This is a genomic window from Exiguobacterium sp. s146 (genome assembly GCF_018618415.1).
GTDB lineage: Bacteria > Bacillota > Bacilli > Exiguobacteriales > Exiguobacteriaceae > Exiguobacterium.
The window spans coordinates 223,185-336,267 of record NZ_JACSMA010000001.1 but is presented as its reverse complement, the minus strand read 5'-3'; the positions used below and the strand labels follow the sequence as shown (position 1 = coordinate 336,267).

At 53.2% G+C, this 113,083-nt stretch carries 121 protein-coding genes (2 of these 121 only partly in view); 30 read left to right on the top strand and 91 right to left on the bottom strand.

Annotated features, from left to right (window positions below; all coding sequences use genetic code 11):
* The 22 genes from KNP83_RS01875 to KNP83_RS01770 all read right to left on the bottom strand — a co-directional run.
* Positions 1-332: the 5' portion of a FecCD family ABC transporter permease gene (locus tag KNP83_RS01875; RefSeq protein WP_214759856.1), read on the bottom strand. 697 nt of this gene lie to the left of the window's left edge; the window shows 332 of its 1,029 coding nt (coding positions 1-332); the start codon lies at positions 330-332; its stop codon lies beyond the left edge, outside the window.
* Entirely contained in the window at positions 329-1,348 is a 1,020-nt protein-coding gene (locus KNP83_RS01870; protein ID WP_214759854.1) for a FecCD family ABC transporter permease, read from the bottom strand. Before KNP83_RS01870 ends, KNP83_RS01875 begins: the two co-directional genes overlap by 4 nt.
* Before the next feature lie 4 nt (positions 1,349-1,352).
* On the bottom strand, positions 1,353-2,390 hold the full coding sequence (locus KNP83_RS01865) for an iron-siderophore ABC transporter substrate-binding protein (protein ID WP_214759852.1): 1,038 nt from the start codon (positions 2,388-2,390) through the stop codon (positions 1,353-1,355).
* 167 nt (positions 2,391-2,557) lie between these two features.
* Entirely contained in the window at positions 2,558-3,049 is a 492-nt protein-coding gene (locus tag KNP83_RS01860; protein WP_214759850.1) for a hypothetical protein, read from the bottom strand.
* Between the two features lie 161 nt (positions 3,050-3,210).
* Positions 3,211-4,695 carry a glycoside hydrolase family 32 protein gene (locus tag KNP83_RS01855; protein WP_214759848.1) on the bottom strand — a complete coding sequence of 495 codons (1,485 nt, stop codon included), beginning with the start codon at positions 4,693-4,695 and terminating at the stop codon, positions 3,211-3,213.
* Positions 4,696-4,716: 21 nt separating this feature from the next.
* Complete coding sequence (locus tag KNP83_RS01850; protein ID WP_214759846.1) at positions 4,717-5,958, bottom strand: MFS transporter; 1,242 nt, start codon at positions 5,956-5,958, stop codon at positions 4,717-4,719.
* A 158-nt stretch (positions 5,959-6,116) separates the two neighbouring features.
* Positions 6,117-7,097, bottom strand: a complete 981-nt coding sequence (locus KNP83_RS01845; RefSeq protein ID WP_214759844.1) for a LacI family DNA-binding transcriptional regulator — start codon at positions 7,095-7,097, stop codon at positions 6,117-6,119.
* A gap of 183 nt (positions 7,098-7,280) precedes the next feature.
* Positions 7,281-8,225, bottom strand: a complete 945-nt coding sequence (locus KNP83_RS01840; protein ID WP_214759842.1) for a glycoside hydrolase family 43 protein — start codon at positions 8,223-8,225, stop codon at positions 7,281-7,283.
* Complete coding sequence (locus KNP83_RS01835; RefSeq protein WP_214759840.1) at positions 8,222-9,169, bottom strand: glycoside hydrolase family 43 protein; 948 nt, start codon at positions 9,167-9,169, stop codon at positions 8,222-8,224. The genes KNP83_RS01840 and KNP83_RS01835 overlap by 4 nt, the downstream gene beginning before the upstream one ends.
* A complete protein-coding gene (locus KNP83_RS01830; protein ID WP_214759838.1) occupies positions 9,166-10,335 on the bottom strand; it encodes a sn-glycerol-1-phosphate dehydrogenase in 1,170 nt (389 codons plus the stop codon). The genes KNP83_RS01835 and KNP83_RS01830 overlap by 4 nt, the downstream gene beginning before the upstream one ends.
* Entirely contained in the window at positions 10,332-11,336 is a 1,005-nt protein-coding gene (locus KNP83_RS01825) for an aldose epimerase family protein (protein WP_214759836.1), read from the bottom strand. Before KNP83_RS01825 ends, KNP83_RS01830 begins: the two co-directional genes overlap by 4 nt.
* Before the next feature lie 15 nt (positions 11,337-11,351).
* Positions 11,352-11,591 carry a DUF6171 family protein gene (locus tag KNP83_RS01820; protein ID WP_214759834.1) on the bottom strand — a complete coding sequence of 80 codons (240 nt, stop codon included), beginning with the start codon at positions 11,589-11,591 and terminating at the stop codon, positions 11,352-11,354.
* Position 11,592: 1 nt separating this feature from the next.
* The gene (locus KNP83_RS01815; RefSeq protein WP_214759832.1) at positions 11,593-13,116 is read right to left on the bottom strand and encodes an alpha-N-arabinofuranosidase; all 1,524 of its coding nucleotides are present in this window, start codon (positions 13,114-13,116) and stop codon (positions 11,593-11,595) included.
* A gap of 44 nt (positions 13,117-13,160) precedes the next feature.
* Complete coding sequence (gene araA, locus KNP83_RS01810; protein ID WP_214759830.1) at positions 13,161-14,648, bottom strand: L-arabinose isomerase; 1,488 nt, start codon at positions 14,646-14,648, stop codon at positions 13,161-13,163.
* Positions 14,649-14,683: 35 nt separating this feature from the next.
* Positions 14,684-15,382, bottom strand: coding sequence for an L-ribulose-5-phosphate 4-epimerase (gene araD / locus KNP83_RS01805; protein WP_214759828.1), 699 nt, complete (start codon positions 15,380-15,382; stop codon positions 14,684-14,686).
* Complete coding sequence (araB, locus tag KNP83_RS01800) at positions 15,376-17,073, bottom strand: ribulokinase (RefSeq protein WP_214759811.1); 1,698 nt, start codon at positions 17,071-17,073, stop codon at positions 15,376-15,378. Before araB ends, araD begins: the two co-directional genes overlap by 7 nt.
* 281 nt (positions 17,074-17,354) lie before the next feature.
* Complete coding sequence (locus tag KNP83_RS01795; protein ID WP_214759810.1) at positions 17,355-18,665, bottom strand: arabinan endo-1,5-alpha-L-arabinosidase; 1,311 nt, start codon at positions 18,663-18,665, stop codon at positions 17,355-17,357.
* Positions 18,666-18,681: 16 nt separating this feature from the next.
* The gene (locus KNP83_RS01790; protein WP_251139215.1) at positions 18,682-18,948 is read right to left on the bottom strand and encodes a lipocalin-like domain-containing protein; all 267 of its coding nucleotides are present in this window, start codon (positions 18,946-18,948) and stop codon (positions 18,682-18,684) included.
* The gene (locus KNP83_RS01785) at positions 18,879-19,970 is read right to left on the bottom strand and encodes an arabinan endo-1,5-alpha-L-arabinosidase (RefSeq protein ID WP_214759807.1); all 1,092 of its coding nucleotides are present in this window, start codon (positions 19,968-19,970) and stop codon (positions 18,879-18,881) included. Before KNP83_RS01785 ends, KNP83_RS01790 begins: the two co-directional genes overlap by 70 nt.
* A gap of 68 nt (positions 19,971-20,038) precedes the next feature.
* Positions 20,039-20,881: a carbohydrate ABC transporter permease gene (locus KNP83_RS01780; RefSeq protein ID WP_031200025.1), complete on the bottom strand. Its 843-nt coding sequence runs from the start codon at positions 20,879-20,881 to the stop codon at positions 20,039-20,041.
* 72 nt (positions 20,882-20,953) lie between these two features.
* Positions 20,954-21,850 carry a carbohydrate ABC transporter permease gene (locus KNP83_RS01775; RefSeq protein ID WP_214759804.1) on the bottom strand — a complete coding sequence of 299 codons (897 nt, stop codon included), beginning with the start codon at positions 21,848-21,850 and terminating at the stop codon, positions 20,954-20,956.
* A 69-nt stretch (positions 21,851-21,919) separates the two neighbouring features.
* Entirely contained in the window at positions 21,920-23,269 is a 1,350-nt protein-coding gene (locus tag KNP83_RS01770) for an ABC transporter substrate-binding protein (RefSeq protein WP_214759796.1), read from the bottom strand.
* 367 nt (positions 23,270-23,636) lie between these two features.
* Between KNP83_RS01770 and KNP83_RS01765 the strand changes: the two genes are divergently transcribed.
* Positions 23,637-24,761: a GntR family transcriptional regulator gene (locus KNP83_RS01765; RefSeq protein WP_214759794.1), complete on the top strand. Its 1,125-nt coding sequence runs from the start codon at positions 23,637-23,639 to the stop codon at positions 24,759-24,761.
* A 27-nt stretch (positions 24,762-24,788) separates the two neighbouring features.
* The gene (locus KNP83_RS01760) at positions 24,789-25,409 is read left to right on the top strand and encodes a YesL family protein (protein ID WP_214759791.1); all 621 of its coding nucleotides are present in this window, start codon (positions 24,789-24,791) and stop codon (positions 25,407-25,409) included.
* Positions 25,410-25,458: 49 nt separating this feature from the next.
* Here the strand turns inward: KNP83_RS01760 and KNP83_RS01755 are convergent, their stop codons facing one another.
* Positions 25,459-26,055, bottom strand: a complete 597-nt coding sequence (locus KNP83_RS01755) for an FMN-binding negative transcriptional regulator (protein ID WP_214759783.1) — start codon at positions 26,053-26,055, stop codon at positions 25,459-25,461.
* A gap of 107 nt (positions 26,056-26,162) precedes the next feature.
* On the opposite strand from KNP83_RS01755, the gene KNP83_RS01750 reads away from it, so the two are divergent.
* On the top strand, positions 26,163-26,849 hold the full coding sequence (locus KNP83_RS01750) for a haloacid dehalogenase type II (RefSeq protein ID WP_214759781.1): 687 nt from the start codon (positions 26,163-26,165) through the stop codon (positions 26,847-26,849).
* On the opposite strand, the gene paiA is transcribed toward KNP83_RS01750, so the two are convergent.
* Positions 26,824-27,345, bottom strand: a complete 522-nt coding sequence (paiA, locus tag KNP83_RS01745) for a spermidine/spermine N(1)-acetyltransferase (protein WP_214761610.1) — start codon at positions 27,343-27,345, stop codon at positions 26,824-26,826. The genes KNP83_RS01750 and paiA overlap by 26 nt on opposite strands.
* Before the next feature lie 8 nt (positions 27,346-27,353).
* On the bottom strand, positions 27,354-27,806 hold the full coding sequence (locus KNP83_RS01740; protein WP_214759771.1) for a MarR family winged helix-turn-helix transcriptional regulator: 453 nt from the start codon (positions 27,804-27,806) through the stop codon (positions 27,354-27,356).
* A 142-nt stretch (positions 27,807-27,948) separates the two neighbouring features.
* Between KNP83_RS01740 and KNP83_RS01735 the strand changes: the two genes are divergently transcribed.
* Together KNP83_RS01735 and KNP83_RS01730 are read left to right on the top strand one after the other, a co-directional pair.
* The gene (locus KNP83_RS01735) at positions 27,949-28,305 is read left to right on the top strand and encodes a DUF2200 domain-containing protein (protein WP_214759756.1); all 357 of its coding nucleotides are present in this window, start codon (positions 27,949-27,951) and stop codon (positions 28,303-28,305) included.
* Positions 28,305-28,727 (top strand): DUF1801 domain-containing protein, encoded by a 423-nt coding sequence (locus KNP83_RS01730; RefSeq protein ID WP_214759755.1) that lies wholly within the window; start codon positions 28,305-28,307, stop codon positions 28,725-28,727. The genes KNP83_RS01735 and KNP83_RS01730 overlap by 1 nt, the downstream gene beginning before the upstream one ends.
* A gap of 242 nt (positions 28,728-28,969) precedes the next feature.
* Here KNP83_RS01730 and KNP83_RS01725 read toward each other — a convergent pair whose 3' ends face one another.
* From KNP83_RS01725 to KNP83_RS01710, 4 genes are all read right to left on the bottom strand, one after another.
* Entirely contained in the window at positions 28,970-29,632 is a 663-nt protein-coding gene (locus KNP83_RS01725) for an ABC transporter ATP-binding protein (RefSeq protein ID WP_214759752.1), read from the bottom strand.
* The gene (locus KNP83_RS01720) at positions 29,629-30,849 is read right to left on the bottom strand and encodes an ABC transporter permease (RefSeq protein ID WP_029594743.1); all 1,221 of its coding nucleotides are present in this window, start codon (positions 30,847-30,849) and stop codon (positions 29,629-29,631) included. The genes KNP83_RS01725 and KNP83_RS01720 overlap by 4 nt, the downstream gene beginning before the upstream one ends.
* Before the next feature lie 660 nt (positions 30,850-31,509).
* Positions 31,510-31,839, bottom strand: coding sequence for a hypothetical protein (locus tag KNP83_RS01715; RefSeq protein WP_214759744.1), 330 nt, complete (start codon positions 31,837-31,839; stop codon positions 31,510-31,512).
* Between the two features lie 297 nt (positions 31,840-32,136).
* On the bottom strand, positions 32,137-33,846 hold the full coding sequence (locus KNP83_RS01710) for a methyl-accepting chemotaxis protein (protein ID WP_214759742.1): 1,710 nt from the start codon (positions 33,844-33,846) through the stop codon (positions 32,137-32,139).
* A 205-nt stretch (positions 33,847-34,051) separates the two neighbouring features.
* Here KNP83_RS01710 and KNP83_RS01705 point away from each other — a divergent pair, with 205 nt between their 5' ends.
* Positions 34,052-34,699 carry a TVP38/TMEM64 family protein gene (locus KNP83_RS01705; protein WP_214759734.1) on the top strand — a complete coding sequence of 216 codons (648 nt, stop codon included), beginning with the start codon at positions 34,052-34,054 and terminating at the stop codon, positions 34,697-34,699.
* A gap of 218 nt (positions 34,700-34,917) precedes the next feature.
* Here the strand turns inward: KNP83_RS01705 and KNP83_RS01700 are convergent, their stop codons facing one another.
* Positions 34,918-35,778 carry an SDR family oxidoreductase gene (locus tag KNP83_RS01700; RefSeq protein ID WP_214759732.1) on the bottom strand — a complete coding sequence of 287 codons (861 nt, stop codon included), beginning with the start codon at positions 35,776-35,778 and terminating at the stop codon, positions 34,918-34,920.
* A gap of 147 nt (positions 35,779-35,925) precedes the next feature.
* Between KNP83_RS01700 and KNP83_RS01695 the strand changes: the two genes are divergently transcribed.
* Positions 35,926-36,360, top strand: a complete 435-nt coding sequence (locus KNP83_RS01695; RefSeq protein WP_034779138.1) for an Rrf2 family transcriptional regulator — start codon at positions 35,926-35,928, stop codon at positions 36,358-36,360.
* A gap of 22 nt (positions 36,361-36,382) precedes the next feature.
* Here KNP83_RS01695 and KNP83_RS01690 read toward each other — a convergent pair whose 3' ends face one another.
* Positions 36,383-37,219 (bottom strand): Cof-type HAD-IIB family hydrolase, encoded by an 837-nt coding sequence (locus tag KNP83_RS01690; protein WP_214759729.1) that lies wholly within the window; start codon positions 37,217-37,219, stop codon positions 36,383-36,385.
* Positions 37,220-37,445: 226 nt separating this feature from the next.
* Here KNP83_RS01690 and KNP83_RS01685 point away from each other — a divergent pair, with 226 nt between their 5' ends.
* From KNP83_RS01685 to KNP83_RS01675, 3 genes are all read left to right on the top strand, one after another.
* Positions 37,446-38,069, top strand: coding sequence for a DedA family protein (locus KNP83_RS01685; RefSeq protein ID WP_214759722.1), 624 nt, complete (start codon positions 37,446-37,448; stop codon positions 38,067-38,069).
* A 129-nt stretch (positions 38,070-38,198) separates the two neighbouring features.
* Complete coding sequence (locus KNP83_RS01680; protein ID WP_214759720.1) at positions 38,199-39,116, top strand: TerC family protein; 918 nt, start codon at positions 38,199-38,201, stop codon at positions 39,114-39,116.
* A 325-nt stretch (positions 39,117-39,441) separates the two neighbouring features.
* The gene (locus tag KNP83_RS01675) at positions 39,442-39,645 is read left to right on the top strand and encodes a hypothetical protein (RefSeq protein ID WP_214759718.1); all 204 of its coding nucleotides are present in this window, start codon (positions 39,442-39,444) and stop codon (positions 39,643-39,645) included.
* 15 nt (positions 39,646-39,660) lie between these two features.
* Here KNP83_RS01675 and KNP83_RS01670 read toward each other — a convergent pair whose 3' ends face one another.
* Positions 39,661-40,158 (bottom strand): DUF305 domain-containing protein, encoded by a 498-nt coding sequence (locus KNP83_RS01670; protein ID WP_214759714.1) that lies wholly within the window; start codon positions 40,156-40,158, stop codon positions 39,661-39,663.
* 163 nt (positions 40,159-40,321) lie between these two features.
* Here KNP83_RS01670 and KNP83_RS01665 point away from each other — a divergent pair, with 163 nt between their 5' ends.
* The 3 genes from KNP83_RS01665 (at position 40,322) to KNP83_RS01655 (ending at position 43,921) form a co-directional block, all read left to right on the top strand.
* A complete protein-coding gene (locus KNP83_RS01665; RefSeq protein ID WP_214759712.1) occupies positions 40,322-41,776 on the top strand; it encodes a UDP-N-acetylmuramoyl-L-alanyl-D-glutamate--2,6-diaminopimelate ligase in 1,455 nt (484 codons plus the stop codon).
* A 76-nt stretch (positions 41,777-41,852) separates the two neighbouring features.
* On the top strand, positions 41,853-42,530 hold the full coding sequence (locus KNP83_RS01660) for a response regulator transcription factor (protein ID WP_214759710.1): 678 nt from the start codon (positions 41,853-41,855) through the stop codon (positions 42,528-42,530).
* Complete coding sequence (locus tag KNP83_RS01655; RefSeq protein ID WP_214759707.1) at positions 42,527-43,921, top strand: sensor histidine kinase; 1,395 nt, start codon at positions 42,527-42,529, stop codon at positions 43,919-43,921. Before KNP83_RS01660 ends, KNP83_RS01655 begins: the two co-directional genes overlap by 4 nt.
* 36 nt (positions 43,922-43,957) lie before the next feature.
* On the opposite strand, the gene KNP83_RS01650 is transcribed toward KNP83_RS01655, so the two are convergent.
* Positions 43,958-44,914, bottom strand: a complete 957-nt coding sequence (locus KNP83_RS01650; protein WP_214759704.1) for a F510_1955 family glycosylhydrolase — start codon at positions 44,912-44,914, stop codon at positions 43,958-43,960.
* Between the two features lie 59 nt (positions 44,915-44,973).
* Positions 44,974-46,935 (bottom strand): heavy metal translocating P-type ATPase, encoded by a 1,962-nt coding sequence (locus KNP83_RS01645; protein ID WP_214761607.1) that lies wholly within the window; start codon positions 46,933-46,935, stop codon positions 44,974-44,976.
* A 176-nt stretch (positions 46,936-47,111) separates the two neighbouring features.
* Here KNP83_RS01645 and KNP83_RS01640 point away from each other — a divergent pair, with 176 nt between their 5' ends.
* The 6 genes from KNP83_RS01640 to KNP83_RS01615 all read left to right on the top strand — a co-directional run bounded on the left by KNP83_RS01640 (position 47,112) and on the right by KNP83_RS01615 (position 52,049).
* Entirely contained in the window at positions 47,112-48,479 is a 1,368-nt protein-coding gene (locus KNP83_RS01640) for a multicopper oxidase family protein (protein WP_214759701.1), read from the top strand.
* Positions 48,480-48,505: 26 nt separating this feature from the next.
* Positions 48,506-49,087 (top strand): YdhK family protein, encoded by a 582-nt coding sequence (locus KNP83_RS01635; protein ID WP_214759698.1) that lies wholly within the window; start codon positions 48,506-48,508, stop codon positions 49,085-49,087.
* Positions 49,088-49,501: 414 nt separating this feature from the next.
* Positions 49,502-50,218: a peptidoglycan DD-metalloendopeptidase family protein gene (locus tag KNP83_RS01630; protein WP_214759695.1), complete on the top strand. Its 717-nt coding sequence runs from the start codon at positions 49,502-49,504 to the stop codon at positions 50,216-50,218.
* A gap of 203 nt (positions 50,219-50,421) precedes the next feature.
* Positions 50,422-51,588, top strand: coding sequence for a sensor histidine kinase (locus KNP83_RS01625; protein WP_251139152.1), 1,167 nt, complete (start codon positions 50,422-50,424; stop codon positions 51,586-51,588).
* A gap of 94 nt (positions 51,589-51,682) precedes the next feature.
* Positions 51,683-51,829, top strand: a complete 147-nt coding sequence (locus KNP83_RS01620) for a hypothetical protein (protein ID WP_021066172.1) — start codon at positions 51,683-51,685, stop codon at positions 51,827-51,829.
* A gap of 49 nt (positions 51,830-51,878) precedes the next feature.
* Positions 51,879-52,049 (top strand): hypothetical protein, encoded by a 171-nt coding sequence (locus KNP83_RS01615; RefSeq protein ID WP_214759693.1) that lies wholly within the window; start codon positions 51,879-51,881, stop codon positions 52,047-52,049.
* A gap of 23 nt (positions 52,050-52,072) precedes the next feature.
* Here the strand turns inward: KNP83_RS01615 and KNP83_RS01610 are convergent, their stop codons facing one another.
* From KNP83_RS01610 to KNP83_RS01580, 7 genes are all read right to left on the bottom strand, one after another.
* Positions 52,073-52,756: a glycerophosphodiester phosphodiesterase gene (locus tag KNP83_RS01610; protein WP_214759691.1), complete on the bottom strand. Its 684-nt coding sequence runs from the start codon at positions 52,754-52,756 to the stop codon at positions 52,073-52,075.
* Between the two features lies 1 nt (position 52,757).
* Positions 52,758-54,068: an ABC transporter substrate-binding protein gene (locus KNP83_RS01605; RefSeq protein ID WP_214759684.1), complete on the bottom strand. Its 1,311-nt coding sequence runs from the start codon at positions 54,066-54,068 to the stop codon at positions 52,758-52,760.
* A 15-nt stretch (positions 54,069-54,083) separates the two neighbouring features.
* A complete protein-coding gene (locus KNP83_RS01600; protein WP_214759682.1) occupies positions 54,084-54,893 on the bottom strand; it encodes a carbohydrate ABC transporter permease in 810 nt (269 codons plus the stop codon).
* On the bottom strand, positions 54,890-55,795 hold the full coding sequence (locus KNP83_RS01595; RefSeq protein ID WP_214759679.1) for a carbohydrate ABC transporter permease: 906 nt from the start codon (positions 55,793-55,795) through the stop codon (positions 54,890-54,892). The genes KNP83_RS01600 and KNP83_RS01595 overlap by 4 nt, the downstream gene beginning before the upstream one ends.
* On the bottom strand, positions 55,792-56,883 hold the full coding sequence (locus KNP83_RS01590) for an ABC transporter ATP-binding protein (RefSeq protein WP_214759678.1): 1,092 nt from the start codon (positions 56,881-56,883) through the stop codon (positions 55,792-55,794). Before KNP83_RS01590 ends, KNP83_RS01595 begins: the two co-directional genes overlap by 4 nt.
* Positions 56,880-57,467 carry a glycerol-3-phosphate responsive antiterminator gene (locus KNP83_RS01585; RefSeq protein WP_483297892.1) on the bottom strand — a complete coding sequence of 196 codons (588 nt, stop codon included), beginning with the start codon at positions 57,465-57,467 and terminating at the stop codon, positions 56,880-56,882. Before KNP83_RS01585 ends, KNP83_RS01590 begins: the two co-directional genes overlap by 4 nt.
* 199 nt (positions 57,468-57,666) lie before the next feature.
* Positions 57,667-59,154 (bottom strand): cryptochrome/photolyase family protein, encoded by a 1,488-nt coding sequence (locus tag KNP83_RS01580; protein WP_214759673.1) that lies wholly within the window; start codon positions 59,152-59,154, stop codon positions 57,667-57,669.
* Positions 59,155-59,228: 74 nt separating this feature from the next.
* On the opposite strand from KNP83_RS01580, the gene KNP83_RS01575 reads away from it, so the two are divergent.
* Positions 59,229-59,855 (top strand): class I SAM-dependent methyltransferase, encoded by a 627-nt coding sequence (locus tag KNP83_RS01575; protein ID WP_214759671.1) that lies wholly within the window; start codon positions 59,229-59,231, stop codon positions 59,853-59,855.
* A 2-nt stretch (positions 59,856-59,857) separates the two neighbouring features.
* On the opposite strand, the gene KNP83_RS01570 is transcribed toward KNP83_RS01575, so the two are convergent.
* Positions 59,858-60,136, bottom strand: coding sequence for a hypothetical protein (locus KNP83_RS01570; RefSeq protein ID WP_214759662.1), 279 nt, complete (start codon positions 60,134-60,136; stop codon positions 59,858-59,860).
* A 76-nt stretch (positions 60,137-60,212) separates the two neighbouring features.
* Here KNP83_RS01570 and KNP83_RS01565 point away from each other — a divergent pair, with 76 nt between their 5' ends.
* Complete coding sequence (locus KNP83_RS01565) at positions 60,213-60,683, top strand: GNAT family N-acetyltransferase (protein WP_214759660.1); 471 nt, start codon at positions 60,213-60,215, stop codon at positions 60,681-60,683.
* Between the two features lie 17 nt (positions 60,684-60,700).
* Here the strand turns inward: KNP83_RS01565 and KNP83_RS01560 are convergent, their stop codons facing one another.
* The 5 genes from KNP83_RS01560 to KNP83_RS01540 form a co-directional block, all read right to left on the bottom strand.
* Positions 60,701-61,750, bottom strand: a complete 1,050-nt coding sequence (locus tag KNP83_RS01560; protein ID WP_214759658.1) for a C45 family autoproteolytic acyltransferase/hydrolase — start codon at positions 61,748-61,750, stop codon at positions 60,701-60,703.
* Positions 61,751-61,813: 63 nt separating this feature from the next.
* The gene (locus tag KNP83_RS01555) at positions 61,814-63,553 is read right to left on the bottom strand and encodes a methyl-accepting chemotaxis protein (protein ID WP_251139151.1); all 1,740 of its coding nucleotides are present in this window, start codon (positions 63,551-63,553) and stop codon (positions 61,814-61,816) included.
* Positions 63,554-63,650: 97 nt separating this feature from the next.
* Entirely contained in the window at positions 63,651-64,100 is a 450-nt protein-coding gene (locus KNP83_RS01550; RefSeq protein WP_214759651.1) for a hypothetical protein, read from the bottom strand.
* Positions 64,101-64,112: 12 nt separating this feature from the next.
* The gene (gene fabZ / locus KNP83_RS01545) at positions 64,113-64,535 is read right to left on the bottom strand and encodes a 3-hydroxyacyl-ACP dehydratase FabZ (RefSeq protein WP_214759647.1); all 423 of its coding nucleotides are present in this window, start codon (positions 64,533-64,535) and stop codon (positions 64,113-64,115) included.
* Between the two features lie 13 nt (positions 64,536-64,548).
* Complete coding sequence (locus tag KNP83_RS01540) at positions 64,549-64,800, bottom strand: DNA-directed RNA polymerase subunit beta (protein WP_029594701.1); 252 nt, start codon at positions 64,798-64,800, stop codon at positions 64,549-64,551.
* 205 nt (positions 64,801-65,005) lie between these two features.
* Here KNP83_RS01540 and mscL point away from each other — a divergent pair, with 205 nt between their 5' ends.
* Positions 65,006-65,383 (top strand): large-conductance mechanosensitive channel protein MscL, encoded by a 378-nt coding sequence (mscL, locus tag KNP83_RS01535; RefSeq protein ID WP_214759640.1) that lies wholly within the window; start codon positions 65,006-65,008, stop codon positions 65,381-65,383.
* A gap of 28 nt (positions 65,384-65,411) precedes the next feature.
* Here the strand turns inward: mscL and KNP83_RS01530 are convergent, their stop codons facing one another.
* The 4 genes from KNP83_RS01530 to KNP83_RS01515 all read right to left on the bottom strand — a co-directional run bounded on the left by KNP83_RS01530 (position 65,412) and on the right by KNP83_RS01515 (position 70,188).
* Positions 65,412-66,509: a glycerate kinase family protein gene (locus tag KNP83_RS01530; RefSeq protein ID WP_251139150.1), complete on the bottom strand. Its 1,098-nt coding sequence runs from the start codon at positions 66,507-66,509 to the stop codon at positions 65,412-65,414.
* Between the two features lie 64 nt (positions 66,510-66,573).
* A complete protein-coding gene (locus tag KNP83_RS01525; protein ID WP_214759638.1) occupies positions 66,574-67,353 on the bottom strand; it encodes a flagellar hook-basal body protein in 780 nt (259 codons plus the stop codon).
* Between the two features lie 11 nt (positions 67,354-67,364).
* Complete coding sequence (locus KNP83_RS01520) at positions 67,365-68,138, bottom strand: flagellar hook-basal body protein (protein WP_214759630.1); 774 nt, start codon at positions 68,136-68,138, stop codon at positions 67,365-67,367.
* Positions 68,139-68,256: 118 nt separating this feature from the next.
* Entirely contained in the window at positions 68,257-70,188 is a 1,932-nt protein-coding gene (locus KNP83_RS01515; RefSeq protein ID WP_214759627.1) for a sensor histidine kinase, read from the bottom strand.
* A 181-nt stretch (positions 70,189-70,369) separates the two neighbouring features.
* Here KNP83_RS01515 and KNP83_RS01510 point away from each other — a divergent pair, with 181 nt between their 5' ends.
* Genes KNP83_RS01510 through KNP83_RS15025 form a run of 3 tightly spaced genes read left to right on the top strand, consistent with a single transcriptional unit; the run spans position 70,370 to position 72,941 of the window.
* On the top strand, positions 70,370-72,181 hold the full coding sequence (locus tag KNP83_RS01510; protein ID WP_214759624.1) for a sensor histidine kinase: 1,812 nt from the start codon (positions 70,370-70,372) through the stop codon (positions 72,179-72,181).
* On the top strand, positions 72,162-72,605 hold the full coding sequence (locus tag KNP83_RS15030; RefSeq protein ID WP_251139149.1) for a LytR/AlgR family response regulator transcription factor: 444 nt from the start codon (positions 72,162-72,164) through the stop codon (positions 72,603-72,605). The genes KNP83_RS01510 and KNP83_RS15030 overlap by 20 nt, the downstream gene beginning before the upstream one ends.
* A gap of 33 nt (positions 72,606-72,638) precedes the next feature.
* Positions 72,639-72,941: a helix-turn-helix domain-containing protein gene (locus KNP83_RS15025; protein WP_251139148.1), complete on the top strand. Its 303-nt coding sequence runs from the start codon at positions 72,639-72,641 to the stop codon at positions 72,939-72,941.
* A gap of 298 nt (positions 72,942-73,239) precedes the next feature.
* Here KNP83_RS15025 and KNP83_RS01500 read toward each other — a convergent pair whose 3' ends face one another.
* From KNP83_RS01500 to KNP83_RS01425, 16 genes are all read right to left on the bottom strand, one after another.
* Entirely contained in the window at positions 73,240-74,001 is a 762-nt protein-coding gene (locus KNP83_RS01500; RefSeq protein WP_214759622.1) for an SDR family oxidoreductase, read from the bottom strand.
* Positions 74,002-74,427 (bottom strand): DUF4275 family protein, encoded by a 426-nt coding sequence (locus KNP83_RS01495; protein ID WP_214759620.1) that lies wholly within the window; start codon positions 74,425-74,427, stop codon positions 74,002-74,004.
* A 102-nt stretch (positions 74,428-74,529) separates the two neighbouring features.
* Complete coding sequence (mreB, locus tag KNP83_RS01490) at positions 74,530-75,516, bottom strand: rod shape-determining protein (protein WP_021066145.1); 987 nt, start codon at positions 75,514-75,516, stop codon at positions 74,530-74,532.
* 77 nt (positions 75,517-75,593) lie between these two features.
* Positions 75,594-76,895, bottom strand: coding sequence for a UDP-N-acetylglucosamine 1-carboxyvinyltransferase (murA, locus tag KNP83_RS01485; RefSeq protein WP_021066144.1), 1,302 nt, complete (start codon positions 76,893-76,895; stop codon positions 75,594-75,596).
* Between the two features lie 246 nt (positions 76,896-77,141).
* Complete coding sequence (locus KNP83_RS01480) at positions 77,142-77,360, bottom strand: DUF1146 family protein (protein WP_021066143.1); 219 nt, start codon at positions 77,358-77,360, stop codon at positions 77,142-77,144.
* Between the two features lie 199 nt (positions 77,361-77,559).
* The gene (locus KNP83_RS01475) at positions 77,560-78,756 is read right to left on the bottom strand and encodes an EAL and HDOD domain-containing protein (RefSeq protein WP_251139147.1); all 1,197 of its coding nucleotides are present in this window, start codon (positions 78,754-78,756) and stop codon (positions 77,560-77,562) included.
* 177 nt (positions 78,757-78,933) lie between these two features.
* Entirely contained in the window at positions 78,934-79,344 is a 411-nt protein-coding gene (locus KNP83_RS01470) for a F0F1 ATP synthase subunit epsilon (RefSeq protein WP_214759618.1), read from the bottom strand.
* A gap of 28 nt (positions 79,345-79,372) precedes the next feature.
* A complete protein-coding gene (gene atpD / locus KNP83_RS01465) occupies positions 79,373-80,791 on the bottom strand; it encodes a F0F1 ATP synthase subunit beta (protein ID WP_285801522.1) in 1,419 nt (472 codons plus the stop codon).
* A gap of 34 nt (positions 80,792-80,825) precedes the next feature.
* On the bottom strand, positions 80,826-81,683 hold the full coding sequence (atpG, locus tag KNP83_RS01460) for an ATP synthase F1 subunit gamma (protein WP_214719348.1): 858 nt from the start codon (positions 81,681-81,683) through the stop codon (positions 80,826-80,828).
* Positions 81,684-81,719: 36 nt separating this feature from the next.
* The gene (atpA, locus tag KNP83_RS01455; protein WP_114165153.1) at positions 81,720-83,228 is read right to left on the bottom strand and encodes a F0F1 ATP synthase subunit alpha; all 1,509 of its coding nucleotides are present in this window, start codon (positions 83,226-83,228) and stop codon (positions 81,720-81,722) included.
* 18 nt (positions 83,229-83,246) lie between these two features.
* A complete protein-coding gene (locus KNP83_RS01450; protein ID WP_114165154.1) occupies positions 83,247-83,780 on the bottom strand; it encodes a F0F1 ATP synthase subunit delta in 534 nt (177 codons plus the stop codon).
* On the bottom strand, positions 83,780-84,307 hold the full coding sequence (gene atpF, locus KNP83_RS01445) for a F0F1 ATP synthase subunit B (protein WP_131436383.1): 528 nt from the start codon (positions 84,305-84,307) through the stop codon (positions 83,780-83,782). Before atpF ends, KNP83_RS01450 begins: the two co-directional genes overlap by 1 nt.
* A gap of 71 nt (positions 84,308-84,378) precedes the next feature.
* The gene (gene atpE / locus KNP83_RS01440; protein WP_012727360.1) at positions 84,379-84,600 is read right to left on the bottom strand and encodes a F0F1 ATP synthase subunit C; all 222 of its coding nucleotides are present in this window, start codon (positions 84,598-84,600) and stop codon (positions 84,379-84,381) included.
* A gap of 68 nt (positions 84,601-84,668) precedes the next feature.
* Entirely contained in the window at positions 84,669-85,406 is a 738-nt protein-coding gene (atpB, locus tag KNP83_RS01435) for a F0F1 ATP synthase subunit A (protein WP_114165155.1), read from the bottom strand.
* Entirely contained in the window at positions 85,406-85,834 is a 429-nt protein-coding gene (locus KNP83_RS01430) for an ATP synthase subunit I (protein ID WP_214759616.1), read from the bottom strand. Before KNP83_RS01430 ends, atpB begins: the two co-directional genes overlap by 1 nt.
* Positions 85,831-86,058: a hypothetical protein gene (locus KNP83_RS01425; protein ID WP_214759606.1), complete on the bottom strand. Its 228-nt coding sequence runs from the start codon at positions 86,056-86,058 to the stop codon at positions 85,831-85,833. The genes KNP83_RS01430 and KNP83_RS01425 overlap by 4 nt, the downstream gene beginning before the upstream one ends.
* A gap of 645 nt (positions 86,059-86,703) precedes the next feature.
* On the opposite strand from KNP83_RS01425, the gene KNP83_RS01420 reads away from it, so the two are divergent.
* Together KNP83_RS01420 and KNP83_RS01415 are read left to right on the top strand one after the other, a co-directional pair.
* Positions 86,704-88,104 carry an FAD-binding oxidoreductase gene (locus KNP83_RS01420; RefSeq protein WP_251139213.1) on the top strand — a complete coding sequence of 467 codons (1,401 nt, stop codon included), beginning with the start codon at positions 86,704-86,706 and terminating at the stop codon, positions 88,102-88,104.
* Positions 88,101-89,432 (top strand): (Fe-S)-binding protein, encoded by a 1,332-nt coding sequence (locus KNP83_RS01415; RefSeq protein ID WP_251139146.1) that lies wholly within the window; start codon positions 88,101-88,103, stop codon positions 89,430-89,432. The genes KNP83_RS01420 and KNP83_RS01415 overlap by 4 nt, the downstream gene beginning before the upstream one ends.
* 327 nt (positions 89,433-89,759) lie before the next feature.
* Here KNP83_RS01415 and upp read toward each other — a convergent pair whose 3' ends face one another.
* The 9 genes from upp to glyA all read right to left on the bottom strand — a co-directional run bounded on the left by upp (position 89,760) and on the right by glyA (position 98,914).
* Positions 89,760-90,389, bottom strand: coding sequence for a uracil phosphoribosyltransferase (upp, locus tag KNP83_RS01410; protein ID WP_021066126.1), 630 nt, complete (start codon positions 90,387-90,389; stop codon positions 89,760-89,762).
* 143 nt (positions 90,390-90,532) lie between these two features.
* Positions 90,533-91,801 (bottom strand): glycoside hydrolase family 191 protein, encoded by a 1,269-nt coding sequence (locus KNP83_RS01405; protein ID WP_214759597.1) that lies wholly within the window; start codon positions 91,799-91,801, stop codon positions 90,533-90,535.
* Positions 91,802-92,162: 361 nt separating this feature from the next.
* A complete protein-coding gene (locus tag KNP83_RS01400) occupies positions 92,163-93,392 on the bottom strand; it encodes a hypothetical protein (RefSeq protein ID WP_214759595.1) in 1,230 nt (409 codons plus the stop codon).
* A gap of 127 nt (positions 93,393-93,519) precedes the next feature.
* Positions 93,520-94,248, bottom strand: a complete 729-nt coding sequence (locus tag KNP83_RS01395; protein WP_251139145.1) for a hypothetical protein — start codon at positions 94,246-94,248, stop codon at positions 93,520-93,522.
* Positions 94,249-94,364: 116 nt separating this feature from the next.
* Complete coding sequence (locus tag KNP83_RS01390) at positions 94,365-95,603, bottom strand: sensor histidine kinase (protein ID WP_214759591.1); 1,239 nt, start codon at positions 95,601-95,603, stop codon at positions 94,365-94,367.
* 1 nt (position 95,604) lies between these two features.
* Positions 95,605-96,282 carry a response regulator transcription factor gene (locus KNP83_RS01385; RefSeq protein ID WP_214759589.1) on the bottom strand — a complete coding sequence of 226 codons (678 nt, stop codon included), beginning with the start codon at positions 96,280-96,282 and terminating at the stop codon, positions 95,605-95,607.
* Between the two features lie 70 nt (positions 96,283-96,352).
* Positions 96,353-96,622: a hypothetical protein gene (locus tag KNP83_RS01380; RefSeq protein WP_214759586.1), complete on the bottom strand. Its 270-nt coding sequence runs from the start codon at positions 96,620-96,622 to the stop codon at positions 96,353-96,355.
* Positions 96,623-96,730: 108 nt separating this feature from the next.
* Positions 96,731-97,657: a hypothetical protein gene (locus KNP83_RS01375; RefSeq protein WP_214759584.1), complete on the bottom strand. Its 927-nt coding sequence runs from the start codon at positions 97,655-97,657 to the stop codon at positions 96,731-96,733.
* A 3-nt stretch (positions 97,658-97,660) separates the two neighbouring features.
* Positions 97,661-98,914, bottom strand: coding sequence for a serine hydroxymethyltransferase (gene glyA / locus KNP83_RS01370; RefSeq protein ID WP_214759583.1), 1,254 nt, complete (start codon positions 98,912-98,914; stop codon positions 97,661-97,663).
* Between the two features lie 129 nt (positions 98,915-99,043).
* Here glyA and KNP83_RS01365 point away from each other — a divergent pair, with 129 nt between their 5' ends.
* On the top strand, positions 99,044-99,829 hold the full coding sequence (locus KNP83_RS01365) for an alpha/beta hydrolase (RefSeq protein ID WP_214759581.1): 786 nt from the start codon (positions 99,044-99,046) through the stop codon (positions 99,827-99,829).
* A 32-nt stretch (positions 99,830-99,861) separates the two neighbouring features.
* Here KNP83_RS01365 and KNP83_RS01360 read toward each other — a convergent pair whose 3' ends face one another.
* The 9 genes from KNP83_RS01360 to rho form a co-directional block, all read right to left on the bottom strand.
* Positions 99,862-100,404 carry a TIGR01440 family protein gene (locus KNP83_RS01360; protein WP_214761596.1) on the bottom strand — a complete coding sequence of 181 codons (543 nt, stop codon included), beginning with the start codon at positions 100,402-100,404 and terminating at the stop codon, positions 99,862-99,864.
* Positions 100,401-100,841, bottom strand: coding sequence for a ribose 5-phosphate isomerase B (gene rpiB / locus KNP83_RS01355; RefSeq protein WP_021066115.1), 441 nt, complete (start codon positions 100,839-100,841; stop codon positions 100,401-100,403). Before rpiB ends, KNP83_RS01360 begins: the two co-directional genes overlap by 4 nt.
* A 4-nt stretch (positions 100,842-100,845) precedes the next feature.
* Positions 100,846-101,346, bottom strand: a complete 501-nt coding sequence (locus KNP83_RS01350; protein ID WP_214759580.1) for a low molecular weight protein arginine phosphatase — start codon at positions 101,344-101,346, stop codon at positions 100,846-100,848.
* A gap of 35 nt (positions 101,347-101,381) precedes the next feature.
* A complete protein-coding gene (locus tag KNP83_RS01345; protein WP_214759578.1) occupies positions 101,382-102,380 on the bottom strand; it encodes an L-threonylcarbamoyladenylate synthase in 999 nt (332 codons plus the stop codon).
* Positions 102,346-103,218 carry a peptide chain release factor N(5)-glutamine methyltransferase gene (prmC, locus tag KNP83_RS01340; protein ID WP_214761594.1) on the bottom strand — a complete coding sequence of 291 codons (873 nt, stop codon included), beginning with the start codon at positions 103,216-103,218 and terminating at the stop codon, positions 102,346-102,348. The genes KNP83_RS01345 and prmC overlap by 35 nt, the downstream gene beginning before the upstream one ends.
* Positions 103,218-104,288 carry a peptide chain release factor 1 gene (gene prfA, locus KNP83_RS01335; RefSeq protein ID WP_214759575.1) on the bottom strand — a complete coding sequence of 357 codons (1,071 nt, stop codon included), beginning with the start codon at positions 104,286-104,288 and terminating at the stop codon, positions 103,218-103,220. Before prfA ends, prmC begins: the two co-directional genes overlap by 1 nt.
* A 79-nt stretch (positions 104,289-104,367) precedes the next feature.
* A complete protein-coding gene (locus tag KNP83_RS01330; RefSeq protein WP_214759574.1) occupies positions 104,368-104,979 on the bottom strand; it encodes a thymidine kinase in 612 nt (203 codons plus the stop codon).
* Positions 104,980-105,117: 138 nt separating this feature from the next.
* Entirely contained in the window at positions 105,118-105,360 is a 243-nt protein-coding gene (locus tag KNP83_RS01325; protein WP_021066109.1) for a type B 50S ribosomal protein L31, read from the bottom strand.
* 82 nt (positions 105,361-105,442) lie between these two features.
* Positions 105,443-106,783 (bottom strand): transcription termination factor Rho, encoded by a 1,341-nt coding sequence (rho, locus tag KNP83_RS01320; protein WP_214759571.1) that lies wholly within the window; start codon positions 106,781-106,783, stop codon positions 105,443-105,445.
* Between the two features lie 377 nt (positions 106,784-107,160).
* Between rho and KNP83_RS01315 the strand changes: the two genes are divergently transcribed.
* Positions 107,161-107,862 carry a C40 family peptidase gene (locus KNP83_RS01315; RefSeq protein ID WP_214759570.1) on the top strand — a complete coding sequence of 234 codons (702 nt, stop codon included), beginning with the start codon at positions 107,161-107,163 and terminating at the stop codon, positions 107,860-107,862.
* A gap of 119 nt (positions 107,863-107,981) precedes the next feature.
* Entirely contained in the window at positions 107,982-108,380 is a 399-nt protein-coding gene (locus KNP83_RS01310; RefSeq protein ID WP_214759568.1) for a hypothetical protein, read from the top strand.
* A gap of 70 nt (positions 108,381-108,450) precedes the next feature.
* Here the strand turns inward: KNP83_RS01310 and KNP83_RS15020 are convergent, their stop codons facing one another.
* The 6 genes from KNP83_RS15020 to fba all read right to left on the bottom strand — a co-directional run.
* Positions 108,451-108,729 carry an ABC transporter permease gene (locus KNP83_RS15020; protein WP_251139144.1) on the bottom strand — a complete coding sequence of 93 codons (279 nt, stop codon included), beginning with the start codon at positions 108,727-108,729 and terminating at the stop codon, positions 108,451-108,453.
* A 101-nt stretch (positions 108,730-108,830) separates the two neighbouring features.
* Positions 108,831-109,799 carry a class II fructose-bisphosphatase gene (gene glpX / locus KNP83_RS01300; protein WP_029594665.1) on the bottom strand — a complete coding sequence of 323 codons (969 nt, stop codon included), beginning with the start codon at positions 109,797-109,799 and terminating at the stop codon, positions 108,831-108,833.
* 17 nt (positions 109,800-109,816) lie between these two features.
* Positions 109,817-111,070, bottom strand: a complete 1,254-nt coding sequence (gene murA / locus KNP83_RS01295) for a UDP-N-acetylglucosamine 1-carboxyvinyltransferase (protein ID WP_214759566.1) — start codon at positions 111,068-111,070, stop codon at positions 109,817-109,819.
* Positions 111,071-111,096: 26 nt separating this feature from the next.
* Positions 111,097-111,747 carry a fructose-6-phosphate aldolase gene (fsa, locus tag KNP83_RS01290; protein WP_214759564.1) on the bottom strand — a complete coding sequence of 217 codons (651 nt, stop codon included), beginning with the start codon at positions 111,745-111,747 and terminating at the stop codon, positions 111,097-111,099.
* Between the two features lie 79 nt (positions 111,748-111,826).
* Positions 111,827-112,657 carry a hypothetical protein gene (locus tag KNP83_RS01285; protein ID WP_214759562.1) on the bottom strand — a complete coding sequence of 277 codons (831 nt, stop codon included), beginning with the start codon at positions 112,655-112,657 and terminating at the stop codon, positions 111,827-111,829.
* 96 nt (positions 112,658-112,753) lie between these two features.
* Positions 112,754-113,083: the final stretch of a class II fructose-1,6-bisphosphate aldolase gene (fba, locus tag KNP83_RS01280; RefSeq protein WP_214759561.1), read on the bottom strand. It continues 525 nt past the right edge of the window; 330 of the gene's 855 nt are visible here — the last part of the coding sequence; its start codon lies beyond the right edge, outside the window; the stop codon is at positions 112,754-112,756.

The following is a 113,083-nucleotide window of genomic DNA, read 5'->3' as shown; positions in this document are numbered from 1 at the left end:
GAACCGGTCGTGATGCCGATGACGTTCGGGTTGGCGAGCGGGTTGCGGAGCATCGTCTGGAACACCGTCCCGGCGATGCCGAACGCAAGTCCGGCGAAGACACCTGCGAGCATGCGCGGCAGACGAATCGTGCCGACGGCGAACGAGGCGCCCGGTACTTGTTCCCCGAACAAGACACGGATGACGTCCGTGACCGGATAAATCGTGTTGCCGAGCATGAGCATCGTCGCGCTCAAGCCAAGGGCGAGCGCGAACAAGATGAGCGTCACAAAGACAGTCCGTTGCCGGCGCTTGCGACTGTTATGGATAATCGGTTGAATGGATTGGTTCATACGCCACGCACCTTCACTTTCATCGTCAAAGCAATCAAAATCGGTGCCCCGACGAACGCCGTGACGATGCCGACTTCGAGTTCACCCGGACTGCCGAGCAAACGGCCCGCCACGTCAGCGAACGTGAGTAAAATCGCACCCGTCAATGCCGACATCGGGATGATGTAGCGTTCATCCGCCCCGATGACCAAGCGGACGAGGTGTGGCGCGAGCAGCCCGATAAAGCCGATCGGACCGGCCAGTGCCGTCGCCGCCCCGCATAAAATCACGCCGGCGAACGAGGCAATCAGTTTCAACGTGCCGATGCGGACACCGAGTCCCGTGGCAAGCTCTTCCCCGAGCGCCAAGATATTGAGGGATGGTGCCGCCAAGATGGCGATGATGATGCCGCCGATAAAGAACGGCAGGAACGTCATAATCGAGTCCATCGTCCCGGCGCCGACGCTGCCGACTTGCCAGAACCGGAACTGGTCCATGACGTTCGAGCGTGGAATCATGATGGCCATGACGAGTGACGACAAGGCTGCACTCGTCGCCGCACCGGCCAAGACGAGCTTGAGCGGTGTCGAACCGCCCCGCCCGAGCGACCCAATTCCGAACACGAACGCCGCCGTGAGTAACGCCCCGACGAGTGCATACCAAATGTAGTCGCTCGCGGTCGAGATGTTGAAGAAGGCAATCCCGACGACGACGAATAAGGCCGCCCCCGTATTGACCCCGAGAATGCTTGGGTCGGCGATCGGATTACGCGTCACCGACTGCATCAATGCGCCTGAGACCCCGAGTGCCGCCCCACACATGAAACTGAACACCGTCCGGACGACCCGCTGTCGGACGATGTCCGCTTCATACGACTGAACAGCCGGACGGAATAAACCGTCAAGCAGTTCATCCCATCCGACTGTCCGTGAGCCGAAAGCAAGCGAAGCGAGCATACAGACGACGAGCAGGACGAGCGACCCTACGAGGAGGAGCCCGAACCGCTTCGGCGTGTGTAACTTCTTCGGAATATTCATTTGATTACTCGACTTTCGCGAGTGCTTCTGAGACGAGTTTCACGTAGTCGTCAATCGTGTATTCGATTGAGAGTGGTGATGGTGTCCCAGCAGCCGCGAGCGGCGTGTTGTCTTCAATCATGACGACCGAACCGCGTTTGATGGCCGGCACTTTGCTGTAGAGCGGGTCAGCTTGAAGTGCTTTCAACGTCTCTTCGTTCCCGTAGGCGACGAAGATGTCGACGTCGTTCAAGATGTCAGCGTTCTCTGAGCTGAGCTCGAGGTAGAAGCTGTTCTCATCTTTGATTTGGCTCGTGATGTTCTCCGGATACTCCATGCCGAGCTCTTCGATGAAGGCGCCACGCGGGTCACCGGTCGTGTAGATGTAGAACTTCGAGAGATCGTCCGGGCTGAGCGCGACGAACGCCGCTTTCTTGCCTTTCATCTCCGGTACTTCAGCAGCCTTGTCGGCGATGAGCTTCTCTGTGTCTTCAATCAACTGTTGACCTTCTTCTTCCATGCCCATGGCCATCGAGTCGTAACGGACCGTGTCCTGCCATGAAGAGACCCAAGGTGTCTCTTGGTACGCGACGACCGGAGCGATTTGTGTCAACGTGTCGTAGTCTTCTTGCGTGATGCCTGAGTAGGCGGCGAGAATGACGTCCGGCTGTGAGTCGGCGATGGCTTCGAAGTCGAGGCCGTCCGTGTCTTGATAGATGTTCGGGTTCTCTTCACCGAGCTCTTTCAACTTGTCAGCTGTCCATGGCAACATGCCGCTGCCGTCTTGGACACCGTAGTTCGCAGCCGAGAATCCGACTGGCACGACGTCAAGTGCGAGCGCGACGTCTTGGTTCGACCAACCGACCGTTGCGACGCGTTCCGGCTTCTTGTCGATGACCGTCTCGCCTAACGCGTGTTTGATTGTGATTGGATAGCCTTCTGCCGTTTCAGCAGATTCATCTGTCGTGGCTGCATCTTCATTGTTCGTGCCGCATCCTGCGAGCACGAGCACGAAAGCAGACATGATGATGAACATATGTAGCAATTTCTTGTAACTGTTCATGTTCGAATCCCCTTTTTCTCTATGACAACGTTTTACGCCGACATTGATAATCATTATCATTTATGAGTATAGGATGAATCGAGTGGCGCTGTCAATGTGAACTTCAAGATATCTTTCGGAAAATAGAAACAGCCCGCCTTTCTCAACTGGTGAGACGCGGGCTTTCGTCATAACGTTTGATTGGCCAAGTTGATCAGTTGTTGGACCGGTAAGCGGGTCTCGTTGTCGAGTTCGACGGAGTTGCCATCGATATAATAAATGATTCGAGCAGTGAAGCCGTTTTTGTTAATCCACCATAAACCTTGCGACGTCGATTCCGCTTCATCATAGAAGGCAGAGGTCCCGTCCGCAAGTACGTATTGGTCTCCGTATGACGAAATATCCTCTATGTCATCAGGTTCATCGACGACTCTATGGACGATGTAGCGTAACTCCTGTGTCGTCTCCTCATTCACATAGTGAAATACGAATTGGTGCATGTAGTGCGGCTTCGCGATATCGATTTCACTGTAACGCCGAGTGATTTCAAACGGAAACACAATCGGTTCTTCAAACGTGTGTTCAATCGGTGGGTTTGGTGAATCAGGCCAATCCGTCGCTAATTCAAACAACGCTAAAATAACAATCAGCCAACCTAATAACCTTATCAATCGTTTCATGTTCATCTGTCTCCGCTCAATTCATAAGTAATTTGCGTTCTACACTCATGATACGACCCATTTAACCACAACTTACAGAGCGTTTTGTTGTGAAAAGTCAATTGTATATATTTATAACAAAACCGTACCTACTCTTTATGAGATCGGCACGGTTCTTTAGTTCATTGTTCAGTCCATACATCTTTCAATTGCCACACGTTGCACGTTTTGACGTTGACACTTCCACCTTCGGCATAGAACGATAACCCGAGACTCGTCGGATTCGGATAGATTCGACTTGTCATCACCGTCGTCCCAGCGTTGGCGAACACCTCCACCGAAGACCGGTCGAGGAAAATCCGTAACTGGAGCACATCCCCTTCCACGTCGACCTCAGCCGTTCTGATTCCATCGACGCCCGTCCCTGACTTCGTTCGATCGAGCGTCAATTGACGAGTTTGAGGCGAGAAGTGGATGACGGTCTCTTCTGAGCCATCTTCACTCCGACGTAATTTGATACCGAACGTATCTGCCGTCACATCACGTAAAGAAAACTCAACCTCTACCTCAAGCAACTCTTCCGCCACATCCGTGACGATTTCAGTCTCTTCAATCGTCGTCATCTGAACGTCCAGCCGTTTAGAACGCAAGGCTTTCAACTCCTCGACCGGCTCCATCTTGATGCGGCCGTCCTCCATCCGCGTAAGCACACGTGGTAACGTCAATGCCCCAGCCCAGCCATGCTCTTTCGTCGGCATCTCCGACTCCCACATGTCCATCCAGCCGATGGCGATGCGGCGTCCTTTGTCATCGAGCAACGTCTGGACGGCATAGAAATCATGACCGTGGTCGAGCTCTTTGAAATCACCTCGTTCAAACGTGTTCGTCTCATAATCGAACGAACCTGTCACGTAACCCGTTTGGAACAAGTTCTGATACCGGTCCCCTTCCGGTTTTATCCCTTGCGGTGAAAATAAGAGGACATGCTCGCCGTCGAGTTCAAAGAAATCGGGACATTCCCACATGTATCCCTCCGTCCCGTCACTCTCTCCGAGAACGCCGAGATACTGCCATGCTTTTAAATCCGCTGACTTGTAGAGAATGGCCTTCCCGATGTCACCTTTCCGAGTACCGAGGACCATGTACCAGTTCCCTTCATGCTTCCATACTTTCGGGTCACGGAAATGACCCGAACCGTCTTCTGGATGCATCGGGATGACCGGATTCTGAGGATGCTTCTCGAAATGAATCCCGTCGGTGCTCGTGGCGATGCATTGCGATTGATCGAGGATGTCTTTCTCCTGATCGATGAAGATGTTGCCTGTATAAATCAGCGTGAGGACCCCATCGTCATCGACCGCACTGCCAGAGAAACAGCCGTCCCGTTCATAGTCTTCTTTCGGGGCGAGCGCAATCGGCAGGTGCTCCCAATGGACAAGGTCTTTACTCTTCACATGTCCCCAATGCATCGGTCCCCAATTTTCGTCGTACGGATGATGTTGATAAAAAACGTGATATTCATCTTTATAATGAATCAGTCCGTTGGGGTCATTGATCCAATTGGCAGGTGCCATGATGTGATAGCCGAGCCGATACGTCGTGTCCAGATTCGCTTTCGCTTCGGCCACTGCTTTGTCTGCCTCTGTCTGTGTTGTGTGCGTTAACATATGATCGCTCCTTTAAGTAAGTTAAATGACCTGTCCCATATCTTTTGATGTTGGTTTTTGAAGATTGGTCTTCTTCTCGTTCAACAACGTGAACATCGAGATGACCGTGAACGCGAGAACGATGGCTCCCATCGCTAAATACGTCTGTCTGAAACCGATACTGTCATAGAAGTAGCCGGCTGCCGGTGACATGATTGACTCCCCAACTTGTTTGGCGAACTGGAAACCGACGAGATACAGCACCGATGATAGACGCGTATCGAAATTGGCCGCTAAGTATTTAAAGATTGCGACGAGCATAATCGGTAATTCCAACGCGTGAATCAACTTCATTGACGAGATGCCGATCGGTCCCTCGACAAGACCCGAACCGACGATTCGGAACGCCATCAAGTAGCCGGCAAGAATCAAACTGTTCTTCGCTCCAAGTTTATTGACGATGAACGGTGCGGCGAACATCATCCCGGCTTCCAAGAAGACCTGGAGTGAATTCAAATAGCCGAACACCTGGTTCCCTTGTGCTTCTGTCGGGAAGAGCGACGAGTAATAGACCGGGAACTGTTGGTCATACACGCCGTACACGCAGGCGACCCCAATCACATACAGCATCAAATACCAAAAATCTTTCAATGTGAACAAATGACCGACGTCTTTCAATGTGACCGAGGCGGCCCGTTCCATCTCGACGTCCGTGACTTCTACCTTGATGGACAAGATGATTGCGACCAAGACGATGGCCGAGACCGACGCCACCCAGAAGTTGATGTTCGGGTTGATGTTGAACAACTGTCCTGCGAAGAACGTCGCTGCCGCCCATCCGAGCGAGCCCCACATGCGCGCTTTGCCGTACTCAAAATCGTATTTCCGCCCCACTTTTTCGATATATGACTCGATGGCTCCAATCCCGGCAAGGAAGGCCGTCCCAAGATAAAGTCCTCCGACAGCGGCTCCGATGATGACATTGTACTGAAGGAGAGGTCCGTACACATAGATATAGAACGGTCCAACGAACACGAGCAACATGCTGATGAAGAACAGAATGTTTTTCTTTAAGCCGATCTTATCGGAGATAAATCCATAGAGCGGTTGCATCAACAGCGCAAAGATAGCGTTTACAGAAAAGACCAAGCCAGTCTGGGCGCCAGTCAATTGCATCTCTTGCCCGAGCCAAATCGAGAACAATGAATAACTCGACGACCACGTGAAAAAGAAGAAGAAGAAATAGGCACTCAGTTTCCAATACAAGATTTTTGACGTTTTCATGATGCTGTCTCCCTCAAAAATAGAATGAACTACATTTTTTGAAAGCACTTTCAAAATCATAATATGTCAACCGCTTTCATATGTCAACCGGTTGACATATAGTTGTCATGTTTTCTTGCACGAAAAAGCCCGCTCCTACATGAGGAGCGGGTTCGACGTTAAGCGTCAATCCCTTGAAGCAAGCGGACAGGAAGTTGAATCTCTCTGCCTTCATCTGTGAATTCACCGTCGATTTCTTTTAATAACAAATCGATGGCCGTCTTGGCGATTTCTTCAATCGGTTGTTGAATGGTCGCGAGTTCCGGCAAGAGCGAGCGGACGGCTTCGGTCCCGTCATAGCCGACCACTTCGATGGTTTGGGATGCACATTTCGACGATTTCATGACGCGCATGAAGGAAGCCGCGAACAAGTCGTTCGTCGCGAACACACCATCGAGCTCCGGTTGTTCGTCAACCAATTTTTGCATGACAGCTTCTTGGCTCGCGCGATCAAAGACTTCCTCGACCTCATACACAATCGGTTCTTGCCCATGCGCTTTCATCACATCGAGATAGGCTTGCCGTCTCAGGCGGGCCGGTGTCTCGAGTGACCCTTCCCCATCAATCAACGCGATCCGGCGACATCCTTTTGCCCATAAATAATCGGTCGCCAGTTTGCCCCCTTGATAATTATCGGAGCTGACAACCGGAATCGTGTCAGACAAATAACGGTCAATCGCCACGACCGCCAAGTTTTGCTTATGGTAATCGACAATCCCCCGGTTATGTGTGCCAACGATGATGCCATCGACTTGGTTTCTAAGCAACATCTCCAAGTAACGCTCTTCTTTATCGACTTGGTTCAAACTGTTGCAGAGGAGCACTTTATATCCGTTCGCCGCACAATAATTCTCGATATGGAACGTGAGCTCCCCGAAGAACGGGTTGGCCGTTGTCGGTAAAATCAAGCCGATCAAATGCGAGCGTTTGTTGAACAGCGAACGCGCCACGTCGTTCGGAAAATAGTTGAGTTCTTGCATCGCCGCCTCAACTTTTGTTTTCGTCTTTTCACTGATATAGCCACGATTGTTCAACACACGTGACACGGTTGTCGGAGAAACCCCAGCCAATTTGGCTACGTCCTCAATCTTTGGTTTCATCGAATCGTTTCTCCCTTCCTAGCTCTCGCTTTCAATTATACAAAACTGTGCGCGTTGGTGCAGGATTGGAGTTGATTCAATAAGAAAATCAGAGAGAGGGTGCATCTCATCAAATGTGGTTCGTGACGCCTACTCCCGTAACATAAAAACAGACGCTCGCAATTTATGAGCGTCTGTTATTGATTAGAGCGGTTTCCCAAATTCCGGGCGCCCTTCTTCATTCCATGTGAACACTTGTGCGCGCGTATGACGGTTCGGATCGTAAAGGGGGTCCCCTTCGATTTCCGTATACGTCCGTGCATGGTAAATCAGGATGTCTTCTCCCTTTTCATTCACGGTAAAGCTGTTGTGCCCGGGACCGAATTGATTCACGTCGGCGTTCGTCTGGAACACCGGTCGGAATGATTTCGACCACGACGCCGGGTTCAACAAATCAGCGTCGTCCGAGGCGCACAACATACCCATACAATAGTTCTCATCGGTCGCACTCGCGGAATACGTGATGAAGATATGGCCGTTCCGTTTCAACACGGCCGCCCCCTCGTTGACGAGGAAACCACGAGTCTCCCAATCATACTCCGGCTTCGTCAGCATGACTTGTGGCAATTTAATCGTCCATGGATTTTCGAGTTCGGCGATGTATAGATTAGAGTTCCCATCGATGGCCGGATCCTTTTGAGCCCACACCAAATAGTGAGTTCCTTTATGTTCGAACACGGTCGCATCGAGTGCGAACGAATCCCACTCAGTCTGAATTTGGCCTTTTTCGACCCACTCTCCTTCGAGCGGATTTGCCGACTCGTTCTCCAATACGAACATGCGGTGGTCGAACAGACCGTTGACGATGTCCCGCGACTTCGCGGCCGCAAAATAGAGATACCACTTGCCGTGAATGTGATGCAATTCAGGCGCCCAAATCAAGTCGCTCATCGGACCTATCTCGTGTTTGACCCATGCGGTCACCGGCTCAGCCGTCCGCAGCGCTTGAAGCGAATTGGCGCGTCGTAACTCAATCAAGTCATACTCAGGCACCGACGCCGTGAAGTAGTAATAGCCATCCGTATGCAAGTAGACCCATGGGTCGGCTCGCTGTTCTAAAATCAAATGTCGATCCTCAACTTGCTTCATCGTACAGCCTCCTCGTCGCGAATCGGTCGGCCGAACACCGGGCCTGCCTCATCCCATGCGAACGGCTGGATCCGCGTATGTCGATTCGGGTCCCAGAGCGGGTCCCCGACGATTTCTTTATAGTTGCGGGCATGGTAAACAAGTATGTCTGTCCCGTCTTCTAATGTCGTAAAACTGTTGTGGCCCGGTCCGAATTGACCGGCCGCTTCATCGGTTCCAAAAACCGGTTCGGGATGCTTCGTCCAACTCGCCGCATCCAATAGATTACTCGTCTCCTCGGCGCGCAGAAGGCCCATGCAGTAGTGATGGTCCGTCGCACTTGCAGAGAACGTGATGTAGATATGGCCATTCCGTTTCAAGACGGCCGGGCCTTCGTTCACGAGGAACCCAATCTTCTCCCAATCATATTCTGGTGTCGCAATCATCGTCTGTGGCCCTGTGAGCGTCCACGGGTTCTCCATCTCTGAGATGTAAAGGTTCGAGTTGCCATCGATGGTCGGGTCTTTTTGGGCCCACACATAATAGAGGCGCCCCTCATGCTCGAACATCGTCGCATCAAGCGCGAACGATTCGCACCAAGTCCGGACCTGTCCTTTTTCGACCCATTCCCCTTCTAGCGGATTCGCCGAGCCGTTCTCGAGCACATACATCCGGTGGTCGAAGACGTGATCTTCTCGCGCGGCAGCAAAGTAGAGGTACCATTTCCCTTGGATGTGATGCAATTCCGGGGCCCAAATGTTCGCGCTCATGATGCCCGTCTCACGTTTCGTCCAAACGACTCGTTCTTCGGCTTCGGTCAAGGCCGCGAGTGTCTTCGCTCGACGGAGTGGGATGCCCGTGAAGTCCGGCAATGAGGCCGTGAAGTAATAATAGCCGTCTGTATGGCGCATAATCCATGGGTCCGCTCGTTGTTCCACTAGCGGATTCGTGATCGTCTCTCTCATAAAGTACTCTCCCCTACCTCAGATTGTGTTCGGTTCAAACTCAACTGCTTTAACAGTGTGTGCCGTTCTCTCAAACGGTACGCCTCTCGCTTGCTACTCGCTAACAGGAGCGAGGAGACCCCGATTCCTTCGGGTCGCAGCGGTGCCTGTAACGCGTGGAATATGTGTTCGAGTTCTTGGCGTGTCGGCATCTGTTCGGCCCACTCCCGGAGAGATTCCGGCGTGTCGGACCATTCAAGCATCATTGTTTTATAGGAATCGATGAGTTCCATCGTGGCAATGGCGACTTTCGTTCCATGGAGGGCCGCCGGACGATGGTTGGCGATAAAGTCCATCTCCCAATAGTGGGACAAGTGATGCTCACCACCGGAAGCTGGATGCGAATGACCGAAAATCAACATGGCGACTCCGGACAACAATAGCGACTCAATCAGTTGATCCAACCCGTCCGCGTCTCGTTTATAGATGGCAGGCAAGGCGTCCACACACGATTGTAACGCCTGTTCCGTCAGCAATGCGGCGACCGGACAATACGGTTCACCGCCGTCCAATGCTCCGAACCGCCAGTCCAACAAGGACGTGTATTTCCCGAGCATATCGCCGACCCCGGCCGCAATCAACACGTCCGGCGCCTTCCGAATCACCTGACTCGGGACGAACACCGCAATCGGAGAAACGAGCTGGTACGTAATTTTCTTGCCTCTCACAATGAGAGGCGCCCCTTTCGACGTGAAGCCATCCACTGACGGCGCGGTCGGCACCGAGATGAACGGTACTTTCGTTTTGGCCGCACAGAACCGGGTGACGTCATGAATCGTGCCGGCCCCTAGCGCGATGAGCGCGTCAACGGTTTCATCTTGTTGAAGCAATACTTGTACGACCGAGCGTTCCTCCGCCAAGACGTCTCCTTGCTCGTCCGCTTGGAGCGAGACGAGTGACACATCGACTCCGATGTCCGTCAAGGCTTCTCGTAGCGGGAGAAACCCGACGTGCTCGGTATTCGTGTCGGCGACGACGAGGAGGTGGTCCCACTCTTTTTCGTGGACGAACGCAGCCAATTCGATCCAGACATATTCAGACGCGACCATCCGTTCAATCGTGATTGGGTGATGGGGATTCCCGCAATCACAAGCTTGAACGTGTTCATTAATTTGTTCGAGGTTCATCGGCTGACTCCTGTCTCGACGCGGTATGTCGTTTGCCAACGGTACGTGTCTCCCGCCTTCAAGCGAATTGACGGGAACGTCTCGTGGTGAACCGCATCAGGGAGGTGTTGCGGTTCCAGACAGACGCCGTAGTAACGTCTCGACGTCCCTTCACGCAATGAAGTCGTCTCATTCATCTGATTGCCCGAATAGAGGACGATAGCGGGGGCCGTTGTCGAAATCGTCAACTCACGCTGTGACTCTCGGTCATACAGTTTCGCTTCCCGTTGCTCCGTGAAGACGAACGGGTGGTCATAGCCGTTGACCAATTCGTTTTGTGGATGGGTTGACTCGAGACCGTCCGCCAAGACACGACCAGACCGGAAATCGAACGCTGTCTGATCGACTTCCAGCAAGCGACCCGTCGGAATCAAATCATCCCGCAGCTCAGCGAACGTGTCGGCGGACAACATAAGCTCATGGTTCAAGATGTCCCGCTCGCCTCCGCTCAAATTGAAATACGCATGGTTCGTCAAATCACACAACGTGTCTTGATCAGAGGTCGCCTCGTACGTGATGGTGACCCCGTGGTCGACCAGTTCGAACGTGGCACGGACGTCGAGTGTCCCGGGATATCCGTTCTCTCCGTCAGGGCTGACGCAATGAAGCGTCACACGGTCGGATGTGCTCTGTTCGACCGACCAGATGCGACGGTGCAACCCTTCTCCGCCGTGAAGGTGATGGACACCTTCATTTGAGGGCACGTGATACGTCACGCCCTCCAGGTCGAACGTACTCTGGTCGATCCGTCCGGCGACCCGCCCGATCGTCGCACCTAAATAATACGTGTCCTGCATGTAAGCCTCGACTGTGCCGTACGACAAGACGATATTTTTCCAGCCATCGTCCTGAATCGAGAATTCTTGCAACGTCGCTCCGTAAGTCAATATGCTCAATCGATACACATCGTTTTCGAGCGTGATCGTCGACTCGTCAATCGCTGTTTCTAGTTGCCGCTTCATGACATCCACTCCTTTTTACCAAACGTTCACCGGACAGTGCTTCGTCGCGAGTCGTGCCCGATACGAGACATAACACCCACATTTCAAGCAAGTATCTTGTTGCTGGAACGGGCAAGCCGCGCAATGGGTGAGGCGTGCCTCGTATTCCGTATCCGACACCTGCTCCATGACTTCCGCATCGATGGTCAACAGCCAGTCTTGGTCTGTCGCTTGCGGTGGACAGGTCCGGCATCGCCGCGTCTCCGCCACTGTCATCTCAGCGGACCGCGATGGTGATGACGCTCATCGCCGGCACGTCGAGGACGAGCTTGCCGTCTTCCGTGACTGTCACCTCATGGTCCCCTGGTGAGACGAGGTCAGGCTGTTCGAACGTGTTATGGGCGTTCAAATGGTCTGCCGTCAAAATCCGGGCCGACACGCTAGAGACAGTGCCGATTCCCCGCAAATCGATTTCGACCGTATCGCCTTGCTCGTGGTCGAGTTGGCAGAGGCTGATGTGGAGCACACCTTCCGCATTTCGCGAAGCAGTGGCGTTCACGGCCGGAATGGCTTCATCTTTGGCCACATAGTTACGTGTGTGTGCGGCGAGTTCGACGCGTTCGGCATCTTGGTGGACGCTGTACATCTCGAACACATGGTATGTCGGCGTGAGGATGAATTGGTCTCCTTCTGTCAAGATCATCGCCTGCAGCACGTTGACCATTTGAGCAATGTTCGCCATATGAACGCGGTCGTTATGGTTATGGAAGATATTGAAGTGGATCGCCGCCACGAGTGCATCCCGGATCGAGTTTTGTTGATACAAGAAACCTGGATTCGTCCCCGGCTCCACATCGAACCAAGTGCCCCACTCGTCGACAATCAAGCCGACGCGTTTATCTGGGTCATACTGGTCCATGATTTGGCCGTGTTTCGTGATCAACTCGTCCATATGGAGGGCGCGCTTCAATGTGATGAACCATTCGTCCTCCGTGAAATCGAGAGCCGAGCCTTTGCCCAACCAGAAGTCACCTGGGATCGTGTAGTAATGGAGGCTGAGCCCGTCCATCATCGTCCCTGCTTCCCGCATCAGGACCTCTGTCCATTTATAGTCGTCGATGTTCGCCCCACCGGCGATTTTATAGAGCTTGTTGCCGTCATAGTTACGGACGTACGTCTGATAGCGGCGATACAGGTCCGCGTAATATTCAGGACGCATGTTGCCGCCGCAGCCCCAGTTCTCATTCCCGACGCCAAAGTAGGTGAGTTCCCACGGCTCGGTCCGGCCGTTCTCTTGTCGCCAGTTCGACATCGGTGATTCGCCACCGAACGTCATGTACTCCACCCATTCCGACATCTCTTGTACCGTTCCGCTTCCGACGTTTCCGCAGATATACGGTTCACACTCAAGCAATTCGCAGAGGCGCATGAATTCATGGGTACCGAAGTGGTTGTTTTCGACCACTCCGCCCCAGTGCGTGTTGACCATCCGTTTGCGGTTCCCGTTCCGACCGACCCCATCCTTCCAGTGATACTCGTCGGCAAAACAGCCGCCCGGCCAACGAAGGACCGGAACGTTCAATTTCTTCAAGGCGGCGAGCACGTCGTTGCGGATGCCATCCGTGTTTGGAATCGGTGATTCGGGACCGACCCAGAGCCCTTCATAAATACAACGACCCAAATGCTCGGCGAAGTGACCATAGATATGCTTGCTAATCGTCCCTTTGGTTAAGTCGGCATTGACGATGAGCTGTGTCGTTCCTGTCGCCACGTGTGTCGAGTTGATGAGTTGGTTGTTCATAGTATCTCCTCCGTGAAGAAGGGCCAACGAAGTGGCCCTTTAGATTATGGTCGATAGTAAAGTTCGTTCCAACGCAGTTCATTGTTGAATTGGACCGTCTCCGTCTTGGCGTCGATGACCGCGATTTCAACGTCGAGCAGTTCCGCGAAGTCCCGTAGCTGATCGGTCGTCACTTCATACGAATAACAGGTGTGGTGCGCCCCACCGGCTTGAATCCAGTTTTCGACCGCTTGCGCCATCGAAGGTTCTGTTTTCCAAAGAACGCGTGCGACCGGCAAGTTCGGCATCGCCTCTTCGGGCTGAATGCCTTCGACCGTGTTGACGAGGAGACGGAAGCGATGACCGAGATCGATGATACTCGCGTTCAACGCCTTTCCGCTCTGTCCTTCAAAGACGATCCGGGCCGGCGCTTCCCGGTCTCCGATACCGAGCGGGTGGACTTCGATTCTTGGTTGATCAACCGCAATCGTCGGACAAATCTCCAACATGTGGGCGCCAAGCACCATCTCGTTGCCTGGCTCGAAGTGGTATGTGTAATCTTCCATGAACGATGTCCGCTCGTTATTTGCCATGATTTTCATGAGACGGACGAGAGCTGCGGTCTTCCAGTCACCTTCTCCAGCAAAACCATAGCCTTGTTCCATCAAGCGTTGGACGGCGAGACCCGGCAACTGCTTCATGCCGTGCAAGTCTTCGAACGTCGTCGTGAAGGCGGTATAGCCACCTGCCTCGAGGAAGGCTTTCATGCCGAGTTCGATCCGGCCTTGGTACCGGACCGAGGCGAGAAACTCCTCTTCAGCCATCCCTTTGTTCGTCAGCGCGTAACGAGACGCGTATTCGTCCATCAGCGCATCAAGATCTGCGTCGGTCACGGCGTCCATGTATGCGACGAGATCACCGACCCCAAATCCGTCCACCGTCCAGCCGAGGCGAATCTGCGCTTCGACTTTGTCGCCTTCCGTCACGGCGACATTGCGCATGTTATCACCGAAACGAGCCACTTTTAACACTTTGCTTTCGGCCAACGCATGAGCAACTTTCATCCAGCTCGCCATCTTGCCTCGTGTCGTCTCGTCTTCCCAGTGCCCGACGAGCACTTTGCGTTTGACGTTCATCCGGCTCGTGATGAAGCCGTGTTCCCGGTCGCCGTGCGCCGATTGGTTCAAGTTCATGAAGTCCATATCGATTGCATCCCAAGGGATGTCACGGTTGAACTGTGTCCCGAAATGGAGCAACGGTTTTTGTAGGACGCGCATGCCACTGATCCACATCTTCGATGGCGAGAACGTGTGCATCCAAGTGATCACGCCCGCACATGAGTCGTCCGCATTCGCCTGAAGCATCATTTGACGGATCTCTTCTGCATTTTTGACGACGCCTTTGAAGACGATTCGGTCGCTGAAGACGTCGGCCGCATCGAGTCCGGCCACCATCTCTTTTGAATGATCCGCCACTTGTCGAAGCACGTCTTCGCCGTAAAGCATTTGGCTTCCTGTCACGAACCAAAATTCATATGTTTTTGCTGTCAACATCCAAAGTCCCCCCTAATGTGAGGGCGAAGCGCCGGTCATTTTTGGCCGTAGTATGCGTTCGCCCCATGTTTTCGCAAATAGTGTTTATCTAAGATGCTCTGTTTAATCGGTGTCAGGCTAGGGTTCAAGTTCAAGGCGTGAAGGCCCATCTTGGCGACTTCCTCGAGGACGACCGCATTGTGAACCGCCTCATTCGCGTCTTTGCCCCAGCAAAACGGTGCGTGGTTGGCCACGAGCACGCCGGGTACGGCGACCGCTTCGAGCATTAACTCGTCGAGCGTTTCTAAGATGACATGTCCCGTCTCGAGCTCGTACGCCGTCTCGATTTCTTCATCTGTCAATTCACGCGTGCACGGAATCTCGCCATAAAAGTAATCGGCGTGTGTTGTTCCGAACGCCGGGATTGCCCGCTTCGCTTGGGCCCAGCTCGTCGCCCATGGCGAATGGGTATGCACGACCCCACCGATTTCAGGAAGAGACCGGTAGAGCGCGAGATGGGTCGGTGTGTCCGATGAGGGACGAAGCTCGCCTTCGACGACGTTACCTTCCAAGTCGACGACGACCATGTCTTCCACGGTTAACCGTTCGTAAGGGACACCACTCGGCTTGATGACGACCAATCCGGCGTTACGGTCGATGCCACTGACGTTGCCCCATGTGAACGTGACCAAACCGTGCTGCGGGAGGGCCAAGTTCGCTTCGAGCACGGCTTCCTTCAAATGACGGCTTACCATACCGGCTCCTCCTTCACGCGTGACGCGTCGGCTTTGATTTTTTTCAAGCGTTTCATCACATCGTTTTCACCGCGACCGAAGTAGTCGTATAGTTTCGTGTATTCGGCGAACAGAGCATCATACGTCGCGACGTTTTCCGGGATCGGCTTGTACGTCTCTTCTTTGACACGGCCCATCTTCGCTGCCGCTTCCGTGATCGTGGCGTAACCGCCTCGCTCCGCACCAGCCGCCACCGCTCCGAACATGGCCGACCCGAGGGCAGGCGTTTGCGAGGAGGCGGAGATTTTGATTTCCATGTTCAACACGTCCGCATAGATTTGCATCATGAGGGCGTTCTTCTCGGCGATCCCGCCGGCTGCATATACTTCATGCACAGGGACACCGCTGTTCCGGAACGCTTCCACAATCGTCCGTGTCCCATACGCTGTCGCTTCAATCAATGCCCGGTAAATGTCTTCAGGCTTTGTGAGCAATGTCGCTCCGAGGAGGACGCCCGTCAAATTCGTATCGACGAGCGTCGATCGGTTCCCGTTCCACCAGTCGAGGGCGACGAGACCGCTCTCTCCGACACGTTGCCGGGCTGCTTTCTCCGTCAACAACTGATGGATACCGATACCTTTCAAGGCGGCCTCTTCCACGTAATGTCCTGGGACACACGCCTCGGTGAACCATTCAAAATGGTCCCCGACACACGATTGGCCAGCTTCATAGCCCATCAATCCTGGGATGACGCCGTCTTCGACGACACCGCACATGCCTGGGACGACTTGTTCGTCTTCACCGAGCAAGATATGGCACGTCGACGTACCCATGACCATCAGCATCTTGCCAGGTTCGGCGATTCCGACAGCCGGTACCGCCACGTGGGCGTCGACGTTCGCGACCGCGACGGCCGTGCCTGGAAGGAGTCCAATCCGGGCGGCGAACGCCTCTGTCAGTTCACCCGCCTTGGACCCGATTGGCGCGATGTTGCGCGATAGTTTCTCTTCGACAACGTTCTCTAGACGCGGGTCGAGCGCTTTAAAGAATTCGTTCGACGGGTAACCGTCTTGTTTGTGCCAAATGGCTTTATAACCAGCCGTGCAACTGTTCCGAACGACACGTCCCGTCATCTGGGAGACGACCCAATCCGTCGCTTCTAGAATCTGATCTGCCGCTTCATAAATGGCCGGGGCCTCGTTCAGGATTTGCCATACTTTCGGGATCATCCATTCCGATGAGATTTTCCCGCCGTATCGTTTCAAGAACGCTTCGCCCCGTTCGGCCGCGATGCGGTTCAACTCGTCCGCCTCGTCTTGCGCGGCGTGGTGCTTCCAAAGCTTCACGTAGCTGTGCGGGTTTTGCTGATGTTCCTTGCGGAAACAAAGCGGGTTCAAGTGTTCGTCAATCGGTAAGATCGTGCAGGCTGTGAAATCGATACCGAGTCCTACGACTTGGTCAGCCGTGATCCCCGCCTCTTTGACGACGGCCGGGATGGTGAGTTCTAACACTTCTAAATAGTCTTGTGGATGTTGGAGCGCCCAATCATGCTCGAGACGGGTCACCCCGTCCGGTAAATATTCATCCATGACGCCATGTGTGTACGGTTTGACCGCGGTCGCCACTTCTCGACCTGTCGCTACGTCGACGAGGACCGCACGTCCTGATTGCGTCCCGTAGTCGACGCCGATTGTATAGTTGGCCATATTCATCACCCTACCTCCAAAAGAATGCGCTTACATATAGGATGAAAAAAATAAAGTGTGTGGGCACTCCTTTCTTTTTCATCCGTACAACTATTCAAATACTGTGCCTGATTCGTACAGAAAACAAAAAGATACAATCAAGTTGTACGTATAACTTACACCTTGATTGTATCAACTATTTTAAATTAATCAACTGTTTTCAACATTTTATTTGAATGTTTTTGCGTCAGTTCTGAAAAAACTGTGACACTCATCTTTAAAGAGAACGCGACAAGTTGTACGGATATTTACAGTCGTTTGCCGATAAAGACGTGTCCTTGGTCAGACAATCCCGCGAACACGAGCGTTTCTCGCCAATTCTCCCAGTCCCAGCCCGGTAACACATGCCAAGTGATCCCTTCAGGACCGTAGAGTTTGATGGTCGTATCCGTCAGCTTCTCATAACGCCCTCGTTCGCCGTCCTCTGTCACGAACGTCCCGTCAGCTAGAAGTTCAATCTTACTCGAAGGCAGGACGCCATGTTTCGTCCGGTCCATGTAGATCCACTCCCACTCCCCGACGAGCTCTTCCATCTCGATGGGCCGTTCTTCTTCCCCGGCATATCGTTGCGGAGACACGAGCGGCCAACCCGATTCCGTCCAGATGATTTTCCGAATATGCAGTTCGTGCCAGTGCGGGTCTTGCTCACCTCTGACGTGATGGACGAGATAATCCTTGTCGCCGTCCTGCAAGACGGAGTTATGACCAGGACCAACCCAACCTTCCCCAACCCCGAACCGATAGCCTCCTAGAATTTTCATGCCGACTTGTTGTGGGTCGATCTCGAGGTCGGTCATGACGTTCCCATCAAAATCGACGTACGGTCCGGTGATCGAAGTCGAGCGGGCCACACGGATGTGATAGTCCTTGAATAAGGAGTCGTACGAGACGAACAAGTAATAATGGCGATCCGCCTCCCGATAAACGATATACGGTCCCTCGATTGCCCCTTCAACGCTTTGGTGACGTTTCGCAATCAACGTCTCCTCACTCCCTAAGCGTTTCTTTCCCGTTTCCGGATCGACCGGGAACACATACAGCCCACCGAAGAAGCTGCCGTAGACGAGCCACGGTTCTCCTTGCGCATCGAACGTGATATTCGGATCAATCGCATTCGGCCCCAATGTCCCCGCCTCGCTCTTCACGACGAGCCCGTGATCCTTCCAAGGCCCGTCTATCGTTTCCGCGCTGGCGACACCGATATATGACTGCGTCTGCCCAAACTGTGACGCCGCATAGTACATGACATAGCGACCACCCATGAACACGACTTCCGGCGCCCAAAGCCCTGGCGCCCCCGTCCACTCCACAGCCTCGTGCGGAAGTTCTTCAAACGCTAAACCGACGTATTCCCAATGGATCAAGTCATATGAGCGGCGCACTTGAATCCCCCCGTTGATGTGATGTCCGTGGGCTGCGTCCGTCGAGAACACGTAATACCAATCCCCCACCTTGATGGAGGCCGGGTCATGGGCGTTGTGTACGCCCCACATCGTTTCATTCGACAATCGTTCTAACACATAACGTTCTTCTCGTTTCGGACCGTTCACCTTTTGCATGTTCCCGTTTCTCCTTCTATTGTTTTTTGCCCCATATGGCTGTGCCGTCCTGACTTAATCCTGTGAAGATAATCGTCGGTTGCCAATTCTCCCAGTCCCAAGCCGCTCCGACTTGCGTCTCATACGTCTCTTGTCCGACTTCAACCTTGAGGACCGAGCCATTCAATCGCCAAGATCCGTCCCCGCTTCCGAGCTTCCCGCCTCGTTCCAACGTCAACGCGCTCGATTCTTGCTTCCCATCGTCGAACCGAGGGAACGTGATGACCTCCCAGTCCCCGACCAGATGGGCGTCGTCGACCTCAACGTCTCCTTCGCCTGCATAGCGCTCGGGCGAAACGACCGGCCAACCGTCTTTTGTCCAATACACTTTTCGAACGTGCAGCTGTGACCAGTAGATGTCTTCACTCGGTCGCGCCTGATGCAACACGAACGTGTCAGTCCCGTCTTGTAAAAATGCCGAATGCCCGGTCCCGACGTATCCGTCATCTCCTTCGAAACGATACGGACATTGTACGTATCTTCTAACCACCCATATGACACCATCAAATAGTAATAACCCATCTCCTCGTTATATAAGATTTCCGGTCCTTCGATTCCCATCGACATGTCTTTCCGTTTGGCGAGTAGCGTTCCTTCTGACGATTCGTCCACTCGCTTCCCGGTTCCTGGATCAATCTCCGTCAAAAAGATTCCCCCAAAGTACGACCCATATGTCATCCACCATTTGCCTGATGCATCTTGTGTCACATGAGGATCAATCGCGTTGGCGACACCCCCGTCCCCATCTTTCGACGTCACGACGGCACCTTCGTCTTTCCAAGGCCCTTCGATCGTTGATGCTGTCGCTAGCCCGATGTACGACGTGCGACTCCCGACCCCTGATACGGAATAGTACAAGTGGAACCGATCTCCGATTTTCGTGATCGCTGGGGCCCAGAACGTGTTCCCACCGGCCCAAGCGAACGCCTCTTCAGACACTTGATCGAACACACGACCGACGAACTCCCAGTGAACGAGATCGGTCGATTTACGAATTTGAATGCCGGGCGTCGGAGGACTACCCACCATGTAATCCGTCGAGAAAACGTAGTACGTGTCACCATCTTTAAAGATTGCCCCGTCATGCGTAAAGTTCGTCGTCCACTCGCTCTCTTTGTTGAGCACGTCTGGCGTCACATCTTCCACCTTTTGATCAAAAGGCGCTTTCGGGAGTGCCAACTCATCGATTGACGCACTCGTCGTCTGCCAGAAGAAGACTCCTCCCACGATGGCGAGTAACGCCATCCAGACCATTATTTTTTTCATTTTAATCTCCTTTCTCCATCAAAAAGGCACCCGCCTTAAAAAGACGGGTGCCTTTGTCCTGTCACACCTCAGCCCTTCACACCAGAAATCGCAATCGACTCGATGATCTGTTTTTGGAAGATCATGAAGACGATTAACATCGGGAGTAACGCCACGACGGACGCAGCCATGATTAACGGATAATCACTTTGAATTGCATACGATGCGTTAAAGTTCGCGATGACAAGTTGAAGCGTCTGTTTCTCCGGCGAATTCAAATACAGAATCGGCCCGAGGTAGTCGTTCCAGATTGCCATGAACCAAAGAATCAATTGCGCGGCCACGGCCGGCTTGATCAATGGGAAGATAATCTTATAGAAGATTTGGAAGTACGAGCAGCCATCAATCTTGGCCGCTTCGATAATCGAGTTCGGAATGCTGTTCAAAAATTGACGCAAGAAGAAAATCATGAAAATATTCCCGAACAGTCCCGGTACAATCAATGGTAACAACGTATCCACCCAGCCGATGCTCGAGAACATCATGAACTGGGGAATCATGAGTACCGGGTACGGGATCATGACGGAAGCGAACAAAAGGAGGAATATTTTATTCTTTCCTCTGAAGTTCAACTTCGCAAAGGCGAACGCAGCCAAGCTCGACGTGAACGTCCCGACGATTGTGACGGATAATGCGACGATCAAACTGTTCGATATCCCGGACAACAGCGGACCCATACTCCAAATTTCCGTGTACTTGCTAAACGAAATATCTGTCGGAATCCACACTGGCGGGAGCGCGAACACATCCTCTTTTGATTTTAACGACGTCGACACCATCCAGAGCAACGGCGCAATCATGACGACCGCTCCGATAGACAGGAAGATAAAGATGAAGAAATCCGTGATCCGGTCCTTCTTCTTCACCGACATCGTCTCCACTTTCTCTTTTTTTCGCGAGAGAGCTAATTGCATGGTCATTCTCCTTTCCTATACGCGAATCGCTCAATCAAGATCGAACGATGATTTTTCATTCATCCGGAATTGGAGCAACGTGACGATGAAAATGAAGAGCCCGAGGACGAGCGCCATCGCCGAAGCGTAACCGAGTTGGAAGTTCCCGAACGATTTTTGCCAAATGTAGAAGACCGCAGAGGCAGACGAGTACTCTGGACCTCCGGTTGGTGTCATGACGTTAATTTCCGTGAAAATCTGTGCCCCACCGATGATGTTCGTCACGATGATAAAGAACGTGACCGGTTTGACCATCGGGAGCGTGATGTGCCAAAAGCTTTGCCACGCGTTGGCCCCATCGAGTTTCGCTGCCTCATAAAATGATTTCGGGACACTTTGAAGCGCCGCCAAGTAAAGAAGCATCGTGTAACCGAGGCCTTTCCAAATCGCCATGAGAATGAGCGCGGGTTTGACGGTTTCGGTGTTTTGGAGCCAGTTCGGCCCGTCGATGCCGATCAACGCCAAGAATTGGTTGACCAATCCATAGTCCCCGTTGTATGCCCATTGCCATAAGATGGAGACGGCAGCAATCGACGAGATGACGGGAATATAGTAAATTACGCGGAATGTGTCCGTCCCGAAAATCTTTCGATTCAACGCGAGAGCAAGCAGAAGGGCGAGGACGATGCCGATTGGGATTCCAATCATCATAAAGATTGTGTTGTACATCGATTTATAAAAATATTCATCTTGGAACAAGTTAACGAAATTTTCAAACCCGATAAATTTCATTTGGCCGAGACCGTTCCAATTCGTGAAGGCGCCGTAAACGGAATACATCAACGGTACGAACGCGAAGAGGAAGAACCCAATGACCGGTGCCGCAACGAACAAGTAGGCATACCGTTGTTCAGTTCGATATAACTTGGAAATCGATTTTGTTTTCATTGTTCTTCCATCCTTTCAACGTCAGAGACGCGGGTGGCGAACTTCGCCACCCCCGTTTCGACTCTCTGATCAGTTCGCCTGTTTCTCTTGTTCGATCGCCGCATCGAGCAATTTCTGCATCTTCGGTTGCGCCGTCTTCACATAGTCTTCGACCGATGTTTTACCGTCGAGGACAGGCTGGATGTTTTTGAAGAACTCATCGTACCATTCTGCCGTGTATGTTTTCTCAGCCGGGAAGCCGCGGCCATAATCATTGATTAAATCAAGGAACTCTTGTTTGTTGTCTGGTTTGATTGAAGTGTCCGCTGCCCAGTTGTCCGCGATTTCCATACTGTTCGGCAATTGAACTTGTGCGTCTACGAGCGCTTGTTGTCCTTCTTGATCCGCTGATAGGTACATCGCCAACTCCGCTGCTTCCTCTTTATGTTTCGTCGTCGAACCGACGCCGATTCCAAGCGAACCGACCCATCCTGACGCTTTACCGGTCGAACCGGCTGGCCACGGGAGTAAGTCATATTCGAATTTCAGCTGTTCTTTAAATGCTGCCATATCCCAAGGACCGACCGGGAAGAAGGCAAGTTGTCCTTTCAACCAACGTTGGTACGTGTCGAGCGTCTGTGTTTCCCCGATTGACGGTGTGATCCCATGTTTCAACTGTTGATCGACGAAGAACTGTAACGCTTCGATGAATTTCGGATCATCAATCGTCACTTTCGTGCCGTCTTCGTTGATCCAGTCCGCTCCATTACTCCAAACGAAAGGCTGAAGGGCCCAGTTTACGTTAAAGCCCGTACCGTACTGATCCATCTTCCCGTCACCGTTTGTGTCTTTCGTCAACTGTTTGGCCACGTCTACAAATTCATCCCATGTATATGGCTTATCTTTATCCGGAAGCGGAACGCCCGCATCTTCGAACATCGTCTTGTTGTAACCGAGTGCGAACGGACCTAAGTCTTTCGGTAGTCCGTAAATCGCGCCTTCTCCAAGCGTCTTCCCATCGAAACGATACTTGTCGACACCCTTCTCCCAAATGTCGTCCAACTTGACGTCTTCTGAAGTTTCGACCGCCTCTGTTATATCGAGTAGCACACCCGAGTTTACGTATGCTTTCACTTGGGCAGGATTATAGAAGAAGACGTCTGGGATTTTACGACCTGCGATGGCCGATTTGAGTTTTGTATCGTACTGATCCGGCGCCGTCTGAACCATCGTTACCTTCACATCTTTATTGGCTTCTTCAAAACGTTTCACCGTCGCTTGATAGGCCTTTAACTCTTCTGGATTTCCACGGAACATAAACGTCAGTTCAACTTTTCCGTCAGCGCCCGCCTCGTCTCCCGAACAGCCGGCGAGGGCTAAAGAAGTTGTCATCAGTGCTGACATCGTTAACGCAAACATTTTTTTCGATTTACGATTCATTGTGAATTCCTCCATCAGTTTATATTCATGTGCAAAGCATGATAAAGATGTACGTACATGTTGAGTTAAATAAAAAAGCAAACTGTATAATGAAGCCCACACGACACTATACATGCACTAGCTAAGAAACCAATGTAATTAGTAATGAAAGCGTTTTCTGTACAATTTGAGTCTATTACACACGTTCGGACATGTCAATTTGATTTTTGTATATTTTTGTATTTCATCCGTACATATTCATAGAAAATTCAGATGCTATTTTTGCTTATTCATAGTAAACAGGACATTTGTTTGTTAATATGTATGTAAGATCATATCTTGTACGGATGAGTTGTTCAACGTACACGAGAGAAAGCAGGGACGCCAGATGGCACAACGCACAAAGTACAATATGGTTAAAGATCATATTCTTGACTGGATAAAAGATGGAACGGTAAGGCCAGGTGAAAAAATTCCTTCTGAAAATGAATTGGTCCAATCATTTGGAGTGAGCCGTCATACGATTCGACAAGCTGTAGGAGAACTAGTGAACGAAGGCTATCTTTACCGTGAACAAGGCTCGGGCACGTATTGCTCCCCGGTCCTTCCGACCTCGACTCCCCAAACGATTGAACGTTTAGGCAACGGTAAAAATATCGGTGTCATCACGACCTACATGTCTGATTATATCTTTCCGTCTATCATTCGGGGGATTGAATCTCACTTGGCTTCGAAAGGATACACATTGACCTTATCTTGTACGGATAACAACGTCGAGAAAGAACGGCAATGCCTCGAGATGATGTTAGATCGTCAAATTGATGGGTTGATCGTCGAGCCGACGAAGAGCAGTAGCTACAATCCGAACATCAAATATTATTTAGAACTCGAACAACAGCATACGCCGTATTTGATGATTAACCAATACTATTCGCAATTAACGCCTCCTTATCTGATTATGGATGACGAGAAAGGTGGGTTCTTGGCTGCCGAACATCTCATCAAACTTGGCCATGAGCGCATCATGGGACTCTTCAAAACAGATGATCTTCAAGGGGTCCATCGGATGCGCGGCTTTATACGTGCGTTCCGAGAATACAATCTCCCCCTAGAGCCAGAATTAATTATAACGTATACGACAGAAGAACTTGTGCCTTCTTTTTATGACGTGATTCATCAAGTGTTCGAGAACGCGGACGAACGGCCGAGTGCTATCGTCTGTTATAACGACCAACTCGCCCTTAACGTGTTGGACCAGTTGAGAAATCTGCGCCTCTCTGTCCCGCAAGACGTCTCACTCGTCGGATATGACGACTCGGTGCTTGCCGTCGCGACAGAGGTGAAACTGACTTCAATCATCCACCCGAAGCAAGAATTAGGCCGTGCCGCAGCCGAGTGGATTATCGCGGCTGTCGAGAAAAAGGATACGCCACCGTCACATACGTATGAACCTGAATTGATCGTTCGTAACTCGACCGCACCCTATAATCGTCTCGAATCTAAATTAGGCTGATTCTCTGCTAACTTCTTGGAGGTCCTCATGAATTTAAAACATGAACACAACAAGCTATTCCAAGCGCTCGAATTTGTCACCAGCCTGGTGCAACTGAACGTGGTCTTCTTACTGAGCATTCTGCCTGTCATCACGTTGTTCCCGGCCTTGTACGCTTTACATGCCGTCACACGGCAATGGTCGGTCAACCAAGATTACAGCGTGTTCCGCGCCTACTTCCGCTTCTTTAATGAAGGAGTGCGCCGTCATTATAAGCTAGGTGTAGCCTGGACCTTGTTTGTATTCGTCTTATTGATCGACTTTTTGCTCATTCGTCAAATCGATACCGGGCAAACGATTCTCTTCACCGGTCTGTTCGTGATCGGATTTGTCTTCACCTCCCTATCGTTATTCCTGTTTCCGATTTTGACGCACTACGAGATGAAGACGATGGATGCCTTGAAGTTGGCGTTATTCAGCATCATGCGATATGGCTATATTGTCGTGCTCGCGCTCTTGTTATTCACAGCGCTTGGTATGCTCGCGTATCGCTCTCCGCTCTATTTGTTGTTCGGCTTTTCGTTCATCGTGTTTTTAATGACGAAACTGTACCTCCACCAGTTAGACCGCGCCATCATGAACCGTCATGTCGACATCAAGTCTTCATGAAACAAACCCTTCCTCCATCTGCGATTAAGTCACGCAGACGAGGGAAGGGTTATTTTTTATGTGCTCGCATCACATCTGCCATCGGACACCCCGCCTGTTTGAGTTCGGAGACGATGCGTGCATAATCCGTTTCGTTTCGATTTTGGCTCAGCTTGAACGCCGCCTGCACCTCCGAAATGTCGATGCGGAACCCGACGACGCCATATTTCTGCCGCTGCACCGGTTCGGACAGTTCCTCCCAGACGACAGCGTGCTCTCGGTCCCCTTCATGGTCTTGAAGCAGTCCGGCCAAGTCTTCCTCGAGTTGTTCCGCATTCAGGATAGTCGCCTGTCCGTATGCATGGACGGCCTGATAGTTCCACGTCGACACGTCCTCATGGCCGTACCACGATGCCGAGACGTAGGCGTCCGGACCTTGGACGATCAGGAGCACGGTCTGGTCTTCAATCGTTTGCCATTGTGGATTGTTTTTGGCGATGTGGGTCGTGAACCAGACGCGGCCCTCTTCCTTATGGAAACGGAGTGGCACGTGCGTCGCGATCGGTTTTTGCCCATCATACGTGACGATGGTGCCGAACGGATGCGCCTTCAAGAAATCGTGCACTTCTTTCGGATCGTTCACGGCGTAAAGTTTTGGGACGTACATCGTATTCCTCCTGTCTGGTTCGTTCATCAACTGACTGGCCCTCCTGTATAATTCATGCCAACTAGGGTAAAGAGTAGATGACGCGATTCAACCAAGGAGGGATCTCTATGAAACCGACGATTAAAGCATTCGTGTTCGATGTATACGGGACCTTGTTCGACGTCCATTCCGTTAAGGCGGCGTGTGACGAACAGTTCCCCGGAAAAGGTGACCATATCAGTCAAACGTGGCGGACGAAACAACTCGACTACTTCTTCACCCGCCACATTATGGGGCGTTACGAGGACTTCTCCGTCGTCACGCGCGATGCCCTGCGATACGCCTTGGCGGCGGCCGAAGTGACGTGGACAACCGAGACGGAGGACGCATTGATCGCCACGTATGCCGAGCTGTCGCCATACGAAGAGGTCGCGGATGTGTTGCACCAGCTGCATCATAAACGGACCGTCGTTCTCTCGAACGGGACGGATGCGATGCTCGAGGCGCTCATCCACAACGCCGGATTCACCAATTTGTTCGATGAACTCGTCAGCATCGACGGCATCAAACAAGCCAAACCATCACCGGCCGCGTACATGCATTGGTTCAAAAAAAGCGGGCTGAAACGGGACGAGGTACTGTTCCTGTCCTCGAACGGCTGGGACATCGCCGGTGCGAAGAACTTCGGCTTCCATACCGCTTGGATCAACCGCGACGCCAAACCGCTCGACATGCCCGACCTGGCTCCGGATGCCGTCTACGAGGACTTGTCTGGAATCTTAGAATGGGTCACGGACGAAGCGGCTTGGCCATAATCAAATCGACTTGGGCGTCATCGCCCATATAGAACGTGTGCGCCCCAGTTTGGACGAAGCCATGCTTCTTATAAAAGGCGAGTGCCTTCTGGTTATGTTCCCAGACGCCGAGCCAAATCTCACGCTTGTTCAGTTCGTTCGCGCATGTGATGGCCTGGTCATACAACGCCTTGCCGACACCGCTTCCTTGGAAGGCACGACGCACATAAATCCGTTCGAGTTCGAACGCCTCCTCGCCCATGGCCTCGGTCTGGGCGTTGTTGGCGTTCACTTTTAGATATCCGGCGACTTCCCCGTCAAGTATGGCGAAGAAGAACTGTGAGTCCGAATTCGAAAGCTCTTTTTTAAGTTGCGCTACGTTGTATGCCCGCTCGAGATACGCGGCTAAATGCGCCGGGTCATTCTCAGATTCGAACGTCTCCGTGAACGTCTCGATGCTGATGGTGCGAAGTGCGTCAACGTCTTCGATTGTACAAGCTTTGATGGTGATCATGATTGTTCCCCCTAGTAGTCTCGTTTCTTCCCTTTTTTCACGGCATCCCAGTCCCCTTCGATATTGTGGCGGACCCGCTTCAACAGCCGGAGTAGCTGCTCGGCTTCCTGATCGCTCAGCCCGGCGAGCGCGACATCCGTCGAATGCTCGTGTTCGCGGATGATGACCGGGTACAGCGCCTGCCCCTGTTCGGTCGGGACGAGCCGTTTGATTTTCTTGTTGTACGGGTCGTCCTGTTTGGTGATTAACCCGTTCGTCTCCAACTTTTGAATCGCCCGCGCCGCCGTCGTCCGGTCGACTTTGATCAGTTCGGCGAGCTTCTCTTGGATGATGCCCGGCTCTTCACAAATCCGGACCAAATACAAATATTGCCCTTTCGTCAGCTCGAGCTCCTTGAACTCGATATTGCTGATCGAGTCGAGGGCACGGGCGATCATCCCGATTTCACGCAACTGGTCTCTCATACAATCCTCCTGATTGTTGTATTTGCAATACGTTATATTCAGTATAATTGATTTAGTTGCATTTGCAACAAAAAAACTTTTAGGTACACATTATGATTATGTGAGAAAATGAAGGTATCATTCCACGAAACGAGGGGATTTCATGGCACACCGTATTTACACAACGAGCTTTGCGAGCGTCTATCCGCTCTACGTCTCGAAAGCCGAACGGAAAGGCAGGACGAAAGACGAAGTCGATACGATCATCCGCTGGCTGACCGGTTATGACGAGGCTGGGCTCGAGCGTCAACTCGCTGCCGAGGTCGACTTTGACACGTTCTTCACCACGGCACCTCATATGAACGAGGATCGCTCCCTCATCAAAGGCGTCGTCTGCGGCGTCCGCGTCGAGAACGTCGAGGAGCCGCTCATGCGCGAGATCCGCTATTTGGATAAGCTCATCGATGAGCTCGCCAAAGGCAAGGCGATGACGAAGATTTTGCGGGGAGGCGAACAGTAATGGACTATACGACACTCGTCGACGACAAACGTCTCGACGCCTTCATCCATTTGATTGACGTCATCGATACGAACTTGCCGGCCGGGTTCGAGAAGACGACCGACGGGAACGGCATCCATTATGCCGTCCCGCTATCGACGTATCCGTCCGGCTATCACGTCACGCCGGGCAGCCCGCTCCCGTTTTTGAGTGTCATCGCCCAGAAGAACCACGTCGCCTTGTATCATATGGGCGTCTATAGCGACCCGGAACTGCTCCGCTGGTTCGAGGAGGCCTACGCCGCCCAAGTGCCGACGAAATTGAACATGGGCAAGAGCTGTATCCGTTTCGGCAACGTCAAGCACATCCCGTACGAGTTGATTGGCGAGCTCGTCTCGAAGATGACGCCGGAGCAATGGATTGCGGCGTACGAAGCACGTTAAAACAGGCAGGTCGATGGCGACCTGCCTGTTTGGCATTCCTTATTTTCCCCGCCTCCCCATAGTCGGAAACGGATTGAGTCCGTCCTCATTGCGGCCTTGCCAGATATACTGCTACAACGAGGAGAGCTACCCCTAAGACAATCAACAATTTGTAAAACATGTTTTGTTTTCTACGAACCACACCAATCACGGTAAAGAAGATACCGAATAGGAAGGACAAGACCATTGCGATGAATCCCATTTTATTCGCTCCTTTTCAGCTTAATGATTCGCTCGTGACGATTGGCCACGTCCAAATCATGTGTCACGGTAATCACTGTCGTATTGAACTCGCGATTCATCTCAAACAATAAATCGATGATACGCTCTTTGTTTTCCGGGTCTAGTGACGCAGTCGGCTCATCGGATAAAATGATTTGGGGATTCATAATGACAGCCCTCGCAAAAACAGCTCGCGACCGTTGTCCGCCCGAACATTCCAACGGTTTCTTCTTCAAAATGGACTCGATTCCAATCTTACTTACAATCCGCTTGAAGTGTTCCTGGGCGCGTGGGTCTCTTTCGAGATTGGCATACATGAGCGGTAACTTAATATTGTCCTCGATGGTCAGCGAATCAATGAGTGCCGATTCCTGAAGCACGAATCCAATCTTTTGATTACGCCATTTCGCTAATGTATCCCGTGACAGCCCCTGAACAGATGAATCAAATAGCTCATAGCTCCCTTGGTAGCGTGTATCCAGCAACCCGATGATATTGAGCAACGAGGTCTTCCCGACGCCAGACTCCCCTATTATCGAGAGCTTTTCCCCCGGTTGAACCTCTAATTCAAAATCATGCAGGATGGAAAATCCTTTCTTATCGAACGCTTTTTTCTGAATTTCTAACTTGATGATGCTACTCATTGCAAAACCCCCACCGAGATTGGAATACCCTTGATTTTTTTGAGCGCCAGTTCCACAATCATCACCCCTATGATCACGTCAATCAATAGAACACCTAAGAAAGCGATCCAATCCATACTGATTAAGCCAAATACCCCATACGTGGCAAAAATCGAATCTTTCCTCATCCAAAAACCGTATCGATTGAAGGCGGTGATTGCGAATAAGATGACGAGGTTGATCGAGAACAAAATCGCAAAGTAGCTATAAAAAATGGTTCTCAGTTTGGAGTAACTTAATCCCACTAATAAATTGACCGTAAAATCTTTAATCATGAGCCGAACACTGATTAATGTATTCCAAGTCGCCAGACACACAATGACGACGAGTAACACGAGCGTAATCGCACTAATCATCTTCAAAGAGCTTACATAATAATCTTCAAAGTAATTAAAGTTTTCTTGTTGGCTAAAAAAGTTAAAGTCCAACCCTAGATTGTTCTGAATCTGTTCATTCAACTTCGTTGCTTCTTCTTTCGTCGAATCGAGCAACACGATGTCCATCAAACCGTTCAAGTGGAGGTCAAGACCCGCACTTTGAATAAACGGCTCGTTGACGGGGACGATGACTGAAAAGTTATAGTAGTTCTTTGAATTCGGTGCATAAAAGTTCGAGCGGTGCGTATTTTTCTCCAAGACCCCTTGCACTCTCAAATCAACCGCTTGTTGGGTGACCGGATCCGTGATTTCGATTTTAGATCCTACCGGATACGTTGAAGCCAGACCTCCACCTATCAGAACCGGAATGTCATCTTGTTTAAATTGATAATCAAAGTTCAACTGATCGCCTTGCGCCAACTTGAATTGATTGAGTTGGTACGCCTCTTCATTGATGTAATTAAACGACACTTCCATATCATGTTCATTCTCTAAAGAGGTCGTAAAGCCGTCAGCTTGTAAGGCATATGTATGATTGTTATTTAAATACTCATAAAGCTTTCGCGTTTCCTTGATGTCGATTCGATCAAAATCGGCTTCACTCTCTGGATTTAAATTGGCGATATAATTCCCTTCTCGATTGAACGTTTCAATTTCTTGATAGCCTTGAGCAGTCGAAATAATGGAACGCGTGGCACTAAAAGAGAGGTAATTCGCTAGGAAAAGTAATAAGATCATTCCCAGAACAAGGATCCATCGCTTCAAAAATATTCTTGTTATAAAAAAGTGTAAAATTCTCATTCTCTTTTCACCTGACCTGCACTAATTAATATATATACGATAAACAGCAAGACGAGATAAAGGTTGCTGGTTACATTCAAATCTAAGTAAAAGTTCAATGAAAGGGATAATAAAAAACTGAACCCCAAGATCGCTAGACTATTTAACATGTAGCGACGAATCACTTTTTGTTTCGTGTCTCCGACAAGGATGCGGCAAGAAATCTCTGTTTTTCTCCGATTTAAAAATTGATAATGGAAGATCATCATGATAAACGTGAGAAGAATGCTGATGATCAATTGATAGTCAACAATGCTCTCAATGAATGACATTAAGATAAACGAACCTTCTAAATCTACAGTCTGCACATACATCAATATCAAATTTGAGACAAAACAGAAGAGATAGATGGCAGAAGCTTCAAACACATCATTAAATCTAAATAAAGAATATTTCATGACCTACTCCTTACAGATGGCATTTATAAATTTATGGTAACACGTATGAATAAATGCCAACTACCTAACTAAAAAAAACAGTAAGTTATAATTTATGAGTTAAAAAAGTAAGCTGCCACTCCATTAAACATAGAAATCCATCACATCATGTAGACATGAATTCAGACCCTGTAGGAACATACCTATCGGGTCTGATTCACACCCTCTACCTTCACCAGAAGACTTATTTCAGTGCGCCTCGAGCCCAGCTGAACTTCGTTGTGTACTTGTCTCCCCATCTCAAATCGTCCCAAACAGAGCCTGTCACTTTTGTGCTGTAGGCTACTTTGCTTAACAACGTTCTACCGTTGCGCGTATATTTGAACGAAGTAGATTTGTATTTTGAATTACTGTAGTTCCAAGCCGCACCATTGTACTTGATCTGGAATGATTCTACTGTAGACGCCCCACTAGATGCCGTACCGAACGTCGCTGCCGAGGCAGACCCTGCGCCTACTAAAAGCGCGCCGACCACTAAAGCTGAACTCGCAAATCGTTTTGTCTTCTTGTTCATCACACATTCCTTCTTTCTTGTTAAATTTTTGAAATTCAAAGAGTTGATACACATAAAATCTAGCATAGTTCACATTAAATTCAACAATCCGATAACAGATTATTACAATTTGATTCATTTTACATAAAAAGTATTCAGTCGATTATGACGAACTACCTATGGTAAATTCATCCACTCAATGACCCTCGCCTGATAGATTAATGTGACTAACGCCTAGGGTCCCTAAGTTGCTACGATTCTATAAAACGGAGTTCAATCTAAAAAAGCAGGCAGGTCGATGGGCGACCTGCCTGTCCGTCATACGTGGAATCGTTTTGTCATTTGGCGCATCTCGTCTGCCATGTTCGACAGCTCTTGGGCCGATGCCGTGATCTCTTCCATCGACGCCATCTGTTCTTCCGTCGCCGCCGACGTGTTCTCGGTGTCGGTCGCCGTCGTCTCCGTAATTCCTTGAATCTCGTTCACCGATTGTAAAATCTCGGTCGCCCCGGCTGCCATCTCTTGGACAGCGCCTGACACTTCCTCGACTTTTTGACCGACCTCTTCAATCGCCCGCTTGATGTCTTCGAATGCTAGCCCAGCCTGTTGGACGTTCGTGACGCTGTGGTCCATCTCGCTCTCGACGACGTGCATCGTCTGCACGGCTTGTTTCGTCTCCGTCTGTGTGTCTCCAATCAACCCTGAGATTCGTTTCGTCGCGACAGCCGACTCTTCGGCGAGTTTCCGGACTTCTGAGGCGACGACGGCGAAGCCGCGTCCGTGGTCGCCGGCCCGGGCTGCTTCGATGGCCGCGTTCAAGGCGAGCAAGTTCGTCTGTTCGGCGATGCCAGAAATCGTACCGGTGATGCTGCCGATTTCTTGCGAACGAACATCGAGTTGACCGATGACCGTCTGCAACGCTTTCACTTTCTCGTTCATCGCCTCGAGTTGGGACTCGAGCGTCACAATCAACTCGTTGCCGGTCCCGACTTTTTGAAGTGCCCCGTCCGACAGTTCAGTCATATGCTGGGCACTGTCCGAGACGTGATGAATCCCGTTCGTCAGTTCAGTGAGCGTGCTACTCGATTCCTTCACACGCGTCAATTGACGGACCGAACCGGAGGCGATCTCCTCCATCGTCACAGCGACCATCTCAGTCGCTTTTGTCGTCTCTTCGACGTTCGATTTCAAATCATCTGATGACGTCGCGACGCGTCCCGCTGTCGTCGTGACGTTTCCAATCAAGTCACGCAAGCTGTCTTTCATCTCGTTGAACGAGTTAGCGAGAGAACCAATCTCGTCGCGCGAGGTGTACGTACTGTCGACCCTCAAATCACCGGCCCCGGCACGGCTCATGAGTCCATTCAATTCTCGAATTGGACGGACGATGAGGCGCGTGATGTAGACGCCGAGCCCAATCGAGACGAATGCCCCAATGGCGACGAGCACCCAGAACCACGTAACGGATTCGGTTCGATCGTTCTGCATCGTTTTGCTGGCCGTCTCGGCCTCTTGGTTGATCCCATCCATGACGACCGTCGCCGTCTCGACGAGGTCTTGACGGATCGGTCGCAAGTCACTCAAATAGATGCGATACGCTGCGGCGTTCTCACCACGTAACGCCGGCTGGAGCACGAGTTCCGTCCCTTCCAAGTAATCCGCAATCTCAGTGTTCAAATCGTCGACACGTCCTTGCATCTCGGTATCGATCGAGGCGAACGTCTCATTGAACAGCGCCAGGTTCGTCCCGATGCTGTCACGACGTTCGGTGATACTTGCCTGTAGTTCTTCATTCCGACTCGAATCGGTCGCCAACATTAATTCGAGCATATACCCGTCCAAGGCACGGTTATCCGTCCGAATTTGACCGAGCGCGCGAATCGGCAATAACCTGTCTTCATAAATCGATTCTCCCGCATCGGCCATGCGTCCCATGAAGACATGACTAAGTGTGGCCACGAGCACAAGCATCGTGATGAAGACACTAATAAGTACTGCTAATTTTTTTGACATTTTTAAATTTTTCATGGCAATCCCTCCCACTTTATTTATCGTAGGGGAGAGGACTAAAATAAAGTCTGTTTATATAAGTGTTGACCTTTTTTTCCGTTTTCAGCCACTTTATTGTGTCCAATCGTACATTGTGAACGTATCGTGTAAGCCGGTTCATCTTCATTTAGGAATGTGATGCGATACGATAAACAAAAGAACTGATGAAAAGGAGACGTCCGCTATGCCCCACTGGCTCAAATTGAGTCTCATGCTCACCTTGTTCGGGAGCATCTTCTATATCACCCATTTTCAGTATGAGCTCCGTCCATCCGACGTCCGCGACATCGTCTTGTCGTTCGGCTGGTGGGGGCCGGTCGTCTTCTTCCTCATCTATGCGGTCGGCCCGATCATCTTCTTGCCGACGTCTGTGTTATCACTTGGCGCCGGTCTCGCATTCGGGGTATGGCCGGGTGTCCTCTATATCTTGTTCGGGGCGACGGCCGCGGCCGTGACCGGTTACGTCATGGCCCGCTTTTTCGGACGGTCCGTGCTCAAGGTCGAGAGCTACCCATGGTCGGAGAAACTGTTCACGCAGATGGAGCAACGCGGTTTTCTGTACGTATTCGTCTTGCGGCTCATCCCGCTCGTCAGCTTCGATTTGCTCAGTTACGCAGGCGGCATTGCCAAGGTCAAATTCAAGTCGTTTCTCCTTGCGACCGTCCTCGGTATGATGCCAGGGACGCTCGCCTATAGCTTTCTCGGTGCGAGCCTCGCCTCGGGAAGCATCACCTTGTTCTTCATCGCTGCCCTCGTCTTCGTCACATTGATCGGCGTCACGTATTATTTCCGCGAATCGGTCAAACGGTGGCTCGGTCTCACGAACGACTAGAGAAGCACATCAGCTTCTCTTTTTTTTGCCTCGATGTGTAAATTCGATAAACATTCGGGTCAATCGGATGATAATCAAGTAGCCGCCATTCAAAAAGAGTTGAGCCACATGTCGGACCGCCTCGCTTCGACCGCAAGCACGTTAGTAGACGTGACCGGTCAGCTCGAAGCCCAAACCCACTAAAAACCAGACCGCGAATGTGGATTCGCGGTCTGGTTTTATAATGTGGCAATCAATTTTTGAAGCGCCTCTTTGAGCGGCGTCACCGGACGACCGAGTACCAACTCGAAATCGTTCGACTCGACTTCGAGCGAGCCGTTGCGGATGCTGTCTTGAATACCGACGACAATCGGAATCGCCCCTTCCGGCACCCCAGCGCCACGCATGACGCCGGCGTAAGCATCCAAGCTCACTTCCTGCAAAGTGACCTCACGGCCGAGCACATCGCTGAGCGCCTCGACGAGCTCGGCTTGCGTATGAAGTGGGCCTGACAATTCGAAAATGTCTTGCTCGAAATCATCAGCGAGGAGCACGTTCGCTGCCGCTTCGGCATAATCATCCTGGAGCGCCCAACCGACTTTGCCGTCACGTGCTGCCGTCACCCAAGGGGCACCGGCGAGCACGCCTTGAATGCTGCCGAGTTCGTTCTCTAAGTACCAGTTGTTGCGCAAGAACGCATGCGGGATTCCCGTCCGTTCGATCGCGCCTTCCGTCTCGACGTGCGGCGGTGCCATCAGGTTTTGACTCTCTGTCGCGTCGGCGAGACTCGTATAGGCGATGAACGAGACACCGGCCCGCTCGGCCGCCTCGACGGCGTTCGCATGTTGGCGAATACGTGTGTCATTGTCCCCGTCCGCCGAGATGATGAGCAGACGCTCAACACCTTTGAACGCTTCATCGAGTGTCTCTGGCTTGTCGAAGTCGCCGTGTCGCACATCGACGCCTTTCGCTTTCAGTGCTTCTGCCTTCTCCGGGTTGCGGACACTGACCGCGAGTTCACTTGCGGGTACTGATTTGAGCAACACATCGACAATTTTCGATCCGAGTTTCCCGGTCGCACCTGTGACTAAGTATTTCATGAATCATTTCCTCCCTTTAACCTGTAATTAAATCAGTTACATGTAATCATCATAGTTACAGCACCTTCGTTTGTCAATTGTTTGTTCCCTGTTATACTAAGGATGTAACCAATTCGCTTACACGACTGTGCAGAAAGGTGGTAGCCTATGTCCATCAGTAGCCGTTTCGCGGTCGGCATTCACATCTTGACGTTGATCGAGGTCAACAAGGACGGCGTCACCTCGTCTGACTTTTTGGCCGGCAGTGTCAACACGAACCCGGCCTTGATCCGAAAAATCATGGCCATGTTGAAGAAAGCCGACTTAATCGAAGTGAAGCCCGGTGTCGCCGGAGCCAAACTGACGAAAGACTTGACCGAGATTTCGCTCTATGACGTCTATCGCGCCGTCAGTGTCGTCGAGGAGAACGAGCTGTTCAGCATCCATGACAACCCGAACCCGGCGTGCCCCGTCGGCCAACATATCCAAGCCACAATCGAACCGATTTTCATCCATGCCCAATCGGCGATGGAGTCGGTATTGAAGCACGTGACCCTTGCCGATGTCGTCAACGATGTCGCCACGAAAAGCCAAGCAACCTGAAAAAAGGTTGCTTGGCTTTTTTTCAGATGAGTCGATACTTTTTGAAGCTGTTGGCCAGCCCGTCCTGATCACAGGCGTCCGTCACGTCGTCGGCGACACGCTTGACCTCGGGTTTGGCGTTGCCCATGGCGACACCGACGTTGACGTATTCGAGCATCTCGATGTCGTTCAACCCGTCCCCATAGGCGAACGTCTGCGAACGCTCGAGCCCTAGATGTTCGAGCAACGTCGCAATCGCCGTCGCTTTGTTGACGCCTGGGATCGACAGCTCGCCGCTGTTGGCCCCGAAGACGGCGACCGTGCTCGGGATGACGGTGAAACGGGAGGCGAACTCTTGTTGGATAACGTCGAGCGGGACAGATGAGCCGAGGAACGAGATTTTGTTGACATCAGGACGGACGAGGTCGACCCCTTCCCTCATCGCGTCATGGAACGGCTTTAACCCGCGCTCGATTGTCGCACTCGCCTCCGGATTGTTCGCCATCAACTCGTCAATCATCGTCGCCACGCGCGCCTTGGCGTTACCGCCGGCGAACAGGCCGTCATTCGACTCGAGATAGAAGTCGATGCCGTGTTCCGTGAAGAACGAGATGAGGTGGCTCAAGTCGTCCGTCGACACTTGTTGATGGTACAACACGTCCTCTTCGAGCTCGATATAACCACCGGCCGCCCCGATGATCCCGTCAAACCCGACGTCGAGAATGTCCGGGAACAGCTCCGCCTTCGAGCGTCCCGTCGACAAGAAGACGAGATGGCCGTTCTGTCGCGCTTTCCGGACGGCCTCCTTCGCCGATTCCGGGATGTTGCCATGGTCATCGACGAGGGTGCCGTCGACGTCTAGAAAGATGATGTGTCGCATAATATCCTCCTTTTTTGTCCTGAATACAAGAAAAACCTAGACCAGACGCAACAAATGCGCCCGATTTAGGTTTTGCCTGCCAATCCAGTAACAATCCTGATGTATGTCGTTTTCCCCTCAAGCATACCGCTCGATCTTATCAAATTCAACCTCAAGCCGTATAGGCGTGCTCCTTGCCGTCGGGTAAAGTAGACAGAGATGTCATATACGCAAGGAGACCCGATTCATGGAACAATGGATTCAACAAATGATTGAGCAGTTCGGCTATTGGGGCGTGCTCTTCCTTATCTTCATCGAGAACGTCTTCCCGCCCATCCCGTCCGAGCTCATTTTAATATTCGGCGGCTTCTTCACGACGACGACCACGCTTACGCCTGTCTGGATGATACTCGCCGCGACTGCCGGTGCCGTTATCGGGGCCATCGTCTTATATAGTGTCGGGTTGTTCTTCGACAAAGAGCGTCTCGAGTCATGGGTCGCGCGTTACGGGAAACGTCTCTATTTGAAAGTGGATGATGTCCATATGGCCGATCGCTGGTTCGACCGCTTCGGACCGAAGCTCGTCTTCTTCGGTCGGTTCGTCCCCGTCGTCCGCAGCCTTATCTCAATCCCGGCCGGCATGTCGAATATGCCGTTCGTCAAATTCTTGACACTGACAACGCTCGGCACGCTCATTTGGAACACGGTGCTCATCTTCGTCGGCGTGTATGTCGGGGAGAATTGGCAAGTGTGGCTCGGCCACATCGAGACGTATTCCCATGTCATGTACGGCGTCCTCGCCGTCATCCTGCTCGGGCTAGGCGCTTTCATCGTCCGCGTCATCTGGTCACGCCGCTCTGAACAGCGTTAAGTGTGCACACTCCGAAATCGATTCGGAGTGTTTTTTTGTAGAATCGCAATTTGACCTCTTGACTTTAAGTTCTTATGACCTTAAATTAATTATATAGAGTTCATATGAACTTAAAAGGAGGAATCATTGTTGACCCTACTCATCGCCTTTTTGGCACTCGTCATCTTCATGCTCGCGCTTGACCTCGGGGTGTTCCACCGCAAGGCACACGAAGTCTCGCTCCGCGAGGCGTGGACATGGACGTTCGTCTGGATCGGGATTGCCATCGCGTTCGGTGGTTGGTTGTTCTACTCGCAAGGCAGCACGGTCGCGACCGAATATGCGAGCGTCTACTTCATCGAGAAGGCACTCGCCATCGATAACGTGTTCGTCTTCTCGCTCGTGTTCGCCTATTTCGCGATTCCGCTCAAGTATCAGCATAAGGTGTTGTTCTGGGGCATTCTCGGAGCCATCTTCTTCCGGGCCGTCTTCATCGTCGCGGGTGTGTCGCTCTTGGAGAACTTCGGTTGGGTCTATTACGTGTTCGGCGCCTTCCTCATCTATACCGGATGGATGATGTACAAAAACATCGGCAAGGACGAGTCGCTCGAAGAGAACAAGACGATCCGTTGGCTCGAGCGCCGCTTGCCGATCACGCAAGACATCTCGTCTGGGAAGTTCACGAAACGGATCAACGGCAAACTGTTCTTCACGCCGCTCTTCATCGCGCTCATCTTTATCGAGCTGTCGGATATCGTCTTCGCCGTCGACTCGGTCGCGGCCAGCTTCGCCTACTCACGTGACCCGTATATCATCTTCTACGCGAACATCATGGCGATCCTTGGCTTGCGTAGCCTCTACTTCGTCCTCGCCAACTTGATTGACCGCTTCTACTACTTGAAGCACGGGCTCAGCTTCATGCTCGTGTTCATCGGAGCGAAAATGGTATTGGGCGACGTCTACAAGATGCCGATTTGGATGTCACTTGGTGCAATCGTCCTCGTCATCTTAATCAGTGTCGTCTATAGTTTCTACAAAACGAAACCTGGTCAGAAAAATCACGTATAACAAAAGGGAGACGTGCTAGCCTCCCAGGTGTATCACTTCTCAATTGTGGGTAAACCTTTAGTCTAGCAAACACAGAAAAGGTGGTTACGAATGTTTGACCGTATGGGTGATGTGAGTATTGGACTCGTCTTCGGGATTGTGTTGATGCTTCTGTTCAACAGTCTTTGGGGACTTGGAGTCGGCGTGATGTTAGGAATCTTCTTCCTCGTCGCACCGCGCTCGACAAACCGCCGTACTAGAAAATATATACCGCAAATACGCTAAGCCGGGGCCATCGCCTCGGTTTTTCTTATGTATACTGGAGGAAAACCATCTAGGAGGACGCATGGATTATTCAGCGACAGATCTGACGGAGGCGAAGCGGCAACTCGATTCGATTCTCCATAAATTGAAAGAGACGGTGAAAACGCTCGAGGCAAAAGACTCCCCTGAGCGCTACAAGTCACAATTGACACTCGCCAATCGGCGCATTCAGGCGCTGACGATTGCCGTCGAATTGATTGTGGCCCAACTGCATCCCGACACGTGACAAACAGCGACCGCATCACTCGGTCGCTGTTGTTGTCGATTCAGCCTCTTTCGCCGCTTCCTCTTTTTCTTTTTCTAACTCTTCAATCAACCGCTTCATCTCTTCGATTTCACGTCGTTGTGCTTCGATGATGTCTTCTGACAGCTGCTTCACGCGTGGGTCCTCAATTTCGGCCCGCTCGCTCGTCAAGATGGCGATGGAGTGGTGCGGAATCATCGCCTTCATCCAACTGACGTCATCGACCGTCGTCTGGCTCCGGACGAGCCACAGTGAGAGTCCGAACACGAGCGCGCTCACGCCTAAGATGACGGCGTTCAGCTTTTTGTTTTTGTACATGCCCCACATGAACAGCAACATGACGAACGCCATGACCGAGCCCATGATGAGCGCCATGTACAGACGCGTCTGACTGAAGAAGATATGGTCGAGTTGGAACACGTTCAAATACATGAGCCAATACATGAGAAATGTCGATACGAGAATCATCACTCCAAATTTTGCGTAAGGTTTCATCGTCTCACTCCTTTTTCATTTTGTTATGTTTCATCAATCATGTTACCGATGTGCCAGGCGTTCAAACCCGCTCGTCTTGCCGCCGTCGACGCTTTCACTTCTTTTTCACAAACGACGGCTATACTGTCAAAATGGACTTTCGACATAAAGGAGACAGAATGAAGTGGTAAAAGCATTGCAAGACCTGTTGATGGAGCTGAAACAGCTCGTGACATGGACGTATTTGGACAACCCTGCCGAAACGATGATTGAGGGCATTTCCTTCTCTTCCAAAGAAATTAAACAAAATTTTTTATTCGTTTGCATCTCGGGTTATCGCCACGATGGCCATGACTACGTGAACGAAGCGATTCATAACGGAGCGGTCGCCATCATCGCCGAACGTCCAATCGAGGCCCGGGTACCCATCATCTATTGTAAGGACACGAAACAAGCGTTGGCCGAACTCGCCGGAGCGTTTTACGATCATCCTTCAACGAGGCTGCGCCTGCACGGCGTCACCGGGACGAACGGGAAAACAACGACGACGGCACTCGCCCATCAATTGTTCGAACACATCGGGATGTCAGCCGGACTCATCGGCACACTCGGTATCACGTACGCCGGCCAAACGTTCGAAACACCAAATACGACGCCTGACCCGTTGACGATTCATCGCCACCTTCACGCCATGGTTGAGGCCGGTGTCACCGATTGTTTGATGGAAGTCTCCTCTCAAGCCATCGCGGAATCAAGAATTGCCGGCTTGGAGTTCGAGACGACCGCCTTCCTCAATCTGTCCCACGACCATTTGGACTATCACGGGACGATGGTGACGTACGCCTATACGAAAGCCCAGTTGTTTGCCCAGTTGAGGGATTCAGGGTGTGGCATCGTCAATGAGGAGGATTCGCATCACGCGCTCATGCTGTCGCTGGCACCATCCGTCGCCGACACCTTTTCATTCGGTCGTCACTCGACTACCGCAAACTTGATCGGACATCGGAAAGACGAGAAGTTCATGCTCCAGTTGGGCGACGAGGCGACACAATCGTCCCTTCCGTTCCATGAGGACTATAATCTCGATAACACGTTATGCGCCATCAGCATCGTCCTGCAAACCGGGATGCCGTTGGCAGAGATTGTTCCTCATGTTAAGACGTTGACGTTACCGAGCGGACGCCGCGAACGCGTGACCGGAATCAATCAATCGGTCTATATTGATTATGGACATACACCGGACGCCATCAAACAAGTCGTAACGTCATTGACGGCCTGCTATCCTCGTGTGCTCGTACTGCTCAGTGCTGCCGGCGAACGTGACCGACTGAAGCGCAGCATCATGACGGAAGTCGTCGTTGCTTCAGGCACGGATGTCATCTTGACCATCCATGACCCACGTCATGAAGATCCACAGCACATCCTCGACGATTTAGCGGCCGGGTCATCTGCCGAACTGATGCAATTCGCTGAACGCGAAGCAGCCATCCGGTTCTTTTGCGACCAGATGACGAACTACGACTGCGGTGTCATATTCGGAAAGGGTCATGACCGCGTCGAGCGCATCGGAGACAAGACCGTTCCGTTTGATGAACCCGCACTCGTCCGACAATTTCTTCAATCGCCCGAACTACTCTGATGGACAAGGAGAACGTTCCCCGTCTCTCGAAACCGTTACGTAGACGAGACGGTTCAGAATCATAGGAGGACCACATATGAAAATTTTGATTGTCGATGACGAAATGAAAATGAGACGTTTGCTCCGCCTATTCTTAGAAGGCGACGGCTATACCTGTATCGAGGCCGCAGACGGACGAGAAGCGATGGAACGGATTTCCGAACGTCCGGACTTGGTGATGCTCGACATCATGATGCCCGGTGTCGACGGAATCACGTTGTGCCGCCAAATCAAGGCGCTCGATGCCGAACTGCCCGTCGTCTTGTTGACGGCCCGGTCGGACAGCGAGACGACGATTCGCGGACTTGACGCAGGGGCGGACGACTACGTGACGAAGCCGTTCGAAGGGAACGTGCTCCTGGCCCGGATTCGTGCGGTGTTGCGACGGAGCCGTGTCACGAATGTGGATTACGGTGCGTTGCGCTATGACGAGGCGAGCGGCCGGATCCTCTATCAAGAGCAGGAGATCGTGCTGACCCCAAAAGCGACGGCCATCTTGAAGCTGTTCCTGCAACACCCGAATCGACTCTACAACCGGATGGATTTATACGACTTGGTCTGGCCTTACTCGTCCGAGTCGGACCCGCGCACGGTCGACGCCCACATCCGGATGATTCGCGACAAGCTCGGCGAGGCCGGCTTCCCGATTGACGACTATTTGAAGACGGTATGGGGCCGCGGCTATCGCTGGATTGAGGAGCGATCGGACTCATGACATTCCGACGCAACAGTCTCCCATTCCGAATCAGCCTGATCTTTTTATTGACGACGTTATTGATTGAAGGTGTCTTGTTCTTATTGCTTTACCATACGCTCCTCGGAGAGCGCGTCATCGAAGAAATCGATCGGCTCGAATCGAGGGCGGAAAGTCATGCGAGCGTACTCGCGATGAGTTTTGACGAGGAGACGATCGACCACGTCGCGACGATGGAGAGCGAGACCGATACGAAAGTCGCCATCACCGCTCCTGACCACTCGATACTACAAACGTCCAACCGCTTTCCCAATCCGCTCTCGATGCTCGTCCAAACGGAAGCGAACCGAGGCGATGCCAATGTGACGACCGTCCTCGAAGACGATTGGGAGAATGAGCCGTATCTCGCCGTCCGCACCCCGATCGATGCGATGGAAGACGACACCCGCTACGGGTATGTATATATGTTTTTGCCTACCGAGATTATCCACGGAATCAGCCATCGGCTCCAACTCCGGTTTCTGTATATCACCGGCATCGCCCTCGTCATCACCATCATGACGTTCGTTTTGTTGAGCCGCTTGATTTCCAACCCGATTCAGCTGTTGCGCCGCGCGACTGAGGACGTCTTAACGAATCCCGAGACGTTAACGCTCCCCACGTCCCGAGAGGATGAAATCGGAGAGTTGGCCCGTTCGATTGAAGCGATGTCACTTGAACTGGTTCGTCTCCGGAAAGAACGGAATCAATTTTTGTCCGACCTCTCCCACGAGATTAAGACGCCGCTCACGTATTTGCAGGGCTATGCCGAAATCGCCTCCAAACCGCAGACGCCCGTCTCGTTGAGAGAGCAGTCGATTCAGACGATTCTCGAGGAGAGTCAGGCGCTCACCGAGCTCGTCGAGAACGCGTTCCAGCTCGCCCAGTTGGATGAGAACACGTTCACGTTGCATCTCGAACCTGTGGCGGTCGATGCGCTCTGTGACGATTTACAACGCGTGCTCGCCACGATGTTCCGGGTGACACCGATTGCGTTCGATAGCAGCACCGACTGTTCTTCCCAGGACGTCGTCTTACAGTTGGATCGACATCGCATTTTACAAGTGTTCCGCTCCATCGCCCACAATGCGATTCAACATAGTGAGGCCGGTCGAGTCCGATTCGATATGCAACTAACGGATGAAGCCCTTCACTTCACGATTCAAGACGATGGGAAAGGTATTCCTGAAGAGGACCTGCCTTACATCTTCGACCGCCTGTATCGGGTCGAAAAATCACGCTCCCGTCGCACGGGCGGCAGCGGACTCGGCCTTGCTATCGCCCATCAAATCATCCGATTGCATGACGGGTCGTTGACCGTTGTCTCCACTCCATCTGGGACGACGTTCACGATCAAGCTTCCGCTCCAATGAAAAAATTCCGGCACCTGAGTCAGGGGCCGGAATTTTTTAGTTCACTTTCCCATCTTGCAACAGCTGCGTCCATTCCTCGTCCTCATACATATAGACGCTATTGCCTGACGTCGCCAGCAAGAGGCGATCTTCCTCGATTACGAGTTCGATTGGAAGATCACCCGCCGCGAGCTCAGGGAGCGGCAGCGACGTCTCCGTCTCTTTTCCGAGTTCACGGACAATCAGCTCGAACGATGTATCGGCTTGCCCGATGTAGGCGACCGAACCGTTCGTTGACGCCATCGTCACGACGCTCGTTCCATCGATGAACAGCTCGAACGTGTCTCCGCCGTCGTTCGAGACGAGGATGCCGTCCGGCCCATAAACGAAGACACGTTTCGGTTCGCTCGCGTCCGCCATGATTCCAGCGATACCCGCACCATCAATCCCGTTCATGTTCATCGGCTCAAACGTCTTCCCGCCATCGAGCGACCGATAAAATCCTGGTTCGAGTTCGCTCGTCGCCGTTTCTAAATACACGTAGAGGCTCTCAGATTCGAAGCCCGCACTCATGTAGTGAAAATCGGCCTCGCCTTCTAGCGAGCGAATCTCGAGCGTCTCGCCTTTATCGGTCCCACGGACGACGCCGAGCGGATTCTCATAAGGCGAATCCTGTGCCGGGTGACCACTCGCATAAAACCCGTCCGCGACGAGCTCGAAGCCCATATAATCGTGACGGTTCGACGACAATTCGTACCAGCCGTCTTCCCTGAATTCCATCAGTCCCGTATGCGTCGCAATGACCGGACGCCCGTCTGGCCAAAAGCCGGCACCGTGAATATGGGAGACCGCGGTGCCTGTTTCTGTCGATGTCCAGCGGTCCGGCACCTGTTCCGTCGACGTCTCTTTTTCTTCCGTGACCGGTGTCGTCGGCTCGTTCGCCGGCGTCGCCCCGCCACACGAGGCAAGGAATATCGTCATCGTGAGCGTTGGTACGAGTAATGTTCGTCTCATTTAAAATCCCTCCATCTTTAGCATCTTCCCTAGTATAAAAACTAAAGATGAAAGATTTGTTAAAGTTTGAGCGTCCGTGCGTTCAAGGCGACGATGACCGTACTGAGACTCATGAGCACCGCACCGACGGCTGGCGACAAGAGGATGCCGATCGGGGCCAACACACCCGCCGCGAGCGGGATGGCGACGATGTTATAACCGGCGGCCCACCACAAGTTTTGAATCATCTTGTTATACGTGTTGCGAGACAAGTCGAGAATCGACAGCACGTCTTTCGGGTTGCTCCGGACGAGGACGATATCGGCCGTCTCGACGGCGACGTCGGTCCCGCTGCCGATGGCGATGCCGACGTCCGCTTGGGCCAAGGCCGGTGCATCATTGATGCCGTCCCCGACCATCGCCACTTTGCTGCCATCGGCTTGGATGGTTTGGACTTGCCGTGACTTGTCGTCTGGCAATACTTCGGCATACACTTCATCGATGTGAAGTTGCGACGCGACCCAGTCGGCCACTTTCCGGTTGTCCCCGGTGAGCATGATGGAGCGGACACCCCGGTCTTTCAACGCTCGGACCGTCTCTTTCGCTTCATCGCGGACCATGTCCGCCAAGGCGATCATGCCGATTAATTCGCCGTCCCGAATCGTGAAGACGACCGTTTTGCCGGCATTGGACAACGTCTCGAACGCCGCCTCGTCGATGGTGATGTGCTGGTCACGTACATGACGCGGGCTGACGACTCGGACTCGGGCGCCTTCGACCTGTCCTTCTAGCCCGACGCCGGTAATCGAAGCGAAATCGACGACTTCTGGCAGTTTCAATCCGCGCTGCTCTGCTTCCCGGAGCACGCCGCGCGCGAGCGGATGTTGCGACGCCGTCTCGACCGCCGCCGCGAGACGCAACACCTCGTCTTCGGAATGCGTGGCCGCAGCCACGATGTCGGTCACCCCGAAGTCGCCTTGTGTCAACGTCCCGGTCTTATCGAAGATGACCGCGTCGAGACGACGGGCCTCCTCGAACTGGGTCCGATTCCGGATGAGCAGGCCGCGTTTCGCCGACAACGCCGTCGAGACCGCCACGACGAGCGGCGAGGCGAGACCGAGCGCATGCGGACAGGAGATGACCATGACCGTGACCATGCGTTCGACGGCCATGCTGACGGGATATCCGAGTGCGAGCCAGATGACGAACGTCAAGACGCCCGCCCCGACCGCCACGTAGAACAGAAGCTTCGCAGCCCGGTTGGCCAAGTTTTGTGTTTTCGACTTCGACTCCTGTGCCTCTTTCACCAACTCGATGACTTTCGACAAGTACGTGCTCTCCCCCGTGCTCGTCGTCTTGATCGTCATGCTGCCTTCTTGGTTGATCGACCCGGCGATGACGACGTCGCCCGTCTCTTTTTCGACAGGCATCGATTCACCGGTCAACATCGATTCATCGACCGTCGTCCGCCCTTTGAGCAACTCCCCGTCGACCGGGATCTGTTCGCCCGGTTTAACGAGAATCAAATTCCCGACATGGAGATCAGAGACCGGAACGTCTTCGACCGCCTCCCCATTCATTCGGTGTGCCACGCTCGGGAGGAGACGGACGAGCTGTTGCAACGCGTTCGACGCGCCCATAATCGAGCGCATCTCAATCCAGTGCCCGAGCAACATGATGACGATTAACGTCGCCAATTCCCAGAAGAAGTCATGGCCGTGCCCGAAGCCGAACACGATGGCGACGCTATAAAAGTACGCGACGCTGATGGCGAGGCCGATGAGCATCATCATCCCCGGATTTCGTTGACGTAATTCGTCGAGGCTACCTTTCAAAAATGGCCACCCGCCGTAGACGTACACAATCGTCGCCAACACGAATAACGTCTCCTTCTCATAAGGAAACGTCAGTTCAAAACCGGCCCACTCTTGAATCATGTCCGACAAAATCAGAATCGGGATCGTCAGCCCTAAAGAGACGAAAAATCGACGCTTATACTCTTCAATCATCCCTTCATGTCCTCCGGCATGCGAGTCATGCATCTCTCCGTGTCCATGATGAGATGACGCGTGGTGTGAATGTTCCACGTTGACCACCTCCTATGTATACCATATACCCCTATACAGTATATAAAAACTTGTTTTTCGTTTAACAAAAAATTCACAACTTGTTGGTATAACAGAATAGGCTCACGTTTTATGCGAAAGGATGATGCCATATGAACCACACGATGAAATGGGTCATCGGGATGGGACGCGGAGGCATCGTCGAGCTCGTCTCGTCGAACGAACCGAGCCACCCCCTCCCCATCCCGGAACGGCTACAACCCGACCGCGTCACGGACGAGGCGCTCTATTATACGATTCGCACCGAACGTGGCGAGCATCGATTCTTCGATCAAGGTGTCAGCGCGGAGACGCTTGGCTATAACGGGAATTTATTAGGGCCGATGATTGAATTGCCGACTGGAAAGACCGTCTATATTAATACGATCAATCAGTTGGATGAACCGACCTCGTTCCATTGGCACGGTCTCGTCATTCCGGCAGCCGAGGACGGTGGACCCCACCAAGCGATCGAACCGGGCGAACAAAGACAAGTCCGTCTCGATGTCGACCAAGAACCGGGCACGCTCTGGTTCCACCCGCATCCGATGGGCGCGACGGCCGAACAAGTCTATCTTGGCCTGGCCGGACTGTTGTACGTGACGGACGAAACGGAGAACGAGTTGCCGAATGAGTACGGTGTCGATGACATCCCGCTCATCGTCCAAGACCGCCTCTTCACGGATGACGGACGGCTCGACTACGACCGCCAGATGAACGTCGACGGGACGGTCGGGGATACGCTCCTCGCGAACGGGGCGATCGATACGACGTTCGACGTGACGACGAATACGTTGCGCGTCCGCCTCGTCAACGGTTCCAACGCGCGAAATCTCGACTTCTCCTTATCGAACGGAGAGGCGCTCACGCAAATCGCGACCGACGGCGGTATGCTCGACCAACCGGTTTCGCTTAAGACGTTGACGCTCTCACCTAGCGAGCGCGCCGAGATCATCATCGACTTCTCAGGCATGGCGACCGGATACCGCCTTGCCCTTCAAGCGGACGGGATTCCGTTCACGACGTTCACGGTGCGCGACCTCACCGAGCAAGATGGCGACTGGACCGATGCTTTCACGGAGGCCCCTGTCGCTCACAAATCGAGCGAGACCGCTCGCCGGCTCACGTTGTTCGGGATGGGCAATATGGTGACGATCGACGGCAAACAATTCGATCCCGATCGCATCGATATCAACGTTCGGCAAGGGTCGACCGAGGTGTGGGAGATCTATAACCGGGAGGACATGATGGGCGGGATGACCCACCCGTTCCACGTCCATGGCGTCCAATTCCGTATCCTGGAACGGGACGGCAATCCGCCGCCTGACAACGAACGTGGCTGGAAAGATACGGTCGCCGTCGCCCCGGGCGAAAAAGTGAAGATTGAAATGACGTTTCGAGAGACCAGGACGTTCATGTACCACTGCCACATCCTCGAACATGAAGAAAACGGGATGATGGGCCAATTACGAGTCAACTAACGATATTTTGTTTGGAGGGAATATGAATGAGATGGAATAAGAAACTTGGCATGATGACAATGGCGCTCTCACTGAGCGGATTGCTCGTCGCTTGCGGTGAAGACGATACAGCGAATAACGACACGAACATGGACAATCAGATGGAAGAGACGATGGACGGGAACGACCATTCTGGGATGGATATGTCCGGTTCGGGTGATGTCCCGGAAGGCTTGAAGTCAGCAGAGAACCCGACGTTCGCGGTCGGGGACAAAGCCGTCATTACGGAAGCTCACATGCCAGGAATGGAAGGCGCGGAAGCGACGATTGTCGGCGCCTACGACACGGTCGCCTACAGTATCTCGTACGATCCGATGCACGGCGGCGAGCGCGTCAAAGACCATAAATGGATTATCCATGAAGAGATTGAAGGTGCACAGGATGCCCCGTATGAGGTCGATGACGAGGTCGAAGTCAACGCCGAGCATATGAGCGGGATGGGTGGCACGACCGCTACCATCGATTCCGTCGAAGAGACGACCGTCTATATGGTCGATTTCTCGTTAGAATCCGGGGAAGAAGTGACGAACCATAAATGGGTCACCGAAGAAGAACTGTCGACACCTTGATTGAAACGGTAATATGCAACCTTCTCCTTATAAGCAGACAGGCTAGACCGAGGCCGATGCCTCGGTTTTTCCTTTTTGTTGAGACGAGGTGTGGTAAGGAAAACCTGATTTTCTTAAGGTTTTTGATTTTCTCCAAAACAATTTATATTTCCCTGTTTTTCAAAAGCTAAACAGCGATAAATCGGATTTTTTTTGAATTTTAGGCATATATTCGTTTACCAGCAAAACGTTGAACATCTTATTTTCGTTGATATAACTAGACTTTCAACAACACATCCTCGTTTTCATAGCGATTATACTTTTTTGAAATATAAATGACATATTAGGATCTATTTTTTGATGGTAAAATTTTTTTGTAAGGTAATTATCATTGTTCTGTCGCATTGTTACATAATTGAAAGGATTTACCATATCATGAAAAAACAACTGATGACGATCACATTAGGCGCTCTTCTTGTTTCCGGCTTGGCCATTCCCGCTTCGACACCGGTAGAGGCAGCTACATCGTATAAAGTCAAAGTCACGACGAACGTCTTGAACGTGCGGAGCGGCCCATCGACGTCTTATCAAAAAGTCGGCAGTGCCAAACTCGGCCAAACGTTCACGTATCTCGGCGCGACCGGATCATGGACAAAAATCAATTATAACGGCAGCACCAAATACGTCTCGAGTACATATGTCAAAAAATATAGCAGCACATCCCTACAAACGGCGACAGCCGGCAAATTCTTGATTCCGACGAAAGGCACGCTGACACAAGGCTATGGCCCGGCGAGCGGCAAATACGGCTATACGTTCCATAACGGCATCGATTTGGCGGCCGCGAAAGGCACGACCGTCCAATCCGCCGCGTACGGTCAAGTCATCGTCGCCCGTAACTATGGTGCCTACGGCAACCACGTCATGGTCACACATACCGTTGACGGTCAAGCCTACACGACCGTCTACGCTCACTTGGACCGCTTGAACGTCGTCAAAGGACAGAAAATCGCCAAGGGTGGGAGAATCGGTACGGTCGGCAACACCGGCAACTCGTACGGAAGCCACCTCCACTTCGAAATCCATAAAGATAAATACGTCTACAGCAGCTCGACGGCTGCCAATAGCGTCAACCCATACACGTTGTTCTAATGCTAACACCTTCCTCTAACCCACGAGGAAGGTGTTTTTTCCTAGAAATGTGCGTATTTTGACCGATTATCCCGGTTGCGGTCCATTCCTAGCTAGGTCTATCGGGGGGATGGGGATTCATTGCCAAATGGCGTATAATAAAAGAGTATGTCGAATACTACTTTTGTTTATATATAGCTCTATTAGGAAGGGAGGTTGTTCTTATGAAGCGCAAGTCATTCTATCCGGCTCGTCGGTACCATGGTCGTTCGACGGCCAAGCGAATGCATCGGCTTCACGTTCCTCATACGTTACCGATTCACTCGATCGTCGAAGAGGCTCAGGATGCGGTCTGTTACATCGACTTCACCCGGAACCATCTGTATACGAACGATGAGCTTCGTGCCATCTGTCCGTCGATGGTCAGCCAGCGTTTCTCGCGTTCGGAAGACATGACCCGGTTCTTTTATCATGCGTTTGAGCGGAACGGCGCGGACATGACCGACGTGACCGTGTTTTGGGACGAGCTCATGACGAATCGGTACGGCTGTTGCCCGAGCATGGAGGCGAAATCACTCCGCATCGGTGAACGGACGATGCAAGTCATCGTCAACTTTACGCATACGCCGCGCGGTGCCTTTCTCATGTGGCGAGATATCACCGACGCCGTCCGGTTCGAGGAGCAAAAGGACGCCTTCCTCGCCGAACTGTCGCACGAGTTCCGCTCCCCGCTCACGGCCATCAACGGCTACGCCGAGCTGCTCATGTATCAACATCACGACGACGACAAGACGCACGGGATGTTGACGCTTGTCAAACGCGAGGCCGAACGGCTCGAACGGCTCGTCGACAACTTCCTCGACTATCAGCGCGTCAACTACTCCGAGGACATCTTGACGCTGTCGACGTTCAAATTAACACCGGTGCTCGAAGATCTCGTCGCCCACTATCAGGCGACTTCCCCGAACCACGACGTCGTCTTGTCGGCTTCTGACGTCTCCATCGAGGCGGACCAGGAGAAACTGCTCCAGTTGCTCCATAACTTGATTGGGAACGCCATCAAGTACTCGCCGGAAGGCGGGACTGTCACAGTCGAGGTCGGAAGCGAGGGTGACACGAATGTGTTATCAGTCCGTGATACCGGCATCGGCATCCCGAGCGACGCCATCCCCTACGTGTTCGACGAATATTACCGCGTCAATTCCGATGCGCACCGCCCGATCAAAGGGACAGGTCTCGGCCTCCGCATTTGCAAACGGATTGCCGAAGCGCATGGCTGGGGCATCCACGCTGACTCGGTGTACGGGGAAGGGACGACGTTTTCCATCTATTTGTACGCGCATAGTACGACGAGCACGACGCTGCTCACCGAACAGGAAATGACTGACTAAGCGACTGGCCATACGCCAGTCTTTTTTTGTACGGCATGAACGACCTGCAAAGCGGGAACAGTCAAAGTGAGAAAGTCAGAAAGGATGGATTCCGATGAAACGTCAACGCGGCTTTTTGGCACTTCCGGTCGCCGTCGCCTTTATCCTCATTTTCGGGCTGTTGTTCGATAACTGGTGGCTCGGGCTCGGCATCGGTATCGCGATGTTCTTCGCGTTCCAAGGGACGAAGAAGAAAGCGTGAAACTTTTTGCGGTGACACCCGTAGAAAGTGGAGAAAGGAGGCAGTCTCCATGTCCAACAAACAGACGACGGGTAGCAGCGCCTTTCCGCTCGCCCTCGCCATCGGCGTCTCGCTGGCCATCGCCCTCGACAACTATTTGATTGGGCTCGCGATTGGCGTCGGGTTGTATTTCGCTTTTAGTGATGCACCGAAGAAAGAAGAACAGAAACGAACCCCTTGAGAGACGTCTCTCAAGGGGTTCGTTCAGTTGATACGTTGAAATAACTCGACCTCATCCGTCATGATGGCGTCGATACCGGTCATGTCCGGCAGCTCATGCGGGTCATTGATTGTATACAGACGGAGCAAGCGATTTTGATCCCGGATCGTCTTCGCATCTGCCGTCCCGACGAACTCGGGCTGGGCATGGACCGCCTCGGCCCCCACCCGTTCGACGAGCTCCATCAGTTGCGGATGACCGTCGCCGGTCAAGACGGCGATTCTCGCGTCTCGGGCGACGTCCCGCAACCGGACGAGCGTGTCCAGATTGAACGAGGAGAAAACGACGCGCTCTTCTAGCTTGAACTCGGTAACGGCGAGCCAGGCGAGATATTCAATGCCATCATAGTCAAATTGATCCGTCTTCAACTCGATGTTGAGCGTGACGTCGGATTTTTCAATCAGAAGCAGCACTTCCTCGAGCGTCGGGATGCGTTCCCCGCTCTCCGTCCGGAGCAAGCGGAGCTGCCGGAGTGTCATGTCCTTCACATAACCGCTCCCGTTCGTCGTCCGGTCGACCGTCTCGTCATGGATGACGACGAGGCGGCCGTCGCGCGTCAATTGGACGTCGAGTTCAATGCCGTCGACGTGTGGGAGCGCCGCCTCGAACGCGCTAATCGTGTTCTCTGGATATTTGGCGCTATAGCCGCGATGGGCGTAAATCAACATGTCATTGCCCCAAGGTGGAAGTCGTCTCGTCAGCTGCGCGCTTCAACGCCTCTTCGACCGAGACACCTTGATACAGGCTCTCCATCGCATTGACGACGCTCTGGCGTGACTGCGGGAACGTCGAGATGAGCGCGCCTTGTGTCGCCGGTGACGCTTTCGTCTCACTCAATTGGTCGACCGTCACTTTCAGTTGCGGGTACTCGGCCCACATCTCTTTAACGACCGGCTCGTCATACGCGTCCGGGTTGATTGCGAAGTAGCCGGTGTCGACGTGCCATTTGGCCTGTGCTTCTTTCGAGGCCGCATACTTCATGAACTCCCACGCGCCTTGCTTCGTCTCGTCGGCGATGCCGTCACCCATCCAGAGCGAGGCCCCACCGATGATGACACCTTCACGATCGGCTTCGTTCGGGACCGGCAAGTACGACGCCCCGACCTCGAAATCGGCGTTGTCCGCTACGGTACGAATCCCGGCCGATGAGTCGAGATACATCGCGACTTTCCCTGATTGGAAGGCGGCGCGCATGTCATCCCAGTTTTGACCGACGTTCATGAATGTCTTGTCGTCGTACATCTCTTTAATCAAGTTGAAGGCATTCTGCCCTTCTGCCCCATCGAAGACGGCTTTCGTCGGTGCCCCGCTACGGCCGTTGTCGTTGTCGACATATAACCCGCCTTGCGCGGCGACGAGCTGTTCGAAGAACCAGCCATAGTTGAGCATCGTGAAGCCGGTCTGGCCATCGGTCGTCAGCGCCTTCGCCGCTTGCTTCAACTCGTCATATGTCCGCGGCGCCTTTTCCGGGTCGAGGCCCGCTTTCTCGAACGCGTCCTTGTTGTAGATGAGCACCGGCGTCGACGAGTTGAATGGCATCGAGTACTGCTTGCCGTCGACTTGGTAATAGCTCAAGATGTTCTCTTCCCAAACGCTCGTATCGAAGTCCTCTTTATCGATGAACTCTTGGACCGGCGTGATTTTGTTCGAGTCGATCATATACTTCGTGCCGACCTCGAACGTCTGCATGATGGCCGGTGCGTCCGGTGACCCTGCGACGGCGTTGAACTTCGTGAGCGCCTCTTCATACGTGCCTTGGAACACCGGCTTCACTTCATACTCTTCTTGCGACTCGTTGAAGGCGTCGACTTGATCATTAAGCGCCGTCTCCAAGTCCCCGCTCATCGCGTGCCAGAAGATGACTTCCGTCTTCCCATCCGTCGTCGTGGTCGCCGCGGCCTCTTCCGCCTCTTGACTGCCACATGCCCCGAGCAATAACACCGAACTGGCCAACCCTGCGAATAATGCTGTCTTTTTCATGAACGTTTCCCCCTATTATTTGATTGCACCTTGCGTCAGACCTTCTTGTAACTGCTTTTGTCCTGCGAATAACAGTAGTAGCGTCGGGATGATAATCAGGATGACCGCCGCCATGACGACGCCCCAATCCGAGGCGACCTCGTTCGACTGCATCTGTTTAATCCCGATCTGCACCGTCCGCGCCTGCTCCGTGTTCGTGACGAGGAGCGGCCATAAGTACATGTTCCATGTCGTCAAAAAGCTATATACCGACAACGTGACGAGCGGCGTCTTCGATACCGGCAAGACGACGTTCCAAAAGAAGCGGAAGCGGCTGATGCCGGCGATTTGCGACGCCTCGTACATCTCGTACGGAATCGTCTTGAACTGTTGCCGGAGCAAAAACGTCCCGAACGCGAGCGCGAAGAACGGCACCGACAGCCCCCACACCGAGTTGAGCCAGCCGAGCGACTGAATCGTCAAAAAGTTCGGTACCATCGTCGCTTCCCACGGCACCATCATCGTCGCGAGGAAGAGCATGAAGATGAGCCCTTTTCCTTTGAAGTCGATGAAGACGAACGCGAAGGCGGCGAGGCTCGACAAGACGACCTGACCGACCATGACGAGAAGCGCGACGACGAGACTGTTCCATAAGTACGTCAGGAGCGGGATGCGCTCGAACGCGGCAATATAGTTGTCGAACGTGACGTCACGCGGGATGAGCTTCCCTTTCAACACCTCGCTCCCATCCATCAGGCTGATTGAGAAGGCATAGGCAATCGGGAACAGCATGACGACCGCACTCAAGATGAGAAGCGCATACGTGATGATTTTCCGGAGCGTCATTGGTAATGCACCTTCCTTTCGACGAGCTTGAACTGGAGCCACGTCAACAGGAGCACCGCGAGGAACAAGAGCACAGCCTGCGCGCTCGCCCCGCCGACGTTATAGTTGATGAACGCGTCCTTATAGATGGCGTAGACGATGACGTTCGTCGAGTTCGTCGGCCCGCCTTTCGTCAGCAAGTCGATTTGCCCAAATGTCTGGAACGCATTGATGAGCGAGATGATGCCGACGAAGAATAGCGTCGGCGACAGCATTGGGATCGTGATGGCCCGGAGCTGGGTCCAGTAATTCGTCCCGGCGATGTCCGCACTCTCATACAGCGTCCGGTCGATGTTTTGCAGCCCGCCGAGAAGAATCAAGAACGTGAAGCCGATGTTCATCCAGACGGTCGCGAGCGACACGGATAGGAGCGCGTACTGCGGGTCGAGGAGCCACTGCACCTCACTCGCTCCGACCGCTTCCAAGAAACGGTTGAAGATGCCGATGGACGGGTTGTACATAAACATCCAAATGACCGATGAGGCCGCGACGCTCATCCCCATCGTCGCCGAGAATGCCGTCCGGAAGATGCCAATGCCGCGCAGCTTCTCGTTGGCGAGGAGCGCCAGACCGAGCGCGATGATGATTGTGAGCGGGACGGTCAACAGAACGAAGCCGACCGTCGCCTGAATGCTCTGCCAAAACGAGGCGCTCGTGAACAGCTTGGCGTAATGCTCGCCGCCGACGTAGCTAAGTGGCGTTCCTTGTGTGTCCGTTTGAAAGAAGCTCAAGTAAATCGTCCGGAACAGCGGATAGACGAGGAAGATGCCGAATAGCGCAATCGATGGGGATAAGTAAAGCAGTCCGCTCGCCGCGTCCGACAATCGGGTCCGGACGCGCTGTCTCGGTAAGGCGACCGTCATTGGAACACCTCCAATGCCTCGAACAGTTTCGGTTGTCGCGGCTCGATGCGATTCCCGTCCGTGTCAAACAAGGACATCTGTTTCGGGTCGACGTAACAGGCAATCTTCTCCCCAATCGACAGCGGCCATTGCCCCGGCCATTTGGCGAGCCATTCGACGCCGCCCATGTCGAAAGCGAGAATAGTCTCTGTGCCGAGCACCTCGATATTCTTCAGCTCAGCATAGAATGTGACATCCTCGTTCGCCGGTGTGATCTGTTCCGGCCGGATGCCGAGCGTCGCCGTATCTTCTCGCGTCAGCGTGTTCGGATGGAACAGGCGTCCGTCCGAGGCGACCCAACCATTGTCCGTCCGTTGCACCGGTGTGAGGTTCATCGGCGGTGACCCGATGAACGAGGCGACGAACGTGTTCGCCGGCTTATTGTACAAATCGAGCGGTTGGCCGACTTGCTGGACCTCGCCATCGTTCAGCAGCATCATCCGATCGGCCATCGTCATCGCCTCGACTTGGTCGTGGGTGACGTAAATCATCGTCAGCTTGAGCTTGCGTTGCAGCTGCCGGATCTCCGAGCGCATCTTGGCCCGAAGCTTCGCGTCCAAGTTCGAGAGCGGCTCGTCCATGAGGCAGATCGGTGACTCGGTGACGATGGCCCGCGCTAAGGCGACCCGTTGTCGCTGTCCGCCTGAGAGCTCGCGTGGCTTCCGCTTCAAATAGTCGGTCAGTCCGAGCGTCTCAGCCGCTTCCAAGCAACGTTCGCGCTGCTCGAGCTTCGTCAATCCTTTCGTATGTAAGCCGAACGTGATGTTCTTCTCGACGGTCATATGCGGATAGAGCGCATAGTTTTGGAACACCATCGACAGTTGCCGTTCGCTCGGTTTCAAGTCGTTCGCGGCGACACCGTCGATGCGGAGCGTCCCGCTCGTGATTGACTCAAGCCCGGCAATCATTCGCAACATCGTGCTCTTGCCGCAGCCCGACGGTCCGACGAGGGCGAAGAATTCACCGGCCTCGATGGTCACGTCAATCCCGCGGATGACTTCTGTCTCGTCGTATGCTTTTTTGATGTTCTGTAGTTGAATCGATTTCATATGACATCCTCCTTCATTCCTTGAGACGCCCAGAGCCGCTCGTCTCCGGTCGAGACGGCGAACGCCCCGTGGGACAGTGCTTCATGCACGTGAATCGGCTTCCGGATCATCCCACCCGTCACGATTGGGAGCGAGATGTGTTCGGCAACGTGTTCGATGACGCTCGGAATCAGACCCGGCATCAGTTCGAGCGCGTCCGGCTGTTGCTCCTTCGCCATCTTGATGCCCGACGAGATGGCGTCCGAGTCGACGAGAAACAGACGCTGCACCGTCATCAGGCCGGCCCGTTTGGCGTGTTGAATGACAGACGCCTTCGTCGTCACGATGCCATCGGCACCGACACGTTTCGCCAAATAGTCAATGCCGTCCCGGTCGAGGCTGATGCCGTTGATCCGTTCGGCGTGCAAGAACACGGTCCGCTTCTCCCGCTTCAAATGGGCGACATAGCGGTCGAGCGTGCTGAGCGTCCCCATCATGAGGAACGTCGTCGTCACATCCGACTGAAGGAATGTCTCGAGTTGTTTCGGTGATTTGATGGAGGCGATCATCTTCTCTTGTCCGATCGTGCGGAGCGTTTCATTCACTTGAATCATCCTTCCCTAGAAAAAAGGACCAACAGAAACAGAACGTCATCGACGTACGGTCTTCTGTTGGTCTCTCGAATGTTCTACCGGTTGCTATTCACTTGGCATGAGGGGTCTCACAAGTCATATTGTACCGAATGAATGTAAAGCGGTCGTGAAGGGCATGCAAAAGTTTGTGAAGACAACGTAAAAAACCGACTCATAAAGAGTCGGTGTCGTCGAGTGTTTGTCTCGCCTTCGCCAAGATATCCGCTTTGACGGCATCGTCCCGCCCTTGCCAGTTACGAACCATCATCTTCATGCGCTGGTTCTTCGCGAACCGCTCCTCGTGCTTGTCGATGAAATTCCAATAGAGGGCGTTGAACGGACACGCGTCCTCTTCGGTCGTATGTTTCGGGTTATATTTGCAACCTTTACAGTAGTCGCTCATCTTGTCGATATACTTGCCCGAAGCGACATACGGCTTGGTCGCCAATTTTCCGCCATCGGCATGGAGCGCCATCCCGAGTACGTTCGGTAGCACGACCCAGTCATAAGCGTCGATATACAACTCGTTGAACCAGTCACTCGTCTGTTGCGGCGACACCTCGAACAGCGTCGCGAAGTTGCCGAGCACCATGAGCCGTTGAATGTGATGATTGTGCGCCTTCTCGATGACCGGTTTCACGCTCTGATGGATGCAGTTCATGTCCGTCTCGGCGTCCCAAAAATAGTGTGGCAAGTCGCGCTCATGCTTGAACGTGTTGACCGACTCATATCCCGGCATCGAGGCCATGTAGACGGCGCGCATATACTCTCGCCAGCCGAGGATTTGACGGACGAACCCTTCGACCGAGGCGAGTGGCGCGTCCGACTCCACCGCTGCCTGGACGACTTCATCCGGAGTCAGCAGTCCGATGTTGATTGAAGACGATAACAGGCTATGCGACATGTCCTGATTGTCTGTCAGCATCGCGTCTTGATACGGACCGAACGTCTCGAGCCGCTCCTTGATGAACCGTTTCAGTGCCCGGCGCGCCTCACTGCGCGTCACCGGCCAGACGAATGGCGTGATGTCTCCAGGATGGTCGGCGAAATCTCGTTCTACTTTTTCAATGATGTCTTTTGTGATCGCGTCCGGTCGGAAGTGAATCGGTGCCGGAAACGTCAGCCCGTCTTTCGGCGGCTGGCGGTTGTCCGCATCGAACGACCATTTCCCACCACGCGGTTTCCCATCCTCGAGCAACACCTCGAACCGTTTCCGCATCTGACGATAAAACCGGTCCATCCGCCACGGCACGTCACCAATCGTGTCGACGGCCTCCTGTTTCGTTAAGTAGAAGAGTGGGACGTCCGAATGTTCGACAAGCTTATGCTTTTTCCCGAACTGTTGCAACTTCTTCTCCATCGCGGCGTCGGTGACGGCGGTGTAATGAATCTCGTTCGGTTCATATCGTGTGAAGTGGTCGTCCCACGCGTCTTGGAACGAATCTGCCTCGTGATAATCGACCGTGTAGCCTTTGTCGCGCAACTCGTCGGCGAAGTGACGCATCGCCGAGAAGATGAGGACGAGCTTTTGTTTATGATATTTGCGCCACATCGCCCGGGATGTCGCCTCGATCATCACAATGACGTCATCCTCCTCGATGTGTCTGAATAGCTCGAGCTCGTGCGACAACTGATTGCCGAAAATCCAAAAGGAACGCATCGATTCAACTCCCCTCCTAAAATGGTTATGCTACACTCAATTTACATCTGGTCCGAACAGAAAGGAATGGTTTGATGCGCCCGAAACGTCTGCAAACATGGATTGACAGTCAATACGAGAACCCGCGCGGCATCGTCGGGACTTACATCGGCGAGAAGATGGTCCGCCAACATCGCGTCGAGGTCGATTGGACGATTGAGCAACTTCAGATTCAACCAAACGACCGCATCCTTGACCTCGGATGCGGCGCCGGCGACGCACTGGCTCGGCTGCTTCAGAAGGATGACACGGTACATGTGACCGGGCTCGACCGTTCCGCGACTATCGTCCGCTCGGCGCTCCGACGAAACCGTGCGGCCGTCCGGGAACAGCGGGCTGATGTCGTCGAAGGAAACATCGGGAAGATTCCGTTCCAAGACGAACAGTTCGACCGCGTCTTCAGCATCCACACGCTCTACTTTTGGGAAGACGTGCCCGCGGTGCTTGCCGATATCGAACGTGTCCTCAAACCAGGCGGGTCATTCGTCATCACGTACTGTGACGGGAAAGGTGACGTGAACTGGGACGGGATCGCGGCAATCGTGCGCGAACAGTTCATCCCCGCCGCTTCTGCGCTCGGGTTCATTGATGTCCATGAACGCCGCGGACCTGACTCGCGCGATTATCATACGGTCGCGGTGACAGGACGGAAGCCAGTTTAAAATCATCCCCGGCTCTTCCGTGTCACGGCAATCCCACCGAACCCGCTGATGATGGCGATATAGAAGCCCAAATCATAGAACCAACCGGTGTTGTTCACCTCATAGACGCGATACGTGTCATTGAATAAGCCTAAGATAAGTGACACCGGTGCGATCCAACCGTGCCAAATCCCCCAAAAGAAGCCGGCCGGGTCGGTCGTGTACGTGCCGTCGCCCGGCACACAGCCGCCGAGGACGAGTATCAAACTGAGCATGATGGCCAATAATCCGATTCGTTTCATATGAATCCCTCCTGCTATGAGTATTCCCGGTTTTACAGAAAACTGTACCGCCCGACACGCGAATGGAGATGAGACCATGACCCCCTATTCGATTCGACACATTTTTGACCTCAACTATGTCGATTTGACCGACTTGCTTGTCGCCAGTCGTCAAGAAGGCTTTCGCATGCTCGACCGGTTGGTGGATGACTTTCACGACGGACGCAACCGGTTCAATCAACCCGGCGAGTGTCTACTCGGAGTGTTTGACGCCTCTGGCCATCTAGTCGGCATCGGAGGATTGAATCAAGATCCATATTCTCCTGGACATCCGGTCGGGCGGTTGAGACGATTTTATATTTCGCCGGCTCATCGTAGACAAGGCATCGGGAGACGTCTCGCGAACGCATTGTTGCTCGAAGCGAAACGGACCTTCCTCACCGTCGTTCTCCGGACATATACGACACAAGGGGCACAGTTCTATGAATCGCTTAGCTTCATCCCATACGATACCTCGACTACAAGTCATGTGATCCGATTCAACGAAACAAGCAGCGACTCTTCATGAGCCGCTGCTTGTTTGTGTTAGCGCCACAGTTGGACCGTGTTCGCGAACTCGATGTCGGTCGCAATTTCCCCATCGAGGGCATGTAAATCGAAATCCTTGCCGTCGAGCCACTCCTGAAAATCGAAGATGACCGGGTCGCGGTCGCCGCCGAGGGCGAACCACGTCTCGAGCGTCTCCGGGAAATAGGCGGCCGTATGGATTGTGCCGGCCCAGCTCTTGTACAGCTCCGAGAAGACGCCTTTGTCCGAGTCGTTCATGAGCCGGAATGCACTCTCGGCGTCCTGGACGATATGTTGATACATCTTGATTTCCATCATCCGGCGTGTTGAATCATCAAGATGGTAACGGTTCTCGTGTTGTAGCAATTCGAAATGGTTCGTACAGATATTCGACTCGCGGACGCGAATGTCGCGCGGTGTCGCTTCGATGACACGCGTCTTCGACGACTTGTCGTGGACGACATACGTGAACGAGCCGCGGTGCGGAATCTCTTGAAGCAAATCGACCGCCTCCTCGACCGTGGCGCACGTCTCGAGAATCATTCGGCCAATCATCTGACAGACGAAACCGTCCCCGGGCCGTCGGCGGTTGATGAAGTTATAACCCATGGCGAGCCCTTTCTCGTTCATCCCGTCCATCCGGCCGGTGACACGTGAGACGGGACCGATAACGGCGTAACCCTCATCTGGCTGGAACACGTTATAGCGTCCATCGTACGTCATCGGGTGATAGTCATAGTTGCGGACGAGGAAGTTGTCCCCCGTCAAAATCGAACAGCCGCTGACCGGGTTATTGACCCGGAAATGACCGAAGTGAAGGAGCGTATCGGCGAGCGTCAACTCGAGTTCGTCCTGCAGACCGAGCAGTTCCTCCCAAATCTTCGGGGCGAACCGGTCGAACGCCTGCTTCGCCTCGCGCTCGTCAATCTCAAAGCGCGGGACGCGGAGCTTCCACTGGTCGGTCCGGTTCTCGAGCAGTTTGCTGCGCTTGATGTATTTGCCTTGGAAACGGCCAAAATCGTAATGACTGCCGCGGAATTGTGTGAGTTCACTAGAGACACGTTGCATGAAAAAACCTCCCTTGCGCCTAGTATAACGGACGCAACGAAGGTCTGTCTGACTTGAGACTGCTCACAACTTGAACTGTCGGCTCATGCGTTGCATGTCCTCGGCCGTATGCGACAAGTCTTTGACGAGTCGGTTCATCGTCTCGCTCGTCGCCGACATCTGTTCGGTCGAGGCGGCCACTTCCTCGTTCCCGGCCGTACTCTCTTCCGAGATGGACGCGATATCCGACAAACCGCGCTTAATGTCTTCCTGGTTCGTTTTGACGCGTCCGAGTTGTCCTTGCATCGAGTTCGTCAGGCGCTGCATCTCCCGCACACTCTGCTCAATCTCGTTAAACGCACGCTTTGTCGCTTCGAGTGTCCGCTTGCCGTCCTCGGCGGCATCCATGCTGTCCGTGAACGTCTCACCGAGCGCAATCGAATTGCGTTTGACACTACCGACAATCTCAGAGATCTCACTGACCGAATGGGCGACACTGTCCGACAACTTTCGAATCTCGGAAGCGACGACGGCGAAGCCTTTCCCGTGCTCGCCAGCTCGGGCCGCCTCGATGGCCGCGTTCAAGGCGAGCAAATTCGTCTGTTCCGAGATTTGACGAATCATCGTGACGAGCGCGGTCACTTCGTCCGCTTGTTGCTCGAAATCTTTCACCTGGCCTTGCGACTCGCGCACTTGCAGGTGGATGTTCGTCATCTTGCCGACGGCATCCTCCATGAGGAGGAGTCCTTCGGCTGTCACCCGGCTGACGACTTCCGCCTGTTCGCTCACGCCGTTGCCGTCGTGTGCCGTCTGGTCGACGAGTCCCGAAAACTCGTTCATATGCCCGTACAGTTTCATCGTGAGCACGCTCTGGTTCTCGACGCCGCCCGCGATTTCTTCCATCGTGTAGGCGATTTGACGCGAGGCGTCGTTCACTTCTTCCGAGATGCTCGCCACGTTGCCGCTCTCATCGCGCACGGTCTGAGCGGACGCCTGTAATCCGGAAATCAAGTCCCGGAGCATCTTCGTCATCTGGTCCATCGAGGCGGTCAACCGCTTGATCTCGTCATTCGCCTTCAACTGGATGTGATCCATCTCCTTGGCTGCCGTCGCCAAGTCGCCGCTCGCGATATGCGTCGCGACCCGCTCAAGTTCACGGAGCGGTCGGAGTTTCCAACCGAGATAGCGCCAAATGAGCACCGAGGCAAGACCGAGCAAGATGACGAGTCCAATCAAAATCGGCGGCAAGCTCTCTTGCAGCACGTCTTCCGTCACCGCGGCGACATCGCTCGCTCCTTTATCGATGCCGAGGACACCAATCACGTCCCCGCCTCGTTTAATCGGCACGAGCACCGTCATATAGTCCCCATATTCCGGGTCCTCGACAATCGGTGTTGTGACGGTCTCACCTTCAAACGCCGGTTTGGCATCCTCGAACGACGTCGCTGTCGTCGGTGTGCCGATCTCGACCGCATCGCTCGCGCTCATACCGTCAACGATGATTTGAAGCTCTTCCCCGTCGGCTGCGAGCGTATAGACGTACATCGCCCCGATTTGCGTCCGATACGTGTCGAGCTGTTCCCGAAACTGCTCGAACCGTTCATCCTTCGTCGGATTTTGCATGAAGGCCGCATATGCCTCTGCATCAATCGCCTCGCTGATGCGCGCTCCGTCCGCCAACAGGACGGCTTGCATCGAGCTCTGCACCGTATGCTTCGTACTGACGTACTGCAACACGCCGAACATGACGATGAGTAGCGTGATGAACGCCAACATCATCGTCAAAATTCGCGTCTGCAGTGACTGTGGTTGATTTCTTTTCATGTGGTTCCCTCCAATCGTCCTTATTGTATGTATCGGACGATTTCCAAAAAAACTGCACAAAAAAAACGGATGATTTTCGACAAAATCATCCGTCTGTTCATTCATTTGTCGAATTCACAACCTCGAGCGGGATCGACACCTCGGCCTCGCCTTCTTCTCCGATATGGAAGAGCGGCAGCGTCTCGGTGACGAATAGATCGGGGTTCAAATCCGCTTGATAGACGTACGTCCGCACGTCCCCTTCGCGTTCTGCGACGAGTTCACCGAACGGAATCGGGACGCGCGTGCCGTCGACTTCGTAACTGATGATCGTCGTCGGATCGAGACGACGGTCTTCGAGCATCCGAATCGTGTACAGCATCGTCGAGCTGTTCGTCCGCTCGAGCGAGACGGCAATCGATTCCGATTGACCGGCCCGCTTGTCAATCATCGCATCATCGACGTCCTGTTCGAATACGACGTTCTCTTCAGCCGGGTCATCTTGCACTTGTTGGCAACCGACGATGGTCGCTAATCCGAGAATCAAGGCAATCACCAATACGCGCATCTCGTCCTCTCCTCACTTCAAGGCGAAAGTGAGTTCCGCTTCACAAGCAACTTCTCCGTCGACTGTCGCTACGGCGCGTCCTTTACCGATTGGTCCACGCACTTTCAAGATTTCGACCTCGAGGCGCAATTGATCGCCCGGGACGACTTGACGTTTGAAGCGACATTTATCGATGCCTGCGAAGAACGCGAGCTTGCCGCGGTTCGACTCTTGCTTGAGCATCGCGAACGCGCCGACTTGTGCGAGCGCCTCGACGATCAAAACGCCAGGCATGACGTTATAGTCCGGGAAATGTCCGTTGAAGAACTCCTCATTTGCCGTCACATTCTTTAATCCAACGGCCCGCTTGCCTTCTTCGACCTCAAGAATTCGGTCGATGAGCAAGAACGGATACCGATGCGGGATCACTTCTTTAATCTGTTCAATCGTGTACATGGTTCCACCACCCTTATGATGTTAGCCAAAAATCGGTGATATGGCGCCACGTGTCGATGTTGAACACGTCCTTCCACTCGCCTCCGCCAATTACGCTGTACCCGATGATGGCCCCAATCGCAAGCATCACGAAAGCCAACAGCAGGACAACGATGACGCGTAACAAGATCGGGAAACGTCGATGGTTCGATAATCGCTTCCGCTCCGTCCGCTCTTTAGACTCGGTCTGTTCCGAGCCGTTCTGTTCTTCGTTCGCCACGTCCATACATCCTTTCAGCTGAATTAATCATAACATATTAGTACCTGGTAATAAAACAATTGCATGAGTTCTATATAAGTGTAACGTATCTACCATCGGTCGAACAAGCGCCCGGCCTAGGGCACGAGCGATGCTTCTGTGAAAAATACTGTCTGCCTCCGTTCATCCTGTGCTACCATAAGAGTATTCATCGTTTAGGAGGTATTATTTTATGTGGAAAGAGTTCAAAGAGTTTGCAATCAAAGGCAATGTGATCGACCTCGCCGTCGCCTTTATCCTCGGTGCCGCCTTCACGGCCATCGTCACGTCACTCGTCAATGACATCTTCATGCCGTTCCTCGGCATCCTCATCGGTGGCATCGACTTCTCGGCGCTCGCGGTGTCGGTGCTCGGTGTGAAGGTGATGTACGGCAACTTCTTACAAGAAGTCGTCAAGTTCTTCCTCATCGCCTTCGCCTTGTTCATGATGGTCAAAGTGTTGAACCGTCTGAAACGCGAAAAAGCGGTCGAAGAGACGCCGGAACCGGAACTGTCTCGTGAAGAACAGCTCCTCTCCGAAATTCGCGACCTGTTGAAAGAACGCCCATGACCAAAAGACGCCTGAACCCCCTTTCGGTTCAGGCGTCTTTGTCGATTAAACGGAACGCTCGGCTGACGGTAGCCGTCAACAGCGGCGCGGCTTGTTGCATCGCTTCCTCGAGCGACATCACCCGGGAAACAATCGGGAACACAGCCTCGATGCCGACGTCCGGGAGCGCCACCAAGTCCGTCTGTCCAGCGAAGACGAGCGTCGGCACGCCATGTGTATGCGCGAGACGGGCCAACCCGTACGGTGCTTTCCCGTGAAGCGACTGGTCATCGAACCGACCTTCCCCTGTGATGAGCCAATCGGTCGTCCGTAACGCCTTCTCTAGGTTCGACCACCTTACGGCTTCCTCGATTCCGCTCACGTACGTCGCTCCGAGCTGATAGAGCGCAAAACCGATCCCGCCCGCTGCGCCCGCCCCCGGCAGCCTCATCAGGTCGTGTTCGAAACAACGGGCATACGCGGCGAGCTGTTCATCATAACGGGCCACGTCAGCTTGCGGTAATCCTTTCTGCGGACCGAATACGGCCGCGGCGCCATTAGGTCCGAGCAATGGATTCGTCACGTCCGAAGCGATGCGCCACTCGATGTCATGCGCTTCTGGTATGAGGCCGGACCAATCGATGCGAGCGACGCGCTCGAGCTGATGCGGGAACGAATCGAGGACGCGTCCTTTTTCATCGAAGAAGCGGACGCCGAGCGCTTCAAGCAGTCCTTTGCCCCCATCGATTGTCGCGCTCCCTCCGAGTCCGACCGTAATGCGTTGCGCGCCGCGCTCGAGCGCATGCCTAATCTGTATCCCGGTCCCGTAGGAGCTATAGCGCCACGGGTCGAGCACGTCGGTCAAGGTGAGCCCGGACGCCTCGGCGACTTCGACGACCGCCTCGCGCGCCAGCTCTGACCAGCCATACCGAGCCCGTCGCACCGTCCCGTCGAGAGACATGATGTCTTGCGTGACAACCTCGACTTGCGGGTGCGTCAAAAGCCATGCGTCCAAAAAACCTTCCCCGCCGTCTGAGATCGGCACCTCAATGACGTCATGCCCAGCGAGCGCCTCGCGCACCACCCGATTTGCCTCCACGCTCGTGAGCGATCCTTTGAATGAATCCATTGCCACAACGATCCGCATGTCCATCCCTCCTCTTATTCAGTGTAACGCAAAAACCGCCCTTCCGAAGAAGAACGGTCCATGATTATCGGAGTGACGTGACGAGTCCCATCATCTGATCGCTCATCGACAACGCCCGTGAGTTCATCTGATACGCGCGTTGCGTGATTGTCATATCGGTCATCTCTTTCGTCAAATCGACATTTGACGATTCAAGCGTGCCTTCGATCAACAGATTGCCGAGCGGACGGTCGACGTCCGCCCCTAAGTCAGCCGCATAGACGTTGTCGCCGAGCGGACGGAGTGCCGACGTGTTACGCACCTCGACGATGTCGAGGCGGCCGAACTCTTGCTCGACCCCGTTCACGCTGGCGACGACCATGCCGTCTTGACGGACGCGATGCGCCGTCGCCTCGTTCGGCATGACAATCGGGTTGCCGTCCGCACCGAGGAGCGCGTTGCCGTTCACGTCGACGAGTGTCGTCGTGTCGCCGACTGAGAGCTGCATGTTCCCGCTCCGTGTCAAGCCGACACCGTTTTCCGTCTCGACGGCAAAGAACTGGCGGCTCGCTTTCAAGAACACGTCGAGGCCACGGTCGGTCTTGCGGATTTGGCCGATATTGAACTGTTGGCTAATGTCGGCGACATGGCCGCCGACGCCGATGCGAATCCCGTTCGGCGTGTCGCGTCCGACTTCGAGCTCGGCGCGCGGTTGATTGTCGTACGCCTGCGACAAGAGCGAGGCGAAATGGGTCTGTTCCCGTTTATAGCCGGCCGTGTCGACGTTGGCGATATTGTGACCGGTCACATCGAGTTGGCGTTGCAGCTGTGTGAGCGACGAGACCGAGTTATAAATCGATTGCATAAGCTTCCTCCTTAACGAATCCGAGCGATTTCAATGGCCCGCTCGGCACTCTTGTCATACGCTTGGACGACTTTTTGGTTCGCCTCGAACTGACGGTACGTCGTCATCAAATCGGCCATTGTCCGGTCGAGGTCGACGTTCGCCTCTTCAATAAACCCTTGCTGGAACTGAACGTTCGCAGCAGGCGGGGCGTCTCCATTGACCCGATAATCGTTCCCGACTTGCTCGAGTGTCGCCAAGTCATCGATTTGGGCGGTACCGAGCGTCGCCACGTTTTGACCGAGCGACGTGATTTGGCCGTCCCCAGACAATGTGAACTCACTTGACGGCAATTGAATCCGTGCGCCGACATCCGAGAGAATGTAGCCGCCGTCCGCTGAGCGCAAGAAGCGCTCCTCATCGACCGCGAAGCGTCCGTTCGTCGTATAGAGCGTCTCGCCGTTCTGCTCGACGGCGAACATGGCCGCCCCCGTCGCGTCAGCCGGTACTTTCATATATACGTCGGTCGGGCTGCCCGTCTCCGAGATGCTGCCCGTCGAGAAACGCGGCATCGTCTCTTGCAAATACACGCCCGTCGACAACGTGCCGACCTCGCCTTGGACGCGTGAGCCCGAATTCCCCGAGTGGCTCACTTGGGCGAGCAACATTTCCGGGAACGAGCGGACGACGCCGTTCGATGCCTTGAATCCGGGTGTCCGGACGTTGCCGAGGTTATTGCTCAAAATCTCTTGTTGACGTTGGAGCGCGTTCATCGCGCCCGCCGCCGTATATAATCCGCGTAGCATGGTTCGTCTTCCTTTCGTCGTTCAAAGTCTTCACTTTCTATATCGTACCAAACGAACGTTTCGTTTACCGTTTTTCGAAAAAAACTAAAAAAACCACTTCGCGATGAAGTGATTTTCGTCAAGCGACAATCGGGAGTTCGACCGTCATGGTCGTGCCGTTCCCAAGTTCAGAACGGACGCTGATCGTTCCGCCGTGCGATTCGATGATCTCCTTACAGATTGCAAGTCCAAGGCCGGTGCCTCCAATATTGCGACTCTGCTCGTTTTGGACACGGTAGAACTTCTCAAACAGTCGTTCGGCATCTGCGGGCGCCACACCCATGCCTTCGTCTTCGATGGCGATCCGGATGACATCGTCATCACACGAGACGTCGACAGAAATATTACCGCCGTCGGGCGAGTATTTAATGGCGTTATTCAAGATATTCGAGAACACTTGACGCAGTTGCGCCGGGTCACCGGAAACACGAATCGTTTCATCGCAATCGAAATGGAACGCATGCAACTCGGTCGAACCGGCATGAATCTCAAGAATATCGGACAACATTTCGAACAAACTCTCGACTTTAAAGTCTTGCTGACCTTTACCGGCCTCCATTTTCTGCACGTCGAGTAAATTGCTGACGAGCCGCTCGAGCCGGGTCGTCTCGCTATGAATCATGCTCAAGTAGCGTTTGCGCTTCTCTTCGTCGACGTGTCGATGTTCAAGGAGTTCGGTAAAGCCAAGAATGGATGTGAGCGGGGTCCGAAGTTCGTGAGAGACCGTCGCGACGAGTTCCGTCTTCAAGCGGTCAATCTCAATCTCTTTCGTAATGTCCCGCGACACAAACATCACGCCGAAACGTTCGTCCTGCAGTTCAATCGGTTCGGCGTACATCCGTATGATACGTCTTCCCCCTTGCATCGAATACGTAAACGTCTCATCGAAGATTCCGCACTTCTTGGCCCGATGCGTGAACCGATTGAGGCCGTCCTGGTCATCGATCTGTTCCATGAACGGCTCGTAGAACGCGTCGATCGGATATAGGCTCTGACGGTCGCCGAACGGGAACGGTTGGTCATACAATTCGAACAACGCCTCGTTTCCGAAGCGGTGGTTCGTCTCGAGTTCGACGAAGACAATCGCGTCCCGCATTGTGTGAATCATCCGCGCCGTCTTCTCACGTTCTTTCTCAAGTTCGTCATGCTGATGAATTAGTGACGATGACATGACCATGAACGACTGCGATAATTGTCCGACCTCGTTTTTCATCGGCTCAATCGGAATGAGTGTCGCATGTGGATCGACGGCGAGCCGCTCACTGTTTGTGATTAGTGACTGCAGTTGATTCGTCAAGCGCACGATGTACGGTTGCAGGCTGACAAAGAGGATGAACAACGCGCCGAGCAAGATGAGGAGCCACATCCACTGGGCTTTGGCGAGCTGCTCTGACAGCTGTTCTCGAAGACTCGTCTCTTGGAAATCGAGGTCCGCTCGGTAATCGGTGAACACCGATTCCATGTCGACGATGCTCGCGCTCATATCGGCCGCACTTTTCGTATTCAGTTTGAATCGGGTCTGGGTCGAGGTCGCATTCTTCGGCATGAGTTGGCCTACGGTGGCCATCTGTAAGAACGGTTCATCGATCTCCCCGTTCGCTTTGGCGACGACATAACGCTCGAGGCCAGGCATGACACGCGTCGTGTAGATGCTGAACAACAAACGCGCGTCTTCGGCGAACGTCGTCTCGGCTTTCGATGCGGCATTCTGTTCGAACCAGCTCGTCTGATCATCGATTCGCGCTTGCGCCCGCTTCACTTCCGCGAGCAATGCGTCCTCCCCAAGCAGGACGTGACCGCGCATCTCGTACTGCATCGATTGCCACGTTTCGAACAAGTCAGTCGCCCGGGCCCGCTGCTCACTGATGCGTTCGAGTTCGACAGTTGTTTCGCGGATTGCTTGCTGGGTATAAAAGTATGTGCCAAGTGACGTCAACGTGATTAAAGCGATTAACACGTAGAATACGGTGAGCACTTGCCGGCTAATTCGTTGTTCAATCCAACGCTTCATATCGGGCCTTCTTTCCACAGGTCAAATAAGTTTCAGGGGCATTTTCAAACGGTTCTGCTATTCAAAAATGACGAATTCATGTACGATAAGTACACATTCGTCACTTTCATTAGTGTGTGAGTAGTGTTAGTATATCGTTCACTTCTCACAAGAAACTCACAAACACGAAGGGAATATGCAGATGACCCCTAAATCGATTGGGCTGATTCTGTTGATGGTGATTCTCGTACTCGGAGGCGGACTAGCCTTGACGCGAGGACAAACGATTGACGATTCAGCCCCCGTCTCACAAGGAACGGCCGATTTGACCGATTCCAGTGTGACCGACCAAATCATGCGCCTCGACGGCACGTGGCGATTTCAATCGAGCTTGCTCGATCAAGTCGACCGTGAGTCCTATCGACGAATCCCGCATGTGACGCCACATAAAACGGCGACCTATGAAGCTGACATTACCTTGCCACCGGGACAATATGCACTACGCGTCCCACGTAACCACCCCCATGTCAACCTCCTCATTAATGGGAATACCGTCTCACCCGTCTACGCATCGACAGATGAAAATCCTCGGCATGCTTACCTCGTTCTGCTAGATACGCATACCCCGACGTTCCGCTTGACGATTCAGACGACCGCGACCGACGAACTTGCGACCGGTATTGCCGAAAGCGTGCTCATCGGTCCGACTAGTAATATGATGACATATCACAATAAATACTTTAGTTATGAGTTTGTCATCATTCTCATTTCACTACTCATTTTCTCGTTCTACGCCATCGTCTGGCAGTTCCACCGTAAAGAAGCGCTTTATCTGTACGGGGCCGCTTTCTTTTTGCTCGTCAGTGTTTCCCTTTTGACGAGCGACCAGATGATTGTATTCGAAATTATCCCTTGGATGACTTATGTCTCGGCCCATAAATTGAATTTGATTACGGCGCTGTTGAGCATCGCCATGCTCATCAATTTCGCCTTGAAACTCGAGCGTGTCCCGTTCCGGTATTTCTTGAAATATGTCTCGTGCCCGTTCTATGCGCTCAGTCTGATTGCCCTTGTATTGCCTTACGGCTACCATGAGCTGTTCGACCAGTTCGCTTGGATTTATGTCCTGTTCATCACGTTCTTTTGGACCGGCCTCAACATCAACTGGCTGTTCGAACGAAAAGATGACGGGTATCCGTTCGAGTTTTTAGTGTTCACGGTGGCGCTCATCATCGGTTATATCGGTCAGATTTTAAACGCCCTGATTGATCACCCGGACCAGGAACTGTACACGAGCATCCTATCGCTCATTTACTTCCTGCTCATGTTCACGCTACTCCCGATTCATTTGTCGACGGATAAACGGCAAAAGCGAGAAGTGCAGACATTTGCTCAAAAAAGCGAAATCTCGTTTTTCAACGCGCAAATCAAACCGCACTTCCTGTACAACACGTTCGGCAACGTCATCGCCCTCTGTTACACGGCACCGACCGAAGCGGCGCGCCTGCTCAGTCATTTGAGCACATACGTCCGTTTTATCTTCGAGAACGGCCGTACGGAAAACGATATCTCGCTCGGGCAAGAGCTTGAGGTCATCGACTCCTATTTGATGATTGAACAGACACGCTTTAACGATGCCTTGACGATCACGAAAGATATCGATCCGGCGACGTTAAACGCTCAAATTCCGCCGCTGTTGTTGCAACCGCTCGTCGAGAACGCGGTCCAGCATGGGTTGATGAAGCAAGATGGTGTCAAACGGCTCATGCTGTCCGTCCAGTCGGCAGACGATGCCATCGAAATCCGGATCGCCGATAACGGCATCGGCTTCGAACCAACGTCTCATTTAAAACGTCCTAGCGGAATCGGGATTCCGAACGTCAAAAATCGGATCGCCTATTTACCAGGAGCCATATTTAAATTAAATTCTGAACCCGGGGCCGGCACGCACGTCTTTATACGCCTCCCGAAACAAGAAAGGATGAACGAGTCAGATGCGCACGATCTTGATTGAAGATGAACACCATATTTTGAGGATGATGGAACGCCTCGTCCAATGTGAACCGAATTTAAAATGGATGGGGTCGTTCCACGATCCGCTCCAAGCGCTCGAATTTTTAGCCGACCAGGAAGTCGATCTCGTCTTCCTCGATATCGAGATGCCGCAAATGACCGGTATCGAGTTTGCGAAACGCTTGCCCGCGACGACCCAAGTCGTCTTCACGACGGCCCACAGCAAATATGCGGTCGAGGCGTTCGATATCCAAGCAACACATTATCTGCTCAAACCGATCACCGAACAGATGATTCACGATCTCATCCCGCGCGTGTCGAAACGATATGCGGAGACGCTTGCGACTGAACATCACCGCACGTGCTCGATTCAATGTCTCGACCATTTCTCGGTCAAGACGCAAGACGGTGATCTCGTCAAATAGCCGACGCAAAAGACGGAGGAGCTGTTCGCCTACTTGATTTTCCATCGCGATAAAGTCGTCAACAAATGGCTCATCGCCGAGACGCTCTATCCGGAGATTGATGAGCCGCAGCGTGCGCTCCACAACGTCTACAACCTCGTTTACCGCTTGAAGAAGACGCTCGCCGAGTATGACTTGAGCATCTCCGTCCAGACGATCAATAACGGTTATTCGCTCCACTTAGATGATGCGTGTGTCTGCGATTATTATGACTGGCTGGATGCGAAGCGTAAGCCATTCCCACAAACGGAATTGAACGCTCGTCTATTTGTCGATAAAGACTATACGTGGCATTGAAAAAGAGCTTGTCGTCTATCATCTTATAACGCTCATCCTTTTAGCGCCTCCGCTTTCCTAGGGGCGAGCAGGGAGCCGCATCACGACTCGCGTCGCTGCTGGGTCTCCCTTCGCTCGCTAATCCCTCAGGAGTCTCCGGCGCTCCGGATGAGCGACACGAGCGAACAGTCACTTTCCGAGTGGCTGTTCGTTTTTTCTGTGTTTTCGCATCGAATACAAAAAAACAAACCGACTCGCTGTTTCGCGAATCGATTCGTTCACAAGTTGAGCTTGTCCCAATTCGTGGGACAAGCTCTTTTTAGCGTCCGACGAATCCGCCGTCGACGTGCAAATGCTGCCCATTGACCCACGCCCCATCCGGTCCCATGAGGAACGCGATATAACGGGCCGTATCCTCCGGTGTGCCAACGCGTCCATGTGGGAACAGTGGCTCGAGCTGTTGCCGCAATGCGTCATCGATCCAGCCCGAGTCGGTCGGCCCCGGGTCGAGCGCATTGACGGAAATCCCGTACTTCCCGGCCCCGTTGGCGAGTGCCGGCGTGATGGCGATCAAGGCGCCTTTCGTGGCGATATAGGCCAAGTTGGACGCATCCGCTCCCCCAGACACCATGAACAGGATGCGTCCGTCCGTATGTCCCGCTTGTTTGTAACGTTCGATGAAGGCGAACGTCAAACAGAGCGTCCCTTCGTTATTGACGAGATAATGGCGACGTAACGTTTCCGACGTGAACGTATCGACGCTCACGTGCCGCTCATACGTCGCGTTGTTAATCAGACGGCTCGGAGTACCGATTGCCGCTTCGACACGGTCGAGCAGCCCTTCTGCGTCTCCAGACGCCAAATCGTACGACTCATGCGCGACACGGGCCCCTGAGGCCTTTAATTCGTCGACGAAGCCGTCGATGAATTCTGGCTCCGCTCCTACCCCGTCCGTCCCGTCAAACGGGGTCCAGTGCGTCAAATACAAGTCATGGCCTGCCCCGGCAAGTTTTCGGGCGACGGCCGCCCCGATGCCTTGCGTCCGGCTGACGCCGGTGATGAGTGTGAGTGGTCGTGCCATTCAATCGTCCCCTTTTATCCCTAATTTGGTGAGAAAATACGGTCCCCAGTCCGCTTGGTGCGGGATAACGTACGTCCACGTATACGCCGGGTCGACGATATAGACGTCCGCATAATCCATCGTTGCGACAATCAAGTCTTTTCTCGCAATCGGTTTGGCTTGCGTCAAGTCGAGCTCGAGGACATCGTCCGAGTGCTGAAAGAACACAAGACACGTCCATTTTGCAGCGCGGTGCATGGCAAGATCGGCCTCTTCCCCACAGAGCGCCTCATTGCCGAGATGCTCCCACAAATATGGCCATAGGCGTCCTTGCTGTCCCGTCGATATGAAACGTCGTCTCCATGTTTGTCGTGCTTGCTCGCCTTGATTCTCATACTCGATGACCCCGACCCCTTTCGCCGTCAATCGCTCAATCAATGGATTCATCAATACCCCTCCCCTTTTAGTCTATCCATTTCCAGAAAATTCGGACAGTCCTAAACACAAAAAGAGGCATGACGCCTGTAGACGCCATACCTCTTCATCTGTTTACTTCAAACGATCCAAGTGCTCGAGCATGATGCCCGTGCCGTGCGCGACGCTAAGCGTCGGCTCTTCGGCGATCATGACCGGCAAACCGACACGCTCGGCGACGAGCTGATCGATGCCGTGGAGGAGCGAGCCGCCACCTGTCATGATGATGCCGCGGTCGATGATATCGGCCGCAAGTTCCGGAGGCGTCTGTTCGAGAACGCGCTTCGTCGCTTCGACGATCTCGTTCGCCGATTCGGCCATCGCTTCACGGAGTTCTTCCGACGTGATGGTTACCGTACGTGGGAGCCCACGCACCATGTCACGACCTCGGATATCCATCGTCTCGTTACGTCCGCCTGGGAAGACCGTCGCAATCTCTTTCTTGATTTGCTCGGCCGTCCGCTCACCGATGACAAGCTTATGCTTGTCTTTGATGGCGCGGAGGATGTCCGTATCGAAACGGTCCCCGGCGATTTTAATCGTTTCGCCGCAGACGATATCGCCCATCGAGAGGATGGCAACGTCTGTCGTCCCGCCACCGATGTCGACAATCATATGACCGACCGGCTTCCAGATGTCCATGCCCGAACCGACGGCTGCTGCTTTCGGTTCTACGGCGAGGAAGACTTCTTTCGCACCGGCCTTCTCGGCCGCCTCACGGATCGCTTTCGCTTCGACCGGTGTCACGTTCGCCGGCGTACAGATAAGCATACGGATGCCGCCGAAGAAACCGCGGACCTGAATCTTCTCGACGAAGTGACGTAGCATCTCTTCGGTTGTCGCGAAGTCGGCGATGACGCCGTCACGGAGTGGACGGATGGCGACGATGTCACCTGGTGTACGTCCGACCATCTGATACGCTTCCGTCCCGACAGCGAGTACTTTCCCTGTCGAACGCTTAATGGCAACGACCGATGGCTCGTCGAGGACGATGCCTCGACCTTTGACGTGGATGACGACGTTTGCTGTTCCTAAATCAATCCCGATATCTTTTGAAAACATGGTGTGTAGGTTCCTCCGTTCGTTACTTCATTGAAAAGAGCGAGAAGAGTCTCTCCTCGCTCCTATGAGTCTATTAATTAGTTCTTAACCATTTCTTCGGCAACTTCGACGTTCCCTTGGATGCGCTCGATGTCTGCACCGAGAGCTTGCAATTTCTTGTGGAAGTCAACGTAGCCACGGTCGATGTGGTAGAGATCGCCGACGCGTGTCTCTTCGTCCGCGATGAGTCCAGCGAGGACGAGCGCAGCACCGGCACGAAGGTCCGTCGAGACGACTTCAGCACCTTGGAGGCGAACGCCGCCTTTGATGATGGCCGAACGGCCTTCGATTTTGATGTCAGCGTTCATGCGGCGGAACTCTTCCACGTGCATGAAGCGGTTCTCAAATACTGTTTCCGTAATAACCGATGTGCCGCCAGCTTTCAAGACGAGCGCCATCATTTGTGCTTGGATGTCTGTCGGGAAACCAGGGTGTGGCATCGTCTTCACGTCGACCGGCTTCAACTCGTCCGGTGCGATGACACGCATGCCTTCTGCTGTATCCTCGAATTTGACACCCATTTCTTCCATCTTCGAGATGAGCGGGCGAAGGTGCTCGCGCTCAGCACCGATGACTTCGATGTCGCCGCCTGTGATGGCTCCTGCGACGAGGAACGTACCGGCTTCGATGCGGTCAGGAATGATTGAATGCTCAGCGCCATGAAGCTTGTCGACACCTTCGATGCGAATCGTTTCTGTACCGGCACCGCGCACGTGTGCGCCCATACCATTCAAGAAGTTGGCGAGGTCAACGATTTCAGGCTCTTTAGCGACGTTCTCGATGATTGTCGTGCCTTCCGCGAGGACGGCAGCCATCATGATGTTCTCTGTCGCACCGACAGATGGGAAGTCCAAGTAGATCTTCGCACCTTTCAAGCGACCGTCAACCGAAGCTTCGACGAAACCGTTGCCGATGACCGTTTTCGCTCCCATCGCCTCGAAGCCTTTCAAGTGGAGGTCAATCGGACGTGAGCCGATTGAACATCCGCCTGGCATCGCAACACGTGCGTGGCCAAGACGAGCGAGAAGAGGACCCATGACGAGGATTGAAGCACGCATCTTACGAACGTACTCGAGTGGTGCCTCGTCTTTGATTGTGCCCGACGCATCGACAGTGACTTCGTTACTCGCTTCGTCAAATGAAACCTCTGCACCGAGGTGACGAAGCACTTTGTTAATCGTGTACACATCGGCGAGGCGTGGCACGTTTTGAAGTACCGACTTTCCTTCACCTGCTAAAAGAGTGGCAACCAATGTTTTGAGTACGGCGTTTTTAGCTCCTTCAACACGCACAGTACCTGACAATTTACGTCCTCCACGGACTACAATCAAATCCTTCATATCTCTCTTTGTCCTCCAACTTCGTTGATTTTTTGTTTTATACGTCGATATCCGTTACCGGATGTGGTTATGTCGATTACTATGATGGTTTGTATCACGTGACGCCTCATCAGAGAGAAAAATAAGAATAAAAGCAATCATAAAATTCTGATGAAAAAGATCGTCATGTCAGACGAATTTATCCTATCACGATAAACATATACGATACGTTACAGCAGGATTACAGTTTAGTAATCATTTCCCTACCTACTGTAATGGTGCGAGTGCCTGAGCCAATCGGATATACTCCAAGAAGAACTGGGCGATCAGTGAACCGAAGACGACGGCGACGAGGACGCGCAAGACAGCAGCTTGCGGACTCCTCACTTGATTGAGCAAGCGGTCCCATTTGACCGGCATGAGCGCCCACCAAGCGACGTAGATCGCTACGACGTAGATGACGAGCGATAATACGGTGTTCAGCATCGACGATTCCCCTCTTTTCAAAATTTCGTACCATTTTTCATCATAGCACGACGCGTCAGAGAAAAAAAGACTTAGCGTTCAAATGAGTGGCTGAATGGGTTCATCCGATCAACTCGCTTTCTCTCCAAAAACCGCATACAAAAAAGGAACGTCAATCGGCGCATGGCCTTAGTACAGTAATTGACGTCCCTTCAACATTTCAAACATTATTCACTTCAGCATCATAAGTTTGGCTCCAACGGATGGCCTCGACATAGTAACGAGACAAGTCCGGCATCGTCTCATCGACGTCCACCGTCAACTGTTCATAGGCGAGTACCGTGTCGAGCAAACCGCGCAATTCGTTGTCTTCCCCGAGGAGCGCCGCCTTGACGATTGGTTCGACCGGGAGCTCCGAGACGAGCGTCTGCATCGCCTCATCCAAAATGACGTCGAGTGACGAGAAGATGCCCGTGATAAACGCATCGAACGCGGCCACGTTCGGCAGCGTCTCGGCCGCAATCAGTTCCATCATCTTGCCGCGGATGACACTCTGTTTAATCAATTCTTTCGATTCGGACGTCTGTAGCTCACGCAGCAACATCAAATACGACCAACGTCGCATCTCATCGAGACCGATGCGCGCGACGGCCTGTTCGATCGATTGAATCGTGTGACGTCCTTTTTGATACACCGTATTGACCGAGCGCAACATCTTATACGACAAGTCGACGCTTCGCTCGATTTGATTGGCGATGCGTCGGAAGTTGGGTTCCGGTCGATCGAGTTCTTTCAACACTTCCGTGAGCGTATGCCGGAGCGGATGGACCTCGGCGCCGTGGACGACCGTCGGCCGGCTGAAGAAATAGCCTTGGAACATGTGATAGCCAAGCTTCTTGGCAATCTCATATTCAGCCGGCGTCTCGATTTTCTCCGCTAAAAATTCGACCCGGTGACCGAGTGCGTCGATGAGCCGCTTCTGTTGGTCGATAGGTGTCGCCTGGTAATCGATTTTGATAATATCGGCAAGTCCGATGAGCGGCCGATACTTCTCTTCGAACACGAAATCATCAAGGGCGATCGTATAGCCTTTCCGGCGCAACGAGCGCAACGCCGCCAACACTTTCTCCGTCGGTTCGACATGTTCGAGCACCTCGACGACGAGCGTCTGCCGCGGCAACAAGGCCGGGACCTCGCTCTCAATCAAGTTTTGCGGAAAGTTGATGAACGCCCTCGTCCCTTCCGTCAATTCCCGAAAGTTGAAGACGAGATAGGCGTTATGAATCACATCGGCGGTCGCGAGTGCATCATCGACGTGTTCAAATATATTTTTCTCGCTGCGGCGATATAACAGTTCATAGCCACAGATACGTAGTTTTTGATCAAAGATCGGTTGGCGCGCAACATAAACTTTCATCCCATTGTCTCCTTTACCGTAGTTCCCACCTATATTATCGGATAAGGTGCGCCTATCTTCCACTATTTGGGCGTAAAACTTTTGATGCTTTAGACCCATATATAATGAAGGAACGCGATTTATTCGGTCTAATGGCATAGAAAAAGCCTTCCCCGCAAATGCGGGAAAGGCGTTTGGTCATTCTTTGATATCGCGAATGCTCAGACGGTTAATCGCTTTTTTGAGCGCGAGTTCCGCACGACGGAATTCGAGGTCCGAGAGCTTCGTGTCTTGGAGACGACGCTCGGCACGAACTTTCGCCGCAGAAGCGCGGTCATAGTCGATTGTTTCCGCCATTTCGGCAGTTTCAGCTAAGATCGTCACCGTGTCGGGACGAACTTCCATGAAACCGCCGCTGAGTGCGATCAGCGTACGTCCACCATCTTCGTGGCGCAGTTTAAGGACCGAGATATCGAGCGGTGTCACCATCGGGATGTGTTTCGGTAAGATACCGAGTTCACCGGTCACCGATTTGGCAATCACCATCCGTGCCTCGCCCTCGTAGGCTGCACCATCCGGGGTGACGACGTTGACGTGAAGAGTATTCATCGTCTAGTTTCCCCCTTCCGTGTAGGTCTTAGACCAACGTCTTCGCTTTTTCGATGACGTCTTCGATTGGACCAACGAGACGGAATGCATCTTCTGGAAGATCATCGTGTTTACCATCGAGGATCTCTTTGAAGCCACGGACTGTCTCTTTAACTGGTACGTACGAACCTTTTTGGCCTGTGAACTGCTCAGCCACGTGGAAGTTTTGTGACAAGAAGAACTGAATACGACGGGCACGGTGAACCGTGAGCTTATCGTCTTCAGACAACTCGTCCATACCGAGGATTGCGATGATATCTTGAAGTTCTTTGTAACGCTGAAGCGTCTGCTGCACGTTACGAGCTACTTCGTAGTGCTCTGGTCCGACGATGTCAGGCGAGAGGGCACGTGAAGTCGATGCGAGCGGGTCAACGGCTGGGTAAATCCCCATCTCCGAAAGACGACGCTCCAAGTTCGTCGTTGCATCAAGGTGAGCGAACGTTGTCGCTGGAGCCGGGTCAGTATAGTCATCGGCTGGTACGTAAACCGCTTGAATCGATGTGACCGATCCTTTAGCCGTCGACGTGATCCGCTCTTGAAGCATACCCATTTCTGTTGCGAGTGTCGGCTGGTAACCTACGGCAGATGGCATCCGACCGAGAAGGGCCGAAACCTCAGAACCTGCCTGTGTGAAACGGAAGATGTTATCGACGAAGAGAAGAACGTCTTGTCCTTGCTCATCGCGGAAGTATTCTGCCATTGTCAAACCAGTCAAGGCTACGCGAAGACGTGCGCCCGGTGGTTCGTTCATCTGACCGAAGACCATCGCCGTTTGCTTGATAACGCCTGAGTCCGTCATCTCGTGGAACAAGTCATTTCCTTCACGCGTACGCTCACCGACTCCTGCGAATACAGAAATCCCGCTGTGCTCTTGCGCGATGTTGTTGATGAGTTCCTGGATGAGAACGGTTTTACCTACACCGGCACCACCGAAGAGGCCGATTTTACCACCTTTGATGTAAGGTGCGAGAAGGTCGACGACTTTGATTCCTGTTTCCAAGATTTCAACTTTTGTTGACAACTCATCGAACGTCGGTGCTTGACGGTGAATCGGTGACCGACGGACTGTCGGTGATACTTCTTTATCGTCAATCGGGTTACCGAGTACGTTGAAGACACGACCGAGCGTCTCTTCTCCGACCGGTACTGAAATCGGTGAACCTAAGTCAAGTACTTCCATGCCGCGGCGAACGCCGTCTGTTGAGTCCATCGCAATCGTACGGACCGTGTCATCGCCAAGGTGGATCGCCACTTCAAGCGTCAAGTCGACACTGACATCTTGTGCCGATGTAGCCACGTGTGTGACTTTAAGGGCGTTATAGATGTTCGGTAAGTGGTTGTCAAACTTAACGTCGATAACTGGGCCCATGACTGCGACTACGCGGCCTTTCATGCCGTATTCGTTCATCGTGTTAGCCTCCTACAATCTAGAGGACGGGCGCTTATTCAAGCGCAGCCGCACCTCCGACAATCTCTGTGATTTCTTGTGTGATCGCCGCTTGGCGCGCGCGGTTGAACTTGAGCTTGAGTCCACGGATGAGTTCATCCGCGTTGTCTGTCGCGTTCGACATCGCCGTCATCCGAGCCGCGTGCTCCGATACTTTCGCATCGAGGAGCGCGCCGTAGATGAGTCCTTCCGCGTAACGCGGGAGGAGCGCTGCTAAGATCGTTTCTTCTTCTGGTTCGTATTCATACATCACATTGGATGCGGTCTGTTCGATATTCCCAAGCGGAAGCAATCGATCGATCTTCACTTCTTGGCTGATGACAGAGATGAATGAGTTGTAGCAGAGCTTCAATTCATCAATCTCGCCTTCACTGAACGCGCCGACCGTCTGTTTGACGATCTCTGCGACTTCAACGAATGATGGCTGGTCGTTTAATCCTGTCATGGCACTGTACACCGGAATGTTACGGGCCTTGAAGAACTGAACGCCGACCTTCCCGATCACGTACAGACGGTACTCGTCTGTTGAATCGTGTTTGGCTTTCAACTCGCGATACACGTCACGAAGGACGCTGGCGTTGTATCCACCAGCAAGTCCGCGGTCTGACGTGATGACGATATAGCCGGTCCGTTTGACGGGACGGACTTGAAGCATCGGGTGTGTTGCGCCTGAAGTACCGCCGGCAATCGACGAGATGACTTCCTGCAACTTGGTCATGTACGGCTTGAAGTTGGCGTTGCTCCCTTGAGCGCGGTTCAATTTCGAGGCCGACACCATGTTCATCGCTTTCGTGATTTGCTTCGTGCTTTGGGTCGAGGTGATCCGCATCTGGATCTCACGTAATGATGCCATTTCGATTCACCACCTTAATAGACGCTCGTCACCGGATTAAACCGATGGCGAGAACGTCTTTTTGAATTCCGTAAGCGCATCGACCATCGCCTCGTCAGCAGGAAGGTTTCCTGTTTGACGGATTTCACGGCAGAGGTCCGCACGGTTTTGGTCGAGCCATGCGTTCATTTCTTTTTCGAAACGACGGATGTCTTCAACTGGGACGTCATCGAGATGACCTTTCGTGAGTGCGTAGATGATGATAACTTGCTTGTCGACCGAGAGCGGTGCGTTCAAGTCTTGTTTCAAGACTTCAACGGTACGTTGTCCACGGTTCAATTTCGCTTGTGTCGCTTTGTCGAGGTCCGACCCGAACTGGGCGAACGCTTCGAGCTCACGGTATGACGCGAGGTCAAGACGGAGCGTACCGGCAACTTTCTTCATCGCTTTCACTTGAGCCGAACCACCAACACGCGATACCGAGAGACCGGCGTTAATCGCTGGACGTACCCCTGAGAAGAAGAGATCCGACTGAAGGAAGATTTGACCGTCTGTGATCGAGATAACGTTCGTCGGGATGTAAGCCGAGATATCCGACGCTTGTGTCTCGATGAACGGAAGTGCTGTCAACGAGCCGCCGCCGAGTTCGTCGTTCAACTTCGCCGCACGCTCAAGAAGGCGTGAGTGGAGGTAGAAGACATCCCCTGGGTAGGCTTCGCGGCCTGGAGGACGGCGGAGAAGAAGCGAGAGCTCACGGTAAGCTGCCGCTTGTTTCGAGAGGTCATCATACACGACGAGGACATGTTGTCCGCGGTCCATGAAGTACTCACCCATCGATACCCCAGCGAATGGTGCGAGGTAAAGAAGTGGGGCTGGCTGTGAAGCCGATGCCGAAACAACGATCGTGTAATCGAGGGCGCCGTTTTGACGGAGCGTCTCAACTACGCCACGCACAGTCGATTCTTTCTGACCGATGGCGACGTAGATACAGATCATGTTTTCTTCTTTTTGGTTGATGATCGCATCGATTGCGACCGAAGTCTTACCAGTTTGACGGTCACCGATGATGAGCTCACGCTGACCGCGACCGATTGGTACGAGGGCGTCAATCGCCTTAATCCCAGTTTGGAGCGGTTCGTGAACTGACTTACGGGCCATAACGCCGTAAGCTTTACGCTCGATCGGGTTGTATGTGTCCGTCACGATCGGTCCGAGACCGTCGATTGGTTGTCCGAGTGGGTTGACGACGCGTCCGAGGAGCGCTTCACCGACTGGAACTTCCATGATGCGGCCCGTACGTTTTACCGAGTCGCCTTCTTTAATGCCTTTGTAGTCGCCAAGGATGATAATCCCGACGTTACCTTCTTCTAAGTTTTGCGCCAAGCCCATTACGCCGTTAGAGAACTCTACGAGTTCCCCCGCCATAACGTTATCGAGTCCGTATGCACGAGCGATACCGTCACCTACTTGAATGACTGTACCTGTCTCACTGACTTCGATTTCAGAACCGTACGAAGCGATCCGCTCTTTTAGCAGGGCGCTGATTTCTTCAGCTTTGATCGTCATTGAATTCACCCCTATTTCTTACGCATTCAACAATTCACGCTCGAGGCGTGTTAGTTTGTTTTCGATTGTGTCATCATACGTCGTGTAGCCGATCTGGACACGGAGTCCACCGATGACGTCTTCATCGACGACGTTCTTCAATTGAAGCGTCTTGTTCATCTTCTGACCGAAGACGAGTTCGACTTCTTTCAACTCTGTTGCCGACAACGGGTAAGCACTCGTGACGAACCCTTCGGCGATGCCACGGTAGTCGTTGATGTAATCAAGGACGTAGCGCGACAAGCCGCGAACTTCGCTCGCACGGTCGTTTTCGACCATGACGAGAAGTGTGTTGAGCACGATATCTGTCATGTCACCAAAGCTATGTGTTAAAAGCTGTGCAAGCTCGCTGTCACTGATTGCCGGATTCTCTAAGAGATTCGCAAGTTCAGGAGTCGCGTGGAGCACTTCATCGAGCAGACGCACTTCCGCTTCGACTTGGTCGAGCGTGCCTTGTTCCCGCGCTAAGTCGAAGAGCGCTTTGGCATAGCGTTTTGCTAACGATGTGTTCATCAGTTAGCACCTTTCGCTTTAGACAGGAAGTCTGAAACGAGGGCACGTTGTTTCGCTTCGTCGCCTTTAAGGTCTGACTGAAGGACGTGGCGTGCGGCCGAGAGCGCCTGTGTGACGACTTCGGTCTGGAGCGATTGTTTCGCGAGCTCACGCTCACGTTCGATCGCTTTACCCGCCTCGATTTTAATTTGTTCGGCTTCCAAACGCGCCTGCTCCACCAAGCGTGCTTGTTCCGCTTCTGCTTGACGACGGCTTGAATCAAGCATTTCTTTCGATTCTGTACGTGCTGCGCTGAGCGCGTCACGTTGTTCAACTACATATGTTTCCGCATCTTTGCGGCTCTTTTCAGCGAGCTCAATTTCGTTCGCTACATACTCTTCACGCTGTCTCATCATTCCAAGGAGTGGTCCCCAAGCAAATTTCTTCAACAGGGCCAAGAGTACGAGGAATGTGAAAAGTGTAAAGATCATATCCAGGATGCGGAGGCCTTCGCCGCCAGCACCAGCTGCAATCATCATCGTATCCATGCATACCCTCCTCTTGACTAAATAAGTGAGGGAGACACGCTCCCTCTTACGTTGTTCTCGTTAACTCGTAATCAAGAGTTGAGGAGAAGGAAACCGACAGCCACACCGATGATCGGGAGGGCCTCAACCAAACCGATACCGATGAACATTGTTTGACGAAGTTCGTTTTTGAGTTCTGGCTGACGTGCTTGTCCTTGTACTGTTCCGTATACGATAAGACCGTTACCGATACCTGCCGCGAGTGCTCCAAGACCGATAACGAGTGCTGTTGCGAGAAGATTGAGTTGTTCCATTGTGTATATTCCTCCTAAAAGTTAAGTAAATAGTTTTTTGTTCAACGCTTTGGCGAGACCTGCCCGAATTAATGCTCGGCAGAAGCTTTATGCCCGATGTACACCATTGCAAGCGTCAGGAAAATGTAGGATTGGATAACCCCGATAAAGATTGAGAAGCCTTGCCATAAAATCATTGGGAGAACTGCGAACACAGCACCGAGCGGGTTAAGTGCCCCTTCTGCGGTAATTGCGAGTCCCAAGATGATGGTAATCATGATTTCACCGGCAAAGATGTTACCGTAAAGACGCAGACCGAGCGTCAAGGTGTTCGCGAACTCCTCGATGAGCTTGATCGGCAATAAGAACCAGACCGGCTTCACGAATTCCGCCGAGTAGTGCTTCAAACCGTGTAGCTTCACGCCGTAGTAGTGCGACATTGCAACGACGAGTGTCGACAATGCCAACGTGACGTAAGGATCGGCCGTCGGTGAGTTGAACCATAGATAGTGACCAGAAATGACGTTAAACGGTAGACCCATCAAGTTCGAGAAGAGAATGAACAAAATCAACGTCATTCCAAACCCGATGAAACGGCCACCTGTCTTCCAGTCCATCGCACTCGAGATAATCCCGCGTGTGAATTCTGCGAAGAATTCCATTAAGTTCTGCTTACCGGTCGGCTTCATAGCCAAGCGTCGCGTTCCCCAAACGGCAAACGTAAATACGAGTAGTGATGCGATCAGCACCGTAATGACGTTCGTCCAGCTCCCATATAACGTATAATCTCCGAGTTGTAGAGAATATGTGGGAAACTCATGACCCATTAGTATTCACCTCTTTTCCTGCTGAGCTGGGCAAGTGTGAACTCGCCAAATTGTATGATGTGGCCGGCGATTAGACCAGTTACCACCGCAATCAGCGATACTCGATCCTCATAAAAGAGACCGACTATCACGGCTAGTGCACCGACTGCCATTCTTGAAACAGTCCCGTGCGACTTTGGGCGTCGTCCATGTTCGATGACATCATACATCCGTATGACGCTTCGATTCTGCATATGTAGAATAATGAGACTGGCGACCCCGCCTAGGAACAAGCCGAGAAACATCGGTTTGTACATAGGAACGATGAGCGCTCCGATTAGGAGAATGGCGAACCATCCGCTAAACCACTTCGTATAGCGTTTCATCAACTGCTTCTGTGCTTTTCTGTCTGCCTGCACTTGTTGTAATTCCGTTTGTTCTAGCTTCATTCGTCCTCTCCTGTCAGTAAACTTCGAAGGGTGAGAACAAGCGCCGTGATTCCGAGAGCCATGCCCAGAAACACCGACACATTCCAACCGAACGTGCCCCAAATTTCACGTCTCGCCCCGTATTGGCCAACGAGATAACCGATGACGATCGGTCCAGCGAGCGCGGTCGAAATTTGAGAGGCGAGCGAGGCGTAGGATAGGTAACGATTGTCTTTTTTCGTCATCCAAATCCCCCTTTCGAGCTGCCGTGCTTTCCATCTTCTTGATCGAATTCACACTCGCGTGACCATCAAAAGTCACACAAGTTCAGAGTACTGGAAATGGCATAAGAAGTCAATGAATTTCACAATTATAAAAGCGCTTTAAATCAAGGTGTATCAAGGCTTTTACGCAGTTCACAAACTAAATTAAAATCGCTAAATTTTAAAAAAGTATGAAGAAACGGTGAAATAAAAATGTTGACTTTATAACATTTCATATTACGAATCAGATGAAGAATAGTTCAGTTATACCTCCACGTTTTGGAAAACACAATGAAAAACGGCTTACGTTCACAAAAGGTTTTGAAACGAACGTTGACCCGATTTTGAAATCGTTTTCATCGTCCTGTATCAGTATACCGATTATCTTTTTGTCGTGTCGAGGGGTTCTGACGAATTTGTAGTGATGAATCTCACAGGACGTTTTTGACCGTCCACGCGTCTGGAAATCCCTTCCCATCAAGCCGAAATGGGTGGACAATACCAGTTCGAATGGCTACGATTACGATGTAAGCGCTATCTAAAAATGTGTCGATTTTGTGACTTTCGAAACCGACGCCCGCATCGTGAGCATTTTGATGCGTGTGAGGAGGAACTACCATGGACTGGATGAATCAATTACGCGAGGAAATCGGTGACGATGTCGTCTTCACAGACCCGACGACCCGACTCGCTTATTCGTTTGACGCGACACCGAACTATCAAGCGATGCCCGATGCCATCGTCGCTCCCCGTTCGACCGAACATGTACAGGCCGTACTGCGATTGTGCCATGCACACCGCATCCCGGTCGTCCCCCGCGGGTCGGCGACGAACCTTGCCGGTGGGACGACGCCACTCTCCGGTGGTGTCGTCATGGACTTCCGGCATATGGACCGCATCCTTGAGATCGATGAGAAGAATTTGACGGTCACGGTCGAACCGGGTTGCATCACCGCCCACTTGGCCCAAGCCGTCGAGGCGCAAGGCCTGTTCTATCCGCCGGACCCGAGCTCGATGAAAATCTCGACGATTGGCGGGAACATTAGTGAGAACTCGGGCGGGTTACGCGGGTTGAAGTACGGCGTGACGGCCGATTACGTGCTCGCGCTCGAGGCGGTGCTCCCGAACGGCGACGTGCTCCTTACGGGCGGAAAGCTCGCCAAGGACGTGGCCGGATATGATTTAACCCGTCTCCTCGTCGGCTCGGAAGGGACGCTCGCCGTCATTACACAAGCGACGCTCAAGCTCATCCCGCTCCCCGAGATGAAACAGACGATGCTTGCCTATTTCGAGGACTTGGACAGCGCGGCCCGAACGGTGAGCCGCATCATCGAGAACCGCGTCATTCCGGCGACACTCGAGTTCATGGACAAGAAGACGATTGAGGTCGTCGAGGCATATGCGAACATCGGATTGCCGACAGACGTGGGCGCTCTCCTTCTATTAGAACAGGACGGCCCGCGTGACGTCGTCCGACAAGATATCGAGGCGATGCACGCCGTCTGTTTAGCCGAAGGCGCCTTATCGGTCGAAGTGGCCCGTGACGAAGCGCACGCCGAAACGTTGCGTTACGCCCGACGGATTGCCTTGTCCGCCCTCGCCCGGCTCAGTCCGACGACGATTTTAGAAGATGCGACGGTGCCGCGGAGCGAGATTGCCGAGATGGTCCGACGCATCGAAGCGATCGGACGGGCGTATGACATTCAAATCGCCACGTTCGGCCATGCCGGGGACGGCAACTTGCATCCGACGGTCGCGACCGACGCCCGGAATCATGAGGAGATGGAACGCGTCGAGGCGGCGTTCGCCGATATTTTTGCCGCCGCGCTCGACCTTGGCGGGACGATCACCGGCGAGCACGGCGTCGGGGCGATGAAAGCCCCGTATCTGGAATGGAAGCTCGGACCGGCCGGAATCGACGTCATGAAAGGCATCAAACTCGCCTTCGACCCGCACGGCATCATGAACCCGCAGAAGATGTTCGCCAAAGCGGCGAAGAAACGGATCGTCCAAGGAGGCCAATCATGAAGCAGTCGCCCGAACTCGCCACCCGCATGACCGACAAGCTCGACTATGAAGAGATGCTCGGCTGCATGCGCTGCGGCTTTTGCCTGCCGACGTGCCCGACGTACATCCGCTCGAAAGACGAGTCGGCCTCCCCGCGCGGTCGTATCGCCATCATGAAAGGTGTCGTCGACGGATTGATTGAACCGGATGCGGGCGTCGAGAAGACGCTCAACGAATGTCTCGGCTGCCTCGCCTGCGAGCCGGCATGCCCGGCCGGGGTGCGCTATAGTGTCCTGCTCGAGGACGCCCGCGCCGCCATCACCGAACATAAACGCGCGACCGGGCAGATGCCGGTCCGCGAACGTCTCGTCCGGAAAGTCGTCTTTGACGGCCTGTTCTTGAACAAGGCGAAGATGGAGACGGCGACGGGCTTGCTACGCTTCTATCAACAGTCAGGAGTCCAGACGCTGACGCATAAGCTCCGCATTCTCGATTGGTTCCCGGACCAGTTGCAGAAGATGGAGACGATCTTACCAACGGTTCCGCCGAAGACGGAACGGAAGCGACGCCCCGAACTGATTCAAGCGACCGGCGCAACGACGGCCCGGGTCGCCTTCTTCAGCGGTTGCTTGATGGACACGATGTTTTATGAGACGAATGCGAACACGATCAAGCTGCTTCAAGCGGCGGGTTGCGACATCGTCATCCCGAACGCGCAACAGTGTTGCGGCGCGTTGCATGGCCATGCCGGTGAACAGACGGGTGCCGTCACGCTCGCCAAGCAGAACATTGCGGCGTTCGAAGCAGAGGACGTCGATTACATCATCACGAACGCTGGTGGTTGCGGCGCGTTCCTCGTCGGCTATGACCATCTGTTGAAACACGATCCAGAATGGGCCGAACGGGCCGAACGATTCACAGCCAAGATTAAAGACTTCGCGTCGATCTTGCTTGAGGTCGGCTTCCTCGACCGCGTACCGCTCGCCCTGCCGGAACAACTCATCACGTATCAAGACTCGTGCCACTTGCGCAACGTGCAAAAAGGGGCGCTCGCCCCACGGTTCTTGTTACAGGCGATTGAAGGCGCCGTCTATATCGAACAGAAGCATGCCGACCATTGTTGCGGCTCGGCCGGCGTCTATAACTTGTTACAACCGGTCATCGCGAACGATATTCTCGAAATGAAGATGGGACACGTGAACGCGACCGCGGCTCAGACGATCGTCACATCAAACCCGGGCTGTCACATGCAGATGCAGCTCGGGATTCAAGAACATGGGACCGACTCGATGCGCGCCGTCCATTTGGCCGATTTGCTCGTCGAGGCGATGGACCATCATGCGATTTAACCAAAGGAGAGGAAGACACTGGCTACAAGTGTCTTCCTCTCTTTTTTTATTTCGAATAAAAAAGGGAAATAATAGTCCCCACTTTATCAGACATTCAAACTCCTTTTTTGAAAATAATGTTTACAATCACCTGACAACGGGCATATAAGATTATGTGAAAATAATTATTGAAAAGGGTGACTGCATGATCGAGTTCAAACAAGTGAAGAAGACATTCAAGCAAACGACCGTCTTGAAAGAGATGAACCTTACCATTAATTTGAATCGATGGTGCACATTCCCACAAAAAAAGAGAGGATTACTAGGATCCTCTCATCGGGTTTTAGCTTATTTTGTTCCGAACAGACGGTCACCTGCGTCACCGAGTCCTGGGACGATGTAGCCGTGGTCGTTCAACTTCTCGTCAAGTGCGGCGAGATAGATTTCGACGTCCGGGTGTTCGGCTTGAACACGTTCCACACCTTCAGGGGCTGCACAGAGGCAAGCGAGCTTAATCGACTTGGCACCGTGCTTTTTAAGCGCGGCGATAGCGTCGGCTGCTGAACCGCCTGTCGCGAGCATCGGGTCGACGACGATGAAGTCACGTTCTGTGACGTCCGTCGGTAACTTGAGATAGTATTCGTGCGGCTCGAGCGTCTCTGGGTCACGGTATAAACCGATATGACCGACTTTGACGTTCGGCATCATCTTGAGGAAGCCATCCACCATGCCGAGGCCTGCCCGTAAAATTGGGACGATTCCCAATTTCTTGCCGGCGATCATCTTCTGTGTCGATACAGAGACCGGTGTCTCAATTTCCACATCAGTAAGCGGAAGGTCGCGTGTAATTTCATATGCCATGAGTGACGAAACCTCGTCTACGAGTTCACGGAACTGTTTCGTCCCCGTCTCTACTTTACGCATAATCGTCATCTTGTGCTGAATCAATGGGTGGTCATAAACGTGTACTTTGCCCATCATGCTTCACTCCTCTCTCAATCTCTCTTGAGCATTGTACCCTAACTTTTCTGAGAAAGGTAGGGTCAACTTCTGTTTTTGAAGAGGTCAGACGAAACCCGAAGGAACGGAATCGATCCTTCGGGGTTCAGGTGACGCCTCGATTAGAATTTGAAGAATTTTAGAAAACCGGCCGTCTGGTGCTTCACTTTGCCACACATCTTGCCTTTGAATGACTTGTGCTGTGCTGAGGCATCATGCTTTTTAGCATGTTTCTTGGCATGCTTTTTCGCCTTCTTCTCTTTCTTCTCTTTCTTGTCTTGCTTCCAGTTCGCTTTGGCTTTTTGCTTCGACTCAGTCGGCTTTTCCGTCGCGGCATCCGTTTTCGGTGCTGAGACTGGTTTTGCGACAGGCTTTGGCGTCGTTTCGGTTACTGGTTTTGTTGTTGTCGTCGTAGCCGGCTTCGTCGTTGTCGTTTCAGCTGGCTTCGTCGTTGTCGTTTCAGCTGGCTTCGTCGTTGTCGTTTCAGCTGGCTTCGTCGTTGTCGTCGTAGCCGGCTTCGTCGTTGTCGTCGTAGCCGGCTTCGTCGTTGTCGTTTCAGCTGGCTTTGTTGAAGGTGCTACTGCGACCGGTGCCGGTGTCGGCGCCGTATCCTGTGTGCGCGTCACGAGACCGGCATTCCAGTTCACATAAGCATCCGCTTCGTGGAAGTGGATGAATCCAGAATCTTTGGCCAGTTTATGGCTATCCGCGCTGAGACGTGTCGAAATCGTGAGCGTCTTGACCGAATGCTTCGCGTCGACCGCTTGTAATTTCTTAATCATGTTTTGTGACCAAGCGTCACTCTTGATTGTGTCGGCGTTGAAGCTCTCCCACATGATGCCATCGACGTAAGGTGCCGTTGACGTTTCCAATGTGTCGAAGCCCCAGTTTTGGACCATGGCGAGATCGCCATAGCGGGCACGTGCTTGTTTCAAGAAGTTGACGAGTCCGTCACGTTGCTGCTTGAGCACGGTCGGGTTGTTCAAATGTTCGTTATCGATATCGCCGACCGTATCCATGAACACGCCATCGATGCCTTTGGCAACGACTTGGTTCTGGATTTCCGTGAGGAGTAACCCTTGGAAGTGCGGTGAAGCGATGTTCGTCAAGTACGAATCCCATTCCGAGTAATGGACACGTTGTCCGTTACGCGTAAAGAAGTCACCTGACTGAAGTTTTGACATGAGACCCGTGTTCCATGTCGCGACTTCCATGACGCTAATATATCCGAGTACTTTTGTCCCGCGTGCTTTGATTTGCTCCACTTGCGCTTTCGTGTAATGGAGCGGCTCAATGATGACGAGGTCATAGTTTTGCATATCTTTTAAAATCGCTGCCGTTGGATGGCCATAATACACTTGATAGTTCTTCACACCGTCGAGTGGGTTCATGGTTTCTGCCCCCGTTTTAGACATGCTCAAACTAACAATCAACAACACTGCCGTTAGAGACATCATTAACTTTTTCAATTTCACTACCTATTCCTCTCTTGATGATTGACAAAACGTGGTGACGGACGATGATGGTTGAATGGAATTGTGTCTCGTTGCTCCCCCTTTTCTGATATTCAAGTGACGAGAAGGTTAGTGCTGTGTGTTTTATGGATGTATCGGATTCGTGTATGTAATGTTGAACCTTCGCAAAAAAAATTATAGGATAGTTTTTTACGAAAACATAGTGTCAATTTGACAACAAAAACCCGTCTCACGACATGAAAGTGTCATGAAACGGGAAGAGTAATTAGTTTGTCGTTCATATGTCAGTGTCGAGCAATTCCTCAAATTCCAGTTGATCAATCAAATAGACCCGCTTCGTCTCGACGTCCATCAGTTGGAGGGAATCTTTCCCTTCTTCCATCCAAACGTCGAACCGTTGCTCGGTCAACTGCTCATACAATGCGAGCGTCCCTCGCCGTTCGCCTGTCGGTGCGGCACTCGTCGTCTGTACGTGGGACAACAATTTGAACAGTTCACGCGTGTTCGGGCCACCGAGGTGGACCGTCTTCGTCTCCGTCTCGTACGTCGCCAACCGCATCGCCTCTTTTTGCTCCGACGTGATCGTCAATTCACCGGCGCCCGGTCGTTGGACGGTCCCCCATATTTCAATCACAGTCCCGTATCGGCTAGACAGTGCGGCAGAGTCGTGTTGCGAGACATCCTTAATCGGCTCATCCGCGAGCACGATTCGTTTCAAGAGACGCCGACCCTCGGTATCTAAATTGAAAATCCCTTCCCTCGAGTCGATTTGCACATACTCGCCCGAAAGCGAATCGGGTAACACGGCGCGATCCCACGCCTGCTGAGTTCCCATTTGAAGCGTGATCCGACGGTCCGCCAACTGGGTTAAGAACGCGACGCCTTCATTTTTGCCGCTCTCGAAGACGAACAGGCCTGGCTCAATCAGTTGCCCCGTCTCGGCACCGCCTTGATAAACCTGATAGGTGACGTGGAGCGCCCCTCGGTCCGGCGTATGGTACCGGAAAATCGAACCGGGAATAATCGTCTCATGCGTCTTATTGACCGCGAAAACACTCGTCACTGTCGCGACATCCGGTTCAGGAACGAACGATAACGTGTTCCCGACATCGACTTCCCGCGGTTCTAACGCGGTTACAGACTCGAACGCATCGAGTGCACCCGTGCGGAAAACACGCTCGTTTTGTTCGGTGCTGTTCAAACAAGAGACGTAACGCTCGTCCCCGCTCCCCCAATATTTGACGGTCTTGCTGCCCAATTCATCATAGAAGGGGTGGCGGAATGTGATGGCCGCCAGTTCGGCCCGACGCGTCGGTAACACGTCTGTCGGTTGTCGCTCACAGTAAGATAACAGTCGCGTTTTCAACGCGGACGTCAACGGAACGTCTCGGTCTTGTTGAATCGCATACGTCGACAGCGGTCGTAAATTGAGCGCATTGATTTCATTAGCCCCGCAACCACTTAATAGTACGGCAGCCAAACTTATCAGACCGATTGCGTTTTTCATCCCGTCCCCTCCTTTCACATTTATTTGGTTAAATCGCCTAAATTTTTCTTTTTCACCTTATCATACAATAATAATTACGACTTTTGATATAAGAATAAACAAAAAATGCCACTTGCGTGGCATTTTGTTAGTCGTTGTCGCGATCATCATCTTGATCATCGTCACGGTCGTCATCTTGGTCGTCATCATTTTGATCGTCGTTTTGATCATCCTGATCGTCCTGGTCATCCCGGTCATCTTCACGCTCAATCTCTTTTACTTGTTCTTGAAGGTTCAACTCGAGTTTGACGCGGTCACCGGCCTTTGGCGTCTCGTCATCGATTTCGTAGTGGCTTGCGAGTTGGAACGTCTCTGACTTGCCGTCACGCTCGATTGTCACGTCACGGTCCGACAAGCTGACGAACGTGCCATAGATGTCGAAGTCATCACTTTCACGGTCGACTTCCTTCACTTCTTCGTTTTGATTGAATTCGAGTTTGACGCGGTCACCGGCTTTCGGTGTATCGTCGTCAATCTCATGACGGGCCGCGAGCGGATACGTCGATTCTTTACCGCTGAAGCTGATCGTCACGTCACGGTCCGATAAGCTGACGAGGGTCCCATACAATTCATAATCATCGTCATCGACCGAGCGGACCGGCGTATCGCTCGACGCTGACCCTTCTGACGATGTGGCCGCCTCTTGACTCGCGTCATCTTGCGCGTCGTTTGCGGCATCATCGGTTCCACTGTTCACACTATCGACCGCCCGTGGGACGATGACCGTGTCCGTCTTGTCGTTCGCGACATACAACCCAATCCCGGCGACGGCTAGTACCGCCAACCCGACTCCTAAAATCCATCCGATTAATTTCATGATGTCTCCTCCTCGTTTCATGTGGTGAACTTGTTCTACATCTTCATCATAGAACGGTGACCTTAGAGCACCACGAGGATTCCATTAGAAAATGATGAGAATCTGCGAAAGATTTGTCATGTTGTGACGTAAAAAACACTGCCGTCCGGCGCGTTCGCATAACTGCCGACCGTCCATCCGTTCAAGTCCGCCACTTCTTTGGCGATGGCGAGGCCGAGTCCGCTGCCGCTCCGGTCTCGCGCCTCATCGAGTCGATAGAAGCGGTCGAACAGCCGCGCCCGGTCTTCCTCACTGAGCGTCGTCCCATGGTCGCGTACTTCGATGCGGTTCGGCGTCATCGTCACGCGCGTGTCGGTCGCATACTTCAAGCTGTTATCGATGAAGATGACGACTAGCCGTTGCAACGAATCGCGATGCCCGCGCCATGTGCCCATCGCTTCAATTGGCACGTGGACACCGTGCGATCGTTCGAATCGCTCGGTCAACTGTTCGGCCAGCTCGGTCAAGGTAATCGCTTCGGTCTCTACGTCTTCGAGCGAGGAGAAGCGACTCAACTCGAGCATCGGTTCAATCAAGTCCTCACGCATTTGCCGCGACTCGGTCAAGATGTGATCGATTGCCTCGTCACGGACGGCCGGGTCGCTCTGTCCCCAGCGCCGAAGCAGTTTGGCGTACCCTTCGATGACGGTGAGCGGTGTCTTCAGTTCATGTGAAACATCGGCGACGAAACGTCGTTGTTGCTCCATCGACCCTTCGACCCGCGCAATCATCTGGTTGAAGCCCGTCGCGAGCGTCGACACCTCATCTTTGTCCTTGCCGACATCGATTGTCTCGAGCGTACCCGACTCGGTGATTCGTTCCATCGTCGATTCGAGACGGCGTAATGGGTTGAGCCCTTGGCGTACGATCCACAAACTGCCGAGGAACGTCACCGCCACGGCAATCAGGAAGATGACGAGGAAAATCGTCGCCAGCGTCCGCAGCGTCTCACTGACGGCCGCGTCTTGAAAGGCGTAACCAAGCCCATTCGACGTCGCGATGACGAACCAATCATCGACGAGCGCCGGTTCCCCGAAATTGACCGGGAATCGAAGAGCGCCATCGGCCTGTCCGCCGATGATGCCCCAATCGCCGTTCGCCTGCCGTTCGAGCACGACACTGTCCTCGTGCAACGACAAGACGGCTTGTTGGTTCCGCTCGTCTTCCTCGAGCAGGCTGAGCGCCTGGCGCAAAACATCATAACGAGCGTCGACGATCTGTTGGCGCGATACGAGCCAGGCGACACCGAACGAGGTGATCAGCAGGAACAACATGAACCCCGCCATCGCCAAGGCGATTTTCGTCCGTAGCTTCACCTTATTCACCACGCTTCAACATATAGCCGACGCCTCGGACCGTCTGAATCCAAGAGCCACCGAGTTTCTTCCGGACATAGCGGACGTACACATCAACGACGTTCGTGTCCCCGTAATAATCGAATCCCCAGACGTGTTCGACGAGTTGGTCGCGTGTGAGCACGCGTTCGGGATGTTCGAGCAGATAGACGAGCAAATCGAACTCACGTCGGGTCAAGTCAATTTTTTGCCCCTCATACATCACTTCATGGCGATTGACGTCGACGGTCAACCCTTCATAAGAGAGGACCCGTTCACTCGTATCGACTTGGACGTGTTGGCGCATCCGTAAGAACGCCCGGATCCGCGCGAGCAACTCTTCCATCTCGAACGGCTTCGTGATGTAATCGTCGGCCCCGAGGTCGAGCCCGCTCACTTTGTCATAGCGGTCCCCGCGTGCCGTCACCATCAATACAGGGAGGAGCGGTTGCTCTTCTTTGACGCGGCGCACGACTTCGAGTCCGCTCATCTGTGGCAACATGACGTCGAGCAACATCAAGTCAATCCCTCCGGCGAGCGCTCGGTCGAGTCCGGCCCGTCCGTCATGGGCCACTTCGACCTGATACCCGGCATGCATGAGTTCGAGTTCGAGTAGTCTGGCAATTTTAGCATCGTCTTCGACGACGAGAATCGTAGGCATGACATTCATCCTTTCTCAAAAAAACGCCGAGCAGTCCGCCCGACGCATCATTTATGTGTTCCCGGATTCCTCAGTCAAAAAACGGACGAACCGCTTCGGGAATCGCTTGTTCGACGCGCAGTTCGAGCGAGTCGCCGATTTGGTCGAATCTCGTCTCGAACCCTTCTACTTGAAACGCCACATCGGTCCCGACTTGGGCGATTTGGTCGAGCCACGCATTACCCGTCAACGTGAATAATAAGAATCCGGCGACCCCGGCCGCCATGAGCGTCAATGCGAGCGCACCGACCATCACCCCTCGAATCAATCTTCCAATCTTTCCTCTGCTAGTTGAGCGCATATGTCCCTCTCCCTTATCCTTTTTCTTTACTGTACGGGAGCGAGCTGAGAAAGAGCGGTGAAATAGATTAGAATTTGATGAGAAAAAGGTCACAGCGCAGCTGCGACCTCAGTCTTCCTCGAGCACCGATTTAGCAATCGGGGCCCAGTACGTCCCGTCCATGGCGGCGACTTCGGCGAGCGTCGTCCGGTACGTGTCGTCCCCGGCCTTCTTCTCGGCGATGCCTTTCATCCATAAGACGTCCGCCTTATATCCCGACTCCGGATACGTGTCGACATAGGCGGCATAATCGGCGATGTCTGCTTCGCCGAGCTTGTTGTCGACGAGCAACCGATAAAATCCGACGGCCTGTTCCTGACCGGCTTTCGCCTTGCCGACGAGGAGCGCGTCGGCTTCCTCATAACGCTTGTCCGAGACGAGCGTCTCGACTTTACCGAGCGGGATGACGGCCGGCGCTTCCGGGGCTTCGACCGTCTCATCCTCGGTTTGAAGCGCCTCGTTCGCTTCCTCGAGTCGAGCAACTTCTTGTTCGAGTTCTTCTAACCGTTTCGCGAGTGCCTCATCCTCGGTCACGGTCACGACCCGTTCATCCGATGCGGTCGGCGTCACGGGAGGCGGCTCCGCATCTGGCCAAAGGAAGAGCGCGACCAGACCAAGGCCGACGACGAGCGGCAGACCGAGCCAAGATTTGTTCCATTTAAAGGCGTTACGCCAAGCCGACAAGTCCGCATGACCCGTGACGGCCGGCGAGAACGAACGAAAGCGGCGCTGGGCCGCCTTCCTTCCGTTCGCCTTCACTTCGAGCGCAAGCCCGAGCCGATGAAACGCCGCCGGCACTTTCATCCCGAGAAGCGGTACAATCCGTTCACTTGCCTCGATATAATAGCCATGGTCGAGCAGCGTCGTCACGACCCCGAACTCGTTCGCGACGAGGCGAAACGTCGGGTCATGCTCTCCTTTTCGGACGAGCCATTCCGTCATATCGATGAGCGGCAGTTCCGCAAGTTCCCGTTCTGCGAGTGTCCGTACGTCCATTCGTCAGCCTCGTTCAGGGTAGAGCGCGAACTTCGACGTCAACGCGCGAACTGCTTCGTGCGCTTCCGCGAGCACTGCTTCATCTTCATGATTCGTCAAGACGCGTCCAATCAAGCGAGCGACTTCACGCATATCGTCTTCTTTCAATCCGCGTGTCGTCATCGCGGCCGTCCCGAGACGAATCCCGCTCGTGACGAACGGGGATGCTGGATCGAACGGAATCGTGTTCTTATTGACCGTGATGCCAGCTGCGTCGAGTGCATGCTCGGCCGCTTTCCCGGTGATGTCGATGCCGCGGAGGTCGACGAGGAGAAGGTGGTTATCCGTACCGCCCGATACGATGCGGAGTCCTTCCTCTTCTAACCCTTGGGCGAGTACTTGTGCGTTCTTGATGACTTGTGCCTGATAGTCTTTGAACTCAGGTTGGAGCGCCTCCCCGAACGCCACGGCCTTCGCCGCGATGACGTGCATGAGCGGACCACCTTGAATCCCTGGGAAAATCGACTTGTCAATCGCCTTAGCGAACTCTTCTTTACAGAGGATCATCCCACCGCGTGGGCCGCGGAGCGTCTTGTGCGTCGTCGTCGTCACGAAATGCGCGTGCTCGACCGGGTTCGGATGAAGACCGGCCGCGACTAGACCGGCGATGTGGGCCATGTCGACCATGAGGTAAGCACCGACGCTATCGGCGATTTCACGGAACTTGGCGAAGTCGATCGTCCGCGGGTACGCCGAGGCACCAGCGACGATGAGTTTTGGTTTATGTTCTTTTGCGAGGGCTGCGACAACGTCATAATCGATATGTTCTGTCTCTTTGTCCACACCGTATTCGACGAAATTGTACTGAACGCCTGAGAAGTTGACCGGACTTCCGTGCGTCAAATGGCCACCGTGCGACAAGTTCATGCCGAGCACCGTGTCCCCTGCTTCAAGGACGGTGAAGTAAACGGCCATGTTCGCTTGAGCACCCGAGTGCGGCTGGACGTTGGCGTGTTCTGCACCGAACAGCTCCTTGGCGCGATCGCGCGCTAAGTTCTCGGCCACGTCGACGAACTCACATCCACCGTAGTAGCGACGGCCTGGATAACCTTCTGCGTACTTGTTCGTGAGCACGCCGCCTTGCGCTTCCATGACTGCTTCTGAGACAAAATTCTCCGAGGCAATGAGTTCGATGTTCTCGCGTTGGCGACCGAGCTCATGTTGCATCGCTTCAAACAATTCCGCATCCTGCACTTTCAACTTCGTCGTGTTTACCATGTTGAAACCCCCTCTGAATGTTTAAAAATCAACACCCCCATCGTAACATATGCTTCTTTTTTTGGGTATCGTCTAATCCAACGGCAAGTCGGGTATCATATGAAAGAAGACGATCAGAGGAGGATGTTTATGATTGAGACAAAGCAAATTACCATCACCCCGTTCGAGCGTGAACGGACGATTCGGATTTACACGCCGGCCGATTACGAGTTGACGGACAAGCGGTATCCCGTCCTGTATATGCATGATGGACAGAACGTGTTCGACGACGAGGATGCGAGCTATAAGATGAGTTGGCGCGCCGGTGAGTACATGGACGCCTCGAAGCGCGACATCATCATCGTCGGCATCGACAGCGCCCCAGGCGAGATGCGGCTCGACGAGTACGGTCCGTGGGAGAACCCGTACATCGGCGAGAGCCTGCTCGGCCAAGACGTGACGCTCGGCGGCCAAGGGTCGGCCTATATCGAATACATCACCCAAGAGTTGAAGCCGATGATTGACGCGAACTATCGGACGAAGCCGGACGAGACGGCGATGATGGGCAGCTCGATGGGCGGCTTAATCTCGATTTACGCCGCTTGCGTCTATCCTGACGTCTTCAAGCGCGTCGCTTCCTTGTCCTCGGCGTTCTGGTTCAACCAGACCGAGCTCGAGCAATTGATTGACGCGAGTGATTTGAACGGTGTCGAACGTCTATACATGGACGTCGGTCGCAAAGAAGTCGAACAGCCGTCAGCGGACGGACCGACGAACGAGATGTATCTCGAGTCGAGTGAGCGCGTCTACGCCCTGCTGCGCGATAAAGTTGACCACATCCGCTTCGAAGTCATCGAGGAAGGCGTGCATAACGAGCTCGCATGGCGTGAGCGCTTCCCGATGGTCGTCTCGTATCTATTCAGCGAAGCGTTATAACGCAAAAAAGTCGGTCGCGAGGACCGACTTTTTTATTTGGCTGGATAGTGGGCCCGCAGGCCGCCAATCAGTTTCGGCCGTGTGACCGCAAACGTGACGTACGCCTCACCGAGCTGTTTTGCCGATAACCGGACCGGAATCGCGACCGGCTTCAAATGCATACCGATCAGCGTCGAGCCGATATCGATGCCGGCATCCGCTTGAATCGATTCGACGACGCACGGGGCATCGAAGCGTTCATACGCTTTCTCCGCCATCGCCCCGCCCGCTGCACGGACCGGGACGACCGTCACTTCCGTCAACCCGAATTGCTTGAGCGTCCGACGTTCGACGGTAAGGGCACGGTTGATGTGCTCGCACCCTTGGAAAGCGAGGTGGACGCCGGTCTTGTCGCGAAACGCAAGGAACGCCTCGATTAACTCCGACGCCACATCAATCGAACCCGCCTTCCCGATCGTCTTGCCGACGACCTCGCTCGTCGAACAACCGATGACGAGCATCTTTTCCTCATCTAACGGAAACCGTTCATGCAACTCCGTCAATAAGTTCAAAAGCTCCGCCTTCATCGTCGTCACTTCGTTTCGTACGCGCTCATCTTGTCGACGCGGTTCGAGTGGCGTCCGCCTTCGAAGTCCGTATCGAGCCATGTCGCCACTAAATCGAGCGCAAGGCCCGGTCCGATGACGCGCTCGCCCATCGTCATGATGTTCGAGTCGTTATGTTGACGCGTCGCTTTCGCGCTGAACGAGTCGTGCACGAGTGCCGCTCGGATGCCTTTCACTTTGTTGGCGGCAATCCCGATGCCGATTCCCGTCCCACAAATCAAGATGCCACGGTCGAACTCGCCGGCCGCGACGGCTTCGGCGACCGGAATGGCTACGTCCGGATAATCGATTGACTCGGCCGAGTGGGTCCCGAAGTCCTTATACTCGTGTCCAAGCTCCTCTAATAATCCGATGATGTCTTTCTTCAAATTGAATCCGCCATGATCGGCGCCAATTGCGATTTTCATTCCGTCATTCCCCCGTCTTCTTTGGTAGGCGTCTCGGTGGTTTCGTCACCTTTGACCCGTCATTCGTCAATTTTAGCACAAGTCGATTCACGAGTGGTTCGAGTTCGTTTCGGACTTGGCGGTAGACGTTCATCGACCCTCCGAACGGGTCGTTAATATCACGTTCGAGCCCTGTGACAAACTCATATAACGTGAACGTGCGGTCGGCCAAATCCGGATACGTGTCCCGAATCTGTTCACGATGCGCCCGTGTCATCGTCAAGATGACGTCCGACCAGCGTCCGAGGACGTCGTCAAACGTCTGCGTGACGTGCTCGAGCTCAATCCCTCGTTCACGCAACACTTGGAGTGCATTTTCTGATGCGTCAAACCCTTGCATCGTCCGAAGCCCGGCTGAACGAATATCGAACTCGTCCCCCGTCACTTTCGAGCGGAGCAGGGCCATCGCCATCGGGCTTCGGCATGTGTTCCCACTACATATGAATAATACGCGTTTCATCGCCATCGCGTGATCCTCCTCTATGTCCTTCAGCCTCTTTCCTATGGACGGATGACTTTACCGCCAGCCGCCTTGTAGAGGCGGTTATATACGGCAAGAGCGACTCCCGTCGGTTCAATCCGATTCACGTAAATCTCTTCTACATCCGTCTCATCAAATTTACGCAACGCCTCGTATAGACGCTGGGCCGCCGTCTCCATCGAGTTACCGAGAGAGAGGGTGACGTCAGCCGGGGTCGTCGCTTCATCGAACACGAGCGCGCCAACTCGCTTGCCCGCTTCCTGTCGTGTCGTGACGACACGGACGAGGTCTTCGCGTCCTCCCTCCACTAAATAAAGGGGAGCACTCGGGGCGTAATGGGTGTACTTCATTCCTGGTGATCGTGGCGCAGCTGATTCATCGCTCAAATTGGCATCGAGAATGACCGGGCCGATGACCGCTTCAATCGCCTCTTTCGTCACGCCGCCCGGACGTAAAATCGTCGCCGGAGTCGTCGTGCAATCGATTACGGTCGACTCGACACCGATGCCTGTCGGTCCCCCATCCATAATACCCGCGATCCGACCGCTCAAATCATCTGCCACGTGCCGGGCCGACGTCGGGGATGGACGTCCCGAACGGTTCGCACTCGGTGCTGCCAGTCCAAGTCCCGATGTGCGGATCAAGTCGAGTGCGGCCGGGTGGTCTGGCATCCGTAATCCGATGGAATCCAGACCCGCCGTCACAAGTGACGACGCCCGACCGTTCGACGGTAAGATGATGGTCAAGGCACCGGGCCAAAACGCGTCCATCAAGCGTCTCGCGACCGGCGGAATGGTTTGCGCGAAATGTTCGGCCTGTTCGACCGTGGCGACGTGGACGATGAGCGGGTTGTCCGACGGTCTTCCTTTCGCCTCGAAAATCTTTTTGATGGCGACGTCGTTCGTCGCATCTCCGGCGAGTCCGTAGACGGTCTCCGTCGGGATGGCAATCACCTCGCCAGCCTTCAAGAGACGTACCCCTTCCTCAACTTCTGTCGGCTTGATCCATTTCGTTTCCATGCGCAATCCCTTCCCTCACGGCGTAGACGATTCGGTCTTTGCCGTTTATATCTTTTAAAATACCCGTTTCTGCTTCAGGATAACGTTCGGACAGGTACGATTTCACAACTTGTCCTTGATTATACCCGATTTCAAATGCAATCAATTGCCAATCGGCACACAGGACGCGCGTCGAGTCAGCGATGATCGTTCGATAAAAGTCGAGCCCGTCCGTTCCACCAAACAAGGCGAGGTGGGGCTCGAAGCCCGCGACCGTCTCATCGAGCAGTTCGTCCGCCTCGATATACGGCGGATTCGAGACGAGGACGCGAATCGAGGCGTCGGCAATCGGTGACAGGCAATCGCCTTCATGGAAGGACACGTCTGCCCCGAGCGCCGCTGCGTTTCGTTTCGCGACCGCAATCGCTTCCCGGGAAATATCAACCGTCTGGACACGGACACCGAGCTCGAGACTAAGCGTGATGGCGATCGCGCCGCTCCCGGTCCCGATGTCGACGATGTAATCGTCAGCCACGTCTCGCACATGCGCGACGACCCATTCAATCAGCTCTTCCGTTTCTGGACGCGGAATCAAGACGTCACGATTGACCTCGAACATCCGTCCATAAAACGGAGCATGGCCAATCAAGTGTTGGACCGGCTCGCCGGCTAAGAGACGCTCAAGCCCGGCTTCAAACGACGTCGTCTCTTTCATCGTCAATTCGTCAGACAGGCGGATGAGCAGTCCCGTCCGATCGACGTCAAGGACGTGCATGAGCCACCACTCCGCCGTCGAGGCGTCACGACCCGCGGCCGCAAGCTCCCGCTCCGCTTGTTTCAGCTTCGCTGCGATCCGCATCAATCGACATCCTCCATGAGACGAGCTTGTTCATCCATGACGAGGGCATCGATGATATCCTCAAGTTCACCGGCAAGAACACGGTCGAGCTTTTGGAGTGTCAGTCCGATGCGGTGGTCGGTCACACGGCTCTGCGGAAAATTATACGTCCGAATCCGCTCCGAGCGGTCTCCCGTCCCGACGGCAGACTTGCGTTGTGCCGACAGTTCTTGTAGGTGTTCGCTCTGCATCTTGTCGTACAGGCGGGCCCGGAGTACTTTGAGCGCCTTGTCCTTGTTTTTATGTTGCGACTTCTCGTCCTGACACGAGACGACAAGCCCCGACGGGATGTGCGTCAAGCGCACGGCTGATTGGGTCGTGTTGACCGACTGGCCACCCGGACCCGACGATGTGAACGTGTCGACGCGAACGTCTTTCATATCGATGTGCACTTCGACGTCCTCCGCTTCCGGCAAGACGGCGACGGTCGCCGTCGACGTATGGATGCGTCCGCCCGACTCGGTCGAGGGGACACGCTGAACCCGATGCGCCCCGTTCTCGAACTTCAGTTTCGAATAGGCGCCGGTCCCGTTGATGAGGAACGTCACTTCTTTGAAACCACCGAGTTCTGTATAGTTGGCATCGATCAACTCGGCCTTCCAATTCTGCCGTTCGGCGAACCGTGTGTACATCTTGTACAGGTCAACCGCGAACAAGGCCGCCTCGTCCCCTCCGGCCGCCCCGCGAATCTCGACGATGACGTTCTTGTCGTCGTTCGGGTCTTTCGGCAACAGCAAGACGCGTAGTTTCGCCTCGAGCGCCTTCACTTCCGGCTCGAGGAGTGACATCTCCTCTTTTGCGAGCTCGCGCATGTCGGCATCGAGCGTGCGGTCCTCGAGCATCGTTTTCGCTTCTTTATACGCCGTGCTCGTCTCTTTATAGTGACGGTACGCCTGCACCGTCTCTTCGAGCTGCGACTGTTCTTTGGAATATTGTCGTAATTTATTCGCATCGCTGAGCACTTCTGGGTCAGCGAGCATCTCATTTAATTGCATATAGCGTTCTTCTAATACGCTCAAACGGTCAAACATGATGATCCGTCCTTTCTCCGTCAAATCGAACTGTCTTCATTATAGCAAAAAACGAACCGCCGAGGGCGGTCCGTTGACGTCAGTCAGCCACTGTATGGCGGACCGGGCGTGGTTTATTCGGCACGTCATGGCAATGACGGCAACGCGGTTCGTACGACTCTGAGGCGCCGACCAAGATGACCGGGTCCTCGAAGCGGGCCGGTTCCCCATCGATCAATCGTTGCGTCCGGGAAGCTGGAGCCCCACATGATAGACAGATGGCCTGCAGTTTCGTGACGAATTCGGCACGTGACAACAGTTCTGGCATCATCGTGAACGGCTCCCCCCGGAAGTCCATGTCGAGACCGGCGCAGATGACACGTTTGTCTTCTGACGCCAATTGTTCGATGACGTCGACGATGCCTTCGTCGAAGAATTGGACCTCGTCGATAGCGATGACTTGCGTCTCTTCACGTACCGCATCGTATAACTCTTGACTCGATTGGACCGGCACGGCCACGACCGAGTTGCCGCTATGGGAGACGACATTCTCCTCGTGGTACCGATCATCAATCGCTGGTTTAAACACTTGGACAGGGATTTTCCCGTAATGCGCCCGACGGACACGGCGGATGAGTTCCTCCGATTTCCCAGAAAACATACTTCCACAAATCACTTCTATCCAACCGTAACGGTTCGTCACATGCATCATTTTACTTCGCCCTCTCCTTCGTTAATCGCTTCCCGATTATACCCATCTTTTTCTTGAAGAAAAAGGGTTGACTTCTATTATAGAGAAAATAAAAACCGCCAAGGGCAATCCCTAAGCGGTGTGCATACAAGTTGACGATTAACGTTGGTACTTCTTGTTGAAGCGCTCGATACGACCGTCCGCAGATGCGAATTTCTGGCGACCTGTGTAGAACGGGTGCGAGTCAGAAGATACATCGACACGGATGAGTGGGTATTCGTTACCATCTTCCATCGTGATTGTCTCGTTAGAATAACGAGTCGAACCAGAGATGAATTTGAACTCAGTCGTCGAGTCCATGAATACGACTTTACGGTATTCTGGGTGGATTCCTTGTTTCATTGCTTTTCAACTCCTTCGGCCCTAAGTATTCTTTCAACCTAGAGAAAGTTCACTAGAATATAATAGCACCCGCTTCACGGATTTACAAGTCCGTTTTCGTTTTTTTCACCGGGCGTCGACTCTTTTTCTTATCGGCCTCAAGCGCCACAAAAAAGTCGAGGTTCGTTTTCGTTTCGCGGACCCGGCGCAAGAACTGATCGACGAAGTCTGGCGATTCGTTCATTGTGCGACGAATTGTCCAAAGCGAGTCGAGTTCGCCTTTGCCGAGTAGCAATTCTTCCTTGCGTGTTCCCGAGCGACGAATGTCAATGGCCGGGAAAATCCGACGTTCCGCTAGTTTGCGGTCGAGGTGCAGCTCCATATTGCCGGTTCCTTTGAACTCTTCATAGATGACATCGTCCATGCGCGAACCCGTATCAACGAGCGCCGTACCGAGAATCGTCAAACTGCCGCCGTCCTCGATATTGCGGGCCGCTCCGAAGAATTTCTTCGGTTTATGGAACGCGGCCGGGTCAATCCCGCCCGAGAGGGTACGTCCGCTCGGCGGGACTGACAAGTTGTATGCCCGTGTCAGACGCGTAATCGAGTCGAGCAAGATGACAACGTCTTTCTTATGTTCGACGAGGCGCATCGCCCGTTCGAGAACGAGTTCCGAGATGCGGGCATGGTTTTCCGGCGTCTCGTCAAACGTCGAGTAGGCGACGTCTGCGCCCGGCACTGAACGTTGGATGTCCGTCACTTCTTCCGGACGCTCATCAATCAACAGGATGATCAATTCGACGTTTGGATGGTTCGTCGTAATCGAATTGGCAATCTCTTTCAAGAGAGACGTCTTCCCTGCCTTTGGCGGCGCGACAATCAAACCACGTTGCCCGAAACCGACGGGCGCGATCATGTCCATGACGCGGACCGACAAGTGATTCGGCTCTGTCTCGAGCACCATCTGTCGCTCCGGATAAATCGGGGTGAGCGCCGGGAAGTAGTCCCGGTTGCGCGTCGAATCCGTCGTCTCTCCGTTGACCGCCTCGACGCTGAGGAGCCCTTGGAACCGCTCATTTTCTTTCGGCTTCCGGACTTTACCCGTCACAAGGTCGCCGTTACGGAGGTTGAAGCGGCGGATTTGCGAGGCTGCGATATAAATGTCTTCAGACGATTGCGAGTAATTGATGGGGCGCAGAAAGCCAAAACCGCCATCGTTTTGCGACTGTGGGTTCGGCGGAATAATCTCAAGGATTCCTTCAAGAAAATAAAGATCTTTTGATTCGGCCTGTGATTTTAATATCCGGAACATGAGTTCACGTTTACGCGCCTCGCGATATTGAGGCACGTTCACTTCTTTCGCAATCTCATATAACTCTTTCAACGTCTTCGTCTCGAGTTCCCGAAGCGTGTAGTTTTTTGCCGGTTCAGTCGTTGGACTCATTCAAGTCACCTGTCTTTCATGATTCTATATTTCAAAAATTAACGTTCAGTCCTCATTCATCTAATCACACTTCTGACAAACCGTCACTGTTTGAAAAATGGCTTCATGTCAGTCTATTCCCCTGTTGTTGAAAACATAACAGTCTTTTCTCTTTCTTTGTAACAAAAAAGTCTCTATTCTCGCATATTGTTTCAAATATGTTACAAGAAAATCGTTTTTGTCTTGTGATTGAAAAATGCTATCGGTCTTGCGCATGATATAGTTTATTTGCACAGGAAACCGGGTAATATCCGCAATTTGTGCTCTAACTTAGTTGACACACATCGATCATAATAGCCACTTAGGGTTTTATTTTAAAAAACGGAGGGAAATACAATATGTTAAAGCGCTTCGCATCTATCATCGTCGCTGCCACTCTCGCTTTCTCGGGTCTTGCTTTCACAACAGGTGAACAAGCAGAAGCCGCTACCGGGACATTCGCTTACTCGAAAGTCAACGGCTTGAACATCCGCACAGCACCGTCGCTCAAATCGAAAGTCACGACAACGATGAACAAAGGCCAACGCTATACATACCTTGGCAAAGTTGGTTCGTTCTATAAAATCAACTACAAAGGGACTCACCGTTATATCTCGGCTTCATCAACTTACACGTACTTGAAGCCTAACACGAAGACAGCTACTGCAAAGAAAGTCACAACTGCTTCAGCATCAAGCGCTCGTACGAAACTCGTCGCTGAATCGAAGAAGTACCTCGGTACACCGTACCGTTATGGCGGAACGACAACTTCTGGCTTTGACTGCTCTGGTTACACAGGTCACGTTTACAAGAAAGCCATCAACAAATCAATCCCACGTGATTCACGCTCGCAATACGCCAACTCGAAAAAAGTTTCGAAGTCAGCGATTCAAGCCGGCGACCTCGTGTTCTTCTCACATAACGGAAGAACGATTCAACACGTTGGAATGGCACTCAGCAAAACACAAATGATCAACTCTGAAACAGGCGGCGTTAAATACGCGAGCTTCACATCAGGTTACTGGGCACCACGTTACGTCGGTGCAGGATCATACCTCTAATTCAAACGATCAAACGACCCAGCTCATCGGAACTGGGTCGTTTTTTTGCATTCGTTCATCTTCCGTTCATCTGGCTTCGTTACGATAAAGCCATCACGTTGAAGGAGTTGTACTATGCCATGGAAGAGATTTGGAGTCTTCGCTTGATTCGCCTCGCCGCGCTGTTCGGTGTCATCGGGACAGCGCTTGGGTCGCATATGTCGGGTGCCGGCAGTTATGCCTTTCGTCCGATTCACGCCCACATTCTGCTTGCCGGTTGGTTATCAATCTTCGCCTGGGGTGTGTTCTATCGCTCATACGCGGTCCGGAGCCAACTGCTCGTCACGATTCACGGGGGGACGGCCGTCATCGGATCAATCGGATTGACGAGCGGGATGTGGTTTTACACGATGAACCCGTTCCAATGGAATGAGACCGTCACCCTCGTGTATTTCATCATCGGGGGAACGGTCTCCTTAATCAGTTTTATACTGTTTTTGATTGTGACGTTTATGATCGACCAGGACGAGCGGGGGTGAATCCCTGCTCGTCATTTTTGTTTCAAGGCACCGCGTGCGTTCGTCGCTGCGAACACGACCATGATGACGCTCATCGCCCAGCGACGGCAAGTCCGGCCGATAACGCACTCCAGTCGATCGTCGGTTGTGTCAAGACGGCGCGCATCCCTTCAAAGATGTACGTCGTCGGATTGAATGTCGCCGCCACTTTGAGCCATTCCGCTTCAATCAACTCTTTCGGGACGAACGTCGTCGACAAGAAGATGAGGAGCGTCTGGACGAGCAGTTCCCGCCCCGTCAACACTTTGTCGATTCCGGTCTCTTGCAGGGCGACCCCGAACGTTTTGACGAGCGATTCCACTTCAATCATCATACACACCTCCTGACTCTCTATTCCCGTTCTACCTCGTGTTAAATATGTAGCAACCCATCAAAAAAAGCTGTGGACGCGATGTCCACAGCTCGAGAGAATTAAGGTTTCATGACCATTTTCGGTTTTTTCTTCAAGGAGTGGATGCCTTCGACGAAGCGGACCGTCCCTGACTTGGCACGCATGACGACCGAGTGCGTCTGACCGCCTTGTCCAGTGAACTGGACGCCACGGAGGAGCTCTCCGTCCGTCACCCCCGTCGCCGCGAAGATACAATCTTCACCTTTGACGAGATCGTCTAACAGCAAAATCCGGCCCGTATCGGCGATGCCCATGTCTTGGCAACGCTTCTCTTGGGCTTCGTCTTCAGGAAGTAGGCGACCTTGGAAGTCACCGCCGAGACACTTCATCGCGACAGCCGCGATGACGCCTTCCGGCGCACCGCCAGAGCCGAGCAACAAATCGACGCCCGTTTTCGGGAACGCCGTGTTGATGGCCGCAGCCACGTCTCCGTCGGGAATCAACTTGATGCGGGCACCCGTCGCGCGGACGCGTTGAATCATCTCTTCGTGACGGTCCCGATGTAAGATCGTGACGACGACGTCTTCGACGTTCTTGTTCTTCGCCTTGGCGACGATGGCGATATTCTCTTCAATCGAGTTGTCGAGACTGATTAACCCGGCCGCTTCCGGACCGACGGCAATCTTGTCCATATACATGTCCGGCGCGTGCAACAAATCACCCGCATCGGCGACGGCGAGAACGGCGAGCGCTCCCCACGTCCCCGTCGCGACGATGCTCGTCCCTTCGAGCGGATCGACGGCGACGTCAAGGCGTGAGCCATAGCCGTTCCCGACTTTCTCGCCGATATAGAGCATCGGTGCCTCGTCCATCTCGCCTTCGCCGATGACCACGACCCCCTTCATCGGAATCGTATCGAACACTTCACGCATCGCGGTCGTCGCCGCGTCGTCCGCCTCTTCTTTCAAGCCTTTTCCCATCCAACGAGCCGAAGATAGCGCTGCCGCTTCTGTGACTCGGACCAATTCCATTGATAAACTACGTTCCACCCGAATTCTCCCCTTTTTTACTCGGACACCTCATCGACCCAGACGAGCGCGCCGAGTTGTTTTAGTTTGCCGACGAAATCGACATATGAATCGTTCAATTTTTCCGCATGGATCACGGTGGATTCGCCGCTCGCTTGAAGTCCCGCTAACACGAGGGCTGCCCCGCTCCGCGCATCCGCACATTCCATCTCCGCATTGGCGAGCGTTGTCCCGCCCCGGATGACGGCCGAAGCGTCCTCGAGTGTGATTTGGGCGTTCATGCGCCGCATTTCCGCGATATGACGGAAACGTTGGGCGTACAGCTTGTCGGTGACGATACTCGTCCCATTTGCTTTCAACAGCGCGGCTGACATGATCGGTTGCAAGTCGGTCGGATACCCCGAATAGTGGAAGACACGGATATCGATCGGTTTGAAGGCGTTCGCCCGCACCGTGATCGTCTCTTCCCCGACTTCGACGTCGGCCCCATAGTCCAATAGTTTTTGAATGACGCCTTCTAAATGCGTCGGAATGACGTTGCGTACCGTCACTTCGCCCGCGACCGCGCCATAAATCATGAACGTCCCGGCCTCTAACCGATCAGGGATGAGCGTATGTGTACAACCATGGAGCTTGTCGACCCCTTTGATGCGAATCTCGTCGGTGCCCGCCCCGATGACGTGCGCCCCCATCGAAGTGAGCATCGTCGCGACATCGACGATTTCCGGGTCGATGGCTGCGTTCTCGATGACGGTCGTCCCGTCAGCGAGCACGGCCGCGAGCATGGCGCTCACCGTCGCCCCGAATGAACGGAGATCGAGATAGATCCGATTCCCTTCCAGTTTTTCGGCGTTCACATGATACAGTCCCGACTCGTTCTCGACTTTAATCCCGAGACGTTCGAGTGCCTTCAAATGTAGATCGATCGGTCGTGGACCAATCGCATATCCACCGGGAAGCCCGACGGCCCCTTTCCCAAAACGAGCCGCGAACACCCCTAGCAAATAGACAGCGGCTCGGACTTTACGCGTTTCTGAGCCGAGCAGCGGCATGGCGACGGCATCTTTCGCATGAAGCGTCATCCGCTCCCCGTCCCGTTCAATCGCGACGCCGAGTTCTTGTAATAGACTGAGCATCACTTCGACGTCCTCGATGACAGGGACGTTCTCAATCGTCACCGGTTCTTCCGTCAACAGTGCTGCGACGAGACAAGGCAAGGCGCTCTGTTTGGCACCGCTGATGTCAACTGTTCCTTCAAGTTTCTGCTGTCCTACGATATGGAGAATTTCCACGAAGATCAAACCTTTCTGCGACAACCTTATTTGGATTGAGCGTTGTTCCAATCCGCTAAGAATTGCTCGATCCCTTTGTCAGTGAGCGGATGTTTCATCATCTGTTCGATGACTTTGTATGGTACCGTGGCGATGTCGGCTCCAAGGAGGGCCGCTTTCGTCACGTGGACCGGATGGCGAACGGAAGCTGCGATGATCTCTGTCTCGATGGCATGGATGGCAAAGATATTGGCAATCGTCTCGACGAGGTCAAGACCATCTTGACCGATATCATCCAAACGACCGATGAACGGCGAGACATATGACGCGCCGGCCCGAGCCGCGAGTAGCGCTTGGTTGGCGTTAAAGATGAGTGTCACGTTCGTCTTGATGCCGAGCTGTGAAAACGTATTGACCGCTTCCATGCCTGCTGGCGTCATCGGCACCTTGACAGTAATATTCGGCGCGATGGCCGCAAGTTCCTTTCCTTCTTCCACCATACCCGCTGCGTCGAGCGCAATAACTTCCGCACTGACCGAGGGATCCCCGACGATCTCACAGATTTCGCGTAGCCGTGTATGGAAATCGACGCCTTCTTTGGCGACGAGTGATGGATTCGTCGTCACGCCCCCGATGACGCCCATCTGATGGGCTTTCTTAATGTCTTCCACGTTTGCCGTGTCAATGAAAAAACGCATGTTCAATTCCTCCTCGAATGGTGTTGTGATCGCTTACACTCCTTATTATGAGGAAATTGTCATGGAATTGCTACACCCTTTACGTCAACATGGCGATGCCAATCATCGAGCCGGCGAGGAGTGCAATCCCAGCAATCGTCCCGAAGAACGTCCACTTCATGATCTTGCGCTGTTTCACGTAGTACGCCTCGTGCGGCCCTTCATTCAAGCGCTCCGATCCATGTGTCTCGACCCAATCCGTGGCCGCCGTCTGTTCATCTGCCACGAGGTCACCTGTATACGTGAATGGGATGATTTCTTCCGGGCGACGGAGCATGTCGAACCGCTCGCGCCGTGTCGAGATGTTCGCCCCAATCCAGTAGAGCCGTTTCGGCGTGTAGAAGAGCGGCACATCACGTTCATCAAAATACTGAACCCACTGTTCGAACGCGACGAGATCGCGTTGATCGAACAAGATTTCCATCGAATCTGCTTCGGTCATGATGGCGAGCATCGGCGTATGCTCCACTGTCGGTCGTCCGATTCGCACCGTCGGCGACGGCTGCGTCTTCCGGACGATGGCCGGGAAGAAGACGACTTGCTTGATGTCAGCGAGCGGAAAGACTTGCTCCAACGACTCGCCTGGCTCGTGCCGATACGTCACGCCTTCGATGTGTGTCGCGGTCACTTCATATCGAGAATGATGTCGTTCCTTCCAAAATAAGCGACGAAACGTATTCGTGAACCAGTACCCCCCAAACCCACCGATGGCCACAAACACCAACAACGGGATGAGCCAGGCGACCGGATAATAATAAATCAAGGCGAGCGGAGCCACAGCCAGCGCTAAAGAAAGGCCAATCAATACAATCGCTCCATACACATAAAACACGCGCCAAAACAGTTCCGTCTGACGTTCTTGATAAACCATAAAACTCCCCCTTTCCATATGTATACGTTCCCCTACTCCTGTATGTTTCAACAAAAAAGCCGGTTCTCACAGGGAGAACCGACTGATGTGACAGGATTATGCTTGGTTGCTTGAACCGAACTCACGCATTTTGCCAGTAACGACGTTATAGATCGCTTCGACACCAGGGCCGATGACTTTACGTGGGTCATATACTTTCGAGTCCGTGTTGAGCTTCTCACGTACGGCACGAGTCCATTCTTGTTGGCACTCTGTGTTAACGTTGATTTTGCTGTGACCGAGCTCGATTGCTTTTTTGATTTGGTGCTCAGGAATTCCTGAACCGCCGTGAAGAACGAGTGGAGTTTTTGTCGCTTCTGCGATTTCTTCCATCTCTTTGAAGCCGAGTTTTGGCTCGCCTTGGTATTCTCCGTGTACAGAACCGAG

What these genes read in the sequence shown, in the direction of transcription:
- KNP83_RS01870 (WP_214759854.1), bottom strand. Translation starts at nt 1,348, where the DNA reads ATGAATATTCCGAAGAAGTTACACACGCCGAAGCGGTTCGGGCTCCTC.
- KNP83_RS01865 (WP_214759852.1), bottom strand. Translation starts at nt 2,390, where the DNA reads ATGAACAGTTACAAGAAATTGCTACATATGTTCATCATCATGTCTGCT.
- KNP83_RS01860 (WP_214759850.1), bottom strand. Translation starts at nt 3,049, where the DNA reads ATGAAACGATTGATAAGGTTATTAGGTTGGCTGATTGTTATTTTAGCG.
- KNP83_RS01855 (WP_214759848.1), bottom strand. Translation starts at nt 4,695, where the DNA reads ATGTTAACGCACACAACACAGACAGAGGCAGACAAAGCAGTGGCCGAA.
- KNP83_RS01850 (WP_214759846.1), bottom strand. Translation starts at nt 5,958, where the DNA reads ATGAAAACGTCAAAAATCTTGTATTGGAAACTGAGTGCCTATTTCTTC.
- KNP83_RS01845 (WP_214759844.1), bottom strand. Translation starts at nt 7,097, where the DNA reads ATGAAACCAAAGATTGAGGACGTAGCCAAATTGGCTGGGGTTTCTCCG.
- KNP83_RS01840 (WP_214759842.1), bottom strand. Translation starts at nt 8,225, where the DNA reads ATGAAGCAAGTTGAGGATCGACATTTGATTTTAGAACAGCGAGCCGAC.
- KNP83_RS01835 (WP_214759840.1), bottom strand. Translation starts at nt 9,169, where the DNA reads ATGAGAGAGACGATCACGAATCCGCTAGTGGAACAACGAGCGGACCCA.
- KNP83_RS01830 (WP_214759838.1), bottom strand. Translation starts at nt 10,335, where the DNA reads ATGAACCTCGAACAAATTAATGAACACGTTCAAGCTTGTGATTGCGGG.
- KNP83_RS01825 (WP_214759836.1), bottom strand. Translation starts at nt 11,336, where the DNA reads ATGAAGCGGCAACTAGAAACAGCGATTGACGAGTCGACGATCACGCTC.
- KNP83_RS01820 (WP_214759834.1), bottom strand. Translation starts at nt 11,591, where the DNA reads ATGACAGTGGCGGAGACGCGGCGATGCCGGACCTGTCCACCGCAAGCG.
- KNP83_RS01815 (WP_214759832.1), bottom strand. Translation starts at nt 13,116, where the DNA reads ATGAACAACCAACTCATCAACTCGACACACGTGGCGACAGGAACGACA.
- araA (WP_214759830.1), bottom strand. Translation starts at nt 14,648, where the DNA reads ATGTTGACAGCAAAAACATATGAATTTTGGTTCGTGACAGGAAGCCAA.
- araD (WP_214759828.1), bottom strand. Translation starts at nt 15,382, where the DNA reads ATGGTAAGCCGTCATTTGAAGGAAGCCGTGCTCGAAGCGAACTTGGCC.
- araB (WP_214759811.1), bottom strand. Translation starts at nt 17,073, where the DNA reads ATGAATATGGCCAACTATACAATCGGCGTCGACTACGGGACGCAATCA.
- KNP83_RS01795 (WP_214759810.1), bottom strand. Translation starts at nt 18,665, where the DNA reads ATGCAAAAGGTGAACGGTCCGAAACGAGAAGAACGTTATGTGTTAGAA.
- KNP83_RS01785 (WP_214759807.1), bottom strand. Translation starts at nt 19,970, where the DNA reads ATGAAAAAAATAATGGTCTGGATGGCGTTACTCGCCATCGTGGGAGGA.
- KNP83_RS01780 (WP_031200025.1), bottom strand. Translation starts at nt 20,881, where the DNA reads ATGTCGGTGAAGAAGAAGGACCGGATCACGGATTTCTTCATCTTTATC.
- KNP83_RS01775 (WP_214759804.1), bottom strand. Translation starts at nt 21,850, where the DNA reads ATGAAAACAAAATCGATTTCCAAGTTATATCGAACTGAACAACGGTAT.
- KNP83_RS01770 (WP_214759796.1), bottom strand. Translation starts at nt 23,269, where the DNA reads ATGAATCGTAAATCGAAAAAAATGTTTGCGTTAACGATGTCAGCACTG.
- KNP83_RS01765 (WP_214759794.1), top strand. Translation starts at nt 23,637, where the DNA reads ATGGCACAACGCACAAAGTACAATATGGTTAAAGATCATATTCTTGAC.
- KNP83_RS01760 (WP_214759791.1), top strand. Translation starts at nt 24,789, where the DNA reads ATGAATTTAAAACATGAACACAACAAGCTATTCCAAGCGCTCGAATTT.
- KNP83_RS01755 (WP_214759783.1), bottom strand. Translation starts at nt 26,055, where the DNA reads ATGTACGTCCCAAAACTTTACGCCGTGAACGATCCGAAAGAAGTGCAC.
- KNP83_RS01750 (WP_214759781.1), top strand. Translation starts at nt 26,163, where the DNA reads ATGAAACCGACGATTAAAGCATTCGTGTTCGATGTATACGGGACCTTG.
- KNP83_RS01740 (WP_214759771.1), bottom strand. Translation starts at nt 27,806, where the DNA reads ATGAGAGACCAGTTGCGTGAAATCGGGATGATCGCCCGTGCCCTCGAC.
- KNP83_RS01735 (WP_214759756.1), top strand. Translation starts at nt 27,949, where the DNA reads ATGGCACACCGTATTTACACAACGAGCTTTGCGAGCGTCTATCCGCTC.
- KNP83_RS01730 (WP_214759755.1), top strand. Translation starts at nt 28,305, where the DNA reads ATGGACTATACGACACTCGTCGACGACAAACGTCTCGACGCCTTCATC.
- KNP83_RS01725 (WP_214759752.1), bottom strand. Translation starts at nt 29,632, where the DNA reads ATGAGTAGCATCATCAAGTTAGAAATTCAGAAAAAAGCGTTCGATAAG.
- KNP83_RS01720 (WP_029594743.1), bottom strand. Translation starts at nt 30,849, where the DNA reads ATGAGAATTTTACACTTTTTTATAACAAGAATATTTTTGAAGCGATGG.
- KNP83_RS01715 (WP_214759744.1), bottom strand. Translation starts at nt 31,839, where the DNA reads ATGAACAAGAAGACAAAACGATTTGCGAGTTCAGCTTTAGTGGTCGGC.
- KNP83_RS01710 (WP_214759742.1), bottom strand. Translation starts at nt 33,846, where the DNA reads ATGAAAAATTTAAAAATGTCAAAAAAATTAGCAGTACTTATTAGTGTC.
- KNP83_RS01705 (WP_214759734.1), top strand. Translation starts at nt 34,052, where the DNA reads ATGCCCCACTGGCTCAAATTGAGTCTCATGCTCACCTTGTTCGGGAGC.
- KNP83_RS01700 (WP_214759732.1), bottom strand. Translation starts at nt 35,778, where the DNA reads ATGAAATACTTAGTCACAGGTGCGACCGGGAAACTCGGATCGAAAATT.
- KNP83_RS01695 (WP_034779138.1), top strand. Translation starts at nt 35,926, where the DNA reads ATGTCCATCAGTAGCCGTTTCGCGGTCGGCATTCACATCTTGACGTTG.
- KNP83_RS01690 (WP_214759729.1), bottom strand. Translation starts at nt 37,219, where the DNA reads ATGCGACACATCATCTTTCTAGACGTCGACGGCACCCTCGTCGATGAC.
- KNP83_RS01685 (WP_214759722.1), top strand. Translation starts at nt 37,446, where the DNA reads ATGGAACAATGGATTCAACAAATGATTGAGCAGTTCGGCTATTGGGGC.
- KNP83_RS01675 (WP_214759718.1), top strand. Translation starts at nt 39,442, where the DNA reads ATGGATTATTCAGCGACAGATCTGACGGAGGCGAAGCGGCAACTCGAT.
- KNP83_RS01670 (WP_214759714.1), bottom strand. Translation starts at nt 40,158, where the DNA reads ATGAAACCTTACGCAAAATTTGGAGTGATGATTCTCGTATCGACATTT.
- KNP83_RS01660 (WP_214759710.1), top strand. Translation starts at nt 41,853, where the DNA reads ATGAAAATTTTGATTGTCGATGACGAAATGAAAATGAGACGTTTGCTC.
- KNP83_RS01655 (WP_214759707.1), top strand. Translation starts at nt 42,527, where the DNA reads ATGACATTCCGACGCAACAGTCTCCCATTCCGAATCAGCCTGATCTTT.
- KNP83_RS01650 (WP_214759704.1), bottom strand. Translation starts at nt 44,914, where the DNA reads ATGAGACGAACATTACTCGTACCAACGCTCACGATGACGATATTCCTT.
- KNP83_RS01645 (WP_214761607.1), bottom strand. Translation starts at nt 46,935, where the DNA reads ATGCATGACTCGCATGCCGGAGGACATGAAGGGATGATTGAAGAGTAT.
- KNP83_RS01640 (WP_214759701.1), top strand. Translation starts at nt 47,112, where the DNA reads ATGAACCACACGATGAAATGGGTCATCGGGATGGGACGCGGAGGCATC.
- KNP83_RS01635 (WP_214759698.1), top strand. Translation starts at nt 48,506, where the DNA reads ATGAGATGGAATAAGAAACTTGGCATGATGACAATGGCGCTCTCACTG.
- KNP83_RS01630 (WP_214759695.1), top strand. Translation starts at nt 49,502, where the DNA reads ATGAAAAAACAACTGATGACGATCACATTAGGCGCTCTTCTTGTTTCC.
- KNP83_RS01625 (WP_251139152.1), top strand. Translation starts at nt 50,422, where the DNA reads ATGAAGCGCAAGTCATTCTATCCGGCTCGTCGGTACCATGGTCGTTCG.
- KNP83_RS01620 (WP_021066172.1), top strand. Translation starts at nt 51,683, where the DNA reads ATGAAACGTCAACGCGGCTTTTTGGCACTTCCGGTCGCCGTCGCCTTT.
- KNP83_RS01615 (WP_214759693.1), top strand. Translation starts at nt 51,879, where the DNA reads ATGTCCAACAAACAGACGACGGGTAGCAGCGCCTTTCCGCTCGCCCTC.
- KNP83_RS01610 (WP_214759691.1), bottom strand. Translation starts at nt 52,756, where the DNA reads ATGTTGATTTACGCCCATCGCGGCTATAGCGCCAAATATCCAGAGAAC.
- KNP83_RS01605 (WP_214759684.1), bottom strand. Translation starts at nt 54,068, where the DNA reads ATGAAAAAGACAGCATTATTCGCAGGGTTGGCCAGTTCGGTGTTATTG.
- KNP83_RS01600 (WP_214759682.1), bottom strand. Translation starts at nt 54,893, where the DNA reads ATGACGCTCCGGAAAATCATCACGTATGCGCTTCTCATCTTGAGTGCG.
- KNP83_RS01595 (WP_214759679.1), bottom strand. Translation starts at nt 55,795, where the DNA reads ATGACGGTCGCCTTACCGAGACAGCGCGTCCGGACCCGATTGTCGGAC.
- KNP83_RS01590 (WP_214759678.1), bottom strand. Translation starts at nt 56,883, where the DNA reads ATGAAATCGATTCAACTACAGAACATCAAAAAAGCATACGACGAGACA.
- KNP83_RS01580 (WP_214759673.1), bottom strand. Translation starts at nt 59,154, where the DNA reads ATGCGTTCCTTTTGGATTTTCGGCAATCAGTTGTCGCACGAGCTCGAG.
- KNP83_RS01575 (WP_214759671.1), top strand. Translation starts at nt 59,229, where the DNA reads ATGCGCCCGAAACGTCTGCAAACATGGATTGACAGTCAATACGAGAAC.
- KNP83_RS01570 (WP_214759662.1), bottom strand. Translation starts at nt 60,136, where the DNA reads ATGAAACGAATCGGATTATTGGCCATCATGCTCAGTTTGATACTCGTC.
- KNP83_RS01565 (WP_214759660.1), top strand. Translation starts at nt 60,213, where the DNA reads ATGACCCCCTATTCGATTCGACACATTTTTGACCTCAACTATGTCGAT.
- KNP83_RS01560 (WP_214759658.1), bottom strand. Translation starts at nt 61,750, where the DNA reads ATGCAACGTGTCTCTAGTGAACTCACACAATTCCGCGGCAGTCATTAC.
- KNP83_RS01555 (WP_251139151.1), bottom strand. Translation starts at nt 63,553, where the DNA reads ATGAAAAGAAATCAACCACAGTCACTGCAGACGCGAATTTTGACGATG.
- KNP83_RS01550 (WP_214759651.1), bottom strand. Translation starts at nt 64,100, where the DNA reads ATGCGCGTATTGGTGATTGCCTTGATTCTCGGATTAGCGACCATCGTC.
- fabZ (WP_214759647.1), bottom strand. Translation starts at nt 64,535, where the DNA reads ATGTACACGATTGAACAGATTAAAGAAGTGATCCCGCATCGGTATCCG.
- KNP83_RS01540 (WP_029594701.1), bottom strand. Translation starts at nt 64,800, where the DNA reads ATGGACGTGGCGAACGAAGAACAGAACGGCTCGGAACAGACCGAGTCT.
- mscL (WP_214759640.1), top strand. Translation starts at nt 65,006, where the DNA reads ATGTGGAAAGAGTTCAAAGAGTTTGCAATCAAAGGCAATGTGATCGAC.
- KNP83_RS01530 (WP_251139150.1), bottom strand. Translation starts at nt 66,509, where the DNA reads ATGCGGATCGTTGTGGCAATGGATTCATTCAAAGGATCGCTCACGAGC.
- KNP83_RS01525 (WP_214759638.1), bottom strand. Translation starts at nt 67,353, where the DNA reads ATGCAATCGATTTATAACTCGGTCTCGTCGCTCACACAGCTGCAACGC.
- KNP83_RS01520 (WP_214759630.1), bottom strand. Translation starts at nt 68,138, where the DNA reads ATGCTACGCGGATTATATACGGCGGCGGGCGCGATGAACGCGCTCCAA.
- KNP83_RS01515 (WP_214759627.1), bottom strand. Translation starts at nt 70,188, where the DNA reads ATGAAGCGTTGGATTGAACAACGAATTAGCCGGCAAGTGCTCACCGTA.
- KNP83_RS01510 (WP_214759624.1), top strand. Translation starts at nt 70,370, where the DNA reads ATGACCCCTAAATCGATTGGGCTGATTCTGTTGATGGTGATTCTCGTA.
- KNP83_RS15030 (WP_251139149.1), top strand. Translation starts at nt 72,162, where the DNA reads ATGCGCACGATCTTGATTGAAGATGAACACCATATTTTGAGGATGATG.
- KNP83_RS01500 (WP_214759622.1), bottom strand. Translation starts at nt 74,001, where the DNA reads ATGGCACGACCACTCACACTCATCACCGGCGTCAGCCGGACGCAAGGC.
- KNP83_RS01495 (WP_214759620.1), bottom strand. Translation starts at nt 74,427, where the DNA reads ATGAATCCATTGATTGAGCGATTGACGGCGAAAGGGGTCGGGGTCATC.
- mreB (WP_021066145.1), bottom strand. Translation starts at nt 75,516, where the DNA reads ATGTTTTCAAAAGATATCGGGATTGATTTAGGAACAGCAAACGTCGTC.
- murA (WP_021066144.1), bottom strand. Translation starts at nt 76,895, where the DNA reads ATGAAGGATTTGATTGTAGTCCGTGGAGGACGTAAATTGTCAGGTACT.
- KNP83_RS01480 (WP_021066143.1), bottom strand. Translation starts at nt 77,360, where the DNA reads ATGCTGAACACCGTATTATCGCTCGTCATCTACGTCGTAGCGATCTAC.
- KNP83_RS01475 (WP_251139147.1), bottom strand. Translation starts at nt 78,756, where the DNA reads ATGAAAGTTTATGTTGCGCGCCAACCGATCTTTGATCAAAAACTACGT.
- KNP83_RS01470 (WP_214759618.1), bottom strand. Translation starts at nt 79,344, where the DNA reads ATGAATACTCTTCACGTCAACGTCGTCACCCCGGATGGTGCAGCCTAC.
- atpD (WP_285801522.1), bottom strand. Translation starts at nt 80,791, where the DNA reads ATGAACGAATACGGCATGAAAGGCCGCGTAGTCGCAGTCATGGGCCCA.
- atpG (WP_214719348.1), bottom strand. Translation starts at nt 81,683, where the DNA reads ATGGCATCATTACGTGAGATCCAGATGCGGATCACCTCGACCCAAAGC.
- atpA (WP_114165153.1), bottom strand. Translation starts at nt 83,228, where the DNA reads ATGACGATCAAAGCTGAAGAAATCAGCGCCCTGCTAAAAGAGCGGATC.
- KNP83_RS01450 (WP_114165154.1), bottom strand. Translation starts at nt 83,780, where the DNA reads ATGAACACATCGTTAGCAAAACGCTATGCCAAAGCGCTCTTCGACTTA.
- atpF (WP_131436383.1), bottom strand. Translation starts at nt 84,307, where the DNA reads ATGGATACGATGATGATTGCAGCTGGTGCTGGCGGCGAAGGCCTCCGC.
- atpE (WP_012727360.1), bottom strand. Translation starts at nt 84,600, where the DNA reads ATGGAACAACTCAATCTTCTCGCAACAGCACTCGTTATCGGTCTTGGA.
- atpB (WP_114165155.1), bottom strand. Translation starts at nt 85,406, where the DNA reads ATGGGTCATGAGTTTCCCACATATTCTCTACAACTCGGAGATTATACG.
- KNP83_RS01430 (WP_214759616.1), bottom strand. Translation starts at nt 85,834, where the DNA reads ATGAAGCTAGAACAAACGGAATTACAACAAGTGCAGGCAGACAGAAAA.
- KNP83_RS01425 (WP_214759606.1), bottom strand. Translation starts at nt 86,058, where the DNA reads ATGACGAAAAAAGACAATCGTTACCTATCCTACGCCTCGCTCGCCTCT.
- KNP83_RS01420 (WP_251139213.1), top strand. Translation starts at nt 86,704, where the DNA reads ATGAATCAATTACGCGAGGAAATCGGTGACGATGTCGTCTTCACAGAC.
- KNP83_RS01415 (WP_251139146.1), top strand. Translation starts at nt 88,101, where the DNA reads ATGAAGCAGTCGCCCGAACTCGCCACCCGCATGACCGACAAGCTCGAC.
- upp (WP_021066126.1), bottom strand. Translation starts at nt 90,389, where the DNA reads ATGGGCAAAGTACACGTTTATGACCACCCATTGATTCAGCACAAGATG.
- KNP83_RS01405 (WP_214759597.1), bottom strand. Translation starts at nt 91,801, where the DNA reads ATGAACCCACTCGACGGTGTGAAGAACTATCAAGTGTATTATGGCCAT.
- KNP83_RS01400 (WP_214759595.1), bottom strand. Translation starts at nt 93,392, where the DNA reads ATGAAAAACGCAATCGGTCTGATAAGTTTGGCTGCCGTACTATTAAGT.
- KNP83_RS01395 (WP_251139145.1), bottom strand. Translation starts at nt 94,248, where the DNA reads ATGAAATTAATCGGATGGATTTTAGGAGTCGGGTTGGCGGTACTAGCC.
- KNP83_RS01385 (WP_214759589.1), bottom strand. Translation starts at nt 96,282, where the DNA reads ATGCCTACGATTCTCGTCGTCGAAGACGATGCTAAAATTGCCAGACTA.
- KNP83_RS01380 (WP_214759586.1), bottom strand. Translation starts at nt 96,622, where the DNA reads ATGCGCTCAACTAGCAGAGGAAAGATTGGAAGATTGATTCGAGGGGTG.
- KNP83_RS01375 (WP_214759584.1), bottom strand. Translation starts at nt 97,657, where the DNA reads ATGGACGTACGGACACTCGCAGAACGGGAACTTGCGGAACTGCCGCTC.
- glyA (WP_214759583.1), bottom strand. Translation starts at nt 98,914, where the DNA reads ATGGTAAACACGACGAAGTTGAAAGTGCAGGATGCGGAATTGTTTGAA.
- KNP83_RS01365 (WP_214759581.1), top strand. Translation starts at nt 99,044, where the DNA reads ATGATTGAGACAAAGCAAATTACCATCACCCCGTTCGAGCGTGAACGG.
- rpiB (WP_021066115.1), bottom strand. Translation starts at nt 100,841, where the DNA reads ATGAAAATCGCAATTGGCGCCGATCATGGCGGATTCAATTTGAAGAAA.
- KNP83_RS01350 (WP_214759580.1), bottom strand. Translation starts at nt 101,346, where the DNA reads ATGGCGATGAAACGCGTATTATTCATATGTAGTGGGAACACATGCCGA.
- KNP83_RS01345 (WP_214759578.1), bottom strand. Translation starts at nt 102,380, where the DNA reads ATGGAAACGAAATGGATCAAGCCGACAGAAGTTGAGGAAGGGGTACGT.
- prmC (WP_214761594.1), bottom strand. Translation starts at nt 103,218, where the DNA reads ATGCGGATCGCAGCGAAGCTGAAACAAGCGGAGCGGGAGCTTGCGGCC.
- prfA (WP_214759575.1), bottom strand. Translation starts at nt 104,288, where the DNA reads ATGTTTGACCGTTTGAGCGTATTAGAAGAACGCTATATGCAATTAAAT.
- KNP83_RS01330 (WP_214759574.1), bottom strand. Translation starts at nt 104,979, where the DNA reads ATGATGCATGTGACGAACCGTTACGGTTGGATAGAAGTGATTTGTGGA.
- KNP83_RS01325 (WP_021066109.1), bottom strand. Translation starts at nt 105,360, where the DNA reads ATGAAACAAGGAATCCACCCAGAATACCGTAAAGTCGTATTCATGGAC.
- rho (WP_214759571.1), bottom strand. Translation starts at nt 106,783, where the DNA reads ATGAGTCCAACGACTGAACCGGCAAAAAACTACACGCTTCGGGAACTC.
- KNP83_RS01315 (WP_214759570.1), top strand. Translation starts at nt 107,161, where the DNA reads ATGTTAAAGCGCTTCGCATCTATCATCGTCGCTGCCACTCTCGCTTTC.
- KNP83_RS01310 (WP_214759568.1), top strand. Translation starts at nt 107,982, where the DNA reads ATGGAAGAGATTTGGAGTCTTCGCTTGATTCGCCTCGCCGCGCTGTTC.
- KNP83_RS15020 (WP_251139144.1), bottom strand. Translation starts at nt 108,729, where the DNA reads ATGATTGAAGTGGAATCGCTCGTCAAAACGTTCGGGGTCGCCCTGCAA.
- fsa (WP_214759564.1), bottom strand. Translation starts at nt 111,747, where the DNA reads ATGCGTTTTTTCATTGACACGGCAAACGTGGAAGACATTAAGAAAGCC.
- KNP83_RS01285 (WP_214759562.1), bottom strand. Translation starts at nt 112,657, where the DNA reads ATGGTTTATCAAGAACGTCAGACGGAACTGTTTTGGCGCGTGTTTTAT.